We start from the raw sequence: 115343 nt of genomic DNA on the forward strand, positions 1-115343 counted from the left end.
GGCTGGTCGCTGCAGTGGCTCGGCCAGGACGCCACGGTGCTGGCCGAAGCCCGGCCGATGATGGTGGCGCTCGCCCCCGGCCTGCTGCCCTGCCTGTGGTTCCAGGCGTTGCGCCAGTACACCGTCGGCATGCAACGGCCACAGGCGCTGCTGGTGGTGACGCTCGGCTCGGTCGCCGTGAACGCGGTGGTCGCGCTGGCACTGATCCACGGCTGGGCCGGGCTGCCCGCACTGGGCCTGACCGGCGTCGGCGTGGCCTCCTCGGTCGTTTTCCTCGTCACCTTCGCGGTGTTCTGGGTGATGGTGCGCCGCGACGCGGCGCTGGGGCCGACGCTGCCGCTGCGGATGTGGCCGGTACGCCGGCGAACGGTCACCGCGGAACTGCGGCTCGGCGCGCCGATCGCACTCACCTACGGTTCCGAGGCGGGCATGTTCTCGGTACTGGCCCTGGCGATGGGCACGCTCGGCCCGGCGGCGCTGGCCGCGCACAACGTGGTGTATCAACTCGTCTACATCGTGTTCCAGGTCGCGGTGGGACTCTCGCACGGGGTCTCGATCCTGGTCAGCCGGGCTGTGGCCCGCGAGGAGTTCCGCCGCGCCTGCCACCTGGCCTGGCTGGTGTTGCGGCAGGCGGCCGTGGTGGCCGCGGTGGTCGGCGTCCTGTACGTCGCGGCACCCGATCTGGTGCTGCGCCCATTTCTCGGCGGACGCGACGGGGCCACCGTCGACCTCGCGCACAGCTTGCTACTCATCGCGGTCGTCCTGCAGTTCTTCGACGCCGCGCAGAACATCGGCAACGGCCTGCTGCGTGGGCTCGAGGACACCCGGGCCGGCTTCCGGTTGTCGCTGGTGGGTTATTGGGTCGTCGGACTGCCGACCGCATTGCTGCTCGCCTTCCCGCTGGGTCTGGGCGCGCGCGGCGTGTGGTGGGGTCTGACCGCGGGGCTGGCCGCGACGGCCGCGCTGATGCTGCGACGCTATTTCTCGCTGCTGCACCACCGCGAGGTCACCGAACCACGCCAACTGGCCGACAGCCTCAACTGACCTGTCCGCACCCCTACCACCGGTGCAGTTCACGTCGACGGCTCGCACCCCAGCACGTAAGCGGCACAACGGTTTACACTGGGGTGCCAGTCGCGGCCGATGCCGCCGCGTGAGCCGACCGTGAGGTGACGAATGGTAGCCAGCGCCGGAGAACGTCAACAGCCCGCGACCGAGCATCCCGAACTGGACGTCCTGCCCACCTGGCCGCTGGACACCATCGCCGTCCTGGTGACCACCGATCCGTCGCCGCACGCCATTCCCGTGAGCTGGCCGGTGCGCGCCGACGATCGGCGAATCCTGTTGAGTCTCAAGTTCGATCGCGGTTCACTGGCCCGGCTGCGCAAACGTCCCGATGTCGCGCTGCTGATCCTCGGCGGCGGCAATGTGGCGCTGTGCGCCCGCGGTCGCGCGCGCGTGATCGCCGATCCGATGCCCGGCGCCGAGGACTATGTGGCCGTCGCCATCGATGTCGAGGTGATCGACGATCACCGCCAGGGCGCGTTCGAGGTGCAGGCGGGCATCCAGCGCACGGTCCTCGACGAGCCGGAACTCGAATATCTTCGCTCGCGTGTCGCCACCCTGCAGGAGATGGTCGACGCGAAGAATTGACGCCCATGATCGCCGCCTTCTCGGTCACCCCACTCGGCACCGGCGCCGATGTGGGCCGCGCCGTCGCCGAAGCCGTCCGCATCGTCCGCGCCAGCGGGCTGCCGAACGAAACCAACGCCATGTTCACCACGCTCGAGGGCGAATGGGACGAGGTGATGGGTGTCATCAAGCAGGCCTCCGACGCCGTCCTCGCGGTCGCGCCGCGCTGCAGCCTGGTGATCAAGGCCGATATCCGCCCGGGTGTGACCGGCGCCCTGACGTCGAAGGTCGAGACCGTCGAACGCTACCTCGCGGAAGGGTCCTGAACACCCGATACGGTCGGGCTGACCAGGCGCGTCCTCACGGCCGGCGCTGCCGGTCCCCCAGCGAGCCGGCGAGGGTTTCCCAGTGTGCGCGCCACTCGTCGGGACCCAGCGGTCCGCGTACGCCGCGGGTCCGCTCGGCCGCGTCCTCGGCGGCCCGAATTCGCGCCGCGAAGTCGAGCGTGGCCTTGCGGAGCCGTTCCTCGGCGCTTTCGGATCCGCCCAGACGGACCACCCGCAGGTCCTCCGGCACCAGATCCTCGGGCAGCCCCGCCTTCGCGCTGCGGGAGCGGATCTTCTCCGCCAGCGCCAGCGCGGGTTGCGCCATCGCGATCCCGTCCAGGCAGGAGCGGCGCGCCTTCTCGGTGAGTTTGCGTTCCTCCCAGGCCCTTTCCTGGGCGGCGACCTTCGCGGCCACATCCGCCCCGGCGTCCACGACCGGATCGGACAGATGCGGGCTGCGGTGCACCAGTTTGGCGACCAATGCGGCGGCCACATCGTCGACGGTGAATTCGCCTGCCGCCTCGGCGATCCGGGAGTGGAACAGCACCTGCAGCAGCAGATCGCCGAGTTCCTCCTTGATCGTCTCCGCATCGCCGTGCTGGATGGCGTCGAGGAGTTCGTAGGTCTCCTCCAGCAGATACGGCCGCAGCGAATCGTGGGTCTGAGTGACCTCCCAGCCGCCGAAATTCCACAGCCGGTCCATGACCTCGACCGCCTCGGTCAGGCCGTGCGCGACGCGTGCGGAATCAGCCGCGGCATCGTCGGTTCCACCCGACGGGCGCACGCCCCGGTCCTCGCTCACCCGACCGCCACTTCCGCGCCCACCGCGAGATCGACCATGCCCTTCGGCTTGCCGTCGAGCGCCAGCAGCAGATCGGCGACGAACTGCAACAGCTGCACATCACGCACCCGCGCGGCGCCGACGCTGTCCTCCACCCGCGGCAGCGGCAACTGCACGATGCCGGTGGTGGGCCGATAGCTCGCACTCGGATACAGGCGCTTGAGCCGCATCTGTTTCGAATCGGGCAGCTGCAGCGGCGACACCTTCAGCGTGGTGCCGGTGACGCCGACCTCCTGGATGCCGTACTCGCGGCACAGCAGCCGCAACTTGGCCACCGACACCAACCGGCCGACCTCCACCGGCAGCGGTCCGTACCGGTCGACGAGCTCCTCCACCACCGCGGCCAGCGCCGAATCGTCCTGTGCCGCAGCCAGTTTGCGGTAGGCCTCCAGCCGCAGCCGGTCGCTCGCGATGTAGTCGGGCGGAATGTGCGCATCCACCGGCAGGTCGATCCGCACCTCCTTGACCTCTTCCTCGGTCGTGATCGGGCGGCCGTCGGCGGCGGCACGGTAGGCCTCCACCGCCTCACCGACCAGTCGCACGTACAGATCGAAGCCGACGCCGGCGACATGGCCGGACTGTTCGGCGCCGAGCACGTTTCCGGCGCCGCGGATTTCGAGGTCCTTCATCGCGACGGCCATACCCGCGCCGAGATCGGAGTTCTGCGAGATGGTGGCCAGGCGGTCGTAGGCCGTTTCGGTCAGCGGCTTCTCGGCCGGATACAGGAAGTAGGCGTATCCGCGTTCCCGGCTGCGCCCGACCCGCCCGCGCAGCTGGTGCAGCTGCGAAAGTCCCAGGGTGTCGGCCCGTTCCACGATGAGCGTGTTGGCGTTGGAGATGTCCAGACCGGTCTCGATGATCGTGGTGCACACCAGGACGTCGAATTCGCGCTCCCAGAAGCCCTGCACGGTCTTCTCGAGCGTGTCCTCGTTCATCTGGCCGTGCGCCACCGCGACCCGCGCCTCGGGCACCAGATCGCGAATTCGCTTGGCGGCCTTGTCGATCGAGGACACGCGGTTGTGCACGTAGAAGACCTGGCCGTCGCGCAGCAGTTCGCGGCGCACGGCCGCGGCGACCTGCTTGTCGTTGTAGCCGCCGACATAGGTCAGCACCGGATGGCGTTCCTCCGGAGGGGTGAGGATGGTCGACATCTCGCGGATCCCGGCCAGGCTCATCTCCAGGGTGCGCGGGATCGGCGTGGCCGACATGGTCAGCACGTCGACGTGGGTGCGCAGCGCCTTGATGTGTTCCTTGTGCTCGACGCCGAACCGCTGCTCCTCGTCGATGATCACGAGGCCGAGTTCCTTCCACCGCAGACCGGTCTGCAGCAGCCGGTGCGTGCCGACCACGATGTCGACCTCACCGGTGGCCATCCCGTCGATCACCTCGCGTGATTCGGCCGGATCGGTGAAGCGCGACAGGCCCTTGACCGTGACCGGGAAGCCGGCGACGCGTTCGGTGAAGGTCTGCAGATGTTGCTGCGCCAGCAGCGTCGTCGGTACCAGCACGGCGACCTGCTTACCGTCCTGCACCGCCTTGAACGCCGCGCGCACCGCGATCTCGGTCTTGCCGTAGCCGACGTCGCCGCAGATCACCCGGTCCATCGGGACCGGGCGCTCCATATCGGCCTTCACCTCGGCGATCGCGGTGAGCTGATCATGGGTTTCGGTGAACGCGAACGCGTCCTCCATCTCCTGCTGCCACGGTGTGTCGGGGGCGAAGGCGTGGCCGGGCGCGGCCTGCCGCGCGGCGTACAACTGCACGAGTTCGGTGGCGATCTCGCGAACGGCCTTGCGCGCCTTGCGTTTCGTATTCGCCCAGTCGGATCCGCCGAGTTTGGACAGACTCGGCATCTCCCCGCCCACGTAGCGGGAGAGCTGATCCAGCGAGTCCATCGGGACGTACAACCGGTCGCCCGGCTGGCCCCGCTTGCTGGGCGCGTATTCGATCACCAGGTATTCGCGCCGCGCGCCGCCGACGGTGCGTTCGATCATCTCCACGAACCGGCCGATGCCGTGCTGATCGTGCACGACCATATCGCCGGAGCTCAACGCCAGCGGATCGACCTGATTGCGCCGGCGGGCCGGGAGCTTCTTCCCCTCACCGGGCGCGGTGACGCGGTTACCGGTCAGATCGGATTCGGCGATGACGACCAGTTTCGCGTCGTCGAACACGATGCCGTCGTGCAGCGAACCGCACAGCACACCGACCAGCCCGCGCACCGGCTCGGCGCCCGGCTCGAGCGCCGCGGCCGGAACCTCGGCATCGGCGAGCCGTTCCTGAATGCGTTGTGCAGTACCGTGTCCGGCGACCACGATCACCGCGCGTCCACCGGTCGTGACGTGCGCGCGCAGCGAGGCGAAGACGGTCGCGACGAGTTCCTCCGAGCCGCGGGCCGCCGGGGCCGACAGCACGGGCAGCACGATCTCCGCGGGGTCGTCGGCGGCCAGCGGGCTCAGCGTCCACCACGGCAATCCACGCGACTCGGCGCCCGCCCGCACCACGTCCAGGCCGCGATACGCCGAGGACGCCAGGTCCAGGCCGTGCGCGCCCAGCGGGGCCGCACCGCCGAAGGACGCGGCCGTCCACGACGCCTCGAGGAATTCCTGTCCGGTGCGGACCAGATCGGCGGCGCGGGTGCGGATCTTCTCCGGATCGCACAGCAGCACATGCGAGTGTGGCGGCACCACATCGGTCAGCAACTGGAGCTCGCCCGGCCGCAGCACCGGCAGCAGCGCCTCCATGCCCTCCACCGGAATGCCCTGCGCCAGCTTCTCCAGCATTTCGACCAACGCCGCATCGGCCGGGTTGTCCGCGGCCACCTTCGCCGCCGATTCGCGCAGCTCCTCGGTCAGCAGCAGTTCCCGGCAGGGCTGCGCCACAACGAGATCCACCTCGACCTCGGTGAGCGAACGCTGATCGGCGACGGAGAACGCGCGCAGTTCACTGATCTCGTCGCCCCAGAATTCCACGCGCACCGGATGATCGGCGGTGGGCGGGAAGATGTCGAGAATGCCGCCGCGGACCGCGAATTCGCCGCGCTTGCCGACCATGTCGGCGCGCTCGTAGGCGAATTCGACCAGCCGCGTGGTCAATTCGTCGAAATCGAATTCGGCGCCGACGCGCAGCACGATGGGTTCGATCTCGCCCAGTCCGGGGGCCATCGGCTGCATCAGCGACCGGACGGTGGTCACCACCACCTGCAGCGGCTCCGGATGGCCCGGATCTTCCGGATGCGCCAGCCGCCGCAGCACCTGCAAGCGTCGTCCCACGGTGTCGGCGCTGGGTGAAAGCCGTTCGTGTGGCAGCGTCTCCCAGGACGGGAACAGCGCGACGCGATCGCCGATGATCTCGCTCAGCTCGACGGTCAGATCGTCGGCCTCCCGCCCGGTAGCGGTCACCACCACCAGCGGCCGGGCAGCCGCGACGGTGGCCGCCACGAACGGCCGGATCGCCGAGGGCGCGACCAGCTGCACCGAGGAGCGCCCGATCAACTCCCGAACCTGACTCAGCGCGGCATCGGCACCGGCCACCTCGGCCAGTCCCGCAAGAGGTGGGCGATGGCTCGGCATGAAAGAAACTCCCGCTGCACAGATCGGCGATTCAGAGCGACCAATCGAGTCTATGTTTTTGGCCTCCGCTCCGCTCCGGCGGGGTTCTCGGCCCTCAGGCCTCGATTTTTCCCTCCTCCGCTCAGTCGCTGCGCTCCCTCGCTCCGTCAGTCCAAAACCGAGGCGGCCGAGAACCCACCAAGGCGTACATCTCGCAGACGCGCGCTGCGGCGTTCACAGATACCGTCGTCCGACGTTGCGACCGATTACGGCACGTAGCGACGCAACCTCCGCGCCGCGAACTCCCGGAAGTACGCCACCTTCTCATCCGGCACGATCGAGGGCAGCAGGAAGTACCACATCCGTTCCATGCGCACCGCCATCTGGTCGATGGATTCGGTGCCGACGGCGGTGATGTGGACTCCGGAGGTCATCTCCTGCAGGAGAAGACCGATGGTTTCGGGGTCGAGGTCGGGTTTGAGGTCGCCCTGGGCGATGGCCCGCTCGGCGAGCAGGATCTGGGTTTCGCCCCAGGTCTTGGTGATGTTCTCGCCGGAGGCGCCGCGGTAGTCGCCGATCTGGTGGGTGAGTTTGAGCATCGCGCCGACCATCGGATCGTTCATGGTGAGGTCGGCGACGACGTAGGTGATGCCGATGGCGGCTTCGAGAGCGGGCACACGAGGGTCGAAGAAGCCCTGGCAGGCGCCGCGCAGTCGTTCGTTGCCCTGGTCGACCACGGCGCGCGCCAGTTCTTCCTTGGATCCGAAGTGGAAGTACAGTGCGCCCTTGGTGACGTTGGATTGCGAGATGATCTCGCTGAGGCTCGCATTCGCGTAACCGAGTCGCAGAAAGACGTCGGCCGCGCCTGCCAGCACCGAATCGCGGGTGATTTCCGCACGCGCTTGCCTAGCCATCAGATCCGCCTGTCCTCAAACCAGCCATCCTGAAGTAGACCGATATCCCGAAGTTGACCGACATCACAGCTCGAACAGCACTTGAAGGATGGGTGAACCGTACCATCCGACCGGCCGTCGCCAGCGGAATCGAGCATTAAGACCAGTCTCCTTCGCAAACAATGGGCTAACCGTCCAGTTAGGTCCCCTATCGGCCCCAGGCATCGCTACCGCCGGTCAGCCGGGTGTCCCGCTCGGCCATTCGGATCCCAGCTGCGGATCGGCCTCGAGGTGGGTGAGCCCGTTCCAGCACAGGTTGACCAGATGCGCGGCGACCACCTCTTTGGAGGGTTGCCGCTCGTCGAGCCACCAGGTGGCCGCGGTGGCGACCATGCCGACCAGGGCTTGCGCGTAGAGAGTGGCGAGACTGGTGTCGAAGCCGCGGCGCTCGAAATCGCCGGCGAGGATGTGGGCGACCTGGTTGACCGCCTCGTTCAGCAGGCTCGAATAGGTGCCGGCGGCGGCCGAGGCGGGTTGATCGCGCATCAGGATCCGGAAACCGTCGGTGCGCTCCTCGATATAGGTCAGCAGCGCCAGGGCGACCTGTTCCAGCCGGACGCGGGAGCGGTTCTGGGTCAGCGACGAGGTGATCATGTCCAGCAGCGTCGACATCTCGCGGTCGACGACCACCGCGTAGAGCCCTTCCTTGCCCCCGAAGTGTTCGTACACAACGGGTTTGGAAACCTGAGCGCGCTGGGCGATCTCCTCGATGGAGGTGGCGTCGTATCCGCGTTCGGCGAACAGCGCCCGTCCGATCTCGATCAACTGCTGGCGCCGCTGCGTTCCGGTCATCCGCGGGCGCGGCACCCGCGCCGCATCACCCGAAGTCATCTCCCCCGCCTCTCTCCCCCGCCTCTCCGGGAATCCTGCCGGTCGTAGGTGTCTGGAGATTTCTCGGCCGGGCCGGCGGTCGGCAGCGAACCTGCGGTCAGGTCGTGCCCGACGAGTTACCCATGTGCTTTCGAAATCAAGTAGTGCGTGGCAAAAATTTACCCGACCGCGACCGGGCGATCTCGCCGACCCGCGACCCGCGCGGGAAAATCTGCCCGCAATTCGCGGAGATGCGGGGAAACGTGCGAGGATATTGGCCGCATGCCGTGGCGTAGCGGTGAGCCCGTAGGGTTTCATCGGTGCGACGATCCGCCGTAGTGTAATGGCAGCACCACTGATTTTGGTTCAGTTAGTTCAGGTTCGAGTCCTGGCGGCGGAGCTGGCGATGGGGCTGTGACCTGCGTGAATATCGAGCGAAGCCCCGAGCCGGTGCCCGGGCCCGGGTGGACTAGGGTGTGGGCGGACGGCCAGCCGCCGGGCCCGCCGCAGACCGGATCTGCGAAGGTCCGGCGTAGGCAAAGACAGCCGCAGGCAAAAGACAGCGCATACCAGCACGATGACAGGCAGCCGAGGGAGATCCATGCCACAGCAGACCGCCGTCGTCGTTCTCGCCGCCGGTGCCGGAACTCGAATGCGGTCCAAGACACCGAAAGTGCTGCATTCGCTCGCCGGGCGCAGCATGCTCGAGCACGCCCTGCACGCGGCGAACGAGATCGACCCGACCGCCCTGATCACGGTGATCGGCCACGACCGCGAACAGGTCGGCGCCGCGGTGAATTCCGTTGCGGCAGAGCTGGGTCGTGAGATCACCTCCGCTCTGCAGGAACAGCAGCTGGGCACCGGGCACGCGGTCCAGTGCGCCCTGACGGCGTTGCCCGCGGACTTCACCGGCGACCTGCTGGTGACCTCCGCCGATGTGCCGCTGCTGGACGGGCACACGCTCTCGGCGCTGCTGGACGAGCATCGCAGTTATCAACCGCGTTCCGCGGTCACGGTTTTGACCTTCGTTCCGGAAGATCCGAACGGGTACGGCCGGATCGTGCGCGACGCCGACGGCGGCGTCCTCGAGATCGTCGAACATGCCGATGCCACGCCGGAGCAGGCGGCGATCAATGAAGTCAACTCCGGCGTCTACGTTTTCGACGTCACCGTGCTGCGGACGATGATCAGCCGCCTGACGACCGCCAACGCCCAGCACGAGCTGTACCTGACCGATGTCCTGAAGCTGGCGCGCGAGGCCGGTCATCCGGTGCACGGCGCGCGGCTGGTCGATGCCGCCAAGGTCACCGGCGTCAACGACCGGGTGCAGATGGCTCAGGCCGCCCGCACCCTCAACCGCTACATCCTCGAGCGCCATATGCGCGCCGGAGTCACCGTCATCGATCCGGCCACCACCTGGGTCGACGCCAGCGTGCGCATCGGCCGCGACGCGGTGCTGCGCCCCGGGGTGCAACTGCTGGGCAATACCGTGATCGGCGAGGATGCCGAGGTCGGCCCCGATTCCACCCTGACCGATGTGCTCGTCGGCGAGGGCGCGAAGGTGGTCCGGACCCACGGCGAGGGCGCGACCGTCGCCGCCGCCGCCACAATCGGGCCGTTCGCCTATTTGCGACCGGGAACGATCGTCGGCGAATCCGGCAAGATCGGCGCCTTCGTGGAGACCAAGAACGCCTCGATCGGCGCGCATTCGAAGGTCCCCCATCTGACCTATGTCGGCGACGCCACGATCGGCGAGTACAGCAACATCGGCGCATCGAGCGTGTTCGTCAACTACGACGGGGTCAAGAAACACCACACCGTCGTCGGTTCGCATGTGCGCACGGGCAGCGACACGATGTTCGTGGCGCCGGTGACCGTGGGCGATGGCGCCTATTCGGCAGCGGGTACTGTGCTGCGTAGAAACGTTCCGCCGGGAGCGCTGGCAGTATCCGGCGGAGCGCAGAAGAACATTGAGGGCTGGGTGCAGCGGTATCGTCCCGGGACGGCCGCGGCGCAGGCGGCGGCGGAGGCGATCGCAGCCGACGACCGAGCGAGTCAGGCAACCGAGCAAAAGGATGGCAACACAGAGTGACCGCGTTCTCCACCGATAACCAGAAGAACCTGATGCTGTTCTCGGGGCGCGCTCACCCCGAGCTGGCCGAGCAGGTCGCGAAGGAACTCGACGTCGCGATCACGCCGCAAACCGCCCGCGAGTTCGCCAACGGCGAGATCTTCGTTCGCTTCGAAGAATCGGTACGTGGCTCGGATGCCTTTGTGCTGCAGAGCTTTCCGGCACCGCTGAACCAGTGGCTGATGGAACAGCTCATCATGATCGATGCGCTCAAGCGTGGTTCGGCCAAGCGGATCACCGCTGTCCTGCCGTTCTACCCCTACGCCCGCCAGGACAAGAAGCACCGCGGCCGCGAGCCCATCTCCGCCCGCCTGGTCGCCGACCTGCTCAAGACCGCCGGCGCGGACCGCATCATCACCGTCGACCTGCACACCGATCAGATCCAGGGCTTCTTCGACGGCCCGGTCGACCACATGCACGCCCTGGTCCAGCTGTCGGAGTACGTGCGCAACCACTACAGCACCGAGAACGTCACCATCGTCTCCCCCGACGCGGGTCGCGTGAAGGTGGCCGAGAAGTGGGCCGACGCACTCGGTGGCGCGCCGGTCGCGTTCATCCACAAGACCCGCGATCCGCTGGTGCCGAACCAGGTCAAGTCGCATCGTCCCGTCGGTGACGTCGCCGGCCGCACCTGCATCCTGATCGACGACATGATCGACACCGGTGGCACCATCGCCGAGGCCGTGCGCGTGCTGCGCGAGGCCGGAGCCGGCGATGTGGTCATCGCCGCCACCCACGGCGTGCTGTCCTCCCCCGCGGCGGAGCGTCTGGCCTCCTGCGGCGCCAAGGAGGTCATCGTCACCAACACTCTGCCGATCACCGAGGACAAGAAGTTCCCCTCGCTGACCGTGCTGTCGATCGCCCCACTGCTGGCGCGCACGATCCGGGAGGTCTTCGAGAACGGCTCGGTCACGGGCCTGTTCAACGGCTCCGCGTAGCTCCCCCGCCTCTCCGCGTATTCAGCGTGCCGGTGGGTGGGCGGTGACGTTGGCAGTCGGTCTCGCTCTGGGTGCGTGTCGGCTTTTGGGCGTGCCCGGGGAGTTACCCATGTTGTTGCTAAATCAGTCGTTCCGTCGGGTGACTATCCGTCGGGGCGACTGATTTGTGATGGGGATTGTTCTCTCCTCTTCTTTCGAGATCAGCGGTAGCGTTGGTTGTAGGGTGCACCGCGAATGTTCAGGGTGCGCCGGCCTGCGAGAGAGGTGGGCGACGGATGGCCGACGACGACACTTACCCGTTGATGGACGAGGTGTTCGAAATGGGCGATGACGAGCGCGAAGACCTTGATTACGACCTCGGGGACGATGAGCAGGCCGACGAGATCCGTGAGTATCAGCGCTACATCGACGATCCGCCCGACGATCTGGAGATCCGGTATCACGAGAACGACGACGACGGCCGCCTGGGGATCCGCAGTGAACTGGAGCAGGAATGGACGCGCCGCCGGCATCGTCAGGAATTGCGCGACGAGGACGAGCGGCCCGCCGAAGTCGCCGCCATCGAGGTGGTCGACGAACCGGGTGACTGAGCGGCGGCCGGGAGGACCGGGTGCGGCGGACCATGTCCGCGGCGGTCGCTAAGTTGGCGATATGAGCGGATTCGCGGGGTTCCCCTTCGCCGGGCTCGACTTCTACGAGGATCTGGAAGCCGACAACTCGAAGGCTTTCTGGACTGCCAACAAACACGTCTACGAGCAGTCCGTGCGGGCGCCGATGGTCGCGCTGACCGCGGAACTGGAGAACGACTTCGGACCGGCGAAGATCTTCCGGCCGTATCGCGACGTGCGGTTCTCCAAGAACAAGGCGCCCTACAAGGACCATCAGGGCGCGGTGGTCCGCACCGCCCCGGGAGCGGGGTGGTACGTCCAGATCGGCGCGCCCGGGCTGTACGTGGCCGGGGGGGTGTACGCGCCGACACCCGAGCAGCTCGCGCGGCTGCGCACCACCATCGACGACGCGGTACGCGGCTACGAATTGCAGGCGCTGCTGGACGGTTTGGCGGCCGTCGGCTATGTGATCGGCGGGGAGCAACTGAAGACCCGGCCCAAGGGCTTCCCCGCCGACCATCCGCGCATCGACCTGCTGCGCCACAAATCCCTCGTGATCCACAAGGATTTCGGCGCACCGCCCTGGCTGGAGACACCCCGCGCCGCGGCCGAAGTCCGGGCCGCCTGGGAAGACCTGCGACCGGTCGTCGAGTGGCTCGCCGCGGTCATCGGCAACTGACCCCGGCGGAGCACAGGGGGCCGGGTGATCAGCGTCGTTCGGCCAGCACCAGGGCGAAGCGGTCGTCCGGATCGGTCCACACCTGTTCGGTGGCGAATCCGGCGCTGTCCAGTTCCCGGCCGAGTCCGTCGACGCGGAACTTGGCCGAGATCTCGGTGCGCATCTGCTCACCCTGTGCGAAGTCGACGACCAGGTCGAGGTCGGCGACCGTGACCGTCATATCCCGGGTCGCCGCCAACCGCATCTCGATCCATTCGTTCTCCGCGTCCCAATGGGCGATATGGGCGAAGGCGTCCGGGTCGAAGTCGGCGTGCAACCGAGAGTTCAACACGTGCAGGACATTTCGGTTGAATTCGGCCGTCACCCCCGCGGCATCGTCGTAGGCGGGCACGAGCACGGCCGGATCGGTGACCAGCCCGGCCCCCAGCAGCAGTTGCTCCCCCGGCTCGAGCACCTGCTGGATGCCGGCCAGGAAATCCGCCCGCTCCTGCGGGACCAGATTGCCGATGGTGCCGCCCAGGAAGGCGATCATGCGGCGACCACCGCGCGGAAGATTGTGCAGGGTTTCGGTGAAATCACTGACCACACCGTGCACCGCGAGGTTCGGGAATTCGGTGCTGATCTGCTCGGCGGCACCGCGCAGCGCGGAAACCGACACATCCTGCGGCACATAGGTCTTCAGCGGCCCCTCGGACAACAGCGCCGAGAGCAGCAGACGCGTCTTGGCCGCCGAGCCGGCACCCAGCTCCACCAGTACCTCGGCCTGAGCGGTGCGTGCGATCTCGCCGACGACCCGCTCCAGTAACGCGCGCTCCGTGCGCGTCGGGTAGTACTCCGGCAGCTCGGTGATCGCTTCGAACAGCTCGCTGCCGCGCGCGTCGTAGAACCATTTCGGCGGCAGCGTCTTCGGATTCGCGGTGAGTCCGGTCCGAGCGTCCGATCGCAGGGCTGCGTCGAGATCGTCGTCGGTGAGGTGGATGTCCAGCGTCGGTTCGATCATGTACGGGCCCTTTCGGATTCATCAGGTCCTGCGCAGAGGGTGGGTTGTGCTGCGTCCAGCGGCTCGACCACGAGCAGGCCGGGCCGCACCGTCAGCAGCTGGCGGTCGGTGATCGCCTGCCAGCGCGGATCGTCGTCGTACGGTTCGGAGGAGACCACCGCGACGTCGTCGTCGACGAGCACCGACAGCGAGTGGTGAACCGTTGTCGCCCAGAGTGTTTCGCCGTCTCCGAGCAACAGGTTCAGCCGGGCGCTCGGCGCCTGCGCCAGGACGGCGCGCACCGTCGCCGCCACCGCGGCCGCGACCGCCCGGAGCCGGGCGTCGGACTCGCTGCGGCCCTCGAAGGTGGAGTACGTCGCGCCGATTCCGTCCAAGGCGGCGCGCAGCACCACCCAGAGTGCGGCCGAATCGGTCGCGGACTCGGCACCCAGCAGATCCGGGGACCCGAATCGGGTTGCCACCGCGGGCAATACCGTGCGCCAGTTCTGGATCACGCCGTTGTGGCTGAACGCCCATCCGCCGTCGGTGAACGGAGCGCAGGCGGTTCGCTCCACCGGCATCCCGACCGTGGCCGAACGCACCGCGGCCAGCACCGCCGGTGAGGACAGCTGCGGAAGCACCTCCTCGACCGCCGGGTCGGTCCAGATCGGCGCCGGATTGCGATAGCGGCTCGCGGTGCCCGCCCCGGTCCACCACGCGACGCCGAAACCGTCGGCGTTGACGCTTCCGCCGTGGCGCATATCGGTGGGCGCCCACGACTGGGTGCGCAGCGAATGCGTTCCGCGCGTGAGCAGTTCACCCACCGGCGCCGGCGGTCCCAGGTAGCCGAGATGTCGGCACATCAGCGCTCGTCCGGTCGCAGGTCGCGGGCGAGGCGGAAGCCGGAGAAGATCTGGCGGCGGATCGGGTGGTCCCAGTTGCGGAAGGTACTGCGGCAGGCGACCGGGTCCGTGCCGAAGGATCCGCCGCGCAGGACTCGGTAGTCGCCGCCGAAGAACACCTCGGAATATTCGCGGTAGGGAAACGCCGCGAATCCGGGATACGGCTCGAAACCAGACGCGGTCCACTCCCAGACGTCGCCGATCAACTGATGCACCCCGGACGGTGACGCACCGGCCGGGTAGGCGCCGACATCGGCCGGTTCCAGATGGCGCTGCCCCAGATTGGCGGTGGTGTCGTCGGGTTCGGCGTCGCCCCACGGATATCGCCGCGACCGCCCGGTGGCCGGATCGAACCGCGCGGCCTTCTCCCATTCGGCCTCGGTGGGCAGACGCTTCCCGGCCCAGTTGGCGTAGGCCTCGGCCTCGAACCAGCACACGTGCACCACCGGCTGCTGCGGGCGCACCGGCGCCGGCGTCCCGAAAACCCGTCGCCACCAGCGATTGTCGCTATCGCGCTCCCAGAACTGCGGCGCGGTCAGATCGGCCTCCACGCGGTGGGCCCAGCCGCGCTCCGACCACAGCTCGGGCCGGTGATAGCCCCCGTCCTCGATGAACGCCAGATATTGCGCATTCGTCACCGGCGCCGCATCGATCGCGAATGCGGGCAGGTGCACGCGATGTTCGGGACGCTCGTTGTCGAGCGCCCACGGGTCCGACGAGGTACCCATGGTGAATTCGCCTGCGGGGATGACGACTTCGTCGCCGACCGCGACGCGCGCGGCCGGTGCGGGCGCGGCGGTCAGCACCGCGGCGCCCGTGCGCAGCTGATGGGTGGCCAGCATGGTCTCATCGTGCTGCTGTTCGTGCTGGGCGATCATGCCGAAAGCGAAACCGCTGTCCACCAGCCGGTTTCCCCGCAGCGGACTGGAGTTCAGGACATCGAGCACCTTGTCTCGCACGGTGCCCACGTATCCGCGTGCCTGCGCCGGATCCAGCAGCGGCAGTGCCGGGCGGTCGGCGCGGGCATGCCGGAAGGCGTCGTAGAGGTGGTCGATATCGGCCCGCACCGGCTCACGTCCACCGACATCGCGGACCAGCCACAGTTCCTCCTGGTTGCCGATATGCGCCAGATCCCACACCAGCGGGCTCATCAGCGGCGAATGCTGGGCCACCAGGTCGGCCTCGTCCACGGCCTCGGTCAGAACCGTCGTGCGGGCGCGGGCGCGGGTCAGGACCTCCGCGATCTGTGCGCGTAATCGCTCGGTCGCGGCGTGATCGGTTCCGGTGTGAACGGTCATCAATGCTCTCCCAAGGGTCGTGCCCGGCGGCTCGTCGCACCGAGGTGCGCGTCGCCGGTCGTACTCATTCGGCCGTCTCGGCGGGTGCGCAGCGGGCGATCTCCCCGTCCGGAATGCGCCCGCCGCGACATCGCCGCACCGCGGCCCACACCTGCTCGGCCGCCTCGTCACTGCGGGCGTATTCGGCGGCCAGGCTCAGCAATTCGACTGCGACGGCACGGATCTGGGGATCGGCCAGGCCGCAGCGGGCGGCCGAGGCCCATTCGTCGGCGACCGGCTCGGCCAGTGCGGCCGCCTCCGCGACGACCTCCGGCGCCGACATCAGCGCGTCGATCACGTGGATCGGCACCGACCACTGGTCACCGGGCTGGGCGTCCAGATAGCGGACCTCGAGATGTCCGGCCGCCCGCACCGGAGGAAATACCGTGGTCAGGTGGTAGTCGAGATCCTCGATCTCCGGGCGGCGGCCGATCTCGTCGTCGAGCGCACCGCACAGCCAATCAGCGAAGGTCGCGCCCGGTGGCGCCGTCCAATCCGCCTCCGCCGGGCCGCGCCGCACGCACAGCAGCGGCGTGTCCAGCGCCCAGCGGCCGTATTCGGTGAGCGGATCGGCCCAGCTCCGCACCGGTGGCCGGGTGCGAGTGTGATCGAGCCGCAGCCAGGTGCGCATCCGCTGCGACGCCCAGGCGCCGGCGGGAGCTCCGTGCAGATTCGGCGAACAGGCGAAGGCCGCCACCAGGGCCGGGCCGACCGCGTACAGCGCGTTCCAGCGAGCCGCGATCTCGGCGGTATCGGCACCCGCGTCCACGCTGACCTGCGTGGCGGCGGTATTGCACATCATCAGCTTGCCGTACGGGCCCAGGCCCGCGAACGCCCGTTCCATCGCGCGATAACGCGGCAGGCGAAGCACCCGGCGGGCCTGCCGACCGGCATCGGCGGCGACGGAATACGTTCGGATGGATCGGGTTTCGAGAAGGCCGGAGAGAAAGCGAGAATCCTCGAGCAGCCGGGCGCAGAGTTGCGCGGCATCGGCGAAGGGGGCGCTGGACAGTTCGATCTGACCACCGGGTTCGAGGGTGATCCGGCTGCCACCTGGAAGTACTTTGGCGGGTGAATCGGGCGAAATAGACTGCGGGGCATAAGGTCCCAACGCATCCGCGAGCATCGACAAGCGCGGACGCGAATCCGGTGCCGACAGCTCCCCGCGAGCGGTGAGCCACTCCAGTTCGGCACCGATCAACGCGGGTGGGCCCTGTTTGAAACAGACACCTCCCACATAGGCCTCCGCCGCGGCGCGCGAAGACAAACCGGCACCCAACCCGGCCGGCGCCTTGTCCACCGTTACCGCCATGCCAACCTCCGCTCGAGCCTGCGGGGGATCACCCACCGCGTTCCGCTCACCCTGAGCCCATGTCGGCGACAGTGCCGCATCGACCGGGTGCCGGTATTGCGTGTAGCAGTGCAACGAGAGACCGCCCCCGGTTCTTCCGTCGCTCGAACCAGGGTAGCCGCGCCCACCGACACACAATCCGTCGAAATGGTGAACAAGCCGGTCACGGCGGTACCACCAGCCCCATCGCCCCCACCGAACGCCGCCGTGCCACCTCCCTGCGCGGCGGTGCCCGCCGGAACGGGTGACCGCGGAGCCGGCGCGGCTGATCCGGGCCGTTCTCGGGACTGCGTCGGGCGGCCGTGGGTGGTGATGGCCTACCGTCGACAGGGTGCTCGATACCGATCGCCTGCGCGCCGATATTCCCGCCTACGACACCGTCGGACCGCCGCCGGTCTTCCTCGACAGCGCGGGGTCCTCACTGCCCCCGCGCATCGTCGTCGATACCGCGGTGGCGCATCTGCGGCGGGAGGCCGAGATCGGCGGCTATCGCGCCGCCTCGGAGCGGCTCGATGATCTGGCGGCGGTCAAGACCGCGATCGCGACGTTGATCAACACCGACGCCTCGGCCATCGCCCTGAGCGACAGCGCCTCCCGGTCCTGGTCGGATTTCTTCTACGCCGTCCCGCTGCGACCGGGCGATCGCATTCTGGTCTCGGGTTCGGACTACGCCAGCAATGTGATCGCGGCCCTGCAGCGGGCGCGGGCGGCGGGGGCGACCGTCGAGACCATCCCCGGCGACGAGACCGGGCAGATCGACCTGGTGGCCCTCGACGCCATGCTCGACGACCGCGTGAAGATCGTCTCGCTGCTGCACGCCCCCACCAACGGCGGGCTGGTCAACCCGGTCGCCGAGGCCACCCGCATCGCCCATCGCGTCGGTGCGCTGGTACTGCTGGATGCCTGCCAGTCGGCCGGTCAGATCGCCATCGACGTCGCCGAGCTGGGCGTCGACGCGATGTCGGCCACCGGCCGCAAGTGGTTGCGCGGCCCGCGTGGCACCGGCTTCCTCTACGTCCACCCGGATGTCTGCCGCGAACTCGAACCCGGCCGCCTCGATCTGCACAGCGCCGCGTGGACCGGACCCCGGGAATACCGCGTGGCATCCGATGCGAGCCGCTTCGAATTCTGGGAATGCGACGTGGCGGCGCGACTGGGCCTCGGCGCGGCCGTGCGGTATCTGCTGGATCTGGGGCCGGAGAACGTCTTCGCCGACGTGGCCGCCAAGGCGGGACATCTGCGCGAGAATCTGCCGTCGATCCGGGGTGTCACCGTGCGGGACCTCGGCACCGAACACTCGGGCATCGTCTCGTTCACCGTCGACGGAGTCGATCCGGACGAGGTGCGCGAGAGTCTGCGTGCCGCAGACATCACGGTGACGGTCAGTTACCGTAGCTCGACGCTGCTCGACATGTCCGCGCGGCGGCTCGAGTCCGTGGTGCGTGCCTCGCCGCACTGCTTCGTCACCCTCGAGGAGCTCGATCGCTTCCTCGAGGCAGTCGACCGCCTCGCGGGCTGAGGCGGCCGAACCGAGTTCCGATTTCCATCGTGTTATTCGTAGTGCGACGCTGAAACGATCACGCTCCGGCGCCGGCTAACGCCGCGCCCGCGCACCGAGATAGTGCAGATGTGCCGACCGCCGGTCGGGTGGAGACGGGAGTTCGAGGGTGAGCCGGTTCACCGAGGAAATGTTCGCGACCGCACAACGTTCCCGCCGGGGGCTGATCACCGGGGAGCCGGAGGCGCCGCTACGCCGGGGTTGGGACGAGATCCACCGCCTCGCACGGCGAATGGCGGGCGGGCTCGCGGCAGCCGGGATCGAGCACGGCGACGCCGTCGGCGTGCTGGCGGGTATGCCCGCCGATATCGCGCCGGCCACCCAGGCGATCTGGATGCGCGGGGCGTCGATCACCATGCTGCATCAGCCGACGCCGCGCACGGATCTGCAATTATGGGCCCGCGACACCGAGACGGTGCTGCAGATGATCGAGGCCCGCGCGGTGGTGCTGGGCGCACCGTTCGAGGTGGCGGCACCGCTGCTGGCCGAACGCGGTATCACCGTTGTCCTGACCGACGACCTGGCCACGGGGCCCGACACCGATCCGGTGCCGACCGAGGAATCCGATATCGCTCTGCAGCAGTTGACCTCCGGTTCCACCGGATCGCCGAAGGCGGTGCGGATCACGCACGAGAACTTCTACGTCAACGCCTACGCCATGTTCGACCGGGTGAAGTTCCAGCTCGATCAGGACGTGATGGTCAGCTGGCTGCCGCTGTTCCACGATATGGGCATGGTCGGATTCCTCAGCGTGCCGATGCAATTGGGCGCCGAGGTGGTCTGTGTGACGCCGATGGACTTCCTGCGGCGGCCGATCCTGTGGGCCGAACTGATCTCGAAATACCGCGGAACGGTCACGGCCGCACCCAATTTCGCCTATTCGCTGCTGACCCGCCGCCTGGCGCGCGCCGAGGACGGCTCCCTGGATCTGAGCAGCGTGCGATACATGTGGAACGGCGCCGAACCGGTCGACCCCGACACCATGGACGCCCTCGCCGCGGCCGGGAAACGCTTCGGCCTCAGCGCGTCCGCGCTCACGCCGGTGTACGGCATGGCCGAAACGACGCTGGCGGTGTCGATTCCGGATCCGGGTGTCGGGCAGGTCGTCGACATCGTCGACGCGGATCTGCTCGAGGCGCTCGGCAAGGCGGTTCCGGTGACGGATGCGCAGGCCCACCACGGCAATCTGCGCCGTCTCCCCCTGCTCGGACGCCCGGTGGACAATCTGGAGATGCGGGTGGTCGACGACGAGCGCCGGCCGCTACCGACCCGGACGGTGGGTGTGCTCGAGGTACGGGGTCCCGCGGTCACGGCGGGGTATGTGACCGTCGAGGGTTTCCGGCCCGCTCGTGACGCCGAGGGCTGGCTCGACACGGGCGATATCGGCTACCTGATCGAGGACGGGTCGGTGGTGGTCTGCGGCCGGATCAAGGACGTGATCATCATGGGCGGGCGCAACATCTTCCCGACCGACATCGAACGCGCCGCGCTGCGCGTCGCCGGGGTGCGGCCGGGCAACGCGGTCGCGGTGCGCCTGGACGCCGGGCAGAAGCGGGAGAGTTTCGCGGTCGTGGTGGAGAGCAACGACTTCCAGGATCCCGAGGCGGTGCGCCGGATCGAGCACGAGGTCGTGCACGAGGTCTTCAGCGCGGTCGGCGCCCGCCCGCGCAGCGTCACCGTTCTCGGCCCGGGCGCGCTGCCGAAGACGTCCTCGGGAAAACTGCGCCGCTCGGCCACCGCGGCGCACCTGAACTGATCGTCACGAGAGTTACTGCGGTACCGGATCTTCCGGCGCGTCCAGCGGGTAGCGGTCGCCGAGGGGGATCCGGTCGCGGTACACGAACGCGGCGACCAGATCGTCGGCGACGCGCGCCAGATCGTCGCGGCCCTCGACCGCACCGCACCAGTCCAGCGGCAGCGCCGCGAGGCCGTGGCGGGCGCCGAGGATATTGCCCGCCACCGAGCCGGTGGAATCGGAATCCCCGGAGTGGTTGACCGACAACAGGAATGCGCGGCGCAGGTCTCCGGTCCGCTCGGCGTCCAGCGCGCAGTAGACGCCGATGGCCAGGCATTCCTCGGCCACCCAGCCCGCACCGACCTGTTCGACCCCCTCGGAGGTGGCGGCCCCGGCGTCCGCGATGGTTACGGCCTTGCGCAGAGCGGCGGCGGTTTCCGCGCCACCGGCGACCGCCTCGACCTGACTCGTGGTGTCCTGCACCGCGGTTCGCAGATCGACGCCGTTCACCAGCCGGTCGATCAGCGCGGCGACGGCGCCGGCGGCCAGGTATCCGGTGGGATGGCCGTGGGTGAGCTGGGCACACCGCGCCGAGGCCTGGAAGGCGGCCTCGGGTCCGAGGACGGCCAATCCGAACGGGGCGGATCGCATGACCGTGCCGCATCCCTTGGAATCCTCGTTCACCGGGCCCGGGACGCCGAAGGGATGGGGTTCGCGATAGCTTCGCGCCTGCCGATTCAGCCCGCCCATACACGCGTTGCCCGGTGCGCGCACCGCGTACAGATACGGCAGACTCGCCAGCCAGCCGTCGGGGCGCGCGTCGGGTGCGTGTTCCCGTTGCGTCCGCAGCCAGCGCAGATAGGCGCCGCGCAGAGCCGGCGCCGGATCCGCACCCGGCACGCACCGCAACAGCCCTTCGGCGGTGAACAGCGTCATCTGGGTGTCGTCGGTGATCTGCCGGGGCGCGGATTCGTCTGCCGCCGGGGCGAATCCGGTGAGCCCGTCGGGGCCGAACCGATCCCGGATCTGTTCCAGTTTCAGGAATTCGATCGGCCAGCCCAGCGCATCACCGACCGCCCCGCCCAGTAGCGTGCCCCGATACCGATCGAAAATCGTCGTGTAGTCCTGCACGACCACGATCTTCGCACCGGATCGTCAATGCAGCTGGTTCTGGGCGGTTTCCAGGCCCACCCGCAACAACAACTCCACCGCGTCGGCGGTCTGTTCGACCAGCACCGGAACCTCTTTGCGTTCGGGCGCGGAGAACGGTTTGAGCACGAAATCGGCCGGGTCCTGCCGGCCGGGCGGGCGGCCCACCCCGAACCGCACCCGCAGATAGTCCTTGGTGGACAGGGCATTCGAGATCGAACGCAGCCCGTTGTGACCGCCTTCGCCGCCGCCACGCTTGAGCCGGATGCTGCCGAAGGGCAGATCCAGTTCGTCGTGCACGACGATGACCTCGGTGGGCGGAATCGAGAAGAACCGGGCCAGCGCCGCGACGGGACGGCCGGACAGATTCATGTAGGTACGCGGCTTGGCCAGCAGCACCTTGCGCCCGTCGAGCCGGGCCTCGAGCAGATCGGCGCCCGACTTCTTGTGCACGGTGAACCGGCCGCCGATGCGCTCGGCGAGCACATCGGCGACCAGGAAACCGGCATTGTGCCTGGTGCGCTCGTATTCGGGCCCGGGGTTACCCAAACCCACCACGAGCGCGGGGGCAGGAGATTCCGTCATCGAAATCCGTTGAACGACCGAATTATTCGGCGCTCTCGGCCTCACCCTCGGCCTCGCCCGCACCCTCGCCCTCGACGGCTTCGGCGGCCGGAGCGACGATGATGTTGACGATCAGGGCCTCCGGGTCACCGGACAGGGCAGCGCCCTTCGGCAGCTCGACCTGACCGGCGGTGATCTGGGTGCCGGCCTCGGCGCCCTCGATCGAGACCTCGATGGACTCGGGCACGTTCAGCGCGTCGACCTCGATCGACACGGTGGTGGCCTCCTGGGTGACCAGGGTGCCCGGGCCCGCATCGCCGGCCAGCGCGACCGGCACGTCCACGACGACCTTCTCGCCACGCTTGACGATCAGCAGGTCGGCGTGCTCGATGTAGCGGCGGATCGGGTGCACGACCACGGACTTGGTCATGGCCAGCTGCTTCTTGCCGTCGATCTCGAGGTTCAGGACGGCGTTGGTGCCGTGCTCACGCAGGATCGCGGCGAAGGCCTGGGCGTTGACCGCCAGGTGCTTCGGCGCCTCGCCGTGGCCGTACAGGACGGCGGGAACGTTGCCGTCGCGACGGGTGCGGCGCGCGGCGCCCTTGCCGAATTCGGTGCGGGTCTGAGCTGCGAGAACGCTGACGTCGGACATGACTGAAATACTCTCCTACGGCTTTCCGGGGCGGACGGTGTGCTGGCCAGGTACTGTCCTGATTCGGACGGCCCTGGCGAAAGGGTCTGCTCGTCGGGCGATGACCGCACGACAACGGCCGGAAGCCGAGCCGCGTCGATCACGGTGTGCACTGGGTGCGACACCCTCGCCGAGACAACCTGAGAACAATAGCATGTAGCGAAAAACGCTTTCGCGCAGCACCCCGATGCGGTAATGCACGCCGGACGGGCGAACGCCGGTTCGGCTTCACCCCGGCCGGTTCAGGCGGATTCGGCGCGAAAGTGCGCCGCGTAGCAATCCACGTAGCGGCGGCCCGAGCGCATCGCCAATTCCACCATGAGGTCGTCGGTCGCGGTGCGCACCGCGGCGCGATCGACCGGCAGGAAGGTGCGGGGCGCACCGAAGACGATGCGGACCTTGCCGAAGCGCAGCAGCCGCCGCCCACGCCGCTTCACCCGATCGGTGCCGCTCAACGCTACCGGCACCACCGGGGCGCCGGTCTGCATCGCCACCCGGATCACGCCGGGCATCGACCTGGACCGGCTCGTCCTGCGGACCGTCGCCCAGCATCTGTCCGACTGACCTCGCGTCCGGCACACCCGCCCTGACCGGCGGCTTTTCCGGAGTCACTCCCCTGCCCGCTGCGAGCCGAACGTCCCCGTTCCCGTATTCTGGTACTTTGCCCTGTCCCGCGAAGAGGAGCCGATCGGTGAATTCCCCCGCAGCCAGTACGACCACATCCGGGCGGGTGGCGCAGGAGGCGGAACGGCGGCGCACCTTCGCGGTGATCTCCCATCCGGACGCGGGTAAATCGACGCTCACCGAGGCCCTGGCCCTGCACGCGAAGATGATTTCCGAGGCCGGTGCCATTCACGGGAAATCGGGACGGAAGTCGACCGTTTCCGACTGGATGGAAATGGAGAAGGCGCGCGGTATTTCCGTCAGCTCCACGGCACTGCAGTTCGAATACGGCGAGTGCGTGATCAATCTGGTCGACACGCCCGGCCACTCCGATTTCTCCGAGGACACCTACCGGGTGCTGACGGCCGTCGACGCCGCGGTCATGCTCATCGATGCCGCCAAGGGCCTGGAGCCGCAGACACTCAAACTGTTCCAGGTCTGCCGCCACCGCGGCATCCCGGTGATCACCGTGATCAACAAGTGGGACCGCCCGGGACGGGCGCCGCTGGAACTGCTCGACGAGATCAGCGAGCGGATCGGCCTGACCCCCACGCCGCTGTTCCTGCCGGTCGGCATCGCGGGCGATTTCCGCGGCCTGCTGCGCCGCGGTCCCGAGGGCGCCGCCACCGAATACATCCACTTCACCCGGACCGCGGGTGGCGCGACCATCGCGCCGGAGGAGTCGTACACACCCGAGCAGGCCGCCGCGCGCGAAGGCGAACCGTGGGAGACCGCGGCCGAGGAGAGCGAACTGCTCTCGGCCACCGGCCAGGACCACGATCAGGAACTGTTCCTCGCCGGGCAGACCTCACCGGTCATCTACGCCTCCGCGATGCTGAACTTCGGCGTGCGGCAACTGCTCGACACGCTGGTGGCGCTGGCCCCGCCGCCCGGCCCGCGCGCCGACGTCGACGGCGCCCCGCGAGAGCCCGCCGACCCGTTCAGCGCGGTCGTGTTCAAGGTGCAGGCCGGTATGGACGCCGCACATCGCGACCGGCTGGCGTTCATGCGCATCGTCTCCGGCGAATTCGAGCGCGGCATGGTCGTCACGCACGCCCAGACCGGACGCCCCTTCGCGACGAAATACGCGCTGACCGTCTTCGGCCGTGAGCGCGCCACCGTCGACACCGCCTATCCGGGCGATGTGGTCGGTCTGGTCAACGCGACCGCACTCGCCCCCGGGCACACGCTGTTCGTGGACAAGAAGGTGGAGTTCCCGCCGATTCCGTCCTTCGCGCCGGAACATTTCGCCACCCTGCGCGCTCGCAGCGCGGGCAAGTACAAGCAGTTCCGCAAGGCCATCGACCAGCTCGACTCCGAGGGCGTGGTGCAGGTGCTGCGCAACGATCTGCGCGGCGACGCCTCGCCCGTGCTGGCGGCGGTCGGCCCCATGCAGTTCGAGGTGGTCACCGCCCGCATGCAGGCCGAATTCAACGTCGAAACGCAGCTGGACTTCCTGCCCTATCAGCTGGCCCGGCGCACCGACGCCGCCTCGTCGCCGGAGTTGGACCGCCAGCGCGGCGTCGAGGTCTTCACCCGCAGCGACGGCGTGATCCTGGCCCTGTTCAGCGACAAGTGGCGGCTGCAGTACATCGAGAAGGAAATGCCGGAGCTGACGCTGGAACCGCTCGTCGCGACCGCGGACTGACGGGTCGGCCGGAGGCGGCAGCGGAGCGTAACCACGGAGGCCGGCACGTCAGTCCGCCGACCGACACAGACTGAGAGGGGCGGTTACCCGATCGCCTCGTCCGGTTCTTCCTCGGCCGGCCCGCCGGGGGTGTCCTCGATATTCGACACCACAGCCGGGATATCGGGCACCGAACCCGGTTCGCCGGTGATCACTCCCCAGCGGCTGGCGGTCAGGCGCAGACTCGGCAGGTCCGACAGCGACAGCACCACCTCGTAGGTCCGCTCGTATCCGGTGTGGGCGATGCGCCAATGGCCGTCCTCGCAGAGCACATACCGGTCGTTGTAGAACGCCGCCCCGCGCAGCAGCATGTTGTGACCGGGGATGAGCACGGTGTCGGCCAGGTACCAGGTGCCGGTCGCCGCATCGCCGTCGATATCGATCTCGGGATGGTCGCACCGATGTTCGGTGATGACGTGGGGCCCGAGGGTATTGCGCATGAACGCCAGGAACGCATCACGCGACTCGAACTGCAGATACTCGCTGTAGGTCGCCGTCGCCTCCGGGATCATCGTGTCGGCGAAGTCTTCCCACGATTTGGTGTCGAGTGCTCTCAGGTACCGGAACTTCAGCCGGCTGATCGCGGAGACGGCATCGGAGTCCATACCTCCACAATCCCACCGGATCCGGCGAATCTGCGCAGATCGGAAAATAGGTATCGTATCGCTACACAGCGTTGACCGGCGGCCTGGGGATCAGGACCCGTTGATGGTGAAGCAGGTCTTGCAGAAGTCCTCGCCGAATTCGGTGAGGCGCAAGCTCTTTCGCACGATCTTGGGCACCCGGCCGGCCTGCTTGAGCGCCGATTCCACGATCGGCTGGACCTCGAGCACCATATAACGGCTCAGGACCACCGGGTCGTCGGAGGTGGTCAGCAGACCGAGCCGGTTCAGATTGATCAGATATAGCCGCGACCGGTCCGGATAGCGCACGCCGGCCTGCTCCGGGACCGACGTCAGATCTCCCGCGACCAGCTCGGAACCGATCCCCAGCGGCCGGTTGGTGCGCACGTCGACCGAGGGCTGCGGCCCGTTGATGGCCATGAAGCGCAGAATCCGCGCCTCGTCCGAGGAGAGCTGATCGAGGATGCGGTCGTAGGCCGGATGCACTTCCTCGGTGAAATACACATCGGCCGAGCGCGCGAGCAGATTGTCGCCGCGACGGCGCAGATCGACCAGGGTCGACGAGCGGACCAGCCCGCCGGTCGACGGCCCGGGCGCCTGGCCGTTGGTGGGGACGTAGCTGACGATCTCGCGCACCGACCCCTCGGTGACGCCGAGGACGCTGCGGGCGACGGACTGCAGTGCGGCTCCGGTGCGTTCGGCGATCTCGGTGGAGGATTCGCCGTCCAGCGCGGCCTGGGCGATCTGCTTGGTGACCTCGAGGCCGGTGCCGACGGCCCACTGGCCGCCGCGGACCGCGGTCCCGGCTGCCAGGCCGGCAGCCCGGAAGACGCCGCGGATCATGCGGGCTTCGTTGCTGATCTGCCGCTTCTCCACGTCCGAGCTGCGTTCCACAGCGCGGGAACCGGGTCGGACCACATCCTGTCCGGTCCTGTCGTCTGTCACGTCATTCTCCGAATATCGCCAGGTGAACGAGTCCGCTCACATATTCTTACCGCACCCCGACGGCCACCGGCCATGTTCGGCGGCTCTCAGCCATGAGCGCCGACACCCGTCAGCGATAGCGGCATGAATGTGGTTCCGGTCATTCTTGCGGCTGCCGCTGTCCGGTGCGACATTCCGATCGCACGATGTGATCGAAGTCTCCGCCATACGCTACCGTGTAGCAGCTTCCGACCCGAATTCGAGGCGACCTCCGTGGTTACGCAGGCTGCCGCCTCCAGCCGCGTCGCTGCAGTCGCAGAATTGAATGGCGACCTCCGCGGCGGCCTCCGTGGTTACGCAGGCTGCCGCCTCCGGCCGCGTCGCTGCAGTCGCAATTGGACCCGTTTCCGGAATTCACAGTAAGGTTCGCCTGGCCGACGGGGTACGTTGTAGTGCCGGTGTGACGGCGGTCACCGGTAAGGGGTCGGCAGGAGGGTGTCGTGCTGGATAGTTTGCTGGGTTTTCACCCGACGATTTTGCTGGAACTGATCACGATCCCCCTCTTCACGGGTGTCATCGGCTATATCACCAACTGGACCGGCATCCTGATGCTGTTCAAGCCGCTGCGCTTTCACGGGTTTCGGGTACCGGGTCTGAAATGGTTGTTCCCCTATCTTCCCAAGCGCATTCAGGTGCTGCCGCTGCTGCAGTACGACGGCCGCATGGGCTGGCAGGGAATCGTGCCCTCGCGCGCGGACAAGATGGCCTCGATCGCCGTCGACAAAGGGCTCTCGAAACTCGGCAGCGTCGCCGACTTCTATCGGGAACTCGAGCCCGATGAACTGGCCGCGCATCTGACCGATATGGCGCAGTCGCAGATCCGCGACATCGTCGAGGAGATTGCCCGGCGGGAACATCCACAGCTCTGGTACAACCTGCCCGCGCAGGTCCGGGAGTTGGTACACGAGCGGGTCCGGGAACAACTCCCGGATATCCTCAAGGAACTGACCGACGAACTCGGGTCGAACATCGAACAACTGCTCGATGTCAAACAGATGGTGATCCGGTATTTCCAATCGCGGCCGCAGTTGCTCAACACGGTATTTCAGGTGCTGGGCGCCAAGGAACTGCGGTTCATGCAGAACTTCGGCTTCTATTTCGGCGCGCCGATGGGTCTGGTGCTGGTCGCGGTGCTGCATCTGACGCATTGGTCGCCGCTGGTGGTGCTGCCGGTCGGCGGTGTGATCATCGGCTGGGTGGTCAACTGGATCGGGCTCAACATGATCTTCGAACCCGCCTATCCGAAGTGGTGGTGCCCGTGGCGGCAGGGCTTGCTGATCAAGCGGCAGCCCGAAATCACCGAGGGCTATGCCGAATTGGTGGCCACCCAGATCATCACGATCGCCAATGTCGGTGACGAACTCCTGAACGGCCCGCGCTCGGACCGCACCATGCAGGTCCTCGAGGACACCCTGCGCCCAGCCACCGACCGCGCGCTGGGGCCGATGCGCGGGGCGCTGAAGTTCATGATCGGCAGCCGCGACTACGCGACCCTGCAGACCCGCTTCACCGACGAGGCCAAATCGCTGGCACCGGCCGCCTTCGCCGATCCCGGGTTCAACGCCCAGCAGAGCCGGCAGGTCAGCCAGTACATCGCCAAGCAGATGGCGGCGCTGAAACCGCCGGACTTCGTCGACATGCTGCGCGCGGCGATCAAACAGGACGAGTGGCTTTTGTTCGTCCATGGCGGTGTGCTGGGGCTCATTGCCGGTTACGCTCATCTTCTGATCTTCGGAACGGAAGTAGCGAACGTATGGCTGTGAGCGGATCCGCGCCGGAAACCGGTGACGGCGCCGAGTTTTCGATCGAATACGCCGAGGTGGTGGCCGAGTCCGGCGCCGAGGAGGCGGCCGGTACCGGTGCGACCGAAATCGAGACGGTCTTCCCGGACCCGGACGCGCGCTCCACCGACCTCGTCGCACGCCGGTCGGCCGACTTGATGCTGCCCGAGGACGCCCGCCCGGGCTGGGCGGGTCCGGTGCGGACCACCACCGGTGTGGTGCGGGTGGCGCTCTCCGCGGTCACCGAGGCCGCGGCCTGGAGCCTGGGCACCGCGGTCGGGGTGACCGCCACGGTGGTGCGCGGCAGCATGTCCGGGCAGCCGCCGCGGCATGTGCTCTCCGAGGCCGGTGAGCAGGTTCGCGACTCGGTGCGGCGAGCGCTCGGCATCGATGCCGCACCCGACGGCGCTCCCGCCCCATCCGCACCGACCCTGCGCGATCGCGGCGCCGAACTGCTGCGCCGCTCGGCCGATGTGCACTGCGAGGACACCGACCATCCGGCCTTCGTGCGCATCGTCGCCGAACTGGCTCCCGACGAGGCCCGCATCCTGCGCTTCCTCTACCTCGACGGGCCGCAGCCCGCGCTCGACATCCGCACCGGGCGGACGCTCGGCTCGGGAACCCAGCGCATCGAGGTCGGCATGTCGCTGATCGGCGAGACCGCGGCGCTGCGCTTCCCCGACCGGGCGATCACCTATCTGACCAATCTGCGCCGCCTCGGACTCATCACCGCCGACGGCGATCAGCTGGACAATCCGGCCCGCTATCAGCTACTGGAATCGCAGCCGGAGGTGCGGCGGTTGCTCAAGCGCGGATTCGGCACCAAGGTCGTCTACCGCAGCATCGCGCTCACCTCGTTCGGGACGGATTTCACCTGCGCGTGCCTGCCGGTGCCGCCACTGGGCCACGCCCTCTGACATCACTGGGCCACGCCCTCTGACATCACCGGGCCACGCCCTCCGACTCACGACCTAACCGACCTCTTCGGCGAGTTCGAGCCAGCGCATCTCGGTCGACTCCTTCTCGGCCTGCACCTGCTTCAGTTCCGCGCCGAGGCTCACCAGTTTCTCCGGATCGGTGGCGGCTTCGGCCAGCGCGGTGTGCAGGCGTTCCTCTCGCTCGGTGAGTTTCTCCAGGGTCCGCTCCAGCCGGCCGAACTCCTTGCGCGCGGCGCGATAGGCGGCGGAATCGGTGGCGGGAGCGGATGTTTCGGCCTGCGCGCCGGACCCCGAAGGACGTCGCGCGGTGTCGGCGAGCGCCGCGCGGCGGCGCAGGTATTCCTCGATGCCGCCGGGCAGGTTGGTGAGCTTTCCGTCGCCGAACAGGGCCCAGGTGGAATCGCTGATGCGCTCGATCAGATACCGGTCGTGGCTGATCACGACCAGGGTGCCGGGCCAGCCGTCGAGCAGATCCTCGAGTTGCTGCAGGGTGTCGATATCGAGGTCGTTGGTGGGCTCGTCGAGCAGCAGGACGTTCGGCTCACTCATCAGGATGCGGGTCAGCTGCAGGCGGCGGCGCTCACCGCCGGACAGGTCACCGACCGGAGTGCGCTGCTTGGCGGGTGTGAATCCGAGCCGTTCGGCGAGCTGTCCGGCACTGATCTCCTTGTCTCCCAGCATGGTTCGCTCGGCGACGTCGGACACCGCTTCCAGCACCCGCATATCGGTGGGCAGATCGTCGAGTTCCTGCCGCAGCCAGCCGATCCGGACGGTCTGGCCCTGAATTCGCTTACCCGCGGCGGGTTCCACGTCACCGGCGAGCGCGCGCAACAGGGTGGTCTTGCCCGATCCGTTCACCCCCACCAGGCCGACCCGCTCTCCCGGTGCCAACCGCCAGGTCAGATCGCGCACCAATTCGCGGCCGTCGGGGGTGGTGAGGGTGGCGTCCTCGAGTTCGATCACCACGCGGCCCAGGCGTTTCCGCGCGAAGGAGGCCAGCTGCACGGTGTCGCGCGGCGGCGGCACATCGGCGATCAGGGCCTCGGCGGCCTCGACCCGGTAGCGCGGCTTGGAGGTGCGGGCCTGCGGTCCGCGTCGCAGCCAGGCCAATTCCTTGCGGGCCAGGTTGCGGCGGCGCGCCTCGGTGGCATCGGCCTGGCGGGCCCGTTCGGCGCGGGCGAAGATCCAGTCGTTGTAGCCGCCCTCGTAGCTTTCGACCTTGCCGCCCACCACTTCCCACGTGCGGGTGGCGACGGTGTCGAGGAACCAGCGATCGTGGGTGACCACCACGAGTGCGCTGCGGCGGGCGAGCAGATGTTCGGCCAGCCACTGCACCCCCTCGACGTCGAGGTGGTTGGTGGGCTCGTCGAGGACCAGCAGATCCAGCTCGCGCACCAGTGCGGCGGCCAAGGCGACGCGGCGGCGCTCGCCACCGGACAGATTGGCGACCGAGGTGTCCATTCCCAGATCCGCGATGCCGATACCGTCGAGCACGCTGCGGATACGAGGATCGGCGGCCCACTCGTGTTCGGCGATACCGTCCGTGCGCGCGTCCTCGGCGAGCCCGGCCAGGACCACCTCGCCGACGGTGGCCCCGTCCGGCAGCACACCGCGCTGGGTCACCACCGCCATGCGCAGGCCGTTGATGCGGCTCACCCGCCCGCTGTCGGGCGCTTCGAGTCCGGTCAGCACCTCGAGCAGTGTGGTCTTACCCCCGCCGTTGAGACCGACGACCCCGATCCGCTCACCCTCCTGCACGCCGAGGGACACATTGTCCAGCAGCGGGGTGATTCCGAAGCTCTTGTGGACCTGCTCCAGATTGATCAGATTCGCCAAGGGGTCAGTCCTCTCCGAGTACGGCGGGGCCTACGGGTGTGCCACGAGCTCGGCGGATCCGGCCGCGTCGCGCGCGCCGGCTGCGCCTCCGCAGCGGCGGGACCACGCCCGTCGGCTTCACTCGTGAACATTACGGCACGAGGGTGCGCACTTCCGGCGCGGGTGAACCGGGCCCCGGCGCTTGCGCTGCTCGGGATTGCGCCCTTCCGACCGGCCGCACATCGGTGGCGCGTGCCTTCCGCGGAACGTCCGGACCGGCCGGCCCGCACTCGTATGCCGACTTCCGAGGTCGTACCAGGACTGCGGCAACGGCTGCCGCGCGAACAGGCCCGCGGCGAAGATGTAGCTGTTGCGATCGAAGACGAGCCACATCTCCCCACCGGATCACCGGCGCGCTCGGTCTCCGCTGCCAGAAGGGCATACAGCCGCGCGGGTCGTGGCCGCGCGCAGGAGCCGGTCATCTCGAGCTGCCTGTCCCGAAAGACGTCGCGGTTGCGGAAGGCACTGCAATTGCGAAACTCGTTGAGACGTAGGTAGTCTGCCTGCAATCCGAACGGGTTCTCCAGAAGTATGGCCGTAGTGCGGGAACCCCGCCTCGTGAGGCGCGGAGTGGGGCGGCGCTGATTTGTCGACCACACATTCGGAGGATTCTCATGACCGGCTCGCCCCATGCCACCACTCCCTCGTCGCCCGTTTCGATGCCCAGCGACCGCGCATCCGAGACGTCCCGGCAGCCTGAAGCGATACGCCCGGCCCACGGCGCGAAGGTCGGCATCGGGCTGCCGATCGCCGACCCGCGATCACTCGCCGAATGGGCCGAGCGGGCCGAATCGGGCCCGTTCTCCACTCTGGGATTGCTCGACCGGCTGGTCTACGACAATCCGGAACCCCTTGTGACACTTGCGCATCTGGCCGGAGCCACGCAGCGGATCCGGTTGCAGACCGAAGTGCTCATCGCGCCGCTGCGGGAGACCGCGCTGCTCGCGAAGCAGGTCGCCACGCTCGACCGGCTCTCGGGCGGCCGGTTCACCCTCGGGCTCGGCGTCGGTGGTCGCGCCGACGACCATGAAGCGTCCGGGACGGATTTGCGGACGCGCGGAAAGCGATTGGACGAGCAGGTCGCGACGATGCGCCGGCTCTGGTCCGGTGAGCCCTACAGCGACAGCTGCGCCGCGATCGGCCCGCGACCGCACACCTCCGGCGGGCCGGAACTGCTGTTCGGCGGATTCCAGCCCGCCGCCCTGGAACGTGTCGCGCGCTGGGGCGGCGGATTCCTCGCGGCGGCCGCACCCTCCTGGGCGCCGGGCCTGTTCGACACCGTGCACCGCTTCTGGCGGGAATACGACAGGCCCGGTTCACCGCGCATCGTCGCCCAGGTCAACGTCGCACTCGGCACCGACGCGGCGATCGGCGAGGCCCGCTCGGCCATGGCGTCCTACTACGAATTCAGCGGCCGCGCCGAATTCATGGTCGAGGGCATGCTCACCACATCGGAGCATGTCCGCACGGTCACACAACAATTCGCCGATCTCGGTGCCGACGAGGTGATCTTCTACTGCTACGGGCGGGACCCGGAACAAGTCGACCGCCTCGCCGACGCCCTCGCCTGAGGGACGTCATCGGCTGTCAGTGACGCCCGTCGGCCAGCACCCGCGCCCCGGGCACCGGCCCGGTCGCGGTGCGGACGCTGCGGCACACCCCGGCGCCGGAGAGTTCGGCCGACACCTCCACCGCATCGTCTTCGCTACCGCACAGGAACGCGCAGGTGGGCCCCGAGCCGGAGACGATTCCGGCGAGGGCGCCCGCCTCGACACCGGCGCGCAGGGTGCGGCGCAGGGCCGGATTCAGCGACAAGGCGGCGGCCTGCAGGTCGTTGCCGAGCAACGGCGCGAGCTGGGTGGCGTCGCCGGAGGCCAAGGCCTGCAACAACTCCTGCGGGTCGCCGAGGCGGGGCGGATCGCCGTTCTCGCGCAGCCGATCCAGTTCGCCGAACACCTTCGGCGTCGACAGCCCCTCTTTCGCCAATGCCAGCACCCAGTGAAAAGTATTGCGCGACAACACCGGAAGCAGCTTCTCGCCGCGGCCGCGGCCGAGTGCGGTACCGCCGTGCAGCGCGAACGGCACATCACTGCCGAGCTCGGCCGCGACATCGGCCAGCTCGTCGCGCGACATCTCCAGGCCCCACAGCTCGTTGAGCCCCACCAGCGTCGCGGCGGCATCCGCGCTGCCGCCGGCCATCCCCCCGGCCACCGGGATGCCCTTCTCGATCTCGATCTCGACCAGCGGAGCGCGGCCGGCCAGATGCCCGAGCCGGACGGCCGCCTGCCACACCAGGTTCGTGCGATCGGTCGGCACCTGGGCGGCGCCCTCCCCGTGCACGCTCACGGCCAGCGATCCGGCCGGGGCGATACGCACATCGTCGGCCAGCGACAGTGCCTGAAACACCGTGGTCAGTTCGTGGTATCCGTCGCTACGCAGGTCATCGACCCCCAGATGAAGGTTCACCTTGGAGGGGGCGCGCACAACCACGGAACTGGGTACTACAGACAGCACGGGGCTAGGTTATCCGTCCGCGCGGCAAACGGTCGGTTTGCCGCGCGACGCGGGGCTCCCGCGCACCGGGACGCGCCGGGGCACCGGTGGCCGGGCACGCCCGGCCTATGGGCCGATGACGGGGCGGCTACCAGCACAGACAGGTATCGGCGGAGATGCGCGTCACCGCGCCGGAAATTCCCCGTCGTCCCCCTTGCGTCAGGTACCCATGGGGGGTATGTTCATTGACGTCAGGGGATACCCCCTCACCGTATAAGAGCGAGCGAAGGAAGCGATCATGGCTACCAGCACCTACACCGTCACCGGGATGACCTGCGGCCACTGCGTGGCGTCGGTGCAGAAGGAGATCGGCAAGATCGACGGCGTCACCAGCGTCGACGTAGACCTCGCCTCCGGCCGCGTCCAGGTCGAATCCGCCGCACCGCTGACGGACGCCGAGGTTGTTGCCGCCGTCGACGAGGCGGGATATCAGGTGGCGAGCTGAATGAACGACAGACTGAAGTTCGCGGCATTCGGCGGCGGACTGGTCGTGTTGTTCGGGGCCGCGCTCGGCATCGGCGCCCTGGTGGGCGATCCCACCGAGCCGGCCCCCGGCCACGGCACCGGACTTCAGGCCACGCAGGAGGGCTACACCCTCTCCGAGGTGACCGCACCGACCGAACCCCGAGCTCCCGGCACCCTCCGATTCCGGATCACCGGCCCCGACGGCGCACCGGTCACCGAGTACGCCGATCTCCACGAACAGGACCTGCATCTGATCACGGTCCGCTCCGACGCCACCGAGTACCGGCACGTGCACCCGGTCCGCGACGACACCGGCACCTGGTCGATCGATTGGACGTGGGCCCAGCCGGGCACCTACCGCATCTTCGCCGATTCCCGGCCCGCCGCCGCACCGGACGAACTGGTGCTCAGCCGCACCGTCACCGTGGCCGGCGCGGCCGCCGAACGGCCCCTGCCGCCGGTCTCGCGCACCGCCTCCGTCGACGGCTACCAGGTCAACATGGACGGCGATCTGTCGACCGGCGGCGGCGAGGTGGGATTCACCGTCACCCGCGACGGGCGGCCGGTCACCGATCTGCAACCCTATCTGGGTGCCTACGGGCATCTGGTCGCACTGCGCGGGAACGATCTGTCCTACCTTCATGTTCATCCCGAGGGAGAGGTCGGCTCGACACCCGCCGGGCCGCGGGTCGCCTTCCACGCCCAAGCGCCCAGTACCGGCGCCTTCCGGCTCTATCTGGACTTCGCCCACGGCGGCGCGGTTCACACCGCGGAATTCACCGCCGAGGCGGTAGCCGGGCAGCAGAGCGGGCACCACGACAACGAGCACGACAACGGAGAGCACGGAGGAGGTCACCAATGAGCGCGCCCACGACAGAGCGCTCCGTCGAGCTGGATATCGGTGGCATGACCTGCGCCTCCTGCGCCGCACGCATCGAGAAGAAACTGAACCGGATCGAGGGCGTCACCGCCACGGTGAACTACGCCACCGAGAAGGCGAAGGTCAGCTTCCCCGAGACGGTGACGCCGGATCAACTCATCGAACGCGTCGTCGACACCGGCTACACCGCCACCGTCCACGACACCCGTCCGGCGGAAACCGCTGCGGCCGAAGCGGTTTCCACCGACTCGCCGCTCCGGCAATTACGGCATCGACTGCTGGTCAGCCTCGCGCTGGCGATTCCGGTCATCGCGTTGGCGATGATTCCGGCACTGCAATTCCGGAACTGGCAATGGCTTTCGCTGACGCTGGCCACACCGGTCGTGTTCTGGGGCGGCGCCGCCTTCCATCGCGCCGCCTGGATCAATGCCCGGCACGCCACCGCCACCATGGACACCCTCATCTCGCTGGGCACCCTGGCGGCCTACTCGTGGTCGGTGTACGCGCTGTTCTTCGGCGATGCCGGAATGCCGGGTATGAAGCACGGCTTCAGCTTCGCGGTGGAGCGTTCCGCTTCGGCGTCGAACATCTACTTCGAGGTCGCGGCCGGTGTGATCGTCTTCATCCTGGCCGGGCGGTATTTCGAGACCCGGGCCAAGGAGCGGGCCGGTTCGGCACTGCGGGCGCTGCTCGAACTGGGCGCCAAGGATGTGGCGGTCCTGCGCGACGGCGCCGAACACCGAATTCCGGTGTCGGAGTTGCGCGTCGACGATCTGTTCCTGGTGCGTCCGGGTGAGAAGGTCGCCACCGACGGCGTGGTCACCGACGGGAATTCTGCGGTCGACATGAGCATGCTGACCGGTGAATCGGTGCCGGTCGAGGTGGGCCCGGGCGATCCGGTGATCGGCGCGACCGTCAACGCCGGTGGTGTGCTGACCGTGCGGGCCACCCGCATCGGCGCCGACACCCAGTTGGCGCAGATGGCCGCGCTGGTCGAGGACGCGCAGAACGGCAAGGCACCCGTACAGCGGCTGGCCGACCGGGTCGCCGGCGTGTTCGTCCCGATCGTGATCGCGATTTCGGTTGCCACCCTGGGCTTCTGGCTGGGCAGCGGGGCCGCGGTGGCGGTGGCCTTCGGTGCGGCGGTCGCGGTGCTGATCATCGCCTGCCCGTGCGCGCTCGGCCTGGCCACGCCCACCGCACTGCTGGTCGGCACCGGCCGGGGCGCACAGCTCGGCATCCTGATCAAGGGGCCGCAGGTGCTGGAATCGACCCGGCGCATCGACACCGTCGTGCTGGACAAGACCGGAACCGTCACGACGGGCACCATGTCGCTGGCCGAGGTGATCCCCGCCGAGGGCCAGGATCGCGACGAGCTGCTGGCCGTGGCCGCGGCGGTGGAACACGGATCCGAACACCCGGTAGCCCGAGCGGTGGTGCGCGGCGCCGCCGAACAGGGTCTGGCCGAGGAGCCGGTACAGCAGTTCGTGAGCCACGGCGGTAAGGGCGTGCAGGGTCTGGTCGGTGAGCGCGCGGTCGTGATCGGCCGCACCGAACTGCTCACGGACTGGTCGATCACGCTGCCGGAGTCGTTGGCACAGGCCAAGTCCGAGGCCGAGGCCGCCGGGCGCACCGCGATCGTGGTGGCCTGGGACGGGCAGGCGCGCGGTGTGCTGGTCATCGCCGATGCGATCAAGGCCTCGAGCGCCGAGGCCATCGCGGACATGCGGTCGCTGGGACTGACTCCGGTGCTGTTGACCGGTGACAATGCCGCCACCGCCCGCACGGTCGCGGACCAGGTCGGCATCGACGAGGTGATCGCCGAGGTGCTGCCCGCCGACAAGCTCGACGTGGTGAAGCGCCTGCAGGATCAGGGCAAGGTCGTCGCGATGGTCGGCGACGGCGTCAACGACGCGGCCGCGCTCGCCCAGGCCGATTTGGGCCTGGCGATGGGTACCGGCACCGACGTGGCGATCGAGGCCGGCGATATCACGCTCGTCCGCGGCGATCTGCGGACGGTCGGCACGGCCATCCGGCTCTCCCGGGCCACCCTGCGCACCATCAAGGGCAACCTGTTCTGGGCGTTCGGTTACAACGTGGCGGCGATTCCGCTGGCCGCGGCCGGACTGCTCAACCCGATGCTCGCGGGTGCGGCCATGGCCCTGTCGAGTGTGTTCGTGGTGAGCAACAGCCTGCGGCTGCGGCGCTTCCGCTGACCGAATCCGCCGAATGTCCCGTCCGATCGGACGGGACATTCGGCGTTCCCGCGCCGGTCCGCCATACTTTCCGTCCGAAGAGATGAATGCGCTGTCGGGTCAGCCTGTTTCCCGCGACCGGCCGCGCACGAGGACAAGGCAGGGACCACATGAGCATCCTGTTCGGGATCGGTTTGGTGATCTGGTTCGTCAGCATCGCCGCGATGTTTCTCGCACGCGCCCTCGACGACCACAGAGAGCAGGTCTTCCGGGGGAGCCTCGCACTGTGCGCCGTGGGGTCGATACTCCTCGCCATCGGCACCCCTTTCGTCAGTGGCAATTCCACGAATAAGAACATCCTGGTCAGCGGCGGGTTCGCCGTGATGGCGTCGCTCTGCGCCTACTCGGTCCTGATCACGCGTCACCGCCCCGTCACTCCCCCGATACCGCTGCCGATCCCGTTCACCCCGCCGGCAGACGACCCCACCGCCACCGCTACGGCGGGTGCCCGGTCACGCGACGTGCAGCCTCCCGTGCCGACCGCGGACTCCCGCCCACACGATCCGAGTCGCATGTGATCATCGCGCCCGCATCGCATCGGCCGAGTGCGAGGCGTTCGCTCCAGGCATGCAGAACGGCGAGTTGGCCACCCGGCGTGGGGAAGTCGCGTAGTACCACGTGACCTTGACCTCAACCATGGTTCAGGTTTTAGCGTCGGGAGCTCCCGTTTCCCACCGAAGGGCACCGCGATGAAGATTCTCGAAGCCGAGCTCACCACAACACATCTCGCCGCCACGGCGGAGTTCTACCGCGATCTGCTCGAGCTTCCGGTCACCACGGAGCCCGACGGCATCGTCGTCGACATCGGCTCCAGCAGACTGAGAGTGTCAGCGGGCGCTGCCTTCGACGGAGTACACCACCTCGCTTTCGGCATCTCGCCGCACGACTTCGACCTGGCCCGCCGATGGTTGCGGCAGCGGACCGAATTGATCACGGCCGGCGGCTCCGACATCATCGACGGCCCGGAAGGATGGAATTCCCGATCGCTGTATTTCCGGGGGCCGGACGGAATTCTGCTGGAATTGATTGCGCGCCACGCCGACCTAGCGGCGCCGAGCACTCCGGGCGAGACCCCGCGCCTGTTGTCGATCAGCGAGGTCGGCATCGGTGTAGCCGACGTCCGGCAGACCGTACGTCACCTCGCCGAGGCTGCCGAACTCCCACCCTTCCCACCGCAACTGCCCGGCTTCGCACCGGTCGGCGGTCACGACGGGCTGCTCATCCTGGCAAACGCGGGCCGAATCTGGTTTCCCACCGAGTCGGACATCCCGGCCACAGGCCCGCTAGCCGTCCGAATCGAAACCCCGGGCCACGACGGAACCGTCGCTCTGACGGACGAAGCCGTCGTCCAGTGCGTTCAGGCGCAGCCTGTTTCCGGCAACAACGGCGGCCACGGTAATCGACGACATCGGCCATGACCGCCCGCCGTGGGGCAAGATCGCAGGCGTAGTGCGCGCAGGGTCCGGCTCAGCCTCCCCGCTGTGAGCTAATTGCTCTGTTCGGCGAGCCGGACGAATGCTGCGGTGTCGAGCGTTTCGCCGCGGGCGGTCGGGGCGATTCCCGCGGCGACCAATCGGCGCTCCGCCTCGGCGGGCGATCCCGCCCATCCTGCCAGGGCGGCGCGTAATGTCTTGCGGCGCTGGGCGAATGCCGCATCGACGACGGCGAACACCCGCTCGCGGTGGGCGGTGTCGAGGGACCACGGCGGCTGGGTGAAGCGTTCGATGCGGACCAGTCCGGACTCCACCTGGGGGACGGGCCAGAACACCTGGCGGCCCACGGCTCCCGCGCGGCGGACGGCGCCGAAGAAGCCGGCCTTCACGCTGGGGACGCCGTAGATGCGGGAGCCGGGTTCGGCGGAGAGGCGGTCGGCCACCTCGGCCTGAACCATCACCAAAGCCGTTCGGATGCTGGGCAATTCGGCGAGAAGGTGCAGCAGCACCGGTACCGCGACGTTGTAGGGCAGGTTCGCCACCAGTGCCGTCGGCTCACCCGGGATATCGGTGGCCGACACCCGCAGCGCATCGCCGGGGACCACGGTCAGCCGGTCGGCGAGCCCGGGTGCGCGATCGGCCACGGTGTCCGGAAGATGCTGCGCGAGAACCGGATCCAGCTCCACCGCGATGACCCGGTCCACGACGTCGAGCAGCGCCAGCGTCAGCGAGCCCAGTCCGGGACCGACCTCGAGCACCACGTCGTCGCGTCCGACGCCGGCCGTGGCCACGATTCGCCGCACGGTGTTCGCGTCGTGCACGAAGTTCTGTCCGAGCTGTTTGGTGGGGCGCACGCCGAACCGCTCCGCCAGCACCCGCACTTCGGCGGGACCGAGCAGTTCGGCCAGGCCACGGGCTTCGCTCACAGGTTCGGACACGCCCGACAAGGTATCAGTGCGGCTAGGGCCGGTACGGCGTGGACTGCACCCGCGCGACGAAGGCGTCGATCGCCGCCCACATCTGCGGATTCAGATCGCAGTGCTGCCCGGTGCCGACCACGGATTGCGCGTCCACGCCGTTCGCGGCCAGTTGGGCGGCCAGCGCGGCGTGCAGCGGTGAGGGCACGGTTCGGTCGGTGGCGTTGAGCAGCAACAGAATCGGCGCGTCGTAGCCGCTCGTGGGCACGGCCAGATAGTCGGTGAGCGCGGCCGTGAACCGCGGATCGCCCAGGGGGCGCGACAGCAGATCGCCCAGTGAGGCGCCGTTGACCTGCGCGATCATCCCGTCCAGGCAGAGGGTGCCGATGCTGTCGAGCAGTTGGCGCCCACGCGGGCTCAGATAGCTGTCGACGTCGATATCGGGCCGGGTCTCCCGCATCCCGACGAGCACTCCCGCGATGAAGGCGGTGCTGCCGTCGCCGATCTCCGGAATATTCGGCACCCACGGCCCGGCGATGGGCAGCACGTGCTCGAGATCCGACTCCGGGTCGACCGCGATCGTCCCGCGGAAGTCCAGGTCGGGCGCATAGCTCTGCTGGAGACGACCCGTACCCAGCGCGGCCTGGCCCCCCTGCGACGCACCGACGGCGATCCAGGTGCGCGACAGCTGCGGATACGTCGCGCGCGCTGCCCGCAGCAGGTCGATGGTCGCCGTCGCCTCGGACTGCCGTTCCAGATACGGGTGCGGCCCGGTGTCGAACGTGCCCAGCCCGAGATAGTCGGGCGCGACGACCGCGAATCCCTTGGACTGGAAGTACTGCAGGATGCGATCTTCCTTGGCGCGGCCCGACGGGTAGGGCGCGGTACGGGGATTCGAGATGCCGCTGCATCCCATGCCGAGCCCGCTCGTGCCGTGGTCGTAGGCCACCACCGGCCAGCCACCCGCGGGCGGTTCGCCCGGCGGAAGGAACACCGCACCGCTGGCCGGGACGGACGCCCCCTGCGAAGTCGTTGTCCGATAGTCGAGCAGCGCCCCTCCGGTCATACCGTGCCAGCCGTCCGGCTGCGCGGTGACCGACATCGTCGTTCCGGCCGGCTCGGCCGCGGCTTCCGGCACCGCGACGACCGAGGCGGCCGCCAGCGCGGTGAACACGGCCGCGGCGAGCAGCGCCAGACGGCTCCGAGCCGGACATTTCGACAACCGCATGGGGACACCTCACATCGTCGGGATCTGCTGATTTTACGGTGCACACACCGCCCGATCCGGAAGTTCCCAGGCCGGTCCGTCGCGGAGCGTTGACGTCAATTGATACACGTTCTAGTTTCGGTGTACTCGCGGAACCGGCGGTGGCACATCAGGTCTCACCGCCTCCGAAGCAGCAGGAGAGGACGGCCGCAATGATGCGCAGGCACGAGGGACGACGGGTGGTGGTGACCGGGGCGGGCTCGGGCATCGGGCGGGGCATCGTGGTGCGCATGCTCGCCGAGGGAGCGCAGGTCGTGGGCATGGACATCTCCGAGCCCGGGCTGAAGGAGACCGTCGCGGAAGTGGGCGCGGATCGCGAGCGACTCCATACGGTGACCGTCGACGTGGCCGATCCGGAATCGGTGCGCCCCGCCGTCGCCGCGGCCGTGGACCATCTCGGCGGACTGGACGTGCTGGTCAACGCGGCGGGGATCATGCGCACCGCGCACACCCACGAGATGGCGTTCGAGAGCTGGAATCAGGTGATCGGCATCAACCTCACGGGCACCTTCCTGATGATGCAGGCGGCCATCCCGACCCTGCTGCAGTCCGACCATCCGGTGATCGTGAACTTCTCCTCGACCGCCGCACTCGGGGCGAACCCGTACATGGCCGCCTACGCCGCGTCCAAGGGCGGCGTCAACGCGATGACCCATGCGGTCGCGCTGGAGTATTCACAAAAGGGCCTGCGCGCGGTGAACATCGTCCCGGGCGGCATCACCAGCGGTATCACCAACAATCTGCAAACCCCCGAAGACGCCGACTGGAACCTCTTCTCCCGCCTGACCGGCTGGCTCAACGGCGGCGCCCTGGGCGAACCCGCCGACGTCGCGGGCGTGGTCGCCATGGTCGCCTCCGAGGACGGCCGCTACATCACCGGCTCGGAGATCCGCGTCGACGGCGGCGCGCTGATGTGACTAGCTGATCCCCAAACGACTGGTGCACGCGGGCCAGGCACCCCAGCCCTGCCGGGCCCGCGTCACCTCGGCGATCGCGATCTGCTCTTCCCGGGTGGCGAGGTCCGGCCGCTCCGCGTACTTCAGGCCGCCCTGCCGCGACCAGGTGCTCTGGTCGAACTGAATGCCGCCGTAGTACCCGTTGCCGGTGTTGATGGCCCAGTTGCCGCCGGATTCGCATTTGGCCAGCGCGTCCCAGACCGCACCGTCGCGCACGGGCGGAACCTCGGTGCCCGGCTTGGCGCCCTTGCGGACGGTCTTGGGCTGGGCGGGGACGACGACGGTGTGTCCGACGGGCTCGCGCGAGGCTTCCTTACCGTTGACGATCGAGACCGCGTAGGTGACGTCCTGTACCCCCGCCTTGCCGGGATTCTCGACGATGGTCCGGCTCATATTGAGGTCGGTGTCCTCGATGACGTTCTCGGTCGGGTCGAGCGGTTCGCGTTCGGTGACCTTCTCGGTGCGCTTGCGGGTGACGGTGATCTTCATACCGTCGTGCAGCGGGGTGACGGCCACCGGCTCCACGGTGTCCTCGCCGGTCAGCGGCACGCCCTGCACCTGCAGCAGTTCCCCGACCGTTGGTGCGGCCAGCCGCACGTAACTCATCGGTTCGCCGTTGTCGGACAGCTGCACCGTGCGCGGGCTGGTGACGGCCAGCGCGGCACCCTGCAGCGGCAGCGGAGTGGGACGCGAGGGCGAAACGAAAACGTCGCCGGGCAGCTGCAGTTGAGTCAGCGCGTCGGCGACGGTGTACGCGGTGGTCCACACCTGTTTGGTCTTGCCGTCGAAGGTCAGCGAGACCTGCCGGGCGCGATTGAGCGTGATGGTCGCGCCGTTGGTGACGTCGGCGTCCCCGGACGGCGACACCGAGTCCTTGCCGGCCAGCTTGTAGCCGCCGGCCTTGAGCACACCCTTCACGCTGGCGGCCATGGTGGTGATGGTCGTGCGCTCACCGTCGACGACGAGGGTGACGGTCTTACGGCTGACGATCGCCAGACTCGCTCCGATGATCAGGGTGATCAGCATCGCGGCGATCGCCGCGTAGAGCAGCGGCGAGCGCGACGTGTTGATCCGCTGGAGAGCGGATATCCGAAACTCCGGCATGGTCACAATACGATAACGAGGGGGTCAGTCCCTGGCAACTACATGCCGTGGAACAGGGGATTTCCACATCACGATTCGATATCGACAGTGCGGAAATATCACGACCGCGCAATCGTAAGTGAACTGGCGCACACCTCGCATTCCGGTCGCGTTTTATGTGACGCACCGCACGCGGGCGGCCTCAGTGCCGCGGCAGCCGGTAGACCCGCTCGGCATTGGCGGTCGTGATCTCGGCCAGTGCCGCCGGATCCTGTTCGCGCAGTTCGGCCAAGGCCCGCACGGTGTAGGGCAGGCAGTACGGCTCGTTCGGCGCGCCCCGGAACGGGTGCGGAGTCAGGAACGGCGCATCGGTCTCCACCAGGATCTGCTCGTCCGGCACCAGCGTCGCGGCCTCGCGCAATTCGTGCGCGTTCTTGAAACTCACCGTCCCGGAGAAGCTGAGCAGATACCCCTCGGCCACGCAGGCCAGAGCCATATTGGCGTCGGAGGAGAAGCAGTGGAAGATCACCGTCTCCGGCGCGCCCTCGTCCAGCAGGACCGCGAGCACATCGTGATCGGCCTCGCGGTTGTGGATCATCAGCGGTTTCCCGAGCCGTTTGGCGAGGTCGATATGCCAGCGGAAGCCCTCCACCTGATCGTCGATATCGGCGCAGCCGTCGAGTTTGCCGGGCCAGTAGTAGTCGAGCCCGGTCTCGCCGACGGCGACCACCCGGGGGTCGGCGGCCAGCTTCTCCAGTTCCGCGCGGGCGGCATCGTCCAGAGCGTTCGCGCGGGTCGGATGCAGCGCGACCGCGGCGTACACGCGCGGATCCCAGTGCGCGGCGTCGACGGCGAAGCGGGCGGCATCGAGGTCGTCGGCGATGGTCACCACCCGGCCGACACCCACCGCGGCGGCCCGATCCACCATGGCGGCAACCGATTCCGCGTCCCCGGCCCCGCAGGCATCGAGGTGGGTGTGGGCGTCGACCAACGGCGACAGCGGTGCGGGCGGCTCGGGTGCGGGTCGTTTACCGGGCATCGGACCAGATTAGACACACCGCACCAGCGGCAGGTGAACCCGGCGGGAGCGACGAGTGGACGACGGGATATCGACGCGAGGGATTATCGGCGGCGGATTAGAGTGGACACACCATGAGCGCACCCGAACGCACGTCACCGGCCTTCTACATCACAACGGCGATCGCCTACCCCAACGGCGCGCCGCATATCGGCCATGCCTACGAGTACATCTCCACCGATACGCTTGCCCGGTTCAAGCGACTCGACGGCTACGACGTGTTCTTCATGACCGGCACCGACGAGCACGGCCAGAAGGTGCAACAGGCCGCGCGCGCCGCCGGCGTCTCCGTGGAGGAATACGCCGCGCGCAATTCGGATGTGTTCGAACGCATGGACAAGGCGCTCGACATTTCCTACGACCGGTTCATCCGCACCACCGACGAGGATCATCTCGCCGCCAGCATCGCGATCTGGGAGCGTATGCAGGCCAACGGCGATATCTACCTCGACACCTATTCGGGCTGGTACTCGGTGCGCGACGAGGCCTTCTACACCGAAGAGGAGACCACGGTCACCGAGGACGGGACGCGCCTGGCGACCGAAACCCGGACCCCGGTGGAATGGACCGAGGAGTCGAACTACTTCTTCCGATTGTCGAAATATCAGGACCGGCTGCTCGAACTCTACGAGACCACACCGGATTTCATCCTGCCCGCCACCCGGCGCAACGAAATCGTCAGCTACGTGAAGGCGGGTCTGAAGGATCTGTCGATTTCGCGCACCACCTTCGACTGGGGTGTGCCGGTGCCCGGCGATCCGGCGCATGTGATGTACGTGTGGGTGGACGCGCTCACCAACTATCTGACCGGTGTCGGATTCCCGGATACCGATTCGGCCGCCTTCCAACGGTTCTGGCCGGCGAATGTGCACATCATCGGCAAGGACATCACCCGGTTCCACACCGTCTACTGGCCGGCCTTCCTGATGTCGGCGGGTATCGAATTGCCGAAACGAGTTTTCGTGCACGGCTTCTTGTTCAACAAGGGCGAGAAGATGTCGAAATCGGTCGGCAACGTGGTGGACCCGCTGGCGTTGGTCGACCAGTACGGTCTCGACGCGGTGCGGTTCTTCCTGCTGCGTGAGATCTCCTACGGCCAGGACGGCTCCTACAGCCACGACGCCATCGTCGGGCGGATCAACACCGATCTGGCCAACGAATACGGCAATCTCGTGCAGCGCAGCCTGAAGATGGTGGCGCGCGATTTCGATTCCGCCGTCCCGACTCCCGGCGAATTCACCGAGGCCGACCGGGAACTGCTCGATCGCGCGAACGGCCTGCTGGAGCGCTGCCGCGACGAATTCGACGGGCAGCAAATACATCTGGCGCTCGAGGCGATCTGGCTGACCCTCGGCGAGACGAACAAGTACTTCTCCGCACAGCAGCCGTGGGCGCTGGCCAAATCGGGTACGCCCGAGGACGTGGCCCGCGAGGCGACGGTGCTGTACGTGACCCTCGAGGTACTGCGGATCGTGTCGATCCTGGTGCAGCCGGTGATTCCGGGTTCGGCCGGGCGGATTCTCGACCAGCTCGGCCAGACCGCGCGTACCTTCGCCGATCTCGCCACGCCGATCGAGGCCGGACTGGCCCTACCCGCGCCGGAGCCGGTGTTCCCGAAGTACATCGAACCGAAGTAGGCGACCGGAGCCGGGTTATGGATGCGGAATTCGCCGAGCGCCACCGCAGCGTTCGCGCCCAGGCGCTCGGCACCCCTCGGGGCCGGCTCATCGGCGCGATGGTCGAATGTGTCGGCGCCCGAGGCTTTTCCACGGTCACGCTGACCGATATCGTCGGCCGCGCCCATGTCTCACGCAGCACCTTCTACGAACACTTCGGCAACAAGGAACACTGCTTCATCGAGGCGGTGCACACCGGAGTGGAGATCATCCGCACCCGGATCGCGGACGAGCTGGCGCATCTGCCCGAGGACGCCGATCCGCGGCAGCGCATCGCCACCATGATCAGCACATTCTGTTCGGTGGTGGCGGCCGAACCGGATTTCGCGCGGCTCATCCTCGTGGAATCGCTGCTCGTCGGCGATGCGACCGCGGAGTTCCGCGATCTCGCGGTGGACCGCTTCGCGACGCTGTACCGCAATTTCCACGATCAGGCGCGCGCCGCCGATCCCGCGATCCCGGAACTGCCGGACGAGGTGATCGCCCTGGTCCCCGACGCCATCGGCGAACGCACGCGGCGAGTGCTGATCCGCGAGGGCGCGCATCGAGTGCCCGACATGGCGCCCACCTTCATCGAATTCGCGAATACGGTGCTGGGACTGGCGCCGGTCGTCGCGCGCGTGTAAGCGCGCCGGCGCGGTGGGCTCCCCGGCCCGGCGAGCGGATCTGCGCTACTACGCGCGGGCGGCCAGGACCGCGTCGTAGAGTTCGCGGCGCGACACTCCGCCCGCGCGCGCGGCGACCTGTGCGCACGCATCCTTGAGACGGATCCCGTCGGCGACCAGCTCCTCCACCTCGTCCACCAGATCGACCGGATCGGCCGAAATCGGTTGCGCGCCTTCGACCACCACCGTGATCTCCCCGCGCGCACCCTCGACGGCCCATGCCGCCAGCTCACCGAGTCCGCCGCGCACGACCTCCTCGTAGGTCTTGGTCAGCTCCCGGCACACAGCGGCCCGGCGTTCGGGGCCGAGGACCTCGGCGGCATCGGCCAGACAGTCGGCGAGCCGGTGTGGGGCCTCGAAGAACACCACCGCGCGCGGCTCGGTGACCAGGGTCGCCAGCCACTGCTTGCGCTGCCCGGACTTGCGCGGGGCGAAGCCGTCGAAGCAGAACCGTTCCATCGGCAGTCCGGACAGGGCCAGCGCGGTGGTGACGGCCGAGGGGCCGGGCAGACAGGTCACCGGCAGGTCCCGGTCGATACACGCCGCCACCATCCGGTAGCCGGGGTCGCTGACCGAGGGCATCCCCGCATCGGTGACCAGCAGGACGGTCCGACCGGATTCGATCTCGTCCAGCAGCAGCGGAATTCGCGCGGCCTCGACGTGATCGTAGAAGCTCACCACCCGCCCGGTGATCTCCACCTCGAGCGCCTTGGCCAGTGCACGGGTCCGGCGGGTGTCCTCGGCGGCCACGACGTCCGCGTTCGCCAGGGCGTCGCGCAACCGCTGCGACGCATCACCGATATCGCCCATCGGCGTCGCCGCCAGCACCAACCGCCCGCCGTGCTCGCCCATCGCCGTCCTTTCCACCGCCGGCCGACCCATCCGGACCGGCCGCCGCCGCGCATCCGCGCCCGGTCCGGGCAAACGCTACCCCTGGGCCGGGACCGCGCCCGAGTCCGCAGGTGCGCCCTGCGGGTCGGCTCACCGCCGCGCAGCCCACCGCCGCACACCGCATACGATCGGAGCGTGACCCAGCTGACCGATACGCGACCGGCGATCGGCGCGGGCCCGGCCTTGTCCAGTCCGGCGCCGCTGCGCCCCGCACCCGATTTCGGACCGACCGACCGGGCCCGGGGCTGGCTGGTCACGATATTCCTGACGGCGGTCGCCGCGGTCACCCGGTTCACCATGCTGAACTACCCGACCGACGCCGGCACTCCGGTCTTCGACGAGAAGCACTACGCGCCACAGGCGTGGCAGATGCTCACCGGAGGCGGGGTCGAGGACAACCCGGCCTACGGGCTGGTGGTCCATCCGCCGGTCGGTAAGCAGATGATCGCCCTGGGCGAAGCGATATTCGGCTACACCAGCTGGGGCTGGCGCTTCGCCGCGGCGATCTTCGGATCGATACTGGTCCTGCTGGTCATCCGGATCACCCGGCGGATGACCCGCTCCACGCTGATCGGCGCGATCGCGGGTGTGCTGCTGATCGCCGACGGCCTGACCTTCGTCTCCTCGCGCATCGGCATGCTCGACATCTTCCAGGCGGTCTTCGTCGTCGGCGCCTTCGGCTGCCTGATCGTCGATCGCGACGAGATGCGAGCCCGCCTCGCCCGGGCCGACGCCGAGGGGCGAATAGCATTCAGCGCCTTCGGCCCGCGACTGGGGGTGCGATGGTGGCGGTTCGGGGCGGGTCTGCTGCTGGGCTTGTCGTGCGGGACCAAATGGTCGGGCATGTATTTCATCCTGTTCTTCGGGCTGATGACGGTGTGCTTCGATGTGGCCGCGCGCAAGGCCTACGGGGTGCCACGCCCCTGGGCCGGTACGGTGGTCCGCGATATCGGGCCCGCCGTCTACGCGCTGGTGGTGATTCCGCTGCTGGTGTATCTGGCTTCCTACTGGGGCTGGTTCGCCAGCGAGGACGGCTACGACCGCTATTCGGTGGGCAATGCCGTGGGCACCGGCGGCACCTGGTCGTGGGTTCCGGACGCGTTGCGTTCGCTGTGGCACAACCAGGCCGAATCACTGAAATTCCATCAGAGCCTCACCAATTCGGCCGGCAACCATCACCCGTGGGAATCCAAGCCGTGGTCGTGGCCGATGGGCCTGCGCCCGATGCTGTACTACTACGCCGACAACGGTGTGACCGGATGCGGTCAGCCGGTCTGTGTGAAGGCCGTGATGCTGATCGGCACGCCGGCGATGTGGTGGTTGTCGCTGCCGATGCTCGCCTGGGCGCTGTGGCGCACCGCGACCCGCCGCGACTGGCGGTACGCGGCGATGCTGGTCGGCTACGGCGCCGGGCTGCTGCCGTGGTTCGCGGACCTGGACCGGCAGATGTACTACTTCTACGCGGTCCCGATGGCGCCGTTCCTGGTGATGGGTCTGGCCCTGACGCTCGGCGACATCTTGGGCCCGGCGCCGCTCGTGCGGGCCCGGTCGGGGCGATGGTTCGCCCTGGCCGGCGAACGCCGGAGTCTCGGGCTACTCCTGGTGTGCCTGTATCTGGGTCTGGTGATCGCCAACTTCATCTGGCTGTGGCCCATTCTCACCGCCCTGCCGATCACGCCGTCCAACTGGCACGACCACCTCTGGCTGCCCAGCTGGCGCTGAGGTTCGATCCGGCTACGGGGTCTCGCCCAGCGCGGCCCGCACGTAGCGCAGCGCCGCCTCGTCGTCGAGACCCAATCGGCGTACCACGGCGACGTATTCGGTGGCCGCACGCCCGGCCGCGTCGCGCGTCGGATCACCCGAGGAGGCGATGAACGACCCGAGCCGGCCCCGGGTCTCGAGCACACCGTCCTGTTCGAGTTCGCGGTACGCGCGCGCGACGGTGTTCGGCGCCAAGCCGAGCTGCCCGGCGAGCGCGCGCACGGTCGGAATCTTGGTGCCGGCGGTCAGTTCGCCGGATTGCACCCGGGCGACGATGCCCAGCCGCAGTTGTTCGTACGGCGGCACCGTCGATTGATGGTCGACCGGGATATCCAGCATCGGCTTTCACACCTCGTCACGCGACAGCGGGCACGACAGGCAGCGGGGCCCGCCCCGGCCGGAACCCAGTTCGGATCCCGGAATGGTCAGCACCTCGATGCCCGCGTCGGCCAGCCGTGTGTTCGTATTCTCGTTGCGTTCATAGGCCACCACGACCCCGGGCGCCAGCGCGAGGGTGTTGTTGCCGTCGTCCCACTGTTCCCGTTCGGCGGTCACTCCGTCCAGCCCGGTGTCGATGACCCGGAGTTTGTCGATGCCCATCGCCTCGGCCGCGGCGGGCAGGAACGGATCCGGCCCGCTCATCCGCACCGAATCGCCGTCGACCCGAATGGTGAACGCGCGCAACGAATTCTGCACACCGGGGTACATCACCACCGCATCGCGGTCGACCATGGTGCACACCGTGTCCAGGTGCATGGTGGCCCGGTTCTGCGCGATCGGCACGACCAGCACCGTATGGGCCAGCGCATCGTCGAAGAGGCTGCGCGCCAAGGCTTCCGCACCCGCCGGCGAGGTGCGCTCCCCCACTCCGATCGCGACCACACCGGGCGAAAGCAGCAGGACGTCACCGCCTTCCATCGGCGCGGTATGCGATTCGTAGGCCCGGCGCACGCCGAGGAAGCGCGGATGGAACGCGTACACCAGATCGGTGAGCGAGGTCTCGCGGGCGCGGGCCGGCAGCGCCAGGGAGGTGATGGCCACCTTGGGCCCCACCCAGAACGACGAATCGCGGGTGAACAGCAGATTCGGCAGCGGATCGATGACGAAATCGGTGCCGTGGTGCATGCGCCGCACCAGGGAGGCGGCATCGGGTTCGAACGGCAATTCGTCGAAGGTCATGCCGGCCATGAGGATTCGCGCCAGATCCGGCGCGGGCACCGCGCGCAGATACGTCTTGAGATCCTCGGCCAGGGCGTAACCGATGCGGCGGGCGTCGACGGCCGCGGTGATGCCCATACTGCGACCGGCGCCGCTGACCGCGAGCGTCTCGGTGAGCAGATCGGCGAGCAGCAGCACCTCGACGCCGCGCCCGCGCAGCACGTCGGCGAAGATCTCGTGCTCCTGCTGGGCTCGCTCCACCCAGGGGATGGCGTCGAACAACAGTTGATCGTTGTTGCGCGGCGTGAGTCGGCGCAGCTCATCGCCCGGGCGATGCAGCAGTACCGCGCGCAGCGTCCCGACCTCGGTCGTCACGGAAAACGGTCGCGCCGGGGGCACAGCCTCTGGTCCCATATCCCGACCGTAATGGGCCGCCGCCGGGTTGGCACGGAATTGTTCGCCGACCGGGCCGGATCCGGTGCCCGGCGAGATCGGCCCGCTGTGCGGCGGCGAAGTTCCCGGTTCTCTCCCGGTCACCAAAAACCTAAAGTATCGTTGAGGTATGCAGCATACGACGTGGCAAGCCAAGGAGCTCACCCCCGGCCAACTGTCGGAACGCAGCGGCGTCGCGGTCTCGGCACTGCATTTCTACGAACGCGAGGGCCTGATCGCCAGCCGCCGCACGAGCGGAAACCAGCGCAGGTATTCCCGCGAAACTCTGCGCCGGGTGGCATTCATCCGGATCTCGCAGCGCGTCGGAATTCCGCTCAGCGAAATTCGCAAGGCTCTCGACACCCTACCGGAGGGGCGCACCCCCAATCGCAAGGATTGGGAACGATTGTCGGTAACGTGGCGCGCCGACCTCGATCAGCGCATCGAACAGCTCACCCGGCTGCGCAACAGCCTCACCGACTGCATCGGCTGCGGCTGCCTGTCCCTGGGCAGCTGCCGCATCGTCAACTATCACGATCGGCTCGGCAACGAGGGGCCGGGCGCACGCACGCTGGATGTGAGCATCGACTGCACGCGGGACGACGGCTGCGAGGAGCCGGCGGGCCGGGAAGAAATCACCCCGGCGGGCCGGGAAGAAATCACAGCGGACGCCGACGTGGCGGGGTGCGCCGAGAAGATGTGCGGGTGAATCCCGTTCAGCGCAGGAAGCGGTTGAACTGGTCGTTGGCGCGGCGCATCGTGAACTCGTAGGGCCAGGCGAACTTTCGCGCCCACCAATAGCCGAAGCGCACATCGAACGAGGTGTAGACCAGGAAGCGATTCTTCTCGATACCGCGGAAGATGGCACGCGCGGCCTGGTCGGGCGAGGCGGCGTGCGACTGGAAACGCTTCACATACCGCTGGATTCGCGGATCGTCGCGGTCCACACCGGCGATCTCGACGGTCTGCACCAGATGGGTGTTCACCGCGCCCGGCACCACCAGATGCACCGTGATCCCGTGCCGGGCCAGATCGAAGCGCAGCACCTCCGATACGCCGCGCAACCCGTATTTGCTGGCGCTGTAGGCCGCGTGCCAGGGAAGTGCCAGCAGCCCCGCCGCCGAGGACACGTTGACCAGCGCCCCGCCGCGACCGGCCCGCACCATCTCCGGCACGAAGCTCTCGATGACATGGATCGGGCCCATCAGGTTCACGTCGACCATCGAGCGCCAGTGCCGGTGCTCGAGATTCTCGACGGTGCCCCAGGCCGAGATGCCGGCCACGTTCATCACCACGTCCAGGCTGCCGTGCCGATCGTGCACGTCCCGGGCGAACGCGGCGACCGCCTCGTAATCGCTGATGTCGAGAGCCCGCGACTCCAGGACCTTGCCGCCGGTGCGCCCGATCTCCTCGACGGTGTCCGCCAGTCCGGCGGCATCGATATCGGTCAGGACGAGTTCGGCTCCCTGTGCGGCGGCGGCGATCGCCGTCGCCCTGCCGATTCCGCTGGCCGCGCCGGTGACCAGAGTCTTCTTGCCGCTCACGGACTTCAAGCGATCACGCACGCCGTTCCTCGAATGCTCTGCGGTGTGATGTCGGTGCTGGGCCGGCATCCGGACTGACTATCTCCGTCGCCCTGGAGCATACGTGTTCTCCGACACACCGCATCCGTACCGGGCCGCACGGGCACGTCACGACTACGACAATTCACGCAATACCGACAGCATCCCGGCGACCGCGACCGGCCACGGGAATTGTTCGGCCCGCGAACGCGCCGCGCGCCGCCGCTGCGCAGCCGGACGGGCCAGCACATCGGTGACCGCCTCGGCGAAGGCCGACGGGTGGTCGGCGGCCACGGCCCCGCATTCGGCGGTCACGATATCGGCCAGCGCCGAGGAACGGCTGGCCACCACCGGGGTGCCGGCGGCCAGTGCCTCGAGCGCCGCCAGCCCGAAGGTTTCGTGCGGCCCGGGTGCGAGCGAGATATCCGCACTGGCCAGCAGGGTCGCCAAATGTGTTCGGTCGTCGATGAATCCGGCGAAATGCACGCCCGGACGCCCGTCGGGCAGCGCCGCCACGCCGCGCGCCTGCCGGACCAGCGCGTCGCGGCGCGGCCCGTCCCCGGCGACCACCAGACGCACGTTGACCCCGCCCCGGCGCAGCTGATCCACGGCCTCGATACTGCGATCGACCCGCTTCTCCACCGACAGCCGCCCGCAGTGCACCACCAGATGCGATCCGCCGAGCCGCGCGCGCAAGGCCCGATCGTGACGATGCGGCGCGAACAGCTCCAGATCCACACCCAACGGGACGAGCGCGACATTCGGGGCATCGATCCGGTCGAATTCGGCGCGGGCGAAGGCGGTCGTGCAGACCACCATGTCGTAGTCGGCCGCGGTGCGACGATTGGCGACGTCGGCGGCCCGCCGTGCGACCGAGGTGGGCAGCACCTGACCGAGCAACCGGTCGAGGCGCTCGTGCGAGATCATCACCGACGCGATATCCCGGCGGCGGGCCCAACGCCCGAAGCCGCGCAGCGTCAGCCGGTCCGACACCTCGAGCGCATCCGGCGCCAGCCCGGCCAGCAGATCCGCGACTCGACGGGGATCGGCGGCGCGATATCCGCCCGTCCACGGAATTCCCAACGCCGGCACGGTCATCCGCACGACACCGTTGGGCAGGACCTCCTCGCTCCGGCGCGCGCCCGGCACGATCAGCACCACCTCGTGCCCGGCCGCCACGTATCCGGCACCGAGATGATGCAGTGCGGTGCGAAGCCCGCCCGAACGCGGCCCGTAGAAGTTCGCCAGCTGAGCGATGCGCACGCGCCGATCGTCCCCGCTCCGCGAACCGGCGGGACGAACACGGGATGAACCTTCGCGAAAGCCTGAACCAATGCCGCGTCCGCCGGTCCGCTCAGCCGGCGGGTACGACCCGGATCATGCCGTGCGCGCGCTCCGAACCGAGCCTCGACAATTCCGCCCGCACCACGATCCAGTCCGAGTGCTCGAATCGGATGCGGAAGACGAGTTTCCTTGCCGGCGCGTCGATGTCGCCGGCGAATACGGCCGCGAACGCCGCCCGGTAGTCCCGCTGATCATCCGGGTGCACGAGCGGCCGTTCGGTGCCCCAGCGTTCCAGCGGCGGTGGCGGCGGACTGGCCCACTCGTACACCAGCCCCAACCTCAATTCGACGAATCCGACGCCGGCATCGGCCGCCCGCGACACCGCCCGGGTGATCGCCAGATCGGTATCCGGGCGCGGTGGGCTGACATCGGTGATCTCGTGCAGGAGCGCGCGGGTGACGTGCGCGGTGCGGGTGGAGGAGGCCACATGGGGGTCCTCACGATGCACCCGGATCACCAGCTGGAAGTTGCGCACGATCTCGTCGTCACCACGAATCGCCAGCTCACCCTGCCAGCGCCCGACCGGGTCGGTGCCCGCCACCACCGCGGTGTAGGCCATCCGCTCGTCGAAGCGCACCATCCGCCCGAACACCTCCGGCGGCGTGCGCACCACCCGCACATGTTCGCGGGCACGGGCGAAGGCGAGTTCCTCCAGTCCCGGGCCGTGATGGGCGAGTTCGGTATCGGAATCCCAGTCCCAGGCCGCGACCGCGCGCCGCGGGGGCGGTTGCTGCCCCTCGGCACCGACCCACAACTGCACCCCGTGCACCGCCCCGAACGAGCAGAAGACCGGCACCGCGATCGCGGTCCAGCCGCCCTCGGACACCACGATCCGGCCGTCGGCCGCCGGCTCCGCACCAGGGCCGGACGCTGCGGCGGGGACGGCCACTGCGGCGGTATCGACGGCCGCGGCCGCCAGCGCGGAGGCACCTGCCCCGAGCGAGCGCCCGGCGCGCGAGAGATTCGTCCATTCCCGGGCTCGCGGCCCGTCGGCGACGATGGTCGGGCCATTTTCGGGCGCGAGCGTTTCCACCAGCAGCCATGGCGAACCCACGGATTCGGCGCCTGCCATACCGGGGAATCAGATCCGATGCGCCCCACGGGAAACCCGCGGGAGTTCGAGGTCGAGCGGAATCCGCCCCTCCGCCAGATGCGGTTCGGCCTCGTCGGCGGGCATCGGCCGCGCGATGAGGAAGCCCTGTGCCCGGTAGCAGCCCAGGCCGACCAGGGTGCGAGCGGCCACCGCCGTCTCCACGCCTTCGCCGACAACTCCGAGACCGAACGAACCAGCAAGTCCCACAATGGATTTCACGATCGCCAGATCGTCGGTGCTGGCGCCGAGCCGCTGCACGAAACCGCGGTCGATCTTCACCGCGTCCACCGGCAGGGCCTTGAGATGCGAGAGCGAACTGTAGCCGGTGCCGAAATCGTCGATCGCGATCTGCACGCCCATGCGCTTGAGTCCGCGCAAGGTCACCTGGGTGCGGGTCAGATCCGAGACCACGACGTGTTCGGTGATCTCCAGGCACACCGAACTACCGTCGATTCCGTGCCGGCGCAGCACATCCTCGACGCATTCCACGAAGTCCAGGCTCACCAACTGCACCGGCGAGACGTTGATCCGGATCACCACGTTCGAGGCCAGCCCGGCACGCCGCCACTTCGCGAATTGGGACAGAGCCGTGCGCAATACCCAGCGACCGAGTTCGCCGGCCAGATTCGTCGCCTCGGCCACTCCGACGAACGCACCGGGCGGCAGCAGTCCGCGGGTGGGATGCTGCCAGCGCACCAACGCCTCCAGCGCCACGATGCGCCCGGTCCGCAGATCCACCTCGGGCTGATAGTGCAGCAGCAGGGAACCGTCCGAGACGGCGCCGCGCAGATTCAACTCGACATCGTCCTGCAGTTCGAACTGCGCGCGCATGGCATCGGTGAACACCGCCACCCCGTTGCCCCCGCCGGATTTCGCCGACAGCAGCGCGTGGTCCGCCCGGCGCAACAGATCCGCGACCGTGGTCTCTCCCGGCATGCCCAGTGCCACACCGACGCTCGCGCCGCGACTCACCGTTTCCCCGCCGACCGACACCCGGCGGGTGATCAACTGCTGGATCCGGGTCGCCTCGAGTTCGGCCGCGACCGAGTCCACGGGCTTGGCCGGCACGATGACGAATTCGTCGCCACCCAGCCGCGCGATCATGTCGTTCGGATCGAGATGTTCCTTGAGCCGCGACGACAGCGTGCGGATGAAATTGTCACCGGCGGTATGCCCGAGAAAATCGTTGAGCGCCTTGAGCCGATCGAGGTCGAGGAAGAATGCGGCAACCGGTCCCGAACTACCCGGACGCAGCCGCTCCTCCATATGTTCGAGCAGGGCGCGCCGGTTGGCCAGGCCGGTGAGGTCGTCGTGCAGGGCGATGTAGCGCAACCGTTCCTCGGCCACCACCCTGGCCTGCAATTGCGCCAGCAGCGCCGCGATCGCCTTCAGGACGTTGATCTCCCGGGTGCTCCACTCCCGGTCGCCCCTTTTCATGAATCCGAGTAATCCGGTCGGCTCACCGCGCGACATCAGCGGAACCGTCGCGGTCGTCACGTCGGTCAATCCGGAACGGCGAATCGTCTCCTGATAGTCGGAGAATTCCGGGGTGGGGCGCGCGACCATCGGTTCGGTGGCGTGTTCGACGGCTCGGAACACCGAATCGGCCTGTTCGAAATACACCACACGCAGCGGGTCGGGGTCGGGCACGTCCTGGCGCGGCGGCCATTCGGCGACCAGCACCGTGGCCCGTCGTTCCCGGTCGGTATGGCGGACGAAACTGAAATCGACGTCGAAGTAGTCGACCAGTTTGGCCAGCACTCGTTCGGTCGCCGCCACCATCGTCGTGGCGTCGACACCCATCAACTCCGCGGCGACCTGGGTCACCAACGAGTCGAGCGTTCGCCGAGGCACCTTGTCTCCGATCGCGCTATCCACGGCATGTCAAGGGAAGGACGTCCACGCCCCGAGCGTCGATGAATCCGCCCTGAACCGACGCTAGTGTATCGACGTATTGCGATGAAATCGCGGCGAGTTCGCGGAGAGGTGCGGCGGAGAATTCGCCGAAGCCCGGAACGAGGCCCGTACGGCGGGGTCGCACAGGGTGGTCAGCAGCCATATCGTCGCAGCGCCTCCGGTGCGACATCCAGCCCAGTCATACGGTTCCTACTCTGTTGCTGCGCGGCGCGGCGCGATCTTTCGGCCACCTCCGCTCGGCATGCGCTACCGCCGGTGTCGGGTATGGCCACCTAGGGAAGTATCCGTCATCCCTCCGAAATTGACCAGACGTCCGGCAAATCTTCCGGAACCTGAGCGTGGCTCACGGTATCGAACCAGGTCATCCAGTCGGTGTCCTACACCACACAGAACAAAAAGACCGCCCGGTTCACATTTGGTTACCTGTTGGCAACCAAAAAATTACACCAGAATCGAGATGAACAACTCGAGCTGGTGGGGACCACGCCACACTTCGATCTCCTCGCGATAAGCGCGGGTGATCTCGGCCGACGCGGTGGCGTCATCGACCTGAGCCCAGACATCCTCGACCGGATCGTGATAATCACCGTTGGGTTCGAATCGGGCATATACGCCCTTCGGGACGCGAATCATCACATCGCCCACCGGCACCTCTTTGGGCGCTTGATATTCGTAGCTGACCAGAACGTTGTAATTTCCGGCCGGGTCGGGCACGTACACGGTGTAGAGCGGGCCACCGATCTCGCGATCACGCAGCCGATCACGCAGGAATTCGATCAGCTCGCTGTTGCTGACCTTGAAACTCGGCCGGACCCGCGGCACCACCAGGCCGCCGTAGATGGCCGCGTCGCGGACCACGATCGAATACGTCATCGGGGGTCTACCGCCAGGTACAGATCAATCTTGTACGCGTGCGGATAGCATTCGAAATCCCCGGTGAAGGTGCGTTTGATCTGATTGTGTTCCTCGGCGTATCCGATCTGGGTCCACAGGTCGGTCATGATCTGCGGGAAATTGCCGACAGCGGAGAAACGCGCATAGGCGCCGGCGGGCAGACGGGACACGATATGCCCGCGGGTCACCCGGTCGAACGAGGTGCATTCGTAGCCGACGATCTGGGTGTTGAACGTGCCGAGATCGGGCGCGTAATCGGTATACGAGCAGGCCAGCGGGCCGCCCAGTTCCTGATGCAGGACTGCGGCCCAGGCGGCCTCGAGATCACGGTCGCGCAGCTCTCCGAGGGCACGTTTCGGACTGCGCACAGGTAGCCCGGCGACCCACGTCTCGTCCCGCTCGACGATTTCGAACTGCATGCAAGAACTCTCTCGATGTGATCGCGTTGGACCGCGCAACCGGTGCTGCGGCGGACCGTCCGGCTGGAAACGCCATGCTATCAACATCGAAAGCTACGGACCTGCACGTCTGTTGCCGGGACAGCTGAGCATCCGACCGGTCCGGTACCAGCGACCTGTCGGCTTTTCGACCGACAGCGGCCCCCAGCCAGGGAATCGGCGATTCTCGTCGCCGCCGCGAACACCTCGCGCCGGACCGAACGAATCGCCCACATGCCACGAATCGGCAGATACCGGACGGCACACCAGAGGTCGCAAACCGTCAGTTAACGGCAGCGGCAGGTATGACACGACCACCGCCGAACGGGCAGACTCGCAGGGGCACCAACCGAACGGAGGACCGATGGTGCGCAGCACCAGCCACAACGAACCACCGAACACCGCCGAGTACCCCGACCTCGACGCCATGGATGCGGCGCTGACCGACTGCCGCGCCTGCCCGCGACTGGTCGCCTGGCGCGAGCAGGTCGCCCGCGAGAAGCGGGCCGCCTTCCGCGACGAGACCTACTGGGGCCGTCCGGTCACCGGTTTCGGCCCCGCCGACGCGGCCATGCTGCTGGTCGGCCTCGCTCCCGCCGCCCACGGCGGAAACCGCACCGGCCGCATGTTCACCGGCGACCGCAGCGGCGACGTGCTCTTCGCCTCCCTCTACGCCATCGGCGCCGCCACCCAGCCCACCGCCACCCGCCGCGACGACGGGCTCCGACTGCTCGGCACCCGCGTCACCTCCCCCGTGCACTGCGCGCCCCCGGACAACAAACCCACCATCGACGAACGCGACCGCTGCCGGCACTGGCTGATCAACGAACTCGAATTACTGGCTCCCACAGTCCGTTCCGTCGTGGTCCTCGGCGCCTGGGGCTGGCAGGCGCTCATGCCCGCCCTCACCGCGGCCGGCTGGCAGGTCCCCCGCCCCCGGCCCAAGTTCGGTCACGGCGTCCACTACTCGATCGACCCCGCCCGCCCCGGCCGCCACCGCCTCGACCTGTTCGGCAGCTACCACGTCAGCCAGCAGAACACCTTCACCGGCCGCCTCACCCCCGCCATGCTCAATGCGGTCCTCAGCGACGCCGCCACCACCGCCGGCCTCCACCTCACCCCGCCCGCCCCCGAACCCACCTGACCCCGCGTTTCCCCACTTCAACCAGCCGATTCGGAATCTCCCACCCCCACCTGCTAAAGTTCTCCTCCGTTGGCCCGGAAACGAGCCACGGGGCTATGGCGCAGTTGGTAGCGCGTCTCGTTCGCATCGAGAAGGTCAGGGGTTCGATTCCCCTTAGCTCCACTCATCTTGCAGGTCAGGGCGGGTTTCTTCCGCCCGAATACCTACCTCGTTGGTCGGATCTTCCGACAAAGTTCCAACTAATTCGCCGCGCGTGGAGCGTCAGAACTGTCCGCTGACTGCTCGGTCCAGCGCATCCGCGGCTGCCTATCCGTGGAACTCATAGCCGACCGGCAGCCTCCTGATGTCCAGGATCCACCACTCGCTCCAGTGCGCGCAGATCGGCCTCGAGCGCCCGGAACAGCACGTAGGCGACCACGAAGGCGACGATGGACCCCACGCACAACACCCGCACCGCGACGATGATCTTCGGAGTATCGCTCAGCGGCAGGAATGTCACCCCGGCCACCGCCAGCAGTGGCACCGACGCCGCCACCGCGAGATATCCGTTGCAGCGGCGATCGAGCCGGCGCAGCTGTACCGCATCCTCGTGGCCGATGTCGCCGTGCCGGAGAAACAGCGGGTAGACGCAGCGGACCATGTAGAACGTCACCAGGAAGAACGGATACGCCACCGCCATCGCGCCGCACACCAGCAGCCCGCCCAAGAAGTGCACGATCGCCTGTCCGGTGAGCTCGTGGGTCGCGAAGTGCAGCACGAGCGGGAACAGAATCGCCGCCAGGCTCCAGAGCGAGAACGCCACCACCACACACCGATCACCGAACAGCAGGGCATCGGATCTGGCTCGGGCGAGTATCCGGGAGTCATACTCGCGTCCGCGCCGCAGACCGCGCGGAACGGTGAGTAGATAGCGCGACAAGTACAGCACGGTCACGACGCCCACCGGGAAGAAGACCGCGTTCACCGTGCTGGTGAAAATCCACCATGTCTGCTGGGCGGGCACACTCATCCGGTCGATGATCAGGGTTCGATTGTGCAGCGTGTTGTACACGGCCGCAAGCACATTCGGGACGCCGAAGGCCAGCACCACCAGCGGCACCAGCCACCTCCGCGCCCGGAAACGCCAGCTCGTGGGTGCCGGATCCACCAGTTCGCGGGCCCGCGCGTCCAGGCACAGTTCGAACTGCTGGGCCAGCTCGTTGCCGTTGGACCAGCGCTTGTCACGCGTGGGCGCCAGGCAGGTCAGCAACACCCTGCACAGTGCCGCCGGACAATCGGGCGGAACCCGTTGCAGCGCAACCGAATCCACACCAGCACGACGACGTGCGAGCATCGCCCCCAGCGCGGCGGAGTCGCTGCGCTCACCCGCGGTGCTGTCGTCGAACGGCTTGGCACCGGTCAGCAGCTCCCACAGCACCACACCCAGCGAGTAGATGTCGGAACGGGTATCCAGATCGTCGGCGGAACGGCGGTAGCCGGGATGGCAGGCCTCCAACTGTTCCGGCGACATGTACGACAGCGACCCACCGAAGTACGCCACCGGATTGGCGCCGGCCACCTCGCGGCTGAAACTGATGTTGAAATCGGCGAGTTTCGGCACCGCCTCCGCGGTGAGCAGCACGTTCGCCGGTTTGACGTCGCGATGCAGCACGCCGTGCTCGTCGGCGTAGGCCAGCGCCTCGGCGAGCCGGCGGCCCAGCCAGGCCACGGTTTCCGGCCACGACAGCGCCGCGATCTCGGCGCGCACGCTGGAATCGGTCGGGCGGATCTCACCCTTCTCCTCCATCGCGGCGTCGACCGCGGCCAGCAGCAACCGACCGCTGCGCTGGTCGGCAGGGGTGGACCGGACCCGGCGCAACACACCCAGCAGAGTGCCACCGGGCAGAAACTGCATGTACAGCAGCCGCAGCCGGCGGCTGCGGGCATCGCCGTGCGGGTCCGGTTCGCCCAGCAGCCGCTGGTCGAAGACCCGGACGATGTAGTCGTGGTCGAGCTGGGCCAGCGTCTGCGGTTCGGTGCCGCGGTCGGCGGAGATCTTCACCGCCACCAGCCGCTGCAACGAGCGCTGCCGGGCCAGGAACACCCGCGCGAAGGCTCCACTCCCCAGCCCGGTGAGCAGATCGAAATCATCGATGCAATCGCCTACCCGGATGCTGTCCAGCCGAGCGACCTGCGATCCCGTCGTCTCCTGTTCGGCGAACATGTCGCCCGTGGTGCGGGTGCCTTCGGGGGAAACCATGGTCGAGGCGATGGCAGTCGGGTCCACACCGGCGCGTTGCGTGCTGCGATCCTCGTCGTCGGCATTGAGCAACTCGCTCAGCTCGGGCGCTTGCGCGGGATATTCGCGCAGATATTCGCGCGGATCGACCCGCTCGCCGCTGTGCCGGCGGATCACGAACTCCTCATAGACCAGGCTGGCCGGAATGCGGTCCGGCGACAGCTCGGCGAATTCCGCGCAGTAGTTCCGCAGCCGCTTGCGGGGCGGCTCGAGTCCGCCGGACGGCGTGAGCGCGGGCCGGCGCAGCCAGCGCTGGCGCAGGTCGACGCGGATCAGTTCGATCAACGCGTCCAAGCGCAAGGTCTCTGCGTCGGGCAGGTAATCGCTGATGGCCGGGGCCGGGGCAGCCGATTCCCACGCGGCTGCGAAGGCGGCCACCGCGCCGGATTCGAGTCCGGCCGTTGATCGTCCGAAGCCGCGGTCCGAGCCGGAGCCGTCGGTCATATCCGCTCCTGTCGAATCCGAACCGTATCCTGGCCGGTCGGTGAAGCGATGGATGCAGTCCGCCACACCCAACACCATCATCCCCGAGAGGCGGTCCGATCGAGGAGAAATCGCACGGCTGCATCCGGTCGCCCCCGGGGCGCCGAGCCTTCTTTGACTACGTCGATCCGGACGACGTCTTCGACGTCGTGCCGTAATCGGTTTGTCGGCGTCAAATCCGCGCGGGGCGGGCGCCGCGCCGCCGTGGACGCAGCTGATACAGCCGGTATCCGGCCAGCGCGAGGAAGACGGCCCCCAGGCCTGCGACGACCCCCATGTCGAGCAGCCACGTGCCCAGGGCATGTCGCCACAGCGGGTCGGGTGCGCCCTTGTGCGGGGACAGGGTGTCCAGGTCGAGGGTGGCCGCTGCCGCGGCGTAGCCCCAGCGGGACGGCGACAGGTAGGACAGCTGTTCCAGAACAGGGGTGCCGGGCAGCCGTACCAAACCGCCGGTGAACACCAGTTGCGCCATGGACAGCACAATCAGCAGTGGCAGCGTCTTCTCCGAGGTGTTGACCGACACCGAGACCAGCAAGCCCAACGCCAGCGAGGCGATGCCGAGCATCGCCATCGCCAGGATCAACTCCAGCGGGACCGAGGTGAATACGCCTTTCGCCGGCATGCTCACCCCGATGGTGCCGATCAAGAACAGCACCGCCGTCTGCAGGATGGTGATCACGCCCAAGACCAGGAGCTTCGACATCAGATAGACCCCTGCGGACAGTCCGGCCGCGCGTTCTCTGCGATAGATCGTCTGCTCCTTGACGATCTCGCGAATCGAGTTGCCGGTGCCGATGAAACAAGCACCGAATGCCAAGATCATGAGCTTGGTGGGGGCATCGGTGTTGGTTCCGGGCGCCCCGGCGAAACCCTCGCCCGACGGCACCGCGGCGATCAAGCCACCGAGAATCAGCGGCATCACGCCGAGCAGCACCAGGTAACTTCGGTCCGAGGCGATGACCGCCAGGTATCGCCGGCACACCGTACTGAGCTGGCTGAGCTTGGACTGCGACGCGGGCGGGGGTGCCGGTGCGTGTACGTCCGCCGGGCCGACATCGTCGGTCGGGCCGACCTCCACGTACTGCTCGAAGCGTGGCGATTCCCGGAATTCGGCAGCCCAGTCGCGGTCCTCCTCGCGGTCGAAGGACTGGAACACCTCGGCCCAACTGCGCTGCCCGAACTGCTGCAACCCCTCCGCGGGCGGTCCGTAATAGGCCAGCCGACCGCCGGGTACCAGCACGAGGAGGCGGTCGCAGGAATCGAGGTTCGCGACACTATGGGTGACGACGATCACGGTGCGCCCGTCGTGGGCCAGTTCGGACAGCATGTCCATGACCGTCTTGTCCAGGCCCGGGTCGAGGCCGGAGGTCGGCTCGTCGAGGAACAGCAGGGACGGTTTGGTCAGCAACTCCAGCGCGACGCTCACCCGTTTGCGCTGACCACCGGAGAGCCTATCGATGCGGGTGTCGGCATGCCGGGCCAGGCCGAGCTCGGCGAGGACCTCATCGACCCGCTGCTCGCGCTCCTCGGGGCGCGTGTCACCCGGGAAGCGGAGTTCGGCCGCGTACAGGAGCGCGCGCCGCGTCGGAAGTTGGCTGTGCAGGATGTCTTCTTGCGGAACCAGTCCGATGCGGTGGCGGAGTTCGTCGTAGTCGGTGTAGAGGTCGCGTCCGTCGTAACGAACCGTCCCCTCTGTCGCCGGACGCAACCCGGTCACCGCGCCGAGCAACGTCGATTTGCCCGCTCCACTGGGTCCGATGACCCCGACGAGCGAGCGCTGCGGAATCGGGAAGCTCACCTCGTCGAGGAGAACCTTGCCCTCCGGTGTCCGCACGATGAGGTTCTGCACCGAGACCGACACGTCACCGGTGTCGACGTACTCCCGCAGTTCGTCGCCGACCAGCCGGTAGGTGGTATGCCCCATGCCGATCAAGTCGGATTCGGACAGGTCCGCCGAATCGACCCGGGCGCCGTTGACGTAGGTGCCGTTGTGGCTGTCGAGGTCGACGACCCGATACCGGCCTGCGCCGGTCTTTCGCAGTTCGGCGTGATGACGGGAGACCATGAGGTCGGGCACGACGATGTCGTTGTCGGAGGCCCGCCCGATCCGGAGTGTGTCCGAGACGATCGGGACGACCGCGCTGGGGTGAGCCGCGGGAGGCGACGACCGCGCGACCCGCCGGGGGCGGCCCCCCGGATGGACCGTCGTCACCGTGGCTTCATCATCGAGCTGGTAGCCGGGATCGGGGACGAGCATCGTGTCGCCGCCGATATCGCCGGACGACTCGCGGCCGTGCTGTCCTTTTCGCCCCTCCACCGAACAGGCCAACTGCTCGCCGTTCACGGCATGACCGAGCTGGAACGTCTCGTCATGGTCGATCAGCATCCGATCGACGCGCTGACCGTCGAAAAAGGTGCCGTTGAGGCTGTGCGCGTCCTCGATTTCCCAACCGTCCGACCCGCGCTCCAAGACGGCGTGCACGGAAGATACCCGCGGATCGGTCACCACGATGTCGGCCGCCAGATCGCGGCCGACATTGTATGAACCTCCCGCGTGCAGCCGATAGACGCGCTCTCGCGTCTGCACCACCAGAACGGGGGCCTCGGGAAATTCTGTGGAGGACTGATCATCCGCCATAACGGGAGTATACGACTTGAAACGTCCTGCCGCCGCAAAAGCCGGCCACCGGGAATTCCCTGGCAGTGTCCGCTCTGCTCCATTTTCGCGCCGCCCTAACCCGCGCTGACCAGCGAGAACGACCTGCGAGTGGAGAGCCGGCACGACCCGGCAGCCGCTGACGAGGCAGTGCAGCCGCTGCACCGACACCCGACCGAACCAGCCGCGGAATTCACCGTGACGGGATCGGTAATACCAATTCGATCGAACCCGGACAGAATGTCGAAGCTGAATATTCCCATTGATTCATAGCGCCCGAATTCCGACACATCCCATCTTTTTCCCACAGCCGTGACCGTGTTCGGGGCCGGCATTCCTGCGAGACAGCGACGCCTCAGTTGTCGAAGAGCCGCCGCGGGCCCGAACCCTCTTTGCCGAGTTCGTCGTTCGGATTGACGAGTGCGCATTGCTGGAACGACAGGCAGCCGCAGCCGATGCATTCGGAGAACCGATCGCGCATCCGCTCCAGCCGCGCGATTCTGGAGTTGATGTCCTCGGCCCAGCAATCGGACGCCCTGGCCCAGAACTCCTGGCCCGGTATTTCACCGGGTGGCAGCAATGCGAGGACCTTGCCGATCACCGACAAGGGAATGCCCAGATGGTGTGAGGCGCGGATGAAGGCAACCTGCCGCAACGTCGCACGGGTATAGCGACGCTGATTCCCGGTGGTGCGACGACTGTGGATGAGCCCCTGCCGCTCGTAGAACCGCAACGCCGAGGCCGGAACGCCACTGCGTTCGGCCAGTTCGCCGATCGTCACTTCGGCGACTTCAGGAGACGGCGGTGTCACGCGGACCACACTACCTTGACTTGAACTCGTGTTTAAGTTCGAGGCTTTTCCTGTGTTCGCATCCGAAAGTCCACCGACCCTCGCCGCGATCGTGGGCAGCACCCGCACGGGTCGATTCGGCCCGACAGTCGCCAACCGGTTCGTCGAACACGCCGAGCAGCGTGCGGGAATCACCGTCGATGTCATCGACCTCGCGGAATCGCCTCTGCCTGAACGGCGGCCAGTGACGCCGCCGCCGCGAAGTCGACCGATCAAACCCTTCTTCGGCCGAGCGCTGGAAGTCGCTCGATCCGAGCACCCCTATGCCGCCTGAACCGCCCCCCGACCAGACGATGACCGGAGAGTGAACCATGATCGCCCGTAATGTATTGCCCGACATCGCACACCCCGGCGTCGACACCGTCCTGATCGTGAGGTCGGCGGCGGCAGAGGTCTTCGCCGATCTGGAATGCGGCTCCTGGCCGAAGGAACTCATCTCGTGCACCGCATTCGTGAGCACCGACGGTGAGAAGAACGTCACCTACACCCAGTGGCGAAACGGCGAAGCCGGCCGCGAATATCTGTCCGGATTCGCAGGCATCGAAGCGGTCGAATACAGGCTGTATCGCAGCAGCGTTGGGGCGAATCCACCGGTTCCAGGATGCATCGTCATCCTCGACGTCGAGTTCGACGGACCCGATCACGATCGGCAACGACGCTGGGTCGATACGGTTTTCGACGCAATGGCCGGCGAAACCGACCCACACCCCGGCGGCATCTCCGGCCACTTCCACGTCAGCACCGACGGCACCCGAGTGATCCCCTATGCGGAATGGACAACTGCGGACGCCCACCGCGACGCGATCGAACGGTCCGGCCAAGGCATGATCGGAGCAGGCAGCGGCTGGCGGCGAGTGAGAGAATTCCCTGGGGTCATCGACAGCGGATTCACGCGATACCACCTGCTGCACAGCCTATCCGAGAGTTCGGCGCCCGGACCCGATGACGTCCACGACAGCCCGACAGACTGGGTGGCGGACCACGTCCGAGACTACGTCGAGACCGACGGGCAGAGTGGCCACCTCTACCAAGGCCGGCCCTCGCTGCTGCTCACCACACGCGGAAGGAAATCAGGAAAGCTCCGACGCACCGCGCTGATCTACGGAGAGGACGACGACCGCTACGTCCTGGTGGCCTCGAACGCCGGATCCCCCACCCACCCCGCGTGGTACCTCAACCTGCTCGCGGACCCCGAGGTCACAGTCCAAGTCGGGGCGGAGAAATTCACCGGCCGTGCGCGACCGGCGACCGCCGAAGAGAAACCACCGCTGTGGCACCTCATGACCGCGATCTTTCCGCTCTACGACACCTACCAGGCGAAAACCCACCGCGAAATCCCGCTCGTGATCGTCGAACGCCGCACGGAAGGTCTGATCGACCCAGAACCGGCACCGCCTGGGGTCGACCTGCCGAACGCCTATCGGGACGACCGATTCTCTGGGCCATCGACCGGTCGGACACCGAGCCCACGCTACACATGATCACGAGCGAGGGATGGAACCCGGCAACGGTCCGGCGCCACCGCGATTCGTCTCCGGAAAGCACGGTGACGTCGTCGTAATCATCGTTTCGCCGGCGCCACAGTCTTCGGCCGGGCGATCTGCTCCGTCATCTGTGGCTCGACCGGGAAATCGTTGAGATACGTGAGCTCGGGCATCTTGGTCCACCCTGATTCGCTCCCGCTGCGATGCGATTGCACGCACGAAATCAGCGTGGGCGCAAGGATGGTCGCGAGCGCGAACACGGCCACTGCTCGCCACCGGATCCCGGCCTCGCGGTGCACCACGGTCGTCTCCCCTGCCCGCGCCAGCCGTCCGGGATCCGCCGCCGAACAGACCAACGACCGCTTGATCATCCATGCCGCCACGGAAGACACCTTGCCCCCTACGCCGCTCATGTGTGAATCGGCTGCTGCCGTGGCCGAAGAGGCGCTCAGCGCAGCTGCCGAAAGCGTTGCACCGCAACCGATCATCGCAAGAATCATTCGGATATCGCTCATATCCCCGAGCCGCACCCGGAGAGCAGCAGACACGAGCGCACACTGATTCGTCGAACCACTCCGCCACCACGTCGTACCGCTCGGGTGTCGAGGGGCGTCAGCTGCGCCACCATGGTTCGCGGATGTCGTCGCTCCCGTCCGGAGCACAGTTGACGCCGTTGACGACCTGTTCGGCGGTGATATCCCACGCTATGATCCCGTCGCCGGATCGGCCCAACTCGGCGACGCGGGCTCGGTGGATACCGGCGCCGGTGTTGACATCGCAGGTCTGCACCGTGCTCCAAGCCCGTCCGTCGAGAGCGGCGACTATTCCGAGCACCGGCAGGATCAGCAAACTCGACACGAGGGCGCCTGCCCGCGCGAGATCTGCGGCGCGCTGCAGCGCCGTCTCCGGCCGGCTACCGCTGCGCTTGCCGGTGGTCGAGATACGTCGCCCCGTCCGATATTCGATGACGACTCCCAGCCGTAACGCGTAACCGGCCAACCCCGCGATCACACCCCACGTGAGGCCGTTGAAGGCGCCGACGATGACACCCAGCCCGATCGGGACGATCGCCGCTTCGGCGGCCGTGACGGTCAGCGGCGTCGCTGTGTGCCGGGCAGCTCCCCCGTGTGCCGCCGAGTAGGCGTAGGTCACCCGGGACGCCACTATTGCCAGGACGGTCGCGAGCAGCGGCTCTGCCAGGAAAACACCGATGACGATATCCAGCCAGTTCGCGGGGCCCATCGCGCTCAGTGCGTCCCGAGCGGCGTCGCCACCGCCGAAAGTCCAGCTCAACTTGAGCACCGGTACCGTCGCCAACACCACGACTACGACCACACGAGCAGACGAAAGTCGAGCCCGCTCGCTGCGTTCTGTCGCTGTTTCGGTCACCGATCGCACGATATCCGCCCGAGTCCGCTACCCGTCGTTACCGGATACGCGAGTCCGGGCCTCGACGTCCCGCGCCCCCGTTCGGCCGACGTCTGAATATCGAATAGGTCGAAAGGCGTGCCCATCCGGCGACGAGCGAGTTTGATAGGGATGTGGACGGCATCCCGATGTCGAGGCCGGTGAACCTGGTGGTGGGAGCCGCCGCGCGGATCGGCGGGGCTGCTGGGCGCGTAGTGGGGTTCGGGTTCGGCGTCGCACGGCAGGTGCCCGGCGTCGAGCCGGTGCTCGCGGAGTTCGAACAGCGGGGCGCCGACACGCTGGACGCCGTCGACGACCTCACCGAGCGGGTGCTGCGGGCGGTGATCGGCCGGATCGTGCGGACCGCGGTCGGCGCTGTCGACCTCACGGAGATCGTCGTCGACAATGTGGATCTCGACGCGGTGGCCGAGCGGATCGATGTCGACAAGCTCATCGGACGAGTCGATCTGGTCGGTCTGGCCGACACCGTGATCGAGGGCGTCGATCTACCTCGGATCATCCGCGAATCCACCGACTCGATGTCCGCGGAGGCGGTTCTCGGCATCCGGAGCCAGGGGATGCATGCGGATGACGCCGTCGCGGGGTTCGTCGGTAAGTTGCTCCGGCGAACACCGTCCGAATCGGGCGCGGAGTGAGTGCCCCTGCGCACCGTACCGCCGGCATCGTGACGCGTTCGATCGCGTCCGGGGTCGACGTCGCCGTCGTCCTGGCGCTCGTGGCCGCGAGCTATCTGTGCCTGGCGTTCGCCCGGCTGCTGTTCTCACCGCAGGACTTCACGTGGCCGGACGCCGGCGCGGTCATGTCGACGGGCGTCTTCATCGTCGTCTCGATGCTGTACCTCACCGGCTGCTGGGCGGTGAGCGGTCGCACCGTCGGCGCCGTGATGATGGGACTGCGGGTGGTGACCCGTGGCGGAGAGCTCATAGGGTGGCCGCGGGCTTTGGTGCGGGCGGTGTTGTGTGTGATGTTCGCGGTCGGATTGTTCTGGGTGGTGGTCGATCCGCGCCGGTATTCGCTGCAGGACATCGTGCTGCGCACCATGGTCGTCTACGACTGGCAGCCGGAGTCTCGTCCGCCGGCGTAGGCGCGGGATCCGGCGACACCCACCGATACCGGAGCGAGTGCACCGCCTCGGTGACGGAACCCCCTATCCCGCTGAGGGTTTCGGGGATGTCGTCGGTGGATGGGCGATCGACGGAGTCGTCGGATACGCCGGCTTCGTCGGCATCGGGGGCTTCCTGGCCGGGGGCGTCGTCGCCGGCGCCGTGGGCGGTGTGATCGTCGGCGACCCGGGTGTCGTGGCGACCTCCGGCGACGTGGATGTCGTCGAACTCGCCGCGATCGTGGTGCGTGGGGACACCGTCGTGGACTTGGTTGTCGCGCCCGTAGCTGCCGGCGTGGTGTCTACCGGTGCCGCCGGCGTCGTGCGCACCTGTGCCGTTGGCGTGGTGATCGGCACCGTCGTGGTCGCCGTACCCGGATCGGCTGTGACCGTCACCGTCGATCTCTCCACCGGAGCCGTAGGCGCGGTCGACATCGGTGGTGGGACGATCGGGCCCGAGTCCGGCATGCTGGGCATGATCTGGATCGAAAGACTCGCCGTGGCAGAGAAACTCGCGCCCGCCGACGCAGCCGTCGAGGTCGGCGGGGCATCCGTCGTCGTAGCAGTCGTCGATTCCGGCGCAGCGGACGTGGATTCCGTCGTTGGGGCCGGGCCGGTTCCCGGGTCGGTGGCATCGACGGCCGGCACTGCCCCGGGATCGGCAGCCGCGTCGGTACTGTCCGCCCCGTCGCCCGGCACGGAGATCTCGCCCGGCGCGTCCGACGTCGCGCTCCGGGTCACCACGCCGCTATCGCTCGAGACGGCCCCGCAATCGACGGTCTGTACGGTGGGTCGGCCCGAGTACGCCTGCGCATCGTTCTTACCCACCGGCGGGCTCGAATCCGCGCGTACCACGAGCGTTATCCCGATCGCCGTGGTCATCAACGCGATGATCACACCGGCACGCGAGATCTGGTGCTGGTACCGATCGCCCCACCACAGAATTCCATGCCGAGACTCACCATCGATATCCGCCTCTGTCACTAGGTTTTCGCTGCCGTCGACGGTTCCCATCCCATTACTACTTTCTTCGTCTGGATGTGCCGACCGCTGGAAACCTGCGATCCGAAGAGCAATGCGCGGATATCGCGTGCGCGGTTTCAGGCCCTGGAGAAGGGATCCACGTCACGCAGCCGTTGCCGGTGAATTTTCTGCAGTTCACCGGCGCGGGTGAGAAAGTCGGCGATTATCTCGAGTTCGGTGGAGTCGTACCAATTCAGCAACATCTTGTAACTCTCGACGATCATCGGTACGACGATTTGCTGTATGCGATAAGCCGCGAGTTCGGTGGCCATGACGATCACGCGACGACGATCGGTCGGGTGCAGCGAACGGGAAATATAGCCCTGTTTCTCCAGCCGATTGAGCATGATCGTGACGCCGGCCGCGGTGATGCCGAGCCGTTCGGCCAGCATCTTGGGCGTTATGGACTTCTCGTCATCGGCCAGGACGATCTCCAGTGCACGCCGATCGGTCTCGTTCACGCCGAGCACCCTGATCAATTCCCTGGTCAGATCCTCGACGGTTCCGTGGTAGAACTCCAGCGCCCGTTTGAGTTCGACCGAGATGCGGGCGGGTTCGGTTGGTCTCGGGCACACGAGCTTTCCCCTCGATCACTGTGAAACATGAATCCGCTCAACGACAGTCACCGATCAGGGAGTCTTCGGAATCAGTGCCCCCGCGTACGGTAGGGGTCGCCGCCGGGTGATGGAAGCGGACATGTGTGCTCCTGTCGATCGATTCGCCACGACAGCCGAACCGCGGCTGACGAACATCACGAAAGCTGGCACCGCTGCGGCCGGCGAAGCGACCGTGGACGGTGTCGGACCTGCACTGTACGACACACCGACCCATGCGATACGGCGCATTTCAGAATTCGGGCCCAACCGTTTCCCCACCCCAAACGTGAAGCGGGGCAAGCACTATCGGGAACAGCGGGCACCCGCCCCGCCGGGTGAGACCTGGACCGGGCTGCTGACACAACCCGGTCCAGGCATGTTCACCACCGGCCGCCGGGGTGGACACGGGCCGTCACGCCGTGGGGCCCTGTCCGCGGAATCAGCTGACGGATGTGGTGGTGAGGGTCGGGGACGGATTCGGATAGCACGAGGTCGCGACATTGCCGACCAACGCGACGTTCGTCGTCATGGTCATACCGGGATCGGTGTAGCTGGTCCCCGCGTACTTGCTGGTGATCGGCGTTCCGGGAGTGCCGGCGGTGACGTTGATGGTCACCGCCGGCGGCGTGAAGCTGGTGCCGCCGGCGATCGGGCCCGGAACGGTCAGAACGACTTTCCCACCCGACGTGGTGACGGTGCCGGCCACCGTTCCGCCCGAGGCGGTCGCCGAGACCAGAGTCGAATTCGCGGGCGTCGGGAAGGTCATCTTCAGGTTGCTGATGTTGTTCACGGTGAAGCCGGAAGCCGAACTCGGCACCGACGAGGAACCCGGCGTGAGAGTGATGGCCACCGCGGAACCCGACGCCGCCGAACTCGGCGCGGTGCCGGTGACCGATGTGGTCATACTCGAGGTCTGGCCGATCCCGAGAATGGTGCCCTTACAGCTCCAGTTCACGCTGACCGGTGCGGCATTCGCCGGTGCCGCCATACACAACACGGTGGCGACCGCCACCGGAGCGAGAACGCCGGCACGAACCAGGGAAGAGATCGATCTCATGACTAACTCCAGAAAATATCGAGCAACGGTACGACCGGATGTCGGACCGCAACACTGAGTTTCTAAAATATAGCCTCTTCTCATCTTCCCATGGTCGAAATCCGCTATTTAAATCGCGGCCAGAATTTCATTATCTGCTATTAATTATTCAGTCTGGAAAGTTAATTACGGCTAGATTCTTTTCACACGTTGCGTAATTCCACATCGCATCTCGACCCCGCCATCAGCGGGAACGGCCCTGCAATTCCCTCGAATACAACCTTCGACCAGAGAATATATACCCGCGCACCGATCCCGAGTTCTCCGTCGGCTACCGTTCGGCGGTATTCGCGCGCCGGCGCGCATGCCAGTGGCGCGTCAGGGCGGCGCAAGAGCGCGGTGTCAGGGTTGCGGACATGACATGGCACAGCGGCTGTCGAGCCGAGGGGAAGACGATTCTGGTCACCGGCGCCGGCGCAGGGATCGGACCACCGGTGGTGAGCTCTGGGGGCCAACGATTTTCGGACTCCGCGGACGACCACACCGCGAAACACCTCATGCTCATACGACCGACGTCGGCGTCGCGGCCGAGTTGTGGGCCGCCTCCGCCGATCTCACCGGCGTGGATCCGCTGAAGTGTCCGGTGCCGCCGATCCGGTGACCCGGTAGGCAGCGTCCGGCCTCGGCGACCGGCGACGCGCTCGGCATTGGAACGGCAAACCGGGAATTCGCCCCTCACCCTGTAGTAGCTTGACTGACTACCGTTGTTCGTCCGAGAAGAGCGGAGGGGCCGATGCCGAACCTGCCCGCTGGCCGATGTTCGCGGCTGCGACCGGCATCTGATCAGTGGTGAAGGCGCAATGAATATTTCGGGCGAAAAGCGACAGATCGGACAGCGAATCCATCGCTTTCCGAACACCCCGTTTCACATTTCGCGGAGATCTGCGGGCAGCGCAGAAATTTCACCGAATATTTCCCGAGATGTATTGCGGGAAACCGCCTTCTACCTTACCCTCAGCAACTCCGTCGATTTGTTTGCAGGAAATAGCCGGGGGTACTCGCGCACACAGAACGAACCTATTGTCAGCGCCGATCGATTCCGAGTGGTGATGACCTGCGCACTTTAGGTAACTCGAGGAGAGGATTGATTGCGATGACGGTTGGTCTCGACGTTCGTTCCGAACGTGAGCGCGTCGCCCGCGCATGCCGTCCCGGGCAGCCGGTGCCCGAATTCGTCTACAGCAGCGACGAAGACGCGCTGTGGTCACAGGTTTTCGCGACGCTTCGCACGATGCACGAGGAGCTCGGTTGCGCGGAGTATCGGGCCGCCGCTCGTATCGTCGAACTGCCCACCGACCGGGTTCCGCAGATGAGCGAGGTGTCCCGAACACTTCGGTCGCTGACCGGTTTCGGGCTCGCACCGGCCATCGGAAGTCAGCCGGGCCGCCTGTTCTACGGCCCGATGGCCGACGGCATCCTCCACGCGACCCCGGACGTGCGGCCGGTGACGGAACAGTCGTTCTCGCCCGATCCCGATGTCATCCACGAACTGGTCGGACATGGGGTGATACTCGCCGATCCGGAATTCGCGGAACTGTATCGCTGCTTCGGCCGGGCCGCGAACCGCGCCACCTCCGACGAGCAGCGGGCCGCGATCGCGCGGTTGTTCTGGTTCACCCTGGAGGTCGGCGTGGTCGCCGAAAAAGGCCACCCGCGAGCGTATGGCGCCGCGATTCTGTCCTCGGTCACGGAGATGGAGTCCTTCGTGAACGCGGATCTGCGAGAGTTCCGGGTCGAGGACATACTCACCAGCGATATCGACGACAGCATTTGTCAGCCGCTCCTCTTCGTCGCCGATTCGGTCGGCCGGATGATGACGGAAGTCCAGGACTTCCTCCGGACGCGGGTCGGTTAGTGATGTCGCCTTCTCGCACAATCGCTTTCGCGACATCGTCGCCGTCGAGAACGAAGGAATTGCGGTGGTAGACCTGACGAGTACCACGCGTCGGCACGACGGCGTGACTCCGGAGGCGGGCTTCTTCGAATTGTCGGTGGCGCAGTCCGAACTGTGGCTGGCCCAGCAATTGCATCCCTCGGTTCCGTTCTCCATCTCCCAATACACCGATGTGCAGGGCGATCTCGATCTGGAACTGCTCCAGCAGTGTGCGCGCCGCGCGGCGCGCGAATTGCAGTCGCCGCATGTGCGATTCGCGATCGTCGGTGGCCGACCTCGCCAATACCTCGACCACGAGCTGGACGCCGGATTCGAGTGCATAGATCTGAGTGATCACCCCGATCCCGAACGCGCCGCCCACGAGTGGATGAGCCGGGACCATCATCGGGGCATCGACCTGACCGGCGCCGACGTGACGAAGACGGTGCTGTTCACTCTCGGCCCCGGCCGATATCGCTGTTATGCGCGCAGCCACCACATCGCCGTCGACGGCTTCGGCGCCGCTCAGGTGTTGCAGCGAACGGCCGAATTGCATTCCGCCGCGACCGAAGGGCGGCCCCCGGCGCCGTGCCGGGCGGTGTCGCTGCCCGAGATCGTGGCGGCCGAGCAGCGGTACCGGTCCTCGTCCCGCTTCGCCGCCGATCGCGAATACTGGGGTAAGGAGCTGGCCGGCCTCGATCACGTGACCCGCCTCAGTGAGCGGTACGCCGCGCCCTCGGCACGGCCTCATATCGCGCACGCGACTGTCGACGCGGAGGTCATGGCACGGCTCGAAGCCGCGGCCCGCCGGTACGGCACGGGCATGGCCGAGGTGCTGGTCGCGGCGGTGACCGCCTTTCTCGCACAGATGACCGGCGATACCGATGTCACGGTGTCGCTGCCCGTCGCCGGTCGCACCACGGGAGCGCTGCGGCAGTCGGCGGGGATGGTCTCGAACGTGGTGCCGTTGCGGGTGCGGGGCGTGGCGGAGAGCACGGTCGGCGACCTGGTTCGCCAGGTGCGCCTCAGCATGATCGGCGCGTTGCGCCACCAGTTGTACCGGCACGAAGACCTGCTCCGTGACCACGGTGTGGGCCGGGCCGGTCGCCACGGTTACGGTCCACTGATCAACGTCCTCAGCCTGCCCGACAGCATCGACTTCGGCGCCGTTCGCGGTCGGACGCAACTACTTTCGGCCGGACCCGTGGAAGATATGGCGATCAGCTGCTACCGATTCGGCGCCGAGCCGTTCGTCGTCGACTTCCATGCCAACCCGGAGTTGTATCGAGCGGACGAGGTGGAAGGGTATCGGCAGCAGTTCATGGACTGCCTGTCCCGATTCGTCTGCGCCGGCGAGACGGAGAAGGTGTTCGCGGCCGTCGCCGGTACCCACACGATCGCCGCCCCGCGGCAGCGGCACCATCAGCATTTGCTGCCGGAGTTGCTTACCGGCGGAGTCGATGCGGGTGAGCGGATCGCCCTGAGCGGACCGGACCGATCGGTGACCTATCGCGAACTCGACGAGACGACAGCGCAGTGGGCGCGCGAGCTGATCGCGCACGGAGCCGGGCCGGAAGTCGTTGTCGCGGTGGCGCTGTCCCGGTCGGTGGAATCGGTGATGGCGTTGTGGGCGGTCGCCCGGGCCGGCGCGGTGTTCTTCCCGGTCAATCCCACCGATCCGCCGGCGCGCGTATCGAAGCTGCTCGCCGATTCCGGTGCGACGCTGGGGATCACGCTCTCCACGTCCCGCACACCCCTGGAGAACACGACGGTCGACTGGTTACTGCTCGACACCGCCGAGTTCGCCCGCGCCGCCGCGTCCCGGTCGACCGCCCCGGTGACCGACGCGGATCGGATACGACCGTTGCGGGCCGCTCACCCGGCCTATCTGATCTACACCTCCGGATCGACCGGCGAACCCAAGGGAGTGCTGAGCACCCACGAGGGACTGGCGACACTGGCCGACGATCTGCGCACCCGCAACGACATCGACAGGGAATCGGTGGTGCTGCAGGCACATTCACCGTTCTGCGATGCGTCGATGCTCGAATATCTCTCCGCGTTCACCCCCGGGGCGAAACTGGTCGCGCTCGCGCCGGATATCGTTGCGGGACAATGGCTTTCGCAAGTGATGCAAGACGAGGACGTCACCCACCTGGTGGTCACGCCGGCCATTCTGGCAACGCTCGACCCGGATCGATTGCCGTCACTGCGGACGGTCACCGTGGGTGGGGACAAATGCCCGCCCGCACTGGCCGGACGCTGGGCCGGCCGGCTCCCGATGTTCAACTCCTACGGCCCCACCGAGGCCACCGTCGTGGTGACCCAAACCGAACCGCTCGATCCGAACGGGCCGATCACGATCGGTCACGGCCTGCCCGGCGTGCAGACGCTGGTCCTGGACGCCCGGCTCCGACCGGCACCGCGCGGCGCCCGCGGCGAACTGTATCTCGCCGGTGACGCATTGGCTCGTGGATATCTGGGGCGCCCCGGAATCACCGCGCAGAGTTTCGTGGCGAATCCCTACGGACAGCCGGGAACGCGGATGTATCGCACCGGCGACATGGTCCGCGAACAACCCGACGGTGCGCTCGAGTACCTCGGCCGCGGTGACGTTCAGATCTCGCTGCGGGGACAGCGCATCGAGCCGTCCGAGGTGGAGCGCGCGCTCGCCGCGGACGAGACGGTCGATCAGGCCGTGGTGCGGGTGTGGACGTCCGAAACTCTCGGCGATCGGCTGATCGGCTATGTCGTCCCCACGGCGGCCGCGAAGGACCACTTCGACCGCACCGCCGTCTTGGCGCGGTTACGGACGGTGCTGCCGCCCGGCATGATTCCGGCGATGCTGGTGCCGCTGCCCGAGATACCGATCAACCCGAGCAGCGGCAAGACCGATCGATCCGCGCTGCCGGATCCGCAATCCCTGCCGCGCCCGGCATTCCGCGCGCCGGCATCGCCGATCGAGCGCACGGTCGCGGAGACCATCGCCGAACTCACCGGGCAATCGCGGATCGGCTTGGACGACAACTTCTTCGAACTCGGCGGCAACTCGTTGCTGGGCGTGGAACTGTGCCGGCAACTGTCGGAGCGGACCGGCACCACGGTGACGATTTCGTCGCTGTTCACTCCGACGGTGCAAACCCTGGCCGCCGCCATCGAAGCCACGGCGGCCGGTGGGAACAGCGAGGTGACGGTCGGTGGTTCGGCGCTGGAGCCGGTTCTTCCGTTGCGTGGCAGCGGTTCCGGGACGCCGCTGATCTGCCTGCATTCCGCTGTTCCGCTGTCGTGGTGTTACTCGGGGCTGCTGCGATACGTCACCGACCGGCCCGTCTACGGACTGCAGTCGCCGGCCGTCTCCGGGCAATCGCGCAGGTTCCACACCGTCGACGAGCTCGCCGAGGTGTATCTGAGCGAACTGACGCGCGTCCAGCCGGAGGGTCCCTACCACCTGCTGGGCTGGTCCCTGGGCGGGCAACTCGCGCACGCGCTCGCCGTCCGGCTGCGGGCCCGTGGGCACGCCGTGGGATCGGTGGCCATGTTCGACAGCGTGGCATTCGGCGACGGTGCGCCACAGCCGGAGCTGCCCACCGTCCGGGATCTGGTCACCCATCTGCAGGGCAACGAGTCGGCCACTCCGGACACCCGGCCACTCACCCTGGACGAAGCTGTGGACGTGCTCGCCGACAGCCCCGGGCCCGGTCGCGGCTTGACCCGTGAGCAGCTGGGGCGCCTGCATCAGGGATATGTCGACAGTGTGGCCATGTCCACGAGCTACCGACCGGCCTGCTACGACGGCGATCTGCTGTATTTCTCGGCGACCGAAGGCATCACCGGCGAACTGACCGGACAGATGTGGCGCCCCTTCGTGTCCGGGCGGATCACCCAACACGACGTCGGCGTCACCCACGCCCAGATGACCAACCCCGAGGCGCTCGCGGTGATCGGGCCGATCCTGGAGGCCGAACTGAATCGGCACGACGAAGGGAAGAACCGATGAGCAAGCACTCCGCCGCGATCGTGGCATCCGCGGTGTCGGTCGCCTCGTCGATTCTGCTGGCCGCGCGCCGACCGACCGTGTTCGGTCTACGTCTCCCGCGGTGGGCACTGGCCGCCGTTGCCGCGATCGCCTTGGCGATCGCCGCCAACGAGAGCGTGGGCAAACCGGTGATGTTCCTGCGATGGTCGTATGTGCGTTTTCTGGTCGGCCTCCGGCATATGGGCGCCACCTGGCAGGTCGGTGACGGCCGGGAGCAGGCGCTGGCCGACTACGTGTGCGCGCATGCCCGAAAGGACGACATCGACGACGTCATCCGGGCGATCGACGAGTTCTGCTACACCAAGAGCTACCTGATCAACATCGGGGACGAGAAGGGCCGGATACTCGACCGGGCCGTCGCCGCCGCGCGGCCGCGCCGCCTGCTGGAGCTCGGAACCTACTGCGGCTACAGCGCATTGCGCATGGCGCGCGTCATGCCGGCCGATGCCGTGCTGTATTCCATCGAGTTCAACGCGGCGAATGCCGCTGTCGCCCGGCGGATCTGGGATCACGCGGGCGTCGGCGAGCGGATCGTCGTGATCGTCGGCACGTTGGGCGACGACGGAAAGACACTCGACGTACTGTGTAACGAACACGAGTTCTCGCCCGGCACAGTGGATTTCGCCTTCCTCGACCACGAGAAGGACGAATACCTTCCCGATCTCCGCCGGATCCTGGACCAGGGCTGGCTGCACCCCGGTTCGGTCGTCGTGGCGGACAACGTGAAATACCCAGGGGCCCCGGAGTATCGAGAGTTCATGCGTCGTCACGAGGGCACGCGCTGGAAGACCCGCGAGCATCGGACGCACGCCGAGTACCAGAAGGTGCTCAAGGACCTCGTGCTCGAATCGACCTATCTCGGCTGACCGGATCCGGCCCGCTTCCGGCGATCCGCGAACGCCGTGCCCCGAACGCGTTGTCGCCGGACATGTTAATCGTCGGTATTGGCGGGTAGTCGCAGATATGGTGCAACGTTGCGCCCCGACCTGATGCCGTCTATACGCCGAAGGACGAGATTCGCATGAGCACTCCCGATACTTCCACCTTGCTGGCCCAGCTGCGAGCTGTGCTGACATTGACCAACACCGAGATCCAGGTCGCCGAGACCCGGATCGCTCAGGCCCGGACCGAGGCGGTTCGCAGGGAGCTGTCCGAGAACGCCGACAAGGGCCGCGCCCGCGCCGAGGCCATCGAAGCGGCCATCCGCGATCTGGGCAGTGTGCCCGAGGTGGTCGGCCCGTTCCTCGGTCGCGCGGTCGCTGCCATCAAGGCGATGGCCGAGCAGGCTCAGCCGTTCGACGAGGCGCTGCTCGGCGACCTGGCGCTGGAGCACCAGCTGCTCGACCGCGCCCGCTACATCAAGGCCCTGGCGACCGCCGCGAGTCAGCGCGAGGTCGTGACGTTGGCCGACCGCCTGATCACTGCGCATTCGGCCACCGTGGAATGGCTGACCACCGTCCTGGCCGAGGACGCCCTCGGCGGGCCGGCCGCGTTGCGCCGCACTGTTCTTCAGGCGGCGGCCGGGACCGCGGTGAAACTGTTCAACCTGCCCGTCACGTGGTCGGCTCGCGGCCTGGACCGCGCGCTGGACTCCGTCCGCACCACCCCGCCCGCGCTCGGCGAACTGCTCGCCCGGGGAGCCCACGCGGGTGATGTCGCCGTCAAGACCCTGTCGGCCTCCCGGGACGCCGCGCTGGAGACCGCCGAGCAGGTCACGCGTCACCAAGGCGCCGGCGCGGCCGCCGATGCCCTGCACTCGATCCGTGCCACCACGGGGGTCCTCGAACCCGATGAGCTGCCGGTCGGCGACTACGACGAGTTGAACGTGTCCCAAGCCGTCGCCGCGGTGAAGGAACTCACCGAGCCGGCCGAGATCCGCGCGATCGTCGCCTACGAGGAAGCGCACAAGAACCGCCACGGCGTCGTCTCGGCCGCCCAGACCCGGCTCGCCGCGATCGCCCAGGAGGTGGCCGGTCTCGGCTGACCGGTCACCCGCCGACCGGCCGGGCCCGAGTGCGGTCCGGCCGGTCGCGGCGGCCTGATCGGCGATCGGCCTTGCGCATACCCCCTGGGGGTATTATCTTCATGGTTGTCGAACGCGCACAAGATCGGAGAGGCCGACGCCATGACCACGCACACGCACCTCGAACACCATGGGGCACAAGCGAATCACGGGAATCACCACGAACAGCACGACGGCCACGGCGGGCACACCGAACACGCCGCGCACGGTGGCGGGCTGCCGGGCGGGCTCCAGATCACCCAGGACGGCTACACCCTGGCGCTCGCCGAGCCGATCCTCACCCCGGGCGAGGTCGACTTCCGGTTCCGGATCCTGGGGCCGGACGGCATACCGGTCACCGAGTACAGCGCGATCCACGATCGAGAGCTACATCTGATCGTGGTGCGGCGGGAGCTGACCGGGTTCTGGCACGTGCATCCCGAACTGACCTCCGAAGGCATCTGGACAGTGCGGCTGCATCTGCCGGCGGCGGGCGCGTATCGCGTGTTCACCGACATCGCTCCGCGCGCACTCGGCAAGACCATCACGCTGGGCGCGGATCTGGCCGTCGCCGGGCCGTACGATCCACGCCCGGCGCCCGCGGCCGATCGGACCGCGGAAGTCGACGGCTACGAGGTGACTCTCGACGGCGATCTGGTGCCCGGCGAGGGCCGGCTGCTCACCCTCACCGTGCGGAAGAACGGCGAGCCGGTCACCGACCTACAGCCGTATCTGGCGGCCTACGGACATCTGGTGATCCTGCGAGCGGGCGATCTGGCCTATGTGCACGTCCATCCGAACGGCGAACCCGGCGACGGCGTCACCGCCCCGGGCCCCGACATCACCTTCCACACCGCCGTCCCCGGCCCCGGAACCTACCGGCTGTTCTTGGATTTCAAGCACGGCGACGTGGTACGCACCGCCGCGTTCACCCTGCCGACAACCCGATGACCAGCGCCGTGCCGTCCGGCCACCGCAGATCACCAGCGGCTGTGGGAAATTCGTCGAAAAAAGCACGAAACCCGCGCCGTGGGCGCGGGTTTCGCTGGTGTGTCAGCTCCTAGATGGCGCGGACGTTCTGGGCTTGGGGGCCCTTCTGGCCCTGGCCAACCTCGAACTCGACGCGCTGACCCTCATCGAGGGTCTTGAAGCCGGAGCCGGAAATTTCGGAATAGTGGACGAAAACGTCGGGACCGCCCTCATCCTGGGCGATGAACCCGAAGCCCTTTTCGCCGTTGAACCACTTCACACTGCCTTGCGACATTCTTTTGTTTTACTTCCTGTTGCGAGCCGGGCGATCACTGCAACAACCCGTGCTCACCGTCCAGTGTGTCATACCGGCGTGCTTCGGCAGGCACCGCCGGGTACCTACACCAGAGCCCCCGGTTTCGCACCTGGTCGGCCGGCCGAACTGCCCGGACTCTCCGGGTGTCGTCCGGCACGGCATGATGCCGGCCGACTACGGTTCCGCCCCACAGGGTTTGCGGGTCGGCCGGATCACCCGTCGTCGTCCGGCGCCCAGTTGTCGGCGGTTTCCCCGGTGGTGAGGAAGATGGTGCGACGTCCCACTTCCACGGCGTTGTCGGCGAAGCGCTCGTAATACCGTCCCAGCAGCGTGAGGTCGACTGCGGCCGTGATGCCGTACGCCCAGTCGTGGTCCAGCACCGCCGCCAGCAACTGCTCGTGCAGATGGTCCAGTGCGTCGTCCTGGGCGTCGAGGCCGGCCGCGTCGTAGGGGTCGCCGGTTTCGAGCACCGCCGCGGCGCTCGTGGCGATGGCGCAGGCGGTGGAACCCAGACGCTCGACCAACGGCCGCACCGGTTCGGGCACCACATGCTCGGGATGGCGGCGCCGCGCGCTCGTGGCGATATGCCCGGCCAGCGCGCCCATGCGCTGGAGATGGCCCGTGAGCTGGATAGCGGTCACCACCCGCCGCAACTCGCTGGCGACCGGGGCCTGCAATGCCAGCAGGCGCAGCGCTTCCTGTTCGGTCTGCTGCGCCATCTCCTCGACCCGGCCGACGACGTCCAGGGCGGACTCGGCCTGTTCGATATCGGCGTTGACCACTGCGTAGGTGGCCGCCGAAATGGCCGTCCGGTCCTGTTCACACATCGCATGCAGCAACTCGGCGAGATGCCGCAGATTCGCGTGATAGTCCGACCGCATATTCCGATTCAACCCCAGCGGAACGCACTTTGCGAATTCCTGCCCGACCGGCTCGATCGCTGCGAAATAGCCGGTATTCGCGTTCCGGACGTTCGATCGGCGTGGTCTGCCGCTCACCCGAGCCGATAGTTGTAACTCGCATAGCGGTGCGAATCCGCACCCGCTTCCTCCCAGCTGTAGCTGTAGGTCCCCACATGCCCCAGCCGGAAGGAGCTGTCGGCCATGATCGAGTAGCCGCTGCGTCGCGCCCGCTCACAGAACGCGTAATCCTCGCCCAGGTACCAGGTGTGCTCACCGTCGGGCACCAGCATGGGCAGGAAGTACGGGACGGTCGGGCGGTCGAACCGCAGGTTGCACACCGGAAGTTGTTCGTGTTCGGCGACGGTCTCGTAGACGTCGCGGTGGGTGAACAGGAATCCGGTAGCGGCGTATTTGATCTCCAGCAGCCCCCCGCCCTCGCCGAACAGGATGCTCCGGGTTCCGGGCAGCACGTGGCAGGCCAGGCCGCGCACCCCCTTCTTCGCATAGATACCGCACACGATCGGCAGATCGTGTGTGCGCAACCGGTCCACCGCATCCACGTCGAACGCGATATCGGAATCGATCCACATCAGCCCTTCGAAACCGTCGCGCAACGCGTCGGTGGCCATCTGGCTGCGTCCCTGATCGATCGCGGCGAATCCCGTGACGGTCCGGACCTCGTAACCCCGATGCTCCAGCCGGGCCAGATTCCGGGCGAACTCCGGTGCGATCGATCCGTGGGTCGGGACCAGGACAACACAGCGCGAGGGCTCCATGCCCGCAGCCTGCCATGCCCGCGAGGGCACCGCTCGGCATGGGAAGCGCCTGATCGCCGGGCCGCGGTGAACTCTCTAGTCGCCCGCGGGAGGCTGGTCCTGGAACTGTGCCAGCGACTCCCACGACCAGGTGAGCGTGCCGTCGGCGAGATCGGCGACAACGCTTTCCAGCCACCGTATTTCGGCCTCGGTGACGGCACGCTGATATTCGTCCTCGAGCATGGTGACGCGCGGCAGGCCGAACCGCGTGGCCTGCGCGATGCCGGTGTCGAGCTCGGAGCGCTCGGCGCGCAACGCTGCCAGCCGGCGCTCCAGTTCTGCACGGGCCGCGTCCGGACCGAGGAGCATCAGAAACGACAGGGCGGCCGGGAATTCGGGAAATTCGTTGCGGGGCACGGCGATCATGTCGGTGATCCAGGCCATGCAGGCATCGCGGCCGGCGTCGGTGATCTCGTAGACCGTGCGTTCCGGGTACTGCTGGTCACGACCCGTCGCACGGACCGCCACCAAACCGGCGTCCTGCAGGCGCGCGATCGTCTTGTACAGCTGGGCCCGCTGCCCGACATTGACGACCTTGTCCTTCCCCCACTCCTTGATGCGGCGCTGGACGGCGTACGGATGCATCGGCTCCAGGTGCAGGATGCCGAGCACAGCCATGGCGAGCGGGGATCGCTTGAACCGGTCGGAGGTGGGCATGCCGCCCATCGTACTAGGTGCCCCATAACTAGTTTTCAAAAAACTAGTTGCTTCGATACTAGTTGGTGTGCCACTATTGAGGAGCAGGCGAACCCGTCCACTGCGATCCGGAAGGACCAGACCCATGACCCTCACGACCGACACCGTCCGCATTCACGCCGATCACGAGACCACCAAGCGTCTCGGCGATTGGACCCATGCCACCGCCTTCGCGGTGAAGGCCCGCTACGCCAGCGTCGTCATCGATCTGCGCTCGCCGTGGATCGAGGGCGAGGACCCGATCGTGGTCCACGCCGACCTGGACCACGCCATGGTCAAGCTTCTGGTTCCCGACGACGCGGTGATCGAACACAGCGATCTGGAGTGGACCGGGCGTGGCCGGGTGAAGGATTTCGCCCGGCCGCAGGATGCCGCCGGCCGGGTCGTCCGGCTGACCGGGACCAGCACCAAGAGCGAGTTCCGCGTGCACCGCGGCGGCATCGCGATCCTCTCGGCGCTGTTCAGCCGCGAGTTCTTCGACGACGCCAAGCAGGCACACCGGCAAGGACGCACCCCGACCCTCGCCGACCCGGCCAACGCGCCGCGCTGACCGGGAGCTGCGCCGGGCGGCGGCAAACGCCCGGCGCGGCTCGTCAGCGAGGAAGCGATTCGATCCGCGCCAATGTGCGTGCGCTGCCGTCGACTTCGAGTTGCACATGCAGCGCGTCCGCGTTCCGCCAGGCGCGGATCAGCACGTCGTCGGCGCCCATCACCGGCCCGGCGTGTTCGAGAATCACCCGATAGGGCGGCGCCGGCGCGTCGGGAAACCGCGCGAGCGCCTCCTCCACCGCCTCCCAGTGCACCGCGTTGTTCACATGCCCGTAGCGGTCCACATCGGTGACCCGCAGCGGAAACGGACGCACGTCAGCGTCGTCACCTGCCGCCTCCCGCAAGGCGGCGCGCCACCGCAGGCGGTGTTCGACGGTGGCCGCGCGCATCGGCGCCATGAAGCGCTCGGTCATCCGCGCCGGCCGCCCGGCTTCGATATCGACGTGAATGAGGAACATCTCGGTCTCGATCAGGCCGCCGTTCTCACTGCGCACCTGAATGCGCATGGTGCACCACCGATTCGACAAGGCCGACGGCCAGCGCCGCAGATGGACCCGATCCCCGAATTCGATGGGCCGCAGCACGTCGATCACGGTCCGGCGCACGATCCACCCCGGATGCAGATCGCCGTCCTCGACCACCTTCAGATGGTCGTAACCGATGTCCTGCAGATACCGCGCCACCGCGTCGAGCCGCAGCCGCTGGTCCCGGTCGGTGTCCCCGAGCCGCACCGGCCACTGTTCGTGGAACGCCCGGCTCTCGTCCGGACACGGCGCCAGCGGAAACGCGATCTCGGCCAGCCGATCGACAGCGGCACTCATGGACGCTCCTTTTCACGGGGACGGCGCCAGCGTAACGACCGAGCCCCGGGCCACCACGTCAACACGGCGAGATGCGCCGCACGGGCGACGCCGGGCCACCGCAACCACGATCCACTCTGGTGAAACCTGAGCGAGTCTTCAACCGAGACCGCGAGTGGGACGGACTCACGCGTTTCGCGACGTCCGAGAGCCCCGACGTGCGCCTCGGCATTGTCAGCGGGCGGCGGCGGCGGGGCAAGACATTCCTGCTCGACGCACTGGCGGATGCCGTCGGCGCCTTCTTCTTCACCGCCACCGACGCTACCGAGATCGAGGCGTTGGAGGGGTTCGGCGAAGCGGTCGCGTCGTACGCCGGCGGCGGCCGCTACGCCTTTCGCGACTGGGGTGAGGCCCTGGAACGACTGTTCGCCGTGGTAGGCGACGGCCTGATCGTCATAGACGAGTTCCCCTACCTGAGCAAGGCGAGCCCTTCACTGCCGTCGATTCTGCAGCGGGCGCTCGACCCACGAGGCTCGGCCCGGAGGTCGGCGTCCCGGATCCTGCTGTGCGGATCCGCGATGTCGGTGATGGGAAAGCTCTTGTCCGGCAACGCGCCTCTTCGCGGCCGTGCCAGCATGGAGTTGATCGTCCGGCCGCTCGGATATCGGGATTCCGCTCGCTTCTGGGGGCTCGACGACCCGCACCTCGCCGTGCTGGTCCACGCCATTGTCGGCGGCACGCCCGCCTACCGGCGGGAGTTCGTCGCGGGCGATGCACCGAACTCGTTAGCGGACTTCGACTCTTGGGTGTTGCGCACCGTCCTGAACCCACAGGTTCCTTTGTTCCGCGAGGCGCGGTATCTCCTGGCCGAGGAGACCGAAATCCGCGACGTAGCGCTCTACCACGCGGTGCTCGGCGCCATCGCGGGCGGCCATACGACACGCGGCGGTATCGCCAATACGATCGGCCGCTCCTCGACCGACATCGGCCATCCGCTGTCGGTACTGGAAGACGCACAGCTGATCACCCGCGAGACCGATCCGTTCAGCCGCGGCAAATCGACCTATCGGATCGCCGAACCGCTCATCGTGTTCTACGAGGCGATCATGCGGCGGGAATGGACTCGACTCGAGCGCGGCAATACCGAAGCGGCTTGGCGCAATTCGCAGCCGACGTTCCGATCGCAAGTCGTCGGCCCACATTTCGAAGGAATCTGCCGCGAGTGGGCGATGTCCGTGGGCGACGAGGTGTTCGGCGATTTCCCGGGGCATGTCGCCGCGGCTACCGTCAACGACCCTCGGGACAAGAAGCAGATCCAGATCGATGTCGCGGTGCTGGCCCCCGAGGACACCGGGCAACCGCGCCGAATCCTTTCGCTGGGCGAGGTGACGTGGGACCGGACGATGACCCTCGGCCACGTAGAGCGACTGCGGCGCGCGCGAGATTTGCTGTCCGCCAAGGGCTATGACACCAGCCGCACAGTCCTGGCCTGCTACAGCGGTGCGGGATTCGACGAGAATCTGCAGGCAGCCGGGAGTCGTCCGGGAGACACTGCCGGCGAGCAGGACACTCCCCTGCTGGTGGATGTGAACACCATCTACACGACCACCTGAGTCGACGACCTGCCCGAAGCTTTGTGGGGTCGCCGGTACGGCGACCCCACCTGGTTGATCGGCGCTATCGATCGGCCTGCTGTGTCATCGGCCCGGCCCGGGTCCGGCGAGTTCTTCGGCGAGGATGGGGATGCCCAGGTTGCAGGCGTGCAGGCCGAGGACGCTGACCATCTGGAGGACGGTCACGATCTGTTCGGGTGGCACACCCAGGTCCAGTGCGGCGCGGATGTGCCGGCGCACGCCCGGGGCGTACATGTGGGTGCAGGCCGCGTCGATGGCGATGCTCAGCAATTCGACGAATTCGGGCGGGAAGATGTGGCGCGCGATCGGTGTGGCGTTCATGGCCATGAACCGTTCGGTCCATTCGGGGTCCCATTCGTAGAGCTGATCCCACAGCGGATTCCAGCTTCCGCCGGCCCGCATCCCGTCGACGACCGGTGTGGAAACCGGTGTGGGCGAATCGAACACGATGTCTCCTTCGGATGTGGTCGAAGAACCTGGCGGACGACTATTTGGCGGGTGCGGGCTGGGCGGGATCCTTGCAGTAGGGCAGCTCGGGCGGGCACGGCGCCAGCACGGTCGAGAAGTACTGGATGGCGGAGAAGAGGGTGATGGGACCACCGGCGAGAATGAGACCGGCCATCGATCCCACGGCGCCGAGCGTGGCGGCGCCCAGGACACAGCCGGCGACGGTGGCACCGACGAACGGCGCCAAGAGCATGATCACCGGACTGGAGATCGCCGCGCCGACGGCGCCGCCGACCAGGCAGCCGATTCCGCCGCCGATGACCGCGCCGAGTACCGCGCTGACTCCGGCCGCGATGGCGATGCGCTGACCGAACGCGCCCAGCGCTTGCGCATCGCGTGGCGTGAACGACTCCGCCGCCTGCCGGACGGTGACGACATCGCGACGTGCCTGGGTGGGCCGCCCGTTACCGCGATCCGGGGTGAGTGTGGCGGTTGAGCCGTCGATGTGGGCGGTGATCGGATACGCGATGTCGTCGACGGCGAAGGTCAACGGCACGGCGGCCACCGGCCGATCCGCACGGTCGGTGAGAATCAGTTGGTCCGCAACCACTTTCAGCTTGCCGTCCGGAGTCGTCACCAGGGCCGAATCCGCCTGGCGGCCGATCTCGTAGTGCACCGCGGTGCGGTCGGGTTCCGCGTGGGCGGTACCGGTGGTGACGGCGGCGGCGGTGACCCCGAGGGCCGTGATCAGTGCGGGTGTCGTGAATTTCATCGGTTTCCTCATCATCGGTTGTGAACAGCGGCGAGTGTGCGCAGCCCGGCCGGGTACAAGCAGCGACCGGCCACCAGTGCGGCGATCGCGACGAGATAGGCCAGCGGGGCCAGTCGTAGTGCGGCGCTCAGGCCGTAGTGGTCGGCGAGCACGCCGACGACGAAGGGGCCCAGCGCCATTCCGAGCAGACTGTTGGACAGCGTCAGCGTGCCCATCGCGGAGGCACGGACCGACGAATGGGTGAGGTTGGCCACCATCGCGGCGGTCGGCCCCGAGGACCCGCCCGAGAACCATGCGCCGACGCCGATCAGAATCAGTTGTGCCGCACCGTGTTCGATACTGAATCCGATCGTCAGGCAGATCAGCGAGATCGAGCAGAACGCGATGGCGGCGAGCCATTTGCGAGACAGGTCGCGGCGGCCGATCCGGTCGGTGACGATGCCGCAGCACACCATGCCGGCGCCGACCAGCAGGACGACACCCGCCGCGGCGACGGCCGCGGCATCCGGCGCCAGCCCGTAGACCCGATTGAAGAAGCTCGGCGTCCACGCCAGCAGCACCGCGGCGGCGAACAACTGGACGCCGCCACCGACGTAGGCGCACAGCACCGCCGGATTGGTGAACAGCGACGAGACCGGCGCCCGGAATGCGGTGTGCGTGACGGGTTCGACCGACTCCGCGTCGGCGTGCCGAGCGAGCTTCCGCTCGTCGACCAGCGCGGCGAACAGCGCCGCGAGCAGCAGACCCACCACCGCCATGGTGACGAACGACCACCGCCACCCCAGGTGCACCGCGATCGCGCCACCGGCGGCGACGCCGAGCACCGAACCGAACGAACCCCCGGCCATGAAGGCACCGCTCAGCGCGGCATGCACCCGCGGCGCGAATACACCGAGAACCACCGCGATCCCGACACTGCCGTACGCCGCCTCGCCGACGCCGACCAGGAATCGCGCGCCGAGCATCTGGTGATAGTTCGAGGCGACCGCACACAGCAGGGTGGCGATACTCCACAGCGTCGCCATCAGCACCAGGCTCTTCACCCGTCCCCAGCGATCGGCCAGCAGCGAGAGCGGGAACGTCAGCACGCCCACCATCAGCGCCACCACGCTGTTCAGCGATCCGAGTTGTGAATCGGTCAGGCCCCATTCGGTTTTCAGCAGGGGAAAGACGGCGCTGAGAACCTGGCGTGACATGTAGTCGGCGAGCAGCAGCCCGAAGGCGAGGGCGAAGACCAGCCAGGGGTATCGCCGCGCCCGCCCGGCCGGACCGGTCGAGGCGACCGAATCCCGCGCGGCGGGCAGCTCAGGGGTGGTGTGCAACGGCATGGGTGCTCCTACGAACGCGGCGGGCGACCGCCCGCCGGAGCTGAAAAAGGTGCGGGCGCTGGTGTGCCGAGACGCTCGAGCCCTGCGGCCGACCGGCGACTTCGCGCGCCCACCTCACTGTGATGGAGACAACAGTAGGGCCGGCGGTCCTATCATGCTTTACTCTCGGGGACACAGAGGCGAACAATCTGGGACAGCGAGGCGCTGATGAAACCCCTGGCGCGGTACGCGGCCTTGAACGACTACGTGGATCTCGGGCAATCTCTCGGGCTCGATCCCGCCCGGCTGCTGCGCGAGGCCGGACTCGATCCGGCCGGGCTGAGCCTGCAGGACCGATGGGTGCCCGCCGCTGCCGTCACCGAACTCCTCGAGCGGTCCGCTGCCGAATCCGGCCGGCAGGATTTCGGCCTGCTGCTCGCGGAACGGCGGCGACTGTCCAATCTGGGTCCGCTGAGTCTGGTGATTCGCGAGGAGCCCGACGTGCGCAGCGCCCTGGAACTGATGGTGCGCCACCAGCACACCTACAACGAATCCCTGCACATACGCCTCACCGAACGCAACGGCATCGCCCACGTCCGCCTGAGTCTGGATATCGGTGAGCACCGCAGCACCCGCCAGGCCACCGAACTGGCCATGGGAGCGCTGCAGGGAATTCTGCGTGGATTCCTCGGTGCGGCCTGGCAACCGGCGGAAACCACCTTCACCCATGGCGCGCCGCGGGATCGCAGCACGCATCTGCGACTGTTCGGTCCCCAGTTGTCGTTCGATCACGAATTCACCGGAATAACGCTCTACACAAGCGATCTCGACACACCGAACCCCATGTCGGATCCGCTGTTGCGGCCGTACACGCAACAATTGCTCGGCGCCGTGGACAGCGGCCACGACACCGCCATGCGCGATCGGGTGCAGGAACTCGTCGAAATGCTGCTACCGACCGGCCGCTGCTCCGCCGACCAGGTCGCGCGCAGTCTCGGCGTGGATCGTCGTACCGTCCACCGCCGCCTGGCGGACGAGGGCTGCACCTACTCGGAAATCGTGAACACCACCCGGCTGGATCTGGCGCGCCGGGTGGTGGGAAATCAGGGCCGCTCACTCACCGAGATCGCGGATATGCTCGGTTTCTCCAGCCCCGCCAGTTTCACTCGCTGGTTCCGCGGCCATCACGGGTGCAGCCCGAGCCAATGGCGTCGGGCTGCGTCGAAAGGTGCCGGCGGACAGAGCGATACCGGTCAATGATCCGAACCCGCGGGCACGGGTCGATCCGGGATGCGCAATTCGCGTTTGAGGATTTTGCCGCTCGCGGTCATGGGCAAGGCGTCGGTGAACTCGATGCGGCGCGGATATTTATAGGCCGCCAGCCGCTCCCGGCACCAAGCGATCATCTCGCCGGGGTCCGGGCGCGCACTCCCCTCGGGGACGACGAAAGCCACGATCTCCTCCCCGTAATGGTCATCGGGAATGCCGATCACCGCGGCGAGCGAGACACCCGGGTAGGTCAGCAGGACTTCTTCGATCTCGCGTGGGTAGACGTTGAAACCACCGCGAACGATCATGTCCTTGGCCCGGTCGACGATGTAGTAGAAGCCGTCGCGGTCGCGCCGGGCGAGATCCCCGGTCCGCAACCACCCGTCGCGCATCGCCTCCCGATTCGCTTCCGGCCGGTTGAGATATCCCTTCATCACATTGTGACCGCGAATCGCGATCTCACCGACGGCGTCGTCGCCGGTGAGCGTATTCCACTCCGAATCGATCAGCCGCGCTTCGATTCCCCAGACCGGCACGCCGATCGAACCTGGCCGCGGCTCTCGCTCCGGATCCGCGAAGATCGCCAGCGGAGATGTTTCCGACATGCCGTAACCCTCGAGAATGCGGACGCCGAAGCGCTGCGCGAACCGCGCGTGAATCTCGATCGGTAAAGCGGCGCCACCCGATACCGCACGCCGCAACGTCGCGGCCAATCGGCCGGTGTCGATACCGTCGTCGATCGCGTGCAGCAGACTCCAGTACATGGTCGGAACACCGGCGAAGAAGGTGACGTGCTCGTCGACCATCAACCGGAGGGCCGCGACGGCGTCGAACCGCGGCATCATCACCAGTGTCGCGCCGGTGGACAGGCCGGCGTTCATATCGATGGTCTGGCCGAACGAGTGAAACAGCGGCAGCGTCACCAAATGGGTGTCGGCCCGATCCGGTCCGGAGTCGAACAGTCGATTGGCGGTCACCGCGTTCAGCACCATATTCGCGTGGGTGAGCTCCGCACCCTTGGGTTTTCCGGTCGTCCCGCTGGTGTAGAGGATGACGGCGGTGTCGTCCGGCCGGCGCGGCACGGTATCGAAGGTCGTGGGCTGGGACGCGAGCGCCCGGTCCAGTGTTTCGATACCCGGATACGGCGACGGGGCGGCGGAATCGGCGGTGATCACGAACATGTCGTGGCAACCCGGGACCTGTGCGAAGGCATCCACACCGAATTCACCGGTCGGCAATTCCGCGGATCCCTCGAAGCAGATATAGATCGCGGCGCCGGAATCCTGGAGGTGATAGGCGATCTCGGCCGGCTTGAGCAGGATGTTGAGCGGGACTACTACCGCGCCCGCCTTCAGTATTCCGAAGTACACGGCGGGAAAATCGGGCAGGTTCGGGCAGGTGAGAGCGACCGCGTCACCGGGTTTCACACCCCATTCGACCAGCAGGTTGGCCACCTGCGCCGCGCGGGCGTTCAGGCCCGCGTAGGTCGTGCGGCGCTCACCCAGCCGCACCGCGTCGGTATCCGGGCGGCGGCGCGCGGAATCCTCCAGCAGCATCGCGAGATTCAGCACGGTCGGTGACCTCCGGTGTCGGTGAGTACGGGCGCGCCGGTCGCGGCGGCGACGTCGTCCTCGGTCACGCCCGGTGCGCATTCGCGCAGCACGAGACCGGACGCGGTGACGTCGAGGACCGCCAGATCGGTGATGACGCGATGGACCACACCCACGCCGGTCAGCGGTAATGTGCAGCGGTCCACCAGTTTCGGAGCGCCGGATTTGTCGGTGTGCTCCATCAGCACGATCACCCGGCGGGCGCCGTGCACCAGATCCATTGCCCCGCCCATGCCCTTGACCATGTGGCCGGGCACCATCCAGTTGGCAAGGTCACCGGTTGCCGACACCTGCATACCGCCGAGGATCGCGGTATCGATGTGACCGCCTCGGATCATCCCGAAACTGGTCGCGGAATCGAAGAAGGAGGCGCCGGGAAGCACCGTGACGGTCTCCTTGCCGGCGTTGATCAGATTCGCATCGACCTCGGCCTCGACCGGATAGGGCCCGGTACCGAGGATGCCGTTCTCCGAATGCAGGGTGACCCGGATATCGGCGGGCAGGTGGTCGGGTATCAAGGTGGGCAGGCCGATGCCGAGGTTGACGTATTCACCCGAACGCAGTTCTTTCGCCGCCCGCGCCGCCATCGCGGAGCGATCCCATCCGGAACGGGCGATGACGCCACTCATTTCTTCTCCTCGCTGCGCACGGTCCGCTTCTCGATGCGACCTCGCGCCGGGCCGGTGGGCACGATGCGATCGACGAAGATGCCGGGCAGGTGAATCCGATCGGGATCGAGATCGCCTGCCGGAACGAGTGTTTCGACCTCGGCGATACAGATTCGGCCGGCCGCCGCGATCAGTGGATTGAAGTTGCGCGCCGATTTGTCGAAGACCAGATTGCCGGCGGTGTCACCGATGAGCGCGTGCACCAGGGCGAAATCGGTGGTGATCGCCTCCTCCAGCACATAGGGTTTCGGCCCGGCGGGCCCCGCGAAGGTGGCCACCGGCTTCGGCGGCGACGCGACCGCCACGCTGCCGTTCGGCCCGTAGCGCCACGGCATTCCACCGTCGGCGATCAGCGTGCCCACGCCCGCCGGTGTGTAGAAGGCTGCGATACCGGCTCCTCCGGCCCGCAGCCGTTCGGCGAGAGTGCCCTGCGGAGTGAGCTCGACTTCGAGTTCACCCGCCAGATACTGCCGGGCGAACTCCGCGTTCTCACCGACATAGGAGGCGGTGACGCGACGTATACGCTTGTCCGCCAGCAGAATTCCCAAACCGTGCGCCGTCGTGCCGCAATTGTTGGACACGACGGCGAGCTCGTCGGCTCCCGCGGCGGCGACCGCCTCGATCAACGTCTCCGGGATGCCGCACAGTCCGAACCCGCCCACCGCCAGCGACGATCCGGAGCGGATATCGGCGACCGCCGCCGCCGCGGATGTGATCACCTCGGTCACCGCGCCTCCTGTCCGACCGCGGACGGACGGCCCAGGTCGACGGCCGCCCGCAGCAGTTCCCCGGCGCGGTCCCAGGGCCCGAAACCCGACGCCGGATTGAGATGCCCGACATCGCCGAGGTCCACCAACCGGCTACCCCACGCCTCCGCCATACCGGCCACCCGCCGGAAGGACGCCAGCGGATCGGTGGTGCTCGCCGCGACGATGCTCGGAAACGGCAGCCGGCGGCGCGGAATCGGCTGCCAGCCGTGTCGATTCAGCTCGTCCGCCGTCGGATAGCCGGGAGGAAAGGGCGTTTCGACGTCGGCCGGCGTCGCGAACAGCGCACTGTGGATCTCCCGGCCGGCCTGCTGCGCCCAGTGCACGGCGATCATGACGCCCGCGCTGTGCGCCACCAGGACGACCGGGACGTCAACCTCCGACAGCACCCGATCCAGCGCCGCCACCCGGGCCGGCAGACTGAGCTTGTCGTGCTCGAGCGGCGGTACCGTGCGCACCCGCTCCAGAACCTCGGCCAGCCTCGTCTGCCAGTGATCGGGTACGTGATCGCGCAGTCCGGGCACGATCACCACGGTCGGTTCGATTGTGAATTCCACTGTGCGGCAAGTCCTTCTGTGATCAGGCGTGATGGGTGAAGCCGACCTGCCCCGGCTTCCGGTTCGGCGCGAACCCGAGCATGGCCAGCGTCTCGTCGGCGTCGGCGTAGGTGGTGCCGATCTTGTAGATATCGCGCGCCTCCTTGCCGGTGGCGACCTCGCGGCCCAGCTCTCCGGCGATGCGAACCAGCTGCTGGATCTGCTCGACCGAGGTCGCCTTCCGGCCCTTGCGCCCCCAGATGGTGTCCTCGTTACCGCAGCGCGTGTGCAGTCCCATGGCGATCGCCATCGCGTTGACCGGCAACACCGAGCGCATCAGCGTCTCCAGGGTCAGGCAAGCCCCGTCGGGCACGCGCTGGATGAAATTCATGATGTTGTAGGGATTGGGCCCGTCGAAGCCGCCGCCGATTCCGACCCACGTCAGGTTCAACGGACCGGTGTAGATGCCCCGCCGGATCAGCCGCTCGACCGTCTCGAGCTGCGGAATGCTCGACAGCTGGAAATGCGGCTGGATTCCCGCCGCCTGCAGGCGACGCAGATGCTCGGCGACCCACGCCGGCCCGGCCGGCACGGTCATCTCGCGGTAGGCCTCGGCCAGTTCCGGTCGCTGCATGGAGGTGCCGGCGATATCGTCGGCCGTCATCAACTCCATGATGTTCATCTGGCTGGTGTTGATCGCGATCGTCACCTGATCCGGCTTGGGGTCGAGTTCGGCCAGCATGTGGCGGGTGTCGTCGGACAACCACTTCGCCTCGGCGCCTTCGCCTTCGGGCGCGAACGAGATCGAGCCGCCCACCTGCAGGATCATCTCCGGGACGGCCTCGCGCAGCCCGGCGAGCAACTCGTTGAACTTCGACAGACGCTTGGAGCCCTTACCGTCGAGCTCACGCACGTGGATGTGCAGTACGGTGGCGCCGGCCTCGTAGCAGTCGACCGCTTGCTGGATATGTTCCTCCATGGTCAGTGGCAGATCCTCGCGGAAATCGTCGGGCTCCCATTCCGGCCCGTACGGCGCGCTGGTGATCACCAGCTTCTCCTGGTTTTCCGGGAACAAGGCGTCGTCGTGAAAATGCATGGCTGTACTCCGATCGAAATAGATTGCAGTGAAAGAGTTTTCAGAACGGCTTGTCGCCGATGATTCCGGCGCGCTCCATCTTGCGAACGTCGGGGAAATAGTCCTGAACGGCATAGTGCTGGGTGCAGCGGTTGTCCCAGATTGCGAAGCTGTTCTCGGTCCACCGCCAGCGGACCTGATATTCGGGAACGCTCGCCTGCCGGACCAGGTAGTTCAGCAGTTCCGAGGCGCCGGGCGCGTAGTCGATGCCGAACCGCACATTCTCCGGCGTGTGGTAATTGACGAAATGCGTGGTGAACGCGTTGACGAACAACACCTTCTCGCCGGTTTCCGGGTGTGTGCGCACCACCGGGTGTTCCGCGTCCGGGAACTGTTCGTGCAGCCGCAGACGTTCGGCGTCCGGACGCATCGCACCGAAGCTTGCCTCGATGGAATGACGCGCGCGCAAGCCGGCGATGCGCGTGCGCACCGATTCGGGCAGGCGGCGATACGCCTCGGCCATATTCACCCAGATGGTGTCGCCGCCGACCGCCGGCGTTTCGACGCAGCGGAGCACGCACCCCATCGGCGGCGCCTCCCGCCAGGTCGCATCGCAGTGAAAGGCGTTCTCGTAGTGTTCCGGCGCGCTGTCGAGATCCTTGTAGATGCGAACCAGGCCGGGATGTTCGGGGTCACTGCCCAGGACGGGATGATCCTCCAGCGGTCCGAAACGCTCGGCGAGAGCGACATGTTCGGCGCGGGTGATGTTCTGGTTGCGGAAGAACAGCACCTTGTGTTCGAGGAGCAGCTCCTTCACTGCGGCGAACAGGGCGTCGTCGCGCGCCACCTCGCCCAGGTCCAGATCGAACAATTCCGCGCCGATGGTGCGGGTGAGCGGCCGCACTCCGAACGGCGCGGAGCGCGCCGAAGGATGCACGGGGGCAATGCTTGTCATGACTGTCCTTCCTGGTTCACGGTGAAGACCGACGAGCCGATGCTCGTGCCCTGTTCCAGATCGCGATGCGCGGTCACCGCGTCCGCGAGCTCGTAGCGCTGGTTGATCTCGATGCGGATACGTCCCGCGGCGACGTGGGAGAACAACTCACCGGCCAGTTCGGCACGCTCGGCCGGGTCGGCGATGTAGTCGGCCAGAGCCGGCCGGGTGACGAACAACGACCCCTTGACCGCCAGCGTCATGGCGTCGATCGGCGGCACCGGACCCGACGCCGTGCCGAAACACACCAGCAGTCCGCGCCGCGCCAGCGAATTCAGTGAGGATTCGAAGGTCGTCTTGCCGATGCTGTCGTAGACCACGCGGACGCCGGCGCCGTCGGTGAGCTCACGCACGCGCTCGGCGACATCCTCGCGGGTGTACACGATCACGTGGTCACACCCGTGGGCCCGCGCGATCTCGGCCTTCCGGTCGGAGGAGACCGTGCCGATCACGGTGACGCCCAACAGCTTCGCCCATTGGGTGAAGATCAGACCGACCCCGCCCGCGGCGGCGTGCAGCAGTACCGTATCGCCCGGGCGCAGCGGGTGGATGCGGCGCAGCAGATAGGCCGCCGTGAGACCGCGCATGGTCATCGCGGCCGCGGTGTCGAAGCCGATCTCGTCCGGAAGGGCGATCAGATGTTCGGCCGGCATCACCCGCTCCGTGCTGTAGGCACCCAGCGGACTGCCCGTATAGGTCACACGGTCGCCCGGGGCGAAGCCGGTGACACCCGGGCCTACGGCCTCGATCACCCCCGCGCCCTCCACGCCCATCCCCGCGGGCAGCGGCGCCGGATACAGCCCGGTGCGGAAATAGGTGTCGGCGAAGTTCAGGCCCACCGCTCGGTGGCGGATCCGGACCTCGCCCGGACCCGGATCGCCGACTTCCACGCGCTCCCACCGCAGCACCTCGGGCGCGCCGGTTTCGTAGTAGCGAAAGGCTTGTGGCACAGGACATCTCCTCTTCCGACGGGACCGGCGCATCGGCGCGGGAAGGGCGCGCGAGCCACGGTCCGGACCGACTCGGTGGGCGGTTCGTCCATCGCCGACTCGAGCACCGGGTGATGCATTCAACGGTAGGCGCAGATGGGTGCAAATACTTACCGCTACGGGACTCGAGACTTGATATATCGGGACATCGACGGTCTGTTCGCACAATGATCGTTGCGCCGCCGCGCCGATGTCCGTGCCGCTGGTTTCGTTCGCGGGAGCGGGGAATCCTCCCGTCAGAGCGACCCGGTTGCCGAGGCGACTCTCGGCATCCGGCTGATTTCGATGGATCGACCGATGGGAGCCGGACCATGAACGTTCGACGCGCCGCGGCCGGAGCCGCACTCGCCGCCACCCTCTCCGCGGTGCCGGCCGCCGCCTCTGCCGGCAACCCGGAAGACCCCGCCAACGGGATCATTCCGGCCGGGACCTACCACATCACGCAACACCCCGACAACATGATCGGCTCGCCCGTGCACAACTGCGACCTGCAGGTATTCGTCGACAGCACGGCCGTGACGCTGGTGTGCGGAAATTCCTCGAAGACCGGCCGGCAGAACGCGGCCGGCCCCGATGAGACCTATGTGACGTTCGAGGGCATGCCGGTCGGACTGGATCTGCGGGAAATCGATGCGCGGCAGGGGTATTGGGAAGGCACCCTGAACGCCGCCGGAACCTCGGTCGACGCCCCGTATCCGATCGCGGGAATCACCTTGCAGCGACGCTGACCGGGGCTCCTGGCGGGCTTCGTCGTCCCGGCCATCGGGGTCGCGGCGACGCCGGCACTGCAATTGGCCCGCTGAGCCGCGGGTTCGATGCGGGTGCGGTACCGTACCCACTTACGAACATCGATGTTCGTAGATGTGAGGAGTCGCCGTGGCGGAATTCGACTATCAGGGCCGGCGCGTGGTGTACGACCGCGCAGGCCACGGCGATCCGGTCGTGTTCCTCCACAATGCGGGCGCCCAACGGCGGATCTGGGACGAGCAGATGGCCGCGTTGCGGGCCGAATACGAGGTGTTCGCACTGGACCTGCCCGGTTACGGCGAATCGGAGCAGCCGCGCGGATACCGGCTCGCCGACTATGTGGCGGCGGTGCGGGCTTTTCTCGACGAGCACGGGCTGAGCCGGGTGGTGCTGGTCGGGAATTGCCTGGGCAGTGCGACGTCGCTGAGTTTCGCGATCGACGATCCGGCCCGGGTGCGCGGATTGGTCCTGATCAATCCGCTCACCTGGAATACCGTGCGGCACGGGGGTCAGGCGCCGCTGATGTGGGTCGACCGGTTCGCACCGCTCGCGCCGTTGGCCCGGCGGCTCGCCCTGCCGAAACCCCTGGTGGCCTCGATCGTCGCCACTCAGCTGGGACCGCGCGGGCGCGACCGGACATTGCAGAACGACCCACGTCTGCAGGCACATTGGACCGATCGCGGCCGGCTGTTCGCGCTCGACCGGCTGGTACAGGACTTTCCCGCCTTCGCCGCGCTCGACGAATTCACTCCGGGCCCCGGCTTCCCGCCGATCTGCACCGTCTGGGGCCGGCGCAATCGGATCCTTTCCGCCGCCGCCGGCGCCCGGCTCGACGAAACACTGTGTCCCCGTGAGCGTCTCGTGCTCAGCGACTGTGGACATCTGCCGATGGTCGAGGACCCGGAGACCGTCACCTCGGCGATCACCACCTTCCTCGCCGGCCTGCCGGCCACAGCGGAGAATCTGTCTCGCTGAGCGAGACGCCCTCGGACGCTTCGGAATCCGTCGCGCTACGGTCCGGCTCCCCGCACGTCGTGCGCGACACCGCACCCGTACCGGGGCCGGGGCGTCACGAGCGCCCGGTGGATCGAGACGAGGGGGCGCCCCATGAAGATTCGGATCTCGACGATCGCGGCGATCTGCGCCGCGACACTGGCCGCCGCGGGGACGGCGGCGGCCGATCCGGCCCCGGCGGCGGTCGGCTATCGGGCCGCATCGACCGATAGCGGTTCGGTGACAGTCGAATTGACCAACGGCCGCTTCGCCGTCGACCCCGACGGTGCCGCCGTCACCATCCGCGACGATGCGGGGCGCGTGCTCGATGCTGTGCCACTGGCGTATGCGATCGGCGATCAGCGCATGCCGATCCGCGCGCAGATCGGCGGCGATGCGACGACTCTTACGCTGACCCCGGAGACCGCGGGCCTGCGCCGCGACGCCCTGGCCCCGGTCGCCTCGCCGCTGGAGAATCAGCTCGCGATGAACGACCTGGTCAACGCGGTCAGTATCGGCACCTCGGTCGGTGCGCTGATCGGCACGGCGGTGGGCGCGGTCCTCGGCATCGGGCTCGGGATCGCCCTGGCGGGCGCCTCGTGTGCGGTGTTGAGCGTCGCCTGCGTGGTCGCGGTGCTGCCGATCGTCAGCCTCGCGGGGGCCGCCGGCGGTGTCGCGGGCCTGGTCCTGGGCGGCGGTCCCGCCACCGCCGCGGGGCTCTACCGCTACGTCACCACGCTGTTGGCTCCGCCGGGCACCAGCGAGTACGCCCCCGATCTGCGTGGCCGGCCGGGCGTGCCGGATACCGGTCGCTGAGCGTGGGAGGCGCAGATGTCCAGCCGTACGATCGCCGCGCTCACCGCGGCCACCGCGGCCGTGGCCGCGTCCCTCACGGTCGCCACCGCGGGCGCCGAGCCGTCCACACCGAGTATCGAAACCCTCTCGGGAGCAGTCGTTCTCAGCGGTTTCGCCGACGGCGCATTCAGTGCGGGTGACGACGGTTCCGTCCGCGTGAGCGTGGGCGGCACTCCCGTCGCGACGCTGCCCGCGCGCTTCACCGTGGACGGCATCGCCCACCGCATCGACACCCGCATCGACGACGGCGGGCGAACCCTGACGTTGACACCGGATATCGCCGTGCGCCCCGCGGCCTCCGCGATGGAGAACCAATTGGCGCTCAACGATTTCGCGACCGTCATGTCGCGCGGACCGGTGATCGGGACGGTCGTCGGCACCGTGCTGGGCGCCCTCGTCGGCGCCGCGGTCGGAGCCAGTACCTGCCTGGTGGTCGGCCCCGGCTGCCTGGCGACGATTCCGGCGGCCGTCCTGGCGTTCGCCGGCGCGGGCGGTGTCGCGGGGACAGTGCTGGTCGGCGGGGGTGCGCTCGCGGCGGGACTGTGGAATTACCTCACGGTTCTGCAGGCACCGCCGGGACAGAGCTCCTACGCCGGCCAGGGCGGGATGCTCGACCCGAACGGCACCGGCGCACCGGACGCACAGCTGCAACTGCCCAGCGGATCCGCGAACGGCCTCGGCGCCGGATCGGCGTCCGGATCCGGCGGGTGAGCCCGGCGTACCGAATGGGTAACGTGGCCCTCGCGCACCGCGGGCGACTCCTACCATCGGTACATGTCCGAGGTAGCCGCAGCGCAGCTGCCTCTGACCATGCTCGAGCGCGCCACCTTGGTGATGGATCTGTTCCAAGCGCCGGATCGACATCTGACGCTCGGGCAGATCGCCGTCCGGACGCGGTTGCCGCGCGCCACCGTGCATCGGATCGTGCGGCAGCTCATCCAGCTGGAGTGGCTCACCCACAGCGCGGACGGATATGCGCTGGGCCGGCGCGTCCGCACGTGGAACGCCGACACCGCGCGGCTGTCCCGGTTACGTGCTTGCGCGGCGCCGATTCTGCACGAATTGCTGCTGGCCACCGCCGCCGTCGTCCATCTCGGGGCCCTCGACGGCGGGGAGGTGCTCTACCTCGACAAACTCGGCGGCCGGGCGGCGACGAGGGTACCCACCCGGGTCGGCACCCGGGTGGCGGCGCATCGCAGCACCCTCGGCCGGGTCGCGCTGGCCCACCTGCCGCCGGAGGACGTCGAGGCGCGCGTGGCCGATATCGATCCCGGCTTCGATCTTCCGGACCTGCACCGCCGGTTGCACCGAATCACCTGCCACGCAACCGATTACGACGACGACGAGTTCGGGTCCGGGCTGGCCTCGGTGGCCGTGGCCGTCGACGCGTCGGCGGCCGTGGGAGTCGTCTGTGATCGTCCGGCGGCGCTGCGGCGGATCGCACCGCGGGTGCGGGCGGCGGCCGCCGAAATCCGCGGCGGACTGGTACCGCGGTCACGGCAGGTCAGCGATCACCATCGCCCGCGCCCGTCGCGATGACGGTGTGGTCTCGATTGCGCCGGCACGCGTCACCGCCGCTAACACACACCGGCCGGGCGCGGATCACACGATGACGGCTTCGATCGCATCAGGAGAACGCCCATGCGCTCCCACACTCGACTCCCCCGCAGTCCCGGCCACCGGCCGCTGCGCGCCCCCGGCATACCCGGCGTCCTCGCCCTCGCGATCGGTATCGCGGTCGCCGTGCCCCTCGCGGCCTGCTCGACCGACTCGCCGGCCTCGGAAGGGCCGAACACCGTCGCATATCGGTCGATGACGCAGACGACCGCCGCGAACACCGAACTGCCCGCTGTGCCGACGTCCGACCTTCCCGTCGTCTCACCGTCGGTCCCGGCAACGGGCGACCATCCGCCGGCCGGCACCACCTTCCACGGTGAGGGCATCGGCGGCGACGCGGCCGAGCAGTTGCAGCAGTCGGCCGACGCCGGGCACCAACCGTGGCGGCTGGACGAGGACGCCGTCGCGCGCGCCTTCGTCTCCGGGCGTTTCGGCTGGTCGCAGCCGACGATCACCCACGACGGCCCCTACCTCGCCGTCGCGATCGGGCCGAACGGACAGCGCGTCTCCCTGCAACTGTCCCAGCCCGCCCGCAAGAACACCGGCGGCGTGTGGGTCGTCGAATCGGGTCTCTGGTTGTAGCGCTCGCACGGCCCGGAGCACAGTCCGGCATGCTGGAGGGATGCGTGTGCTGGTGGTCGAGGACGAGCCCAGGCTCGCCGCCACCCTGCGGCGCGGCCTGGAGCTGGAGGGATTCGTCGTCCAGCACGCGCACACCGGCACCGACGGCCTGTGGTGGGCGTGCGAGGACGACTTCGACGTGATCGTGCTCGACATCATGCTGCCCGAACTGAGCGGCTACGAGGTGCTGCGTCGCCTACGTGAACGCGACATCTCCACCCCGGTGCTGATGCTCACCGCGAAGGACGGCGACTACGACCAAGTCGACGCGCTGGACCTGGGCGCCGACGACTATCTGACCAAGCCGTTCTCCTTCGTCGTCCTCACCGCGCGCCTGCGCGCCCTGCTGCGCCGCCGCGCACCACAGCAGCCCGAAATCCTGGCAGCGGGTGACCTGCGACTGGACCCGCGACGGCGCTCGGTCTCCCGCGCCGGTTCCGAATTGTCCCTGACACCACGGGAATTCGGGCTGCTCGAATACCTGTTGCGGCACAAGGGCAGTGCCCTCACCAAAAACGAGATCCTGCGCAACGTCTGGGATGCGCACTACGACGGACCGGAGAACGTCGTCGAGGTCTACATCGGCTATCTGCGCAAGAAGATCGATACACCGTTCGGCAGCAACAGCATCGAGACGCTGCGCGGGGTCGGCTATCGGCTGATCGACTCGGAAGTCACGGCCGCCCCGGACTGAGTCACCGCTCCGGCGGTCCCGCCACCGGCAGCTCGACGACGAAACGCGCCCCACCCCACGGCGATTGGGCCACGCGCACCACTCCCCCGTGTGCCGCCACGATTTCCGCGACGATCGCCAGCCCGAGGCCCGATCCTCCGGTCGTCCGGGACCGATCGGCCTCGAGGCGCACGAAACGATCGAAGACCCGCGTGCGATCCGCGACCGGAATACCCGGCCCGTCGTCGTCCACGACGATGCGCGCGTTCCCGGACGCTTCCGGCTCGGCGCTGTCCGCGACCGTGATGCGGATCCGCGACCGTGCATGGGCGACGGCGTTGTCGACGATATTGCGCAGCGCTCGCGCCAACCGCTCGGGATCACCGATGATACGAGTCGGGCGGATGTCCGTATCGACCGCAATCCCTCCGCGCAGACGGGCAGCGGTGGCCGCGGCCTGGGCGATATCGTCGAGATCGACGTCGCCCGTGCGCAATTCGAGTCCGCGTTCGTCGGCGGCGGCGAGAGTCAGCAGATCGTCGATGAGCCGGCGCATGCGCTCGGCTTCGGGCAGCAGCGTGCCGTCGATCAGTTCCGCGTCCACGGTTTCGGGCCGGTGGCGCGCCAATTCCAATGCGGCTGTGACCGTGGCGAGCGGGCTGCGCAACTCGTGGGAGGCGTCGCCGACGAAACGGCGCTGGGCCCGGTGTCCGGCCTCGACGCGCGCGAGCATATCGTTCATCGTCTCGGCCAGCCGGGCGATCTCGTCGCGCGGCGCCGGCACCGGCACCCGCTCCGACAGCTGCGTGGAGCCGATCCGAGCCACCCGCTCCCGGATCGCCTCCACCGACCGCAGCGAACGACCGACCAGCAGATACGTTGCCGCGGCGGCGGCCAGCACCACGATCGGCGCACCCACCGCCAGCAGGGCACCGACCCGGGCGACCGCCCGCTCGACCGATTCGGTGTCGACCGCGACGAGCACCTGGTACCGGCCCGACGACGTCTCGGCAACACGGCTCGCGACGCGCAAGTCCTCGTCGTAGCCGGGCGACGCGGACAGCCCGACGGCCCGCCTCGTACCCGCCGGCACAGTGGCGAGGACGCCGTGCGGATCATCGAAACCCCAGATCACCGTCCCATCCGGCGCGACGACCTGGGCCGCCGCGATGCGGCCGTTCTCGGCACGCGGAAGGTCGCGCACCCGAGCCGGGTCGTGTTCGAGCGTCTCCGCGATCTCGGCGGCCCGCGCCTGCGCCGCGCCGTCGAGTTCATCGATCAGCGAACGATGCAACAACCAGACCATCGCGCCCGCGGCGATCAGCAGCACCACACCGACCGCCAGGGCCGACACGAGGGCAGACCGGATCCGCACACCCCACCGCGACGGATGTAGCCAGCGCCGGAACCGATTCACCCACCCATCATCGACCACGACCGCGTCGAGCCCGTCACGATCTCAGCGTGGTCTCAGCGACGGGCGGCCAGAGCGCCGGCGTCCCTGGAGCGAGACCCTGGTCGCCGGCACCGCCTACCGCCATGCGAAGGCCGCCCGGGCTCGTAACCTGGATTCATGCCCCAGCTCGCGACAGTGCCGACGACACCCGGCCTCGATCGTGCCGTGGAGGTGCTGGCGGGCCGGCGGATCGTGGTCCTGACCGGGGCCGGCATGTCCACCGACAGCGGCATCCCCGACTACCGCGGCCCGGATTCGCCGCCCCGCAATCCGATGACCTACCAGCAGTTCGTCGGTGATGCGGCGTTCCGGCAGCGCTACTGGGCGCGCAATCACGTCGGCTGGCGGCGGATGGACGCCGCGCGGCCCAATCTCGGCCATCGCGCGCTGGCCCGGCTCGAACGTGCGGGCGTGGTCGGCGGGGTGATCACGCAGAATGTGGACCTGCTGCACACCAAGGCCGGGCACCGCGCTGTCATCGACCTGCACGGCACGTATGCGCGGGTGCGCTGCCTGTCGTGCCACGGGCTGATCTCGCGCATGACACTCGCCGATCGGCTGGAAGCGGCCAATCCCGGCTTCGCCGAACTGGCGACCGCCACCGGTATCGAGGTGGCGCCGGACGCCGACGCCGTGGTCGGTGAGACCGACAGCTTCCGCATGGTCGACTGCACCGGCTGTGGCGGCATGTTGAAGCCGGACATCGTCTACTTCGGCGAGAACGTCCCGAAAGACCGGGTAGCCGAGGCATTTTCGTTGGTCGACGTGGCCGAGGCGATGGTCGTCGCGGGCTCCTCGCTGACCGTCATGTCCGGGCTGCGCTTCGTCCGCCGGGCCGCGAAATCCGGTAAGCCCGTCGTGATCGTGAACCGCGGCGCCACGCGGGGTGACGAGTTGGCCACCGTCCGAATCGATGCCGGCTGTTCACCCACCCTCGCGGCACTCGCCGACGCGCTGACTCCCCCCGCTTCCGTGTCCGCATAAACGAGTAGCCGGTGGACCGCGGTCCACCGGCTACTCGCAGACGATGTTCAGTTCCAGCCCGGTTGGGCCTGCCGCTTGACCGACGACGAGTTGGCCAGGATCTCCAAGTCCTCGAGGAACCGTTCGATACTGTCCGACTTCGCCTCCGGGGTGGCCACCTGGTCGCGCACCTTCTCCTCGGTGATCGCCAGCATCGCGGCCGCCAGATCCGTCTCCAGATCGCGCACCATCTGGCGACGCAGCTGCGCGACCTGGTCGCGACCCTGCCGTCGCACCCGTTCGACCTCCGCCGCGGCCGCTTCTCGCATCTGCGCCACGATGTACTCGGCGTCGGCGCGCGCGTCGGCGCGAATCTGCTCGAGTTCGCTGTGCGCTTCGGTGAGGGCGTTTTCGTAGGAGCGCTTGGCCTCCTCCAACTGCTGCGCGGCGTGATCGCTTTCGGTGAGCTGCTTGGCGATCGCGTCCTGACTCTTGGCCATCAATCTCTTCACCGGCGGGACGACCCATTTCCAGATGATGAAGACGATGACGGCGAAGCCGAACAGCTGACTGAAGAAGACCGGCCAGTCGAAGGTGATCTGGTATCCGCCTGCGGCAAGCACACCGCCGCTGGTGTCAATCATTACGAATCCCTGCCCCTCCTACGACCGGCGGTGCCGGCGTGGCGACTGTCACCGACCACCTGGTCGGCGAGCGATTGGGCCAGCGGCTCGACCTCGAGTCGCAGCTCGGACTTGACGCGTTCGGCCTCGGCGCGCAGATGGGCAGCGGATTCGGCGACGATGCCGTCGACCTCCTGCTGAGCCTGCGTCCGCAGGTCGTCCATGATCGCCCGGCCCTGGGCCCGTGCCTCGTTGCGGATGTCGGCCGCCTCGGTACGGGCTTGTTCCAGCGCCGTCTGATATTTCGCCTGGGCGTCGGCGAAGACCTGTTTCGCCTCTTTGGCGTTGGCGGCGGTCGCCTCCACCCGCTCCTCGCGTTCGGTCAGCACCTTGCGGATCGGCGGAACGACGAAGAACCAGATGACTCCGAGCACGATCAGAAAGATGATCAGCTCGACGAAGAAGGTGCCGTTGGGGATGAGGAAGTTCCCCTCGGCCACCACATCGGTTCGCGCGGACATCTCGCCGATTACTTACCGGGAGTTGCGAATACGAACAGCGCCATGAACGCGAGATTGATGAAGTACGCGGCCTCGACCAGACCGACGGTCAGGAAGAAGTTACCGCGCAACCGGCCCTCGGCCTCGGGCTGCCGGGTTACGCCGTTGATCAGTGCCGAACCGGCCAGACCGTCACCGATACCCGCGCCGATGGCGCCACCGGCCATGATGAGGCCGCCACCGATGAGGGCACCCTGGACGATTGCTGGATCTGCTGCCATTTTCTCTTCCTGTTCTCCAACGTTGACCGATCGGTGAGGCCGACCGGGACTGCCGTTCAGTGGTTTTCGTGCTCCAGCGTCATGGACTGACTGAAGTAGAGGACGGTCAAAAGCGAGAAGATGAACGCCTGAATGGCGCCGACGAACAAGTCGAACAGCTTCCAAATGGCGTTGGGGCCCCAGGCGATCCAGTACGGGAACAGCGCGATCACCGCGACCATGACGCCGCCGGCGAACATATTTCCGAACAATCGCAGCGACAGCGACAACGGCTTGGCGATCTCTTCGATGATGTTGATCAACACCATCGGCCCCCACCCCGTGTGGCCCTTCAGCAACTGTTTCACATGCGTCACCGGACCCCGGCGTCGGACACCCGCCGCGTGGTAGAAGACGAAGACGAACAATGCGAGGGCGTAGACGAAATTGACATCGGAGGCCGGCGGGAAGATGAATTCGCCGCGGCCGTACTGCATCGGCAGCACCGATATCCAGTTCGACAGCAGGATGAAGGTGAAAAGCGTTACCGCCAAAGGCAATACGAACGGCGCGATGCGCATTCCGATCGCGGATTCCACCTGCCCGCGCATCTGCACGGTGATGGTCTCGAAGAACAACTGCACGCCGTTCGGTACGCCCGAGGTGATCTTCATGCGAAGGAAGAGCGCCAGGGCGATGACGATCACCGCGGCGACCGCCGTCGAGAGGATGGTGTCGACGTTGAACGTCAATCCCCAGAGTTCGGTGGTGGCGTGGTGACCTACTTCGATCTTCGGCTCTTCATCGGCCAGGATCATCGTCGCGATAGTGCTGCTCATGACTGCTGACGGAGCCCTCTCCACTCGGGCACGACGGTATGCAAGACGAGGATCACCTGGAACAGAGCGAGTCCGAAGAAGATGCCCACACCGTTCGGACGCGTCAGGAACGCCACGATGATCGCCAGGACGGTGACGATGATCAGCCGCGCGGCCGTCGACAAGGCCAGCGCCTGCTTATTCGGCGATTCCGAGCGGGTGATGCCGGTGACCGATCGCAATGTCAGTTGCGCGTTCAGCCAGCCCAGCCCCAGCCCGATACAGATGAAAACACCCAACATCAACCGATCCAGCGGACCGGTCACCACCAAAGCCAGCACACCGAATGCGGCTACCATGTAGCTCGCACGGCGCAGCCGGAGTTTGTCGATACTCACTGCGACACCACCATCGCCGCCATCCCACCTCGTAGTAGGTCGTGATCGAGGTCAGCTTACACAGACCAACCTTCTTGCGTAGCAACATTTTTGATCTTCATATACTTGATCTTGAATTTTGTGCCGGACACTCCGGGACAATGAGTCCAGCCATCGACCGGCTATCACTTTCTACGCCGTACGACCTGCAAATGGGGGCGTTTTCCGGAACATTCGGACCCCGCGCGCAGCGGCGCGGCAATGGTAAATCAACGGTCAATACTCTGCCGTGAAACAGTAAATTCGTCGGCGCGTCGTCATTGCAATTTGTCTCGAATGCCCGAATTGTCGGGGTTTCGATTCGGTGATCTATCGATGCCTTATATATATGTGCGCCTCCGGCGGCCGAGCGCGGCGGCGCCGAGGCGACCCGGACACCCCCGGCAGGACCGGCGACAGGGTCCGCCGTGATGTCCTACGGCTCGGCAATCCCGTCCGCGCACCCCGGCTCACTTGCACAAATTTCGCGTTCTACCAGGCATTCCCGGACATTTTACTGCCGAAGGGTTACCGTGTCTGCTGCTGGGTACATCACCCACCGGGTCGCTCCGGCCCGCCCGATGAGGGAAACCGAAGTTCCCGAGAGACGCCTGGTGGTTTCTGGTCTCTCGCCATGCTTGGTCGCAGCTTCACACGTTGAGGAGGCAGTACCATGAGCAGTATCCCGTCAGGCTCGGATTCCTCGGGGCCGACCGGCTCCAGTCCCGTCGAGTACGACGACTCCCTGCACTATCCGGAATCGGAGTACTCGGCCTCGTTGGGGGATGCTTCACTGGAGGACGCTTCACTGGCGGACTCGGAATCCTTGATCTACCGGCTCCACGAACCCGGCGCGTCCCTGCACATCGTGATGGTCGCACCGCCGTACTTCGAAGTGCCGCCTGCCGGTTACGGCGGCGTCGAAGCCGTGGTGGCTCAACTGGCGGACGCACTGGTAGCACGTGGGCACCGGGTGACCCTGTTGGGCGCCGGCCGCTCCGGGACTACTGCACGGTTCATCCGGGTATGGGACGACATCCTCGCCGAACGCCTCGGCGATCCGTTCCCGGAGGTGCTCAACGCGCTCAAGGTTCGGCGCATCATCACCGAACTGGCGCAGACCGAACGGATCGACGTCGTTCACGACCACACCTTCGCGGGGCCGCTGAACGCTCCGATGTACACCGCCCTCGGCATTCCGACCGTCGTCACCGTGCACGGTCCGGTCGACGGGGAAGCGCAGGAGTACTACAGCTCGCTGACCGATACCGCGCAGTTCGTCGCGATCAGCGATCGCCAACGCTCCCTGGCCGAGAATCTCAACTGGGTCGGCCGCGTCTACAACACGGTCCGCCCGGCCGAATGGCCGTTCCAGACCCGTAAACAGGACTTCGGCCTGTTCCTGGGGCGCTATGCCCCCTACAAGGGTCCCGATCTGGCTCTGCACGCCGCACACGAGGCGGGGATCCCGTTGGTGCTGGCGGCGAAGATGAACGAACCCCCGGAGAAGGCCTACTTCGAGAACGCGGTGCGGCCGCTGCTGCGCGACACCGATTTCGTCTTCGGTGAGGCCGACCAGATCGCGAAGCGGCTGCTGCTGGCCTCGGCGCGCTGCCTGCTGTTCCCGATTCGATGGGAGGAGCCGTTCGGCATCGTGATGATAGAGGCGATGGCCTGCGGCACCCCCGTGGTCGCCCTGCGCGGCGGCGCGGTCGAAGAGGTCGTCGACGACGGGGTCACGGGCATCATCTGCGACGATCCCGCCGAACTGCCCGCGGCCATCGCCGCGGCCGACGAGATCGACCCGGCCGCCTGCCGGCGCCGGGTGGTGGAGAAGTTCTCCGTCGACCAGTTGGGCGCCGGATACGAGGCCGCTTACTACGCGGCGATCGACAAACTCGCCGGCGTCCCGGTACCCGTCGCATCCGACGGCGTTCCCCTGATCCGCCCGCTCTCGGCCGTCGGAAACGGCTGATTCGCAGGCGAATCCACCCGCATCCGGTCCGCTTCACCGCACGACCGGATGCGGGCGCCCTCGGGAGGATCGGGGCAGGCCGGGCGAGAGAATCAGCGGGGTAGCCCGCCGAACCGTCCCTCCCACCGCACCAGCACATCGGCCAGAATGCGAGCGAGTTCGCGCTGGTCGTCCTCGGGTAGTCCGGAGAGCAATCCGGCCTCGTAGGCCAGCTGTCGCGGCATCAGCCGATCGATCAGCGCGCGGCCGTCCGCGGTCAGCGCGATATGGGAGACGCGACGGTCCCTGGTGTCGGCCCGGCGGCCGACCAGCCCGCGCTCTTCCAGCCCCCGCAGCCGCTTGGTCACCGCCGCGGGCGAGGCGAAGGTTTCGCGCGCCAGCCGGCCGGGCGTGAGTTCGCCGCCGACGCGCCGCAGCGCCAGCAGAATGTCGAATTCCGGTCGCGCCAGTTCCTCGTCGCCGAGCGGTGCGTCGGCGACCTGGTGCAGCAGGGCCGCACAGCGAGTGATGCGGCCGATCACCGCGATCGGACGCAGATCGAGCTCCGGCGCGGCCTGCGCCCACTGCCGCATGACCTCGGCGACGGCATCGTCGGCTACCGCGTTCTCGGCCGGAGTTCGCGCGGACATCACGACACCGCCGCAAACGTGCGGACCGGCAACCGATCCAGGAGCTGATGTCCGGTACGTTCCGCGGCGACGATGCGTTCGTCGGATAGCGGCGCACTCCACCATTCCCCCGCCGCCGTATCGGCGCAGGTGCGGACCTCGATCAGAGCGGCCGCGAGCCGAGCCCGGTCGGCCGGGGCGGCGGTGCCGGAGTCCACCGCCCGGCGCGCGCGGCCGATCGCGGCATCGAGTTCGCCCAGCGCCGCAGCCACCCGGTCGGTGACCCGGCGATTGGGTACGACGAAACAGATCAGGACCGCGATCACCGCACCCACACAGGTGTCGAGCCAGCGGTCGAGTCCGAGTTCGGAGGCCGGTCGCGGGGTGGCGAACTCCACCATCGCCAGGGCCATCGGGGTGATGAATACCGAAGCGACCCAATAATTCCGGGAGATGGTGGCCTCGACGATCACCTGGCAGACCAGCGCCATGACCACCAGCGCGACAGCGCTGTGCGCCCACGGCGCGACCGCCGTGAACAGCGCGACACCCACGAGATTGCCCAGCACGCGTTGCACAGTACGCTGCCACGACTGCGCGGTGTTGGCGACGATCAGGACCGCGGCGGTCATCACGGCCCAGTACGGACGATTCACGCCCAGCGCCAACGAAGTCCAGCCCGCGGCCGCGGCGCCGAGGGTGACGCGGGTGGCGAGCGGCAGTCCGGGGGCGCCGGGGAGGAAGGCACGACCCACGCGCCGCAACGCCGTCCCGCGGGCGCCTCCGGCTCGGCCGAGGCCGATACCGCGAATCTCGGACTCTTCGGCTGCGGCGCAATGGATCCGGGGTACCTCGTGGCCGCGTCGCAGGGCGCGGGCGTACCGATCGAGGCTGTCGGCGCCGGCCTCGGCGTCGATACGGCTCCGGTCTCGCGCCGTCGCGAAACCGGCTGTCGCGGTATCACTCTCGGCATCGGAGGGGTACAGCAGGTATTCGGGACCGACGGGCCTGGTTGTGGCGGCGAGGGTTTCGGCTCGGGCCAGCAGTCCGGCCAGCGCGGTGAGTTGTGCCGTGGTGCGGGCGGTGGCGGGCACCCGGGCCAGCGCGGTCCAGCCGGCCTGCACGGCGACCGCGGCGTCGTGCCGGGCGAGCGGCACCGCGGCATCGCCGAGCGGCACTCGCAGCAGCCGGGCGGTGGATTCCAGCGCGCGCGCCACGGCCAGCCGCTGCGGCCCGTGCGGGCGCACCAGCGCCGGAGCCATGCAGACACACCACGCCAGCACGCCGCCCAGCAGGATCAGGGCGAGATGGCCGGGAAGTTGTCCGGCGCGCTGCGGGATGAAGGCCGCACTCGAGACCACGAAGGTGAAGATGATGTTGCCGGGCGGGCCCATCCGGGAGGCGTCGCAGACCAGCTTGTACAGCCCGGCGAGCACCGCGATCACCAGGACCCGCACCGCCGCGGATTCGATCAGCGCCGACGCGGTCAACGCGACCGCGGTGCCGGCGAACATGCCGAGCACCACCCAGGCCAGGGTCCGGCCGCGGGCGGCATACGGCAGGCCGTGCCCGTACAGGGCGCACAGGCCGCCGGCGCTGGTGTAGAAGGCCAGCTGCACCTGCCCGGTGGCCAGCAGCACGACCTCCGGCCCGCCGATCGCGATCAGCGCGCACAGCGCCGACTGATACCAGGTGTCGGCAACCGGGCGCATCCGGAACACACCGCGCAGCGACAGCATCCGCAGGGTGGAGCGGAAACCGGCAGCCGAGGAGGACGAGGCACGATGCGACACCCGAGAAGCTTAACCGGTATTTTACTAGGAAACTATATGAGTGCGCTCACGTACGGCTGCGCAGGCAGCCGACGGCTCTGTACCTTGCCGAGCCGGCCGCGCGAACCACCCTCCCCTCCGGCGCAATTCGCCGGCATTCGGTCGCCATATTGCGAATGCAGAATGTGCCCGCGAAAAATCGCGCAGGGAGTTATCCGGAACACCGTGCCACACATTGTCGCGGGCACCGAAATCACAGATTCCCCGAAATCCGGATACGCGTCAGGACACGATTCGCTATCGATTTCGAGTCAGCGACTGCCGGTATGCCCGCGGCGACATCCCCATCCATCGGGTGAAGGCGTGAGTGAAATTAGCCGTTTCCGCATATCCGAGCCGGCGAGCCACATCCTCGACCGTCGCCCCGGCGCGCAGCAGCTCCGCCGCGGTGCTCTCCCGCACGGTGTTGAGCAGGCCGCGGAAGCTGGCGCCCTCGGCGGCGAGCTGGCGGCGCAGCGTACGGACGTTGATGTGCAGCTCGGCGGCCACTTCGGCCATCGACGGCACCGAACCCGGTTCGCGCAGCAGGCGCTCGCGGACCAGCGTCGACAACTTCCAGCCGCCTTCCAGCAGTACCTGCAGCGCCTCCCGGCACTGCCGTTCGATCAGGTTCGCGGTATGCGAATCGGCATGTGGCATGCGCAGATCCAGGAACGAGCGGGGCAGGACCAGCGCGGTACGCGGGCAGTCGCTGAGGATGGTGTCGATCGAGGCGAAGTCCGCCAGTGCGGCGGCCCGGCCGGCGTCCAGTTCCAGTTCCAGGCGCACGGCGGGGATGCTCACGTCGAGCGCCCGGCCGGCCACGAAGATCAGGGCCACCTCGCGCTCGACGAAGAATCCGCGCAGGTCCGCGGGTATTGCCGAGCCGTCGGCAACCAGCGCGACCTCGCCGCCACCGGACTCGTCGAGGTGATAGCGCGCCGCGACCGAGACCAGATCCTGATAGCGGACCGCGATGTTCAGCACGTCGCGCATGGTCGCACTGGCCAGTGCCGCGAGGCCGACCAGACCCGCCTTGCCCAGCGACGCCTGCGCGGCGGTCTGCACGCCGAGTCCGGGCCGATCGCCGAGCGCGCGAATCAGATTGCGCGCGACGGCGAATTCTTGATCCGGCCAAATTCGCACCTGTTCATCGGCCAGATCCGCGGATTCGATTCCGGTGCCCGCCAATAACAGCGGTTCATCCAATCCATGCGCGAGCCCGACACTCACCATCATGCGCACGCTGACGCTGCCGTGCGGCAACACATCGGGCGGCGTACCGATCCCAACCACAGTCCGAAATTACCAATATTCGGTCCTTTCGGCACATTCCGACCCCAAAACCGGGGGCATAACCTCGACAGACCGACATCGGCACGGGATGGCCGATGGTCAGGCAGGGATCGAGGAGGGCGACTGCACCGTGGACATGTTCAGTACCTGTTGGATGGAACCGCTCGACCTCACCCCGCAGAAGGCCCACCAGATCATGCAGATGCACCGCAGCTGCCGCACCGACGAATGCCCGCGCCGTCGTGCCGCGCTCCGCGTTCTGGTCGACGCGGGCCGACTGATCCCGGATTCCTCACGGGTGCACTGACAACGCCCGGGAGACGGTTACCGGCCCGCCCAGCGATCGGTCCAGTCCCGTGCGATCCGGCGTGCCCGGGCCGGCGGCATGCGATCGGGTTCGGTGAGGACCGCGAGCGTCAGACCGTCGAGCAGCGCCAGCAATTCCGCTGCGGCGTCGCCGGATTCGGCGGTCCGGTCCGGATTCACGGCGACCAGCGCCCGGGCGATCAATTCCTCGGTGTGCTGCCATTGGGCCCGATGCAGCGCCGCGATCTCGGGGTCGTGGGCGGCGCGCGCCACCAGCGCGAACCACACCCGGGCGAGGCGATCCTCGCTGTCGGGTGCGATGAGCAGGTCGACGAGGCGGGACAGGCGCTGCGCCGGCGGGAGTTGCGCCACCGCCGCAGCATCGAAGCGGCGGGCCGCCTCGTCCCGCACGTACTCCCATACCCGGTGCAGGAGGTCGTTCTTCGTCGAGAAGTAGTACTGCACCGTGCCGATCGACACCTCGGCGCGGCCGGCCAGCGTGCGGATACTGACGCCCTCGATCCCGTCCTCGGCGATGACGTCGGCCAGCCGATCGAGCAGCTGACCACGACGGTCCGTCGCGGCCCCGTCCGTGGCCGCCCCGGCCCGCTCAACGCCCACCGCGCCGACTCCTCTCCCGCTGATCGCGAGCCTGATAGTAGCGCCAGGCCCGCGCTCCCACCCGCCGCGCCACCGCGACCGGTTCCCGGCGGCCGTCGCCCCGGGAGGCCCGTTCCACCACGGCCGCGAAGAACAGCAGCAGCACCCCGGCACCGCCCAGGCCGAAGTAGACGGTGTCCCCGAGCAGGGTGACGAGCATGCGGGCGGATTCGTGGTCCGCTCCCGCCAACGCCGGTAGAACCGCTTCGAGCTGCAGTAGGCGTACGCCCTCGGCGACCAGCCACACCACCGCCGCCGCGGCCAGCGACCACCCGGCAAGGCGATAGCTGCGCGCCAATCGGAAACCGGCTGTCAGGGAGACCACGGCCAGCACCACCACCGCCAGTTCGCCGGCGCCGAACACCACCTGCGCGCTACTCATCGCACCTGCTCCGGCCGCGCAGGATGGCGACCAGCAACAGCGCCCAGGCCAGCACCAGCAGGAGATTGCGGACGCCGGCGCCGAACTCCATGCGATGCGTCATGCCCTCCGCGCCACCGGAACCGAACCACATCGCCCGGCTGGTGACCAGTCCGACCACCGATCCGATCGCCGCCACCACCGCGGCGAGTGCCGCGCTGCCGTAGGCCCGCCCCAGCCGACGGCGGTAGTACAGCACGATCGCCGCGCCCAGCAGCGGCGCGCACAGGCCGAGCAATTCCACCAGACGAAACATCGGCAGCCACCCCTCTCATACGTTCGTATGAGAACGACCATACGAACGTATGAGGCTTCGGTCAATACGATCGTATGAGACCGGTCAGGGCATATGAGACCGGTCAGGGCGTCGCGAAACTCCATTCGTCACCGTCGGGCCAGATGACGCGGGAACCGTCGCGCCGACGCATCGTCCCGCCCGGGTCGACGACCCATTCCGCCGGATCGAAGGTCTCACCGCCACCGGCCGGGTGTTCGACGGCGGTGCGATCCCGGCGCAGATAGGCTCCGTCCTCGCGCGGCGTCCACGCGGCCGGA

At 67.7% G+C, this 115343-nt stretch carries 111 protein-coding genes and 2 tRNA genes (2 of these 113 running past the window's edge); 49 read left to right on the forward strand and 64 right to left on the reverse strand.

The annotated features are described in order from the left end of the window. From NA3_RS17685 to NA3_RS17695, 3 genes are all read left to right on the forward strand, one after another. On the forward strand, window positions 1-1044 hold the 3' portion of the coding sequence (locus NA3_RS17685) for an MATE family efflux transporter (protein ID WP_062964746.1). The gene continues 351 nt to the left of window position 1, outside the view; only the last 1044 of its 1395 coding nucleotides appear in the window; the start codon falls outside the window, past its left edge; its stop codon occupies window positions 1042-1044. A gap of 132 nt (window positions 1045-1176) precedes the next feature. Continuing rightward, the gene (locus NA3_RS17690; RefSeq protein WP_062964747.1) at window positions 1177-1653 is read left to right on the forward strand and encodes a pyridoxamine 5'-phosphate oxidase family protein; all 477 of its coding nucleotides are present in this window, start codon (window positions 1177-1179) and stop codon (window positions 1651-1653) included. 5 nt (window positions 1654-1658) lie between these two features. Next, entirely contained in the window at window positions 1659-1958 is a 300-nt protein-coding gene (locus NA3_RS17695) for an MTH1187 family thiamine-binding protein (RefSeq protein WP_036505153.1), read from the forward strand. Window positions 1959-1992: 34 nt separating this feature from the next. Here the strand turns inward: NA3_RS17695 and NA3_RS17700 are convergent, their stop codons facing one another. From NA3_RS17700 to NA3_RS17715, 4 genes are all read right to left on the reverse strand, one after another. Continuing rightward, window positions 1993-2661, reverse strand: coding sequence for a nucleoside triphosphate pyrophosphohydrolase (locus NA3_RS17700; protein ID WP_084491672.1), 669 nt, complete (start codon window positions 2659-2661; stop codon window positions 1993-1995). Window positions 2662-2756: 95 nt separating this feature from the next. Continuing rightward, a complete protein-coding gene (mfd, locus tag NA3_RS17705) occupies window positions 2757-6371 on the reverse strand; it encodes a transcription-repair coupling factor (protein WP_062964748.1) in 3615 nt (1204 codons plus the stop codon). Window positions 6372-6616: 245 nt separating this feature from the next. Continuing rightward, window positions 6617-7264, reverse strand: a complete 648-nt coding sequence (locus tag NA3_RS17710) for a TetR family transcriptional regulator (protein WP_036505157.1) — start codon at window positions 7262-7264, stop codon at window positions 6617-6619. A 216-nt stretch (window positions 7265-7480) separates the two neighbouring features. Continuing rightward, the gene (locus NA3_RS17715; RefSeq protein WP_039780676.1) at window positions 7481-8095 is read right to left on the reverse strand and encodes a TetR/AcrR family transcriptional regulator; all 615 of its coding nucleotides are present in this window, start codon (window positions 8093-8095) and stop codon (window positions 7481-7483) included. 347 nt (window positions 8096-8442) lie between these two features. Here NA3_RS17715 and NA3_RS17720 point away from each other — a divergent pair. The 5 genes from NA3_RS17720 to NA3_RS17740 all read left to right on the forward strand — a co-directional run bounded on the left by NA3_RS17720 (window position 8443) and on the right by NA3_RS17740 (window position 12469). Next, a tRNA-Gln gene (locus NA3_RS17720) sits at window positions 8443-8513 on the forward strand. Window positions 8514-8714: 201 nt separating this feature from the next. After that, window positions 8715-10205 (forward strand): bifunctional UDP-N-acetylglucosamine diphosphorylase/glucosamine-1-phosphate N-acetyltransferase GlmU, encoded by a 1491-nt coding sequence (gene glmU, locus NA3_RS17725; protein ID WP_062964749.1) that lies wholly within the window; start codon window positions 8715-8717, stop codon window positions 10203-10205. Continuing rightward, window positions 10202-11182 (forward strand): ribose-phosphate diphosphokinase, encoded by a 981-nt coding sequence (locus NA3_RS17730; RefSeq protein WP_030515237.1) that lies wholly within the window; start codon window positions 10202-10204, stop codon window positions 11180-11182. Before glmU ends, NA3_RS17730 begins: the two co-directional genes overlap by 4 nt. A 275-nt stretch (window positions 11183-11457) precedes the next feature. Next, a complete protein-coding gene (locus NA3_RS17735) occupies window positions 11458-11772 on the forward strand; it encodes a hypothetical protein (protein WP_062964750.1) in 315 nt (104 codons plus the stop codon). A 61-nt stretch (window positions 11773-11833) separates the two neighbouring features. Beyond that, window positions 11834-12469: a DUF2461 domain-containing protein gene (locus NA3_RS17740; protein WP_062964751.1), complete on the forward strand. Its 636-nt coding sequence runs from the start codon at window positions 11834-11836 to the stop codon at window positions 12467-12469. Between the two features lie 28 nt (window positions 12470-12497). Here the strand turns inward: NA3_RS17740 and egtD are convergent, their stop codons facing one another. The 4 genes from egtD to egtA form a co-directional block, all read right to left on the reverse strand. Then, on the reverse strand, window positions 12498-13469 hold the full coding sequence (egtD, locus tag NA3_RS17745) for an L-histidine N(alpha)-methyltransferase (protein WP_062964752.1): 972 nt from the start codon (window positions 13467-13469) through the stop codon (window positions 12498-12500). Then, window positions 13466-14311, reverse strand: a complete 846-nt coding sequence (gene egtC, locus NA3_RS17750; protein WP_062964753.1) for an ergothioneine biosynthesis protein EgtC — start codon at window positions 14309-14311, stop codon at window positions 13466-13468. Before egtC ends, egtD begins: the two co-directional genes overlap by 4 nt. Further along, window positions 14311-15648: an ergothioneine biosynthesis protein EgtB gene (gene egtB / locus NA3_RS17755; protein WP_062964754.1), complete on the reverse strand. Its 1338-nt coding sequence runs from the start codon at window positions 15646-15648 to the stop codon at window positions 14311-14313. Before egtB ends, egtC begins: the two co-directional genes overlap by 1 nt. A gap of 64 nt (window positions 15649-15712) precedes the next feature. After that, on the reverse strand, window positions 15713-16999 hold the full coding sequence (egtA, locus tag NA3_RS17760; protein ID WP_062964755.1) for an ergothioneine biosynthesis glutamate--cysteine ligase EgtA: 1287 nt from the start codon (window positions 16997-16999) through the stop codon (window positions 15713-15715). Window positions 17000-17369: 370 nt separating this feature from the next. On the opposite strand from egtA, the gene NA3_RS17765 reads away from it, so the two are divergent. After that, window positions 17370-18557, forward strand: coding sequence for an aminotransferase class V-fold PLP-dependent enzyme (locus NA3_RS17765; RefSeq protein ID WP_062964756.1), 1188 nt, complete (start codon window positions 17370-17372; stop codon window positions 18555-18557). A 148-nt stretch (window positions 18558-18705) separates the two neighbouring features. Then, a complete protein-coding gene (locus NA3_RS17770; protein ID WP_062964757.1) occupies window positions 18706-20352 on the forward strand; it encodes a fatty acyl-AMP ligase in 1647 nt (548 codons plus the stop codon). 12 nt (window positions 20353-20364) lie between these two features. On the opposite strand, the gene NA3_RS17775 is transcribed toward NA3_RS17770, so the two are convergent. From NA3_RS17775 to NA3_RS17790, 4 genes are all read right to left on the reverse strand, one after another. Then, complete coding sequence (locus tag NA3_RS17775) at window positions 20365-21462, reverse strand: ADP-ribosylglycohydrolase family protein (protein ID WP_062964966.1); 1098 nt, start codon at window positions 21460-21462, stop codon at window positions 20365-20367. Window positions 21463-21486: 24 nt separating this feature from the next. Continuing rightward, window positions 21487-22065, reverse strand: coding sequence for an aminoacyl-tRNA hydrolase (pth, locus tag NA3_RS17780; protein ID WP_062964758.1), 579 nt, complete (start codon window positions 22063-22065; stop codon window positions 21487-21489). Window positions 22066-22087: 22 nt separating this feature from the next. Beyond that, complete coding sequence (locus NA3_RS17785; protein WP_062964759.1) at window positions 22088-22696, reverse strand: 50S ribosomal protein L25/general stress protein Ctc; 609 nt, start codon at window positions 22694-22696, stop codon at window positions 22088-22090. A 281-nt stretch (window positions 22697-22977) separates the two neighbouring features. Further along, entirely contained in the window at window positions 22978-23190 is a 213-nt protein-coding gene (locus NA3_RS17790; RefSeq protein ID WP_174561090.1) for a hypothetical protein, read from the reverse strand. 236 nt (window positions 23191-23426) lie between these two features. On the opposite strand from NA3_RS17790, the gene NA3_RS17795 reads away from it, so the two are divergent. Then, window positions 23427-25046, forward strand: coding sequence for a peptide chain release factor 3 (locus NA3_RS17795; protein ID WP_084491651.1), 1620 nt, complete (start codon window positions 23427-23429; stop codon window positions 25044-25046). 83 nt (window positions 25047-25129) lie between these two features. Here NA3_RS17795 and NA3_RS17800 read toward each other — a convergent pair whose 3' ends face one another. Further along, entirely contained in the window at window positions 25130-25690 is a 561-nt protein-coding gene (locus NA3_RS17800) for a nuclear transport factor 2 family protein (protein WP_062964761.1), read from the reverse strand. Between the two features lie 90 nt (window positions 25691-25780). After that, entirely contained in the window at window positions 25781-26653 is an 873-nt protein-coding gene (locus NA3_RS38670; RefSeq protein WP_030515219.1) for a DUF4393 domain-containing protein, read from the reverse strand. 479 nt (window positions 26654-27132) lie between these two features. Here NA3_RS38670 and NA3_RS17810 point away from each other — a divergent pair, with 479 nt between their 5' ends. Together NA3_RS17810 and NA3_RS17815 are read left to right on the forward strand one after the other, a co-directional pair. After that, window positions 27133-28455, forward strand: coding sequence for a DUF445 domain-containing protein (locus NA3_RS17810; RefSeq protein WP_084491652.1), 1323 nt, complete (start codon window positions 27133-27135; stop codon window positions 28453-28455). Next, window positions 28452-29390, forward strand: a complete 939-nt coding sequence (locus NA3_RS17815) for an Abi-alpha family protein (RefSeq protein WP_227995561.1) — start codon at window positions 28452-28454, stop codon at window positions 29388-29390. The genes NA3_RS17810 and NA3_RS17815 overlap by 4 nt, the downstream gene beginning before the upstream one ends. A 54-nt stretch (window positions 29391-29444) precedes the next feature. Here NA3_RS17815 and NA3_RS17820 read toward each other — a convergent pair whose 3' ends face one another. Further along, window positions 29445-31247, reverse strand: coding sequence for an ABC-F family ATP-binding cassette domain-containing protein (locus NA3_RS17820; RefSeq protein WP_062964762.1), 1803 nt, complete (start codon window positions 31245-31247; stop codon window positions 29445-29447). A 653-nt stretch (window positions 31248-31900) separates the two neighbouring features. Between NA3_RS17820 and NA3_RS17825 the strand changes: the two genes are divergently transcribed. Further along, a complete protein-coding gene (locus NA3_RS17825) occupies window positions 31901-32857 on the forward strand; it encodes an LLM class flavin-dependent oxidoreductase (RefSeq protein ID WP_227995562.1) in 957 nt (318 codons plus the stop codon). 16 nt (window positions 32858-32873) lie between these two features. Here the strand turns inward: NA3_RS17825 and NA3_RS17830 are convergent, their stop codons facing one another. Continuing rightward, entirely contained in the window at window positions 32874-33800 is a 927-nt protein-coding gene (locus NA3_RS17830; protein WP_062964763.1) for a 4-(cytidine 5'-diphospho)-2-C-methyl-D-erythritol kinase, read from the reverse strand. Between the two features lie 277 nt (window positions 33801-34077). Between NA3_RS17830 and NA3_RS17835 the strand changes: the two genes are divergently transcribed. The 5 genes from NA3_RS17835 (at window position 34078) to NA3_RS17855 (ending at window position 38857) form a co-directional block, all read left to right on the forward strand. Next, window positions 34078-34284 carry a heavy-metal-associated domain-containing protein gene (locus tag NA3_RS17835; protein ID WP_030515214.1) on the forward strand — a complete coding sequence of 69 codons (207 nt, stop codon included), beginning with the start codon at window positions 34078-34080 and terminating at the stop codon, window positions 34282-34284. Continuing rightward, window positions 34285-35166, forward strand: coding sequence for a DUF8832 domain-containing protein (locus tag NA3_RS17840; protein ID WP_062964764.1), 882 nt, complete (start codon window positions 34285-34287; stop codon window positions 35164-35166). Next, complete coding sequence (locus NA3_RS17845; protein WP_062964765.1) at window positions 35163-37400, forward strand: heavy metal translocating P-type ATPase; 2238 nt, start codon at window positions 35163-35165, stop codon at window positions 37398-37400. The genes NA3_RS17840 and NA3_RS17845 overlap by 4 nt, the downstream gene beginning before the upstream one ends. Window positions 37401-37549: 149 nt before the next feature. Next, entirely contained in the window at window positions 37550-37957 is a 408-nt protein-coding gene (locus NA3_RS17850; protein WP_062964766.1) for a hypothetical protein, read from the forward strand. 171 nt (window positions 37958-38128) lie between these two features. After that, entirely contained in the window at window positions 38129-38857 is a 729-nt protein-coding gene (locus NA3_RS17855; protein ID WP_062964767.1) for a VOC family protein, read from the forward strand. Window positions 38858-38925: 68 nt separating this feature from the next. On the opposite strand, the gene rsmA is transcribed toward NA3_RS17855, so the two are convergent. Beyond that, window positions 38926-39810: a 16S rRNA (adenine(1518)-N(6)/adenine(1519)-N(6))-dimethyltransferase RsmA gene (gene rsmA, locus NA3_RS17860; RefSeq protein ID WP_062964768.1), complete on the reverse strand. Its 885-nt coding sequence runs from the start codon at window positions 39808-39810 to the stop codon at window positions 38926-38928. A gap of 22 nt (window positions 39811-39832) precedes the next feature. After that, the gene (locus NA3_RS17865) at window positions 39833-41017 is read right to left on the reverse strand and encodes an alpha/beta fold hydrolase (RefSeq protein WP_062964769.1); all 1185 of its coding nucleotides are present in this window, start codon (window positions 41015-41017) and stop codon (window positions 39833-39835) included. Between the two features lie 194 nt (window positions 41018-41211). On the opposite strand from NA3_RS17865, the gene NA3_RS17870 reads away from it, so the two are divergent. Further along, the gene (locus NA3_RS17870; protein WP_062964970.1) at window positions 41212-41973 is read left to right on the forward strand and encodes an SDR family NAD(P)-dependent oxidoreductase; all 762 of its coding nucleotides are present in this window, start codon (window positions 41212-41214) and stop codon (window positions 41971-41973) included. Here NA3_RS17870 and NA3_RS17875 read toward each other — a convergent pair whose 3' ends face one another. Next, window positions 41974-43101 carry a resuscitation-promoting factor gene (locus NA3_RS17875; RefSeq protein WP_062964971.1) on the reverse strand — a complete coding sequence of 376 codons (1128 nt, stop codon included), beginning with the start codon at window positions 43099-43101 and terminating at the stop codon, window positions 41974-41976. 196 nt (window positions 43102-43297) lie between these two features. Further along, a complete protein-coding gene (locus NA3_RS17880; RefSeq protein WP_062964770.1) occupies window positions 43298-44134 on the reverse strand; it encodes a TatD family hydrolase in 837 nt (278 codons plus the stop codon). A gap of 113 nt (window positions 44135-44247) precedes the next feature. Between NA3_RS17880 and metG the strand changes: the two genes are divergently transcribed. Then, window positions 44248-45810, forward strand: a complete 1563-nt coding sequence (gene metG / locus NA3_RS17885) for a methionine--tRNA ligase (RefSeq protein WP_062964771.1) — start codon at window positions 44248-44250, stop codon at window positions 45808-45810. A gap of 17 nt (window positions 45811-45827) precedes the next feature. After that, on the forward strand, window positions 45828-46475 hold the full coding sequence (locus NA3_RS17890; RefSeq protein WP_062964772.1) for a TetR/AcrR family transcriptional regulator: 648 nt from the start codon (window positions 45828-45830) through the stop codon (window positions 46473-46475). Window positions 46476-46523: 48 nt separating this feature from the next. Here NA3_RS17890 and rsmI read toward each other — a convergent pair whose 3' ends face one another. Beyond that, window positions 46524-47366: a 16S rRNA (cytidine(1402)-2'-O)-methyltransferase gene (rsmI, locus tag NA3_RS17895; protein WP_062964773.1), complete on the reverse strand. Its 843-nt coding sequence runs from the start codon at window positions 47364-47366 to the stop codon at window positions 46524-46526. A gap of 174 nt (window positions 47367-47540) precedes the next feature. Here rsmI and NA3_RS17900 point away from each other — a divergent pair, with 174 nt between their 5' ends. After that, window positions 47541-49127, forward strand: coding sequence for a dolichyl-phosphate-mannose--protein mannosyltransferase (locus NA3_RS17900; protein WP_062964774.1), 1587 nt, complete (start codon window positions 47541-47543; stop codon window positions 49125-49127). Between the two features lie 12 nt (window positions 49128-49139). On the opposite strand, the gene NA3_RS17905 is transcribed toward NA3_RS17900, so the two are convergent. Further along, the gene (locus NA3_RS17905; protein ID WP_062964775.1) at window positions 49140-49505 is read right to left on the reverse strand and encodes a GntR family transcriptional regulator; all 366 of its coding nucleotides are present in this window, start codon (window positions 49503-49505) and stop codon (window positions 49140-49142) included. 6 nt (window positions 49506-49511) lie between these two features. Further along, complete coding sequence (gene arcA / locus NA3_RS17910) at window positions 49512-50738, reverse strand: arginine deiminase (RefSeq protein ID WP_062964972.1); 1227 nt, start codon at window positions 50736-50738, stop codon at window positions 49512-49514. Between the two features lie 148 nt (window positions 50739-50886). On the opposite strand from arcA, the gene soxR (NA3_RS17915) reads away from it, so the two are divergent. Further along, window positions 50887-51465 (forward strand): redox-sensitive transcriptional activator SoxR, encoded by a 579-nt coding sequence (soxR, locus tag NA3_RS17915; RefSeq protein ID WP_084491653.1) that lies wholly within the window; start codon window positions 50887-50889, stop codon window positions 51463-51465. A 7-nt stretch (window positions 51466-51472) separates the two neighbouring features. Here the strand turns inward: soxR (NA3_RS17915) and NA3_RS17920 are convergent, their stop codons facing one another. The 6 genes from NA3_RS17920 to NA3_RS17945 form a co-directional block, all read right to left on the reverse strand. Next, window positions 51473-52369 carry an SDR family oxidoreductase gene (locus NA3_RS17920; protein ID WP_062964776.1) on the reverse strand — a complete coding sequence of 299 codons (897 nt, stop codon included), beginning with the start codon at window positions 52367-52369 and terminating at the stop codon, window positions 51473-51475. Between the two features lie 84 nt (window positions 52370-52453). After that, window positions 52454-53581: a glycosyltransferase gene (locus tag NA3_RS17925; RefSeq protein ID WP_062964777.1), complete on the reverse strand. Its 1128-nt coding sequence runs from the start codon at window positions 53579-53581 to the stop codon at window positions 52454-52456. Window positions 53582-53672: 91 nt separating this feature from the next. Beyond that, window positions 53673-54734, reverse strand: coding sequence for a GAF domain-containing protein (locus NA3_RS17930; RefSeq protein WP_062964778.1), 1062 nt, complete (start codon window positions 54732-54734; stop codon window positions 53673-53675). 9 nt (window positions 54735-54743) lie between these two features. Then, window positions 54744-56558, reverse strand: a complete 1815-nt coding sequence (locus NA3_RS17935; RefSeq protein ID WP_062964973.1) for a putative bifunctional diguanylate cyclase/phosphodiesterase — start codon at window positions 56556-56558, stop codon at window positions 54744-54746. 555 nt (window positions 56559-57113) lie between these two features. After that, window positions 57114-57545, reverse strand: a complete 432-nt coding sequence (locus tag NA3_RS17940; RefSeq protein WP_062964779.1) for an effector binding domain-containing protein — start codon at window positions 57543-57545, stop codon at window positions 57114-57116. Then, on the reverse strand, window positions 57542-57985 hold the full coding sequence (locus tag NA3_RS17945; RefSeq protein ID WP_062964780.1) for a GyrI-like domain-containing protein: 444 nt from the start codon (window positions 57983-57985) through the stop codon (window positions 57542-57544). Before NA3_RS17945 ends, NA3_RS17940 begins: the two co-directional genes overlap by 4 nt. Window positions 57986-58367: 382 nt before the next feature. Here NA3_RS17945 and NA3_RS17950 point away from each other — a divergent pair, with 382 nt between their 5' ends. Together NA3_RS17950 and NA3_RS17955 are read left to right on the forward strand one after the other, a co-directional pair. Further along, entirely contained in the window at window positions 58368-59147 is a 780-nt protein-coding gene (locus NA3_RS17950; RefSeq protein ID WP_084491654.1) for a uracil-DNA glycosylase, read from the forward strand. An 89-nt stretch (window positions 59148-59236) separates the two neighbouring features. Further along, window positions 59237-59309, forward strand: a tRNA-Ala gene (locus NA3_RS17955). A 157-nt stretch (window positions 59310-59466) separates the two neighbouring features. On the opposite strand, the gene NA3_RS17960 is transcribed toward NA3_RS17955, so the two are convergent. The 3 genes from NA3_RS17960 to soxR (NA3_RS17970) all read right to left on the reverse strand — a co-directional run bounded on the left by NA3_RS17960 (window position 59467) and on the right by soxR (NA3_RS17970) (window position 65375). Beyond that, the gene (locus tag NA3_RS17960; RefSeq protein WP_062964975.1) at window positions 59467-61869 is read right to left on the reverse strand and encodes a serine/threonine-protein kinase; all 2403 of its coding nucleotides are present in this window, start codon (window positions 61867-61869) and stop codon (window positions 59467-59469) included. Window positions 61870-62080: 211 nt separating this feature from the next. Then, window positions 62081-64546 carry an FHA domain-containing protein gene (locus NA3_RS17965; RefSeq protein ID WP_062964781.1) on the reverse strand — a complete coding sequence of 822 codons (2466 nt, stop codon included), beginning with the start codon at window positions 64544-64546 and terminating at the stop codon, window positions 62081-62083. A gap of 373 nt (window positions 64547-64919) precedes the next feature. Beyond that, window positions 64920-65375, reverse strand: a complete 456-nt coding sequence (gene soxR / locus NA3_RS17970; protein ID WP_062964976.1) for a redox-sensitive transcriptional activator SoxR — start codon at window positions 65373-65375, stop codon at window positions 64920-64922. 91 nt (window positions 65376-65466) lie between these two features. Here soxR (NA3_RS17970) and NA3_RS39275 point away from each other — a divergent pair, with 91 nt between their 5' ends. Then, window positions 65467-65688, forward strand: a complete 222-nt coding sequence (locus tag NA3_RS39275; RefSeq protein ID WP_218021843.1) for an NADPH-dependent FMN reductase — start codon at window positions 65467-65469, stop codon at window positions 65686-65688. Window positions 65689-65725: 37 nt separating this feature from the next. Then, on the forward strand, window positions 65726-66895 hold the full coding sequence (locus tag NA3_RS38205) for a nitroreductase family deazaflavin-dependent oxidoreductase (RefSeq protein ID WP_063917566.1): 1170 nt from the start codon (window positions 65726-65728) through the stop codon (window positions 66893-66895). A gap of 80 nt (window positions 66896-66975) precedes the next feature. Here NA3_RS38205 and NA3_RS17985 read toward each other — a convergent pair whose 3' ends face one another. Both NA3_RS17985 and NA3_RS17990 read right to left on the reverse strand, forming a co-directional pair. Beyond that, window positions 66976-67413 carry a hypothetical protein gene (locus NA3_RS17985; RefSeq protein WP_128145574.1) on the reverse strand — a complete coding sequence of 146 codons (438 nt, stop codon included), beginning with the start codon at window positions 67411-67413 and terminating at the stop codon, window positions 66976-66978. A gap of 97 nt (window positions 67414-67510) precedes the next feature. Next, complete coding sequence (locus tag NA3_RS17990; protein ID WP_128145575.1) at window positions 67511-68287, reverse strand: hypothetical protein; 777 nt, start codon at window positions 68285-68287, stop codon at window positions 67511-67513. A gap of 152 nt (window positions 68288-68439) precedes the next feature. On the opposite strand from NA3_RS17990, the gene NA3_RS17995 reads away from it, so the two are divergent. The 3 genes from NA3_RS17995 (at window position 68440) to NA3_RS18005 (ending at window position 70602) form a co-directional block, all read left to right on the forward strand. Beyond that, a complete protein-coding gene (locus NA3_RS17995; RefSeq protein ID WP_372464282.1) occupies window positions 68440-68961 on the forward strand; it encodes a hypothetical protein in 522 nt (173 codons plus the stop codon). After that, window positions 68958-69410, forward strand: a complete 453-nt coding sequence (locus NA3_RS18000; protein ID WP_062964785.1) for an RDD family protein — start codon at window positions 68958-68960, stop codon at window positions 69408-69410. The genes NA3_RS17995 and NA3_RS18000 overlap by 4 nt, the downstream gene beginning before the upstream one ends. 190 nt (window positions 69411-69600) lie before the next feature. Then, on the forward strand, window positions 69601-70602 hold the full coding sequence (locus NA3_RS18005) for a hypothetical protein (protein WP_157126574.1): 1002 nt from the start codon (window positions 69601-69603) through the stop codon (window positions 70600-70602). Here the strand turns inward: NA3_RS18005 and NA3_RS18010 are convergent. Continuing rightward, window positions 70529-71026 carry a MarR family winged helix-turn-helix transcriptional regulator gene (locus NA3_RS18010; RefSeq protein ID WP_062964787.1) on the reverse strand — a complete coding sequence of 166 codons (498 nt, stop codon included), beginning with the start codon at window positions 71024-71026 and terminating at the stop codon, window positions 70529-70531. The two genes, NA3_RS18005 and NA3_RS18010, sit on opposite strands and share 74 nt — an antisense overlap. 460 nt (window positions 71027-71486) lie before the next feature. After that, window positions 71487-72104 carry a hypothetical protein gene (locus tag NA3_RS38675; protein ID WP_227995564.1) on the reverse strand — a complete coding sequence of 206 codons (618 nt, stop codon included), beginning with the start codon at window positions 72102-72104 and terminating at the stop codon, window positions 71487-71489. A gap of 1132 nt (window positions 72105-73236) precedes the next feature. Here NA3_RS38675 and NA3_RS18020 point away from each other — a divergent pair. The 5 genes from NA3_RS18020 to NA3_RS18040 all read left to right on the forward strand — a co-directional run bounded on the left by NA3_RS18020 (window position 73237) and on the right by NA3_RS18040 (window position 81005). After that, window positions 73237-73998 carry an amino acid hydroxylase gene (locus tag NA3_RS18020; RefSeq protein ID WP_062964788.1) on the forward strand — a complete coding sequence of 254 codons (762 nt, stop codon included), beginning with the start codon at window positions 73237-73239 and terminating at the stop codon, window positions 73996-73998. A gap of 64 nt (window positions 73999-74062) precedes the next feature. Continuing rightward, window positions 74063-78013 carry a non-ribosomal peptide synthetase gene (locus NA3_RS18025; protein WP_062964789.1) on the forward strand — a complete coding sequence of 1317 codons (3951 nt, stop codon included), beginning with the start codon at window positions 74063-74065 and terminating at the stop codon, window positions 78011-78013. A 170-nt stretch (window positions 78014-78183) separates the two neighbouring features. After that, entirely contained in the window at window positions 78184-78918 is a 735-nt protein-coding gene (locus NA3_RS18030) for an O-methyltransferase (RefSeq protein ID WP_062964979.1), read from the forward strand. Window positions 78919-79073: 155 nt separating this feature from the next. Beyond that, window positions 79074-80036, forward strand: a complete 963-nt coding sequence (locus tag NA3_RS18035; protein ID WP_062964790.1) for a DUF8129 domain-containing protein — start codon at window positions 79074-79076, stop codon at window positions 80034-80036. Between the two features lie 141 nt (window positions 80037-80177). Beyond that, window positions 80178-81005: a DUF8832 domain-containing protein gene (locus NA3_RS18040; RefSeq protein WP_062964791.1), complete on the forward strand. Its 828-nt coding sequence runs from the start codon at window positions 80178-80180 to the stop codon at window positions 81003-81005. Between the two features lie 109 nt (window positions 81006-81114). Here the strand turns inward: NA3_RS18040 and NA3_RS18045 are convergent, their stop codons facing one another. From NA3_RS18045 to NA3_RS18060, 4 genes are all read right to left on the reverse strand, one after another. Next, window positions 81115-81318, reverse strand: coding sequence for a cold-shock protein (locus NA3_RS18045; protein ID WP_036505313.1), 204 nt, complete (start codon window positions 81316-81318; stop codon window positions 81115-81117). A gap of 233 nt (window positions 81319-81551) precedes the next feature. Then, the gene (locus NA3_RS18050) at window positions 81552-82220 is read right to left on the reverse strand and encodes a phosphate signaling complex PhoU family protein (protein WP_062964980.1); all 669 of its coding nucleotides are present in this window, start codon (window positions 82218-82220) and stop codon (window positions 81552-81554) included. A 113-nt stretch (window positions 82221-82333) separates the two neighbouring features. After that, on the reverse strand, window positions 82334-83017 hold the full coding sequence (locus NA3_RS18055; protein WP_062964792.1) for a hypothetical protein: 684 nt from the start codon (window positions 83015-83017) through the stop codon (window positions 82334-82336). A 75-nt stretch (window positions 83018-83092) separates the two neighbouring features. Beyond that, window positions 83093-83713 carry a PadR family transcriptional regulator gene (locus NA3_RS18060; RefSeq protein ID WP_062964981.1) on the reverse strand — a complete coding sequence of 207 codons (621 nt, stop codon included), beginning with the start codon at window positions 83711-83713 and terminating at the stop codon, window positions 83093-83095. 124 nt (window positions 83714-83837) lie between these two features. Here NA3_RS18060 and NA3_RS18065 point away from each other — a divergent pair, with 124 nt between their 5' ends. Beyond that, window positions 83838-84302 carry a hypothetical protein gene (locus tag NA3_RS18065; RefSeq protein ID WP_062964793.1) on the forward strand — a complete coding sequence of 155 codons (465 nt, stop codon included), beginning with the start codon at window positions 83838-83840 and terminating at the stop codon, window positions 84300-84302. 43 nt (window positions 84303-84345) lie between these two features. Here NA3_RS18065 and NA3_RS18070 read toward each other — a convergent pair whose 3' ends face one another. Beyond that, the gene (locus tag NA3_RS18070) at window positions 84346-85122 is read right to left on the reverse strand and encodes an acyl-[acyl-carrier-protein] thioesterase (RefSeq protein WP_062964794.1); all 777 of its coding nucleotides are present in this window, start codon (window positions 85120-85122) and stop codon (window positions 84346-84348) included. Between the two features lie 119 nt (window positions 85123-85241). Between NA3_RS18070 and NA3_RS18075 the strand changes: the two genes are divergently transcribed. Continuing rightward, on the forward strand, window positions 85242-86714 hold the full coding sequence (locus NA3_RS18075) for an AAA family ATPase (RefSeq protein WP_218021844.1): 1473 nt from the start codon (window positions 85242-85244) through the stop codon (window positions 86712-86714). An 84-nt stretch (window positions 86715-86798) separates the two neighbouring features. On the opposite strand, the gene NA3_RS18080 is transcribed toward NA3_RS18075, so the two are convergent. From NA3_RS18080 to NA3_RS18090, 3 genes are all read right to left on the reverse strand, one after another. Then, a complete protein-coding gene (locus NA3_RS18080) occupies window positions 86799-87137 on the reverse strand; it encodes a carboxymuconolactone decarboxylase family protein (RefSeq protein ID WP_062964983.1) in 339 nt (112 codons plus the stop codon). An 85-nt stretch (window positions 87138-87222) separates the two neighbouring features. After that, window positions 87223-87954, reverse strand: a complete 732-nt coding sequence (locus tag NA3_RS18085; RefSeq protein WP_062964795.1) for a DUF8020 domain-containing protein — start codon at window positions 87952-87954, stop codon at window positions 87223-87225. An 11-nt stretch (window positions 87955-87965) separates the two neighbouring features. Then, a complete protein-coding gene (locus NA3_RS18090; protein WP_062964796.1) occupies window positions 87966-89282 on the reverse strand; it encodes an MFS transporter in 1317 nt (438 codons plus the stop codon). A 207-nt stretch (window positions 89283-89489) separates the two neighbouring features. Here NA3_RS18090 and NA3_RS18095 point away from each other — a divergent pair, with 207 nt between their 5' ends. Next, a complete protein-coding gene (locus NA3_RS18095; protein ID WP_062964797.1) occupies window positions 89490-90521 on the forward strand; it encodes an AraC family transcriptional regulator in 1032 nt (343 codons plus the stop codon). Here NA3_RS18095 and NA3_RS18100 read toward each other — a convergent pair. Genes NA3_RS18100 through NA3_RS18130 form a run of 7 tightly spaced genes read right to left on the reverse strand, consistent with a single transcriptional unit; the run spans window position 90515 to window position 97130 of the window. Further along, entirely contained in the window at window positions 90515-92101 is a 1587-nt protein-coding gene (locus NA3_RS18100) for a long-chain-fatty-acid--CoA ligase (RefSeq protein ID WP_062964798.1), read from the reverse strand. The two genes, NA3_RS18095 and NA3_RS18100, sit on opposite strands and share 7 nt — an antisense overlap. Beyond that, entirely contained in the window at window positions 92095-92769 is a 675-nt protein-coding gene (locus tag NA3_RS18105) for a CoA transferase subunit B (protein WP_062964799.1), read from the reverse strand. Before NA3_RS18105 ends, NA3_RS18100 begins: the two co-directional genes overlap by 7 nt. Beyond that, the gene (locus NA3_RS18110) at window positions 92766-93536 is read right to left on the reverse strand and encodes a CoA transferase subunit A (RefSeq protein ID WP_062964800.1); all 771 of its coding nucleotides are present in this window, start codon (window positions 93534-93536) and stop codon (window positions 92766-92768) included. The genes NA3_RS18105 and NA3_RS18110 overlap by 4 nt, the downstream gene beginning before the upstream one ends. After that, window positions 93533-94132 carry an RBBP9/YdeN family alpha/beta hydrolase gene (locus NA3_RS18115; protein ID WP_062964801.1) on the reverse strand — a complete coding sequence of 200 codons (600 nt, stop codon included), beginning with the start codon at window positions 94130-94132 and terminating at the stop codon, window positions 93533-93535. Before NA3_RS18115 ends, NA3_RS18110 begins: the two co-directional genes overlap by 4 nt. 22 nt (window positions 94133-94154) lie before the next feature. Continuing rightward, window positions 94155-95207 (reverse strand): beta-keto acid cleavage family enzyme, encoded by a 1053-nt coding sequence (locus NA3_RS18120; RefSeq protein ID WP_062964802.1) that lies wholly within the window; start codon window positions 95205-95207, stop codon window positions 94155-94157. A gap of 40 nt (window positions 95208-95247) precedes the next feature. Beyond that, entirely contained in the window at window positions 95248-96141 is an 894-nt protein-coding gene (locus NA3_RS18125; protein WP_062964803.1) for a TauD/TfdA dioxygenase family protein, read from the reverse strand. Next, window positions 96138-97130 carry a quinone oxidoreductase family protein gene (locus tag NA3_RS18130; protein ID WP_062964804.1) on the reverse strand — a complete coding sequence of 331 codons (993 nt, stop codon included), beginning with the start codon at window positions 97128-97130 and terminating at the stop codon, window positions 96138-96140. The genes NA3_RS18125 and NA3_RS18130 overlap by 4 nt, the downstream gene beginning before the upstream one ends. A 350-nt stretch (window positions 97131-97480) precedes the next feature. Here NA3_RS18130 and NA3_RS18135 point away from each other — a divergent pair, with 350 nt between their 5' ends. The 7 genes from NA3_RS18135 to NA3_RS18165 all read left to right on the forward strand — a co-directional run bounded on the left by NA3_RS18135 (window position 97481) and on the right by NA3_RS18165 (window position 102696). Beyond that, window positions 97481-97897 carry a hypothetical protein gene (locus NA3_RS18135; RefSeq protein ID WP_062964805.1) on the forward strand — a complete coding sequence of 139 codons (417 nt, stop codon included), beginning with the start codon at window positions 97481-97483 and terminating at the stop codon, window positions 97895-97897. 148 nt (window positions 97898-98045) lie between these two features. Continuing rightward, a complete protein-coding gene (locus NA3_RS18140) occupies window positions 98046-98891 on the forward strand; it encodes an alpha/beta fold hydrolase (RefSeq protein WP_062964806.1) in 846 nt (281 codons plus the stop codon). 132 nt (window positions 98892-99023) lie between these two features. Next, window positions 99024-99725 (forward strand): DUF8020 domain-containing protein, encoded by a 702-nt coding sequence (locus tag NA3_RS18145; protein ID WP_062964807.1) that lies wholly within the window; start codon window positions 99024-99026, stop codon window positions 99723-99725. Window positions 99726-99740: 15 nt separating this feature from the next. Then, window positions 99741-100475: a DUF8020 domain-containing protein gene (locus NA3_RS18150; RefSeq protein WP_062964808.1), complete on the forward strand. Its 735-nt coding sequence runs from the start codon at window positions 99741-99743 to the stop codon at window positions 100473-100475. 63 nt (window positions 100476-100538) lie between these two features. Continuing rightward, window positions 100539-101303: an IclR family transcriptional regulator gene (locus tag NA3_RS18155; protein WP_062964809.1), complete on the forward strand. Its 765-nt coding sequence runs from the start codon at window positions 100539-100541 to the stop codon at window positions 101301-101303. Between the two features lie 102 nt (window positions 101304-101405). Then, complete coding sequence (locus tag NA3_RS18160) at window positions 101406-101963, forward strand: hypothetical protein (RefSeq protein ID WP_062964810.1); 558 nt, start codon at window positions 101406-101408, stop codon at window positions 101961-101963. 40 nt (window positions 101964-102003) lie between these two features. Next, entirely contained in the window at window positions 102004-102696 is a 693-nt protein-coding gene (locus NA3_RS18165) for a response regulator transcription factor (protein WP_062964811.1), read from the forward strand. Between the two features lies 1 nt (window position 102697). On the opposite strand, the gene NA3_RS18170 is transcribed toward NA3_RS18165, so the two are convergent. After that, the gene (locus tag NA3_RS18170) at window positions 102698-104092 is read right to left on the reverse strand and encodes a sensor histidine kinase (RefSeq protein WP_063917567.1); all 1395 of its coding nucleotides are present in this window, start codon (window positions 104090-104092) and stop codon (window positions 102698-102700) included. 156 nt (window positions 104093-104248) lie between these two features. On the opposite strand from NA3_RS18170, the gene NA3_RS18175 reads away from it, so the two are divergent. After that, entirely contained in the window at window positions 104249-105115 is an 867-nt protein-coding gene (locus NA3_RS18175) for an NAD-dependent protein deacetylase (RefSeq protein ID WP_062964813.1), read from the forward strand. A 47-nt stretch (window positions 105116-105162) separates the two neighbouring features. On the opposite strand, the gene NA3_RS18180 is transcribed toward NA3_RS18175, so the two are convergent. The 5 genes from NA3_RS18180 to NA3_RS18200 are packed head-to-tail and all read right to left on the reverse strand — an operon-like array spanning window position 105163 to window position 107693. Next, window positions 105163-105738 carry a F0F1 ATP synthase subunit B family protein gene (locus tag NA3_RS18180; protein ID WP_062964814.1) on the reverse strand — a complete coding sequence of 192 codons (576 nt, stop codon included), beginning with the start codon at window positions 105736-105738 and terminating at the stop codon, window positions 105163-105165. After that, the gene (locus NA3_RS18185; protein ID WP_062964815.1) at window positions 105738-106238 is read right to left on the reverse strand and encodes a F0F1 ATP synthase subunit B; all 501 of its coding nucleotides are present in this window, start codon (window positions 106236-106238) and stop codon (window positions 105738-105740) included. The genes NA3_RS18180 and NA3_RS18185 overlap by 1 nt, the downstream gene beginning before the upstream one ends. An 8-nt stretch (window positions 106239-106246) precedes the next feature. Continuing rightward, window positions 106247-106498 carry a F0F1 ATP synthase subunit C gene (locus NA3_RS18190; RefSeq protein WP_025352811.1) on the reverse strand — a complete coding sequence of 84 codons (252 nt, stop codon included), beginning with the start codon at window positions 106496-106498 and terminating at the stop codon, window positions 106247-106249. 56 nt (window positions 106499-106554) lie between these two features. Then, on the reverse strand, window positions 106555-107316 hold the full coding sequence (atpB, locus tag NA3_RS18195; protein WP_030515131.1) for a F0F1 ATP synthase subunit A: 762 nt from the start codon (window positions 107314-107316) through the stop codon (window positions 106555-106557). After that, window positions 107313-107693, reverse strand: a complete 381-nt coding sequence (locus NA3_RS18200; RefSeq protein ID WP_030515130.1) for an ATP synthase subunit I — start codon at window positions 107691-107693, stop codon at window positions 107313-107315. Before NA3_RS18200 ends, atpB begins: the two co-directional genes overlap by 4 nt. An 889-nt stretch (window positions 107694-108582) precedes the next feature. Between NA3_RS18200 and NA3_RS18205 the strand changes: the two genes are divergently transcribed. Beyond that, window positions 108583-109686 (forward strand): glycosyltransferase family 4 protein, encoded by a 1104-nt coding sequence (locus tag NA3_RS18205; RefSeq protein WP_084491674.1) that lies wholly within the window; start codon window positions 108583-108585, stop codon window positions 109684-109686. A gap of 92 nt (window positions 109687-109778) precedes the next feature. Here NA3_RS18205 and NA3_RS18210 read toward each other — a convergent pair whose 3' ends face one another. The 3 genes from NA3_RS18210 to NA3_RS18220 form a co-directional block, all read right to left on the reverse strand. Then, window positions 109779-110315: a MarR family winged helix-turn-helix transcriptional regulator gene (locus NA3_RS18210; RefSeq protein ID WP_062964816.1), complete on the reverse strand. Its 537-nt coding sequence runs from the start codon at window positions 110313-110315 to the stop codon at window positions 109779-109781. Then, window positions 110315-112087: an FUSC family protein gene (locus NA3_RS18215; protein WP_128145577.1), complete on the reverse strand. Its 1773-nt coding sequence runs from the start codon at window positions 112085-112087 to the stop codon at window positions 110315-110317. Before NA3_RS18215 ends, NA3_RS18210 begins: the two co-directional genes overlap by 1 nt. Window positions 112088-112363: 276 nt before the next feature. Next, window positions 112364-113344: an AraC family transcriptional regulator gene (locus NA3_RS18220; protein WP_063917590.1), complete on the reverse strand. Its 981-nt coding sequence runs from the start codon at window positions 113342-113344 to the stop codon at window positions 112364-112366. On the opposite strand from NA3_RS18220, the gene NA3_RS36975 reads away from it, so the two are divergent. After that, window positions 113343-113708: a hypothetical protein gene (locus NA3_RS36975; RefSeq protein WP_157126575.1), complete on the forward strand. Its 366-nt coding sequence runs from the start codon at window positions 113343-113345 to the stop codon at window positions 113706-113708. The genes NA3_RS18220 and NA3_RS36975 overlap by 2 nt on opposite strands. A gap of 17 nt (window positions 113709-113725) precedes the next feature. On the opposite strand, the gene NA3_RS36070 is transcribed toward NA3_RS36975, so the two are convergent. The 4 genes from NA3_RS36070 to fabD form a co-directional block, all read right to left on the reverse strand. Next, entirely contained in the window at window positions 113726-114328 is a 603-nt protein-coding gene (locus tag NA3_RS36070) for a TetR/AcrR family transcriptional regulator (protein WP_062964819.1), read from the reverse strand. Beyond that, window positions 114318-114749: a hypothetical protein gene (locus NA3_RS37695; RefSeq protein ID WP_167355008.1), complete on the reverse strand. Its 432-nt coding sequence runs from the start codon at window positions 114747-114749 to the stop codon at window positions 114318-114320. Before NA3_RS37695 ends, NA3_RS36070 begins: the two co-directional genes overlap by 11 nt. Further along, window positions 114742-115044 (reverse strand): hypothetical protein, encoded by a 303-nt coding sequence (locus NA3_RS18240; RefSeq protein ID WP_062964821.1) that lies wholly within the window; start codon window positions 115042-115044, stop codon window positions 114742-114744. Before NA3_RS18240 ends, NA3_RS37695 begins: the two co-directional genes overlap by 8 nt. Before the next feature lie 103 nt (window positions 115045-115147). Further along, window positions 115148-115343, reverse strand: partial view of an ACP S-malonyltransferase gene (gene fabD, locus NA3_RS18245; RefSeq protein ID WP_063917568.1) — the 3' portion only. The gene runs 1136 nt beyond the window's last position; 196 of the gene's 1332 nt are visible here — the last part of the coding sequence; its start codon lies off the right edge, out of view; its stop codon occupies window positions 115148-115150.

The sequence above is a fragment of the Nocardia africana NBRC 100379 genome, assembly GCF_001612635.1.
In the GTDB taxonomy this organism is placed as follows: domain Bacteria; phylum Actinomycetota; class Actinomycetes; order Mycobacteriales; family Mycobacteriaceae; genus Nocardia; species Nocardia africana.

Bases quoted from the DNA above. Each gene is read 5' to 3' on its own strand.
- NA3_RS17690 (WP_062964747.1), top strand. From the start codon at position 1,177: ATGGTAGCCAGCGCCGGAGAACGTCAACAGCCCGCGACCGAGCATCCC.
- NA3_RS17695 (WP_036505153.1), top strand. From the start codon at position 1,659: ATGATCGCCGCCTTCTCGGTCACCCCACTCGGCACCGGCGCCGATGTG.
- NA3_RS17700 (WP_084491672.1), bottom strand. From the start codon at position 2,661: ATGGACCGGCTGTGGAATTTCGGCGGCTGGGAGGTCACTCAGACCCAC.
- mfd (WP_062964748.1), bottom strand. From the start codon at position 6,371: ATGCCGAGCCATCGCCCACCTCTTGCGGGACTGGCCGAGGTGGCCGGT.
- NA3_RS17710 (WP_036505157.1), bottom strand. From the start codon at position 7,264: ATGGCTAGGCAAGCGCGTGCGGAAATCACCCGCGATTCGGTGCTGGCA.
- NA3_RS17715 (WP_039780676.1), bottom strand. From the start codon at position 8,095: ATGACCGGAACGCAGCGGCGCCAGCAGTTGATCGAGATCGGACGGGCG.
- glmU (WP_062964749.1), top strand. From the start codon at position 8,715: ATGCCACAGCAGACCGCCGTCGTCGTTCTCGCCGCCGGTGCCGGAACT.
- NA3_RS17735 (WP_062964750.1), top strand. From the start codon at position 11,458: ATGGCCGACGACGACACTTACCCGTTGATGGACGAGGTGTTCGAAATG.
- NA3_RS17740 (WP_062964751.1), top strand. From the start codon at position 11,834: ATGAGCGGATTCGCGGGGTTCCCCTTCGCCGGGCTCGACTTCTACGAG.
- egtD (WP_062964752.1), bottom strand. From the start codon at position 13,469: ATGATCGAACCGACGCTGGACATCCACCTCACCGACGACGATCTCGAC.
- egtC (WP_062964753.1), bottom strand. From the start codon at position 14,311: ATGTGCCGACATCTCGGCTACCTGGGACCGCCGGCGCCGGTGGGTGAA.
- egtB (WP_062964754.1), bottom strand. From the start codon at position 15,648: ATGACCGTTCACACCGGAACCGATCACGCCGCGACCGAGCGATTACGC.
- egtA (WP_062964755.1), bottom strand. From the start codon at position 16,999: ATGGCGGTAACGGTGGACAAGGCGCCGGCCGGGTTGGGTGCCGGTTTG.
- pth (WP_062964758.1), bottom strand. From the start codon at position 22,065: ATGACGGAATCTCCTGCCCCCGCGCTCGTGGTGGGTTTGGGTAACCCC.
- NA3_RS17785 (WP_062964759.1), bottom strand. From the start codon at position 22,696: ATGTCCGACGTCAGCGTTCTCGCAGCTCAGACCCGCACCGAATTCGGC.
- NA3_RS17800 (WP_062964761.1), bottom strand. From the start codon at position 25,690: ATGGACTCCGATGCCGTCTCCGCGATCAGCCGGCTGAAGTTCCGGTAC.
- NA3_RS17825 (WP_227995562.1), top strand. From the start codon at position 31,901: ATGACCGGCTCGCCCCATGCCACCACTCCCTCGTCGCCCGTTTCGATG.
- NA3_RS17835 (WP_030515214.1), top strand. From the start codon at position 34,078: ATGGCTACCAGCACCTACACCGTCACCGGGATGACCTGCGGCCACTGC.
- NA3_RS17840 (WP_062964764.1), top strand. From the start codon at position 34,285: ATGAACGACAGACTGAAGTTCGCGGCATTCGGCGGCGGACTGGTCGTG.
- NA3_RS17845 (WP_062964765.1), top strand. From the start codon at position 35,163: ATGAGCGCGCCCACGACAGAGCGCTCCGTCGAGCTGGATATCGGTGGC.
- NA3_RS17850 (WP_062964766.1), top strand. From the start codon at position 37,550: ATGAGCATCCTGTTCGGGATCGGTTTGGTGATCTGGTTCGTCAGCATC.
- NA3_RS17855 (WP_062964767.1), top strand. From the start codon at position 38,129: ATGAAGATTCTCGAAGCCGAGCTCACCACAACACATCTCGCCGCCACG.
- NA3_RS17865 (WP_062964769.1), bottom strand. From the start codon at position 41,017: ATGCGGTTGTCGAAATGTCCGGCTCGGAGCCGTCTGGCGCTGCTCGCC.
- NA3_RS17870 (WP_062964970.1), top strand. From the start codon at position 41,212: ATGCGCAGGCACGAGGGACGACGGGTGGTGGTGACCGGGGCGGGCTCG.
- NA3_RS17880 (WP_062964770.1), bottom strand. From the start codon at position 44,134: ATGCCCGGTAAACGACCCGCACCCGAGCCGCCCGCACCGCTGTCGCCG.
- metG (WP_062964771.1), top strand. From the start codon at position 44,248: ATGAGCGCACCCGAACGCACGTCACCGGCCTTCTACATCACAACGGCG.
- NA3_RS17890 (WP_062964772.1), top strand. From the start codon at position 45,828: ATGGATGCGGAATTCGCCGAGCGCCACCGCAGCGTTCGCGCCCAGGCG.
- rsmI (WP_062964773.1), bottom strand. From the start codon at position 47,366: ATGGGCGAGCACGGCGGGCGGTTGGTGCTGGCGGCGACGCCGATGGGC.
- NA3_RS17905 (WP_062964775.1), bottom strand. From the start codon at position 49,505: ATGCTGGATATCCCGGTCGACCATCAATCGACGGTGCCGCCGTACGAA.
- arcA (WP_062964972.1), bottom strand. From the start codon at position 50,738: ATGGGACCAGAGGCTGTGCCCCCGGCGCGACCGTTTTCCGTGACGACC.
- soxR (WP_084491653.1), top strand. From the start codon at position 50,887: ATGCAGCATACGACGTGGCAAGCCAAGGAGCTCACCCCCGGCCAACTG.
- NA3_RS17920 (WP_062964776.1), bottom strand. From the start codon at position 52,369: ATGCCGGCCCAGCACCGACATCACACCGCAGAGCATTCGAGGAACGGC.
- NA3_RS17930 (WP_062964778.1), bottom strand. From the start codon at position 54,734: ATGGCAGGCGCCGAATCCGTGGGTTCGCCATGGCTGCTGGTGGAAACG.
- NA3_RS17935 (WP_062964973.1), bottom strand. From the start codon at position 56,558: ATGGGTGTCGACGCCACGACGATGGTGGCGGCGACCGAACGAGTGCTG.
- NA3_RS17940 (WP_062964779.1), bottom strand. From the start codon at position 57,545: ATGACGTATTCGATCGTGGTCCGCGACGCGGCCATCTACGGCGGCCTG.
- NA3_RS17945 (WP_062964780.1), bottom strand. From the start codon at position 57,985: ATGCAGTTCGAAATCGTCGAGCGGGACGAGACGTGGGTCGCCGGGCTA.
- NA3_RS17950 (WP_084491654.1), top strand. From the start codon at position 58,368: ATGGTGCGCAGCACCAGCCACAACGAACCACCGAACACCGCCGAGTAC.
- NA3_RS17960 (WP_062964975.1), bottom strand. From the start codon at position 61,869: ATGACCGACGGCTCCGGCTCGGACCGCGGCTTCGGACGATCAACGGCC.
- NA3_RS17965 (WP_062964781.1), bottom strand. From the start codon at position 64,546: ATGGCGGATGATCAGTCCTCCACAGAATTTCCCGAGGCCCCCGTTCTG.
- NA3_RS38205 (WP_063917566.1), top strand. From the start codon at position 65,726: ATGATCGCCCGTAATGTATTGCCCGACATCGCACACCCCGGCGTCGAC.
- NA3_RS17985 (WP_128145574.1), bottom strand. From the start codon at position 67,413: ATGAGCGATATCCGAATGATTCTTGCGATGATCGGTTGCGGTGCAACG.
- NA3_RS38675 (WP_227995564.1), bottom strand. From the start codon at position 72,104: ATGAGATCGATCTCTTCCCTGGTTCGTGCCGGCGTTCTCGCTCCGGTG.
- NA3_RS18020 (WP_062964788.1), top strand. From the start codon at position 73,237: ATGACGGTTGGTCTCGACGTTCGTTCCGAACGTGAGCGCGTCGCCCGC.
- NA3_RS18030 (WP_062964979.1), top strand. From the start codon at position 78,184: ATGTTCCTGCGATGGTCGTATGTGCGTTTTCTGGTCGGCCTCCGGCAT.
- NA3_RS18035 (WP_062964790.1), top strand. From the start codon at position 79,074: ATGAGCACTCCCGATACTTCCACCTTGCTGGCCCAGCTGCGAGCTGTG.
- NA3_RS18040 (WP_062964791.1), top strand. From the start codon at position 80,178: ATGACCACGCACACGCACCTCGAACACCATGGGGCACAAGCGAATCAC.
- NA3_RS18045 (WP_036505313.1), bottom strand. From the start codon at position 81,318: ATGTCGCAAGGCAGTGTGAAGTGGTTCAACGGCGAAAAGGGCTTCGGG.
- NA3_RS18050 (WP_062964980.1), bottom strand. From the start codon at position 82,220: ATGCGGTCGGACTATCACGCGAATCTGCGGCATCTCGCCGAGTTGCTG.
- NA3_RS18055 (WP_062964792.1), bottom strand. From the start codon at position 83,017: ATGGAGCCCTCGCGCTGTGTTGTCCTGGTCCCGACCCACGGATCGATC.
- NA3_RS18060 (WP_062964981.1), bottom strand. From the start codon at position 83,713: ATGCCCACCTCCGACCGGTTCAAGCGATCCCCGCTCGCCATGGCTGTG.
- NA3_RS18065 (WP_062964793.1), top strand. From the start codon at position 83,838: ATGACCCTCACGACCGACACCGTCCGCATTCACGCCGATCACGAGACC.
- NA3_RS18070 (WP_062964794.1), bottom strand. From the start codon at position 85,122: ATGAGTGCCGCTGTCGATCGGCTGGCCGAGATCGCGTTTCCGCTGGCG.
- NA3_RS18080 (WP_062964983.1), bottom strand. From the start codon at position 87,137: ATGCGGGCCGGCGGAAGCTGGAATCCGCTGTGGGATCAGCTCTACGAA.
- NA3_RS18085 (WP_062964795.1), bottom strand. From the start codon at position 87,954: ATGAAATTCACGACACCCGCACTGATCACGGCCCTCGGGGTCACCGCC.
- NA3_RS18090 (WP_062964796.1), bottom strand. From the start codon at position 89,282: ATGCCGTTGCACACCACCCCTGAGCTGCCCGCCGCGCGGGATTCGGTC.
- NA3_RS18095 (WP_062964797.1), top strand. From the start codon at position 89,490: ATGAAACCCCTGGCGCGGTACGCGGCCTTGAACGACTACGTGGATCTC.
- NA3_RS18105 (WP_062964799.1), bottom strand. From the start codon at position 92,769: ATGAGTGGCGTCATCGCCCGTTCCGGATGGGATCGCTCCGCGATGGCG.
- NA3_RS18120 (WP_062964802.1), bottom strand. From the start codon at position 95,207: ATGCATTTTCACGACGACGCCTTGTTCCCGGAAAACCAGGAGAAGCTG.
- NA3_RS18125 (WP_062964803.1), bottom strand. From the start codon at position 96,141: ATGACAAGCATTGCCCCCGTGCATCCTTCGGCGCGCTCCGCGCCGTTC.
- NA3_RS18135 (WP_062964805.1), top strand. From the start codon at position 97,481: ATGAACGTTCGACGCGCCGCGGCCGGAGCCGCACTCGCCGCCACCCTC.
- NA3_RS18145 (WP_062964807.1), top strand. From the start codon at position 99,024: ATGAAGATTCGGATCTCGACGATCGCGGCGATCTGCGCCGCGACACTG.
- NA3_RS18150 (WP_062964808.1), top strand. From the start codon at position 99,741: ATGTCCAGCCGTACGATCGCCGCGCTCACCGCGGCCACCGCGGCCGTG.
- NA3_RS18155 (WP_062964809.1), top strand. From the start codon at position 100,539: ATGTCCGAGGTAGCCGCAGCGCAGCTGCCTCTGACCATGCTCGAGCGC.
- NA3_RS18160 (WP_062964810.1), top strand. From the start codon at position 101,406: ATGCGCTCCCACACTCGACTCCCCCGCAGTCCCGGCCACCGGCCGCTG.
- NA3_RS18165 (WP_062964811.1), top strand. From the start codon at position 102,004: ATGCGTGTGCTGGTGGTCGAGGACGAGCCCAGGCTCGCCGCCACCCTG.
- NA3_RS18175 (WP_062964813.1), top strand. From the start codon at position 104,249: ATGCCCCAGCTCGCGACAGTGCCGACGACACCCGGCCTCGATCGTGCC.
- NA3_RS18180 (WP_062964814.1), bottom strand. From the start codon at position 105,738: ATGATTGACACCAGCGGCGGTGTGCTTGCCGCAGGCGGATACCAGATC.
- NA3_RS18185 (WP_062964815.1), bottom strand. From the start codon at position 106,238: ATGTCCGCGCGAACCGATGTGGTGGCCGAGGGGAACTTCCTCATCCCC.
- NA3_RS18190 (WP_025352811.1), bottom strand. From the start codon at position 106,498: ATGGCAGCAGATCCAGCAATCGTCCAGGGTGCCCTCATCGGTGGCGGC.
- atpB (WP_030515131.1), bottom strand. From the start codon at position 107,316: ATGAGCAGCACTATCGCGACGATGATCCTGGCCGATGAAGAGCCGAAG.
- NA3_RS18205 (WP_084491674.1), top strand. From the start codon at position 108,583: ATGGTCGCACCGCCGTACTTCGAAGTGCCGCCTGCCGGTTACGGCGGC.
- NA3_RS18210 (WP_062964816.1), bottom strand. From the start codon at position 110,315: ATGTCCGCGCGAACTCCGGCCGAGAACGCGGTAGCCGACGATGCCGTC.
- NA3_RS36975 (WP_157126575.1), top strand. From the start codon at position 113,343: ATGCGCACGCTGACGCTGCCGTGCGGCAACACATCGGGCGGCGTACCG.
- NA3_RS18220 (WP_063917590.1), bottom strand. From the start codon at position 113,344: ATGATGGTGAGTGTCGGGCTCGCGCATGGATTGGATGAACCGCTGTTA.
- NA3_RS37695 (WP_167355008.1), bottom strand. From the start codon at position 114,749: ATGAGTAGCGCGCAGGTGGTGTTCGGCGCCGGCGAACTGGCGGTGGTG.
- NA3_RS18240 (WP_062964821.1), bottom strand. From the start codon at position 115,044: ATGTTTCGTCTGGTGGAATTGCTCGGCCTGTGCGCGCCGCTGCTGGGC.